At 32.5% G+C, this 115343-nt stretch carries 91 protein-coding genes and 1 pseudogene (2 of these 92 only partly in view); 64 read left to right on the top strand and 28 right to left on the bottom strand.

Translation table 11 applies throughout. The features are described from left to right. The 30 genes from DFQ06_RS14370 to DFQ06_RS14515 form a co-directional block, all read left to right on the top strand. On the top strand, positions 1-1323 hold the 3' portion of the coding sequence (locus DFQ06_RS14370) for a sulfatase family protein (protein ID WP_206672773.1). The gene continues 309 nt to the left of window position 1, outside the view; the window shows 1323 of its 1632 coding nt (coding positions 310-1632); its start codon lies beyond the left edge, outside the window; its stop codon occupies positions 1321-1323. A gap of 11 nt (positions 1324-1334) precedes the next feature. Further along, complete coding sequence (locus DFQ06_RS14375) at positions 1335-2396, top strand: alpha-L-fucosidase (RefSeq protein WP_133968427.1); 1062 nt, start codon at positions 1335-1337, stop codon at positions 2394-2396. Between the two features lie 22 nt (positions 2397-2418). Continuing rightward, on the top strand, positions 2419-3945 hold the full coding sequence (locus DFQ06_RS14380) for a sulfatase family protein (protein WP_133968429.1): 1527 nt from the start codon (positions 2419-2421) through the stop codon (positions 3943-3945). After that, on the top strand, positions 3946-5592 hold the full coding sequence (locus DFQ06_RS14385; protein WP_133968431.1) for an alpha-L-fucosidase: 1647 nt from the start codon (positions 3946-3948) through the stop codon (positions 5590-5592). 313 nt (positions 5593-5905) lie between these two features. Continuing rightward, positions 5906-7507 carry a sulfatase family protein gene (locus tag DFQ06_RS14390; RefSeq protein WP_042506115.1) on the top strand — a complete coding sequence of 534 codons (1602 nt, stop codon included), beginning with the start codon at positions 5906-5908 and terminating at the stop codon, positions 7505-7507. 39 nt (positions 7508-7546) lie between these two features. Continuing rightward, positions 7547-9850 (top strand): glycoside hydrolase family 95 protein, encoded by a 2304-nt coding sequence (locus DFQ06_RS14395; RefSeq protein ID WP_133968433.1) that lies wholly within the window; start codon positions 7547-7549, stop codon positions 9848-9850. A gap of 8 nt (positions 9851-9858) precedes the next feature. Beyond that, positions 9859-11229: a sulfatase family protein gene (locus DFQ06_RS14400; RefSeq protein WP_133968435.1), complete on the top strand. Its 1371-nt coding sequence runs from the start codon at positions 9859-9861 to the stop codon at positions 11227-11229. Positions 11230-11242: 13 nt separating this feature from the next. Continuing rightward, on the top strand, positions 11243-13924 hold the full coding sequence (locus tag DFQ06_RS14405) for a glycoside hydrolase family 3 protein (RefSeq protein ID WP_206672774.1): 2682 nt from the start codon (positions 11243-11245) through the stop codon (positions 13922-13924). Positions 13925-13930: 6 nt separating this feature from the next. Further along, positions 13931-15361, top strand: a complete 1431-nt coding sequence (locus DFQ06_RS14410) for a glycoside hydrolase family 30 protein (protein ID WP_133968437.1) — start codon at positions 13931-13933, stop codon at positions 15359-15361. An 8-nt stretch (positions 15362-15369) separates the two neighbouring features. Further along, a complete protein-coding gene (locus DFQ06_RS14415; protein ID WP_133968439.1) occupies positions 15370-17262 on the top strand; it encodes a beta-N-acetylhexosaminidase in 1893 nt (630 codons plus the stop codon). Between the two features lie 4 nt (positions 17263-17266). Next, on the top strand, positions 17267-18754 hold the full coding sequence (locus tag DFQ06_RS14420; protein WP_052415494.1) for a sulfatase family protein: 1488 nt from the start codon (positions 17267-17269) through the stop codon (positions 18752-18754). Positions 18755-18776: 22 nt separating this feature from the next. Continuing rightward, positions 18777-21110: a GH92 family glycosyl hydrolase gene (locus DFQ06_RS14425; protein WP_133968441.1), complete on the top strand. Its 2334-nt coding sequence runs from the start codon at positions 18777-18779 to the stop codon at positions 21108-21110. Positions 21111-21147: 37 nt separating this feature from the next. Next, positions 21148-22452, top strand: coding sequence for an alpha-L-fucosidase (locus tag DFQ06_RS14430; RefSeq protein ID WP_206672775.1), 1305 nt, complete (start codon positions 21148-21150; stop codon positions 22450-22452). Positions 22453-22465: 13 nt separating this feature from the next. Then, positions 22466-24574: a right-handed parallel beta-helix repeat-containing protein gene (locus tag DFQ06_RS14435; RefSeq protein ID WP_133968443.1), complete on the top strand. Its 2109-nt coding sequence runs from the start codon at positions 22466-22468 to the stop codon at positions 24572-24574. Positions 24575-25199: 625 nt separating this feature from the next. Next, positions 25200-28295 carry a SusC/RagA family TonB-linked outer membrane protein gene (locus tag DFQ06_RS14440; protein ID WP_133968445.1) on the top strand — a complete coding sequence of 1032 codons (3096 nt, stop codon included), beginning with the start codon at positions 25200-25202 and terminating at the stop codon, positions 28293-28295. 16 nt (positions 28296-28311) lie between these two features. Then, positions 28312-29988: a RagB/SusD family nutrient uptake outer membrane protein gene (locus DFQ06_RS14445; protein WP_042505132.1), complete on the top strand. Its 1677-nt coding sequence runs from the start codon at positions 28312-28314 to the stop codon at positions 29986-29988. A 417-nt stretch (positions 29989-30405) separates the two neighbouring features. Beyond that, complete coding sequence (locus DFQ06_RS14450; protein ID WP_133968447.1) at positions 30406-32481, top strand: T9SS type A sorting domain-containing protein; 2076 nt, start codon at positions 30406-30408, stop codon at positions 32479-32481. A gap of 518 nt (positions 32482-32999) precedes the next feature. Next, complete coding sequence (locus tag DFQ06_RS14455) at positions 33000-33833, top strand: AbiJ-NTD4 domain-containing protein (RefSeq protein WP_133968449.1); 834 nt, start codon at positions 33000-33002, stop codon at positions 33831-33833. A gap of 348 nt (positions 33834-34181) precedes the next feature. Further along, complete coding sequence (locus DFQ06_RS14460) at positions 34182-34748, top strand: hypothetical protein (RefSeq protein ID WP_133968451.1); 567 nt, start codon at positions 34182-34184, stop codon at positions 34746-34748. Positions 34749-34938: 190 nt separating this feature from the next. Next, the gene (locus DFQ06_RS14465) at positions 34939-35472 is read left to right on the top strand and encodes a hypothetical protein (RefSeq protein WP_133968452.1); all 534 of its coding nucleotides are present in this window, start codon (positions 34939-34941) and stop codon (positions 35470-35472) included. Positions 35473-35695: 223 nt separating this feature from the next. After that, positions 35696-36310 (top strand): hypothetical protein, encoded by a 615-nt coding sequence (locus DFQ06_RS14470; RefSeq protein ID WP_133968454.1) that lies wholly within the window; start codon positions 35696-35698, stop codon positions 36308-36310. A 93-nt stretch (positions 36311-36403) separates the two neighbouring features. Then, a complete protein-coding gene (locus DFQ06_RS14475) occupies positions 36404-36835 on the top strand; it encodes a hypothetical protein (RefSeq protein ID WP_133968456.1) in 432 nt (143 codons plus the stop codon). Positions 36836-37139: 304 nt separating this feature from the next. Then, entirely contained in the window at positions 37140-38087 is a 948-nt protein-coding gene (locus DFQ06_RS14480) for a leucine-rich repeat domain-containing protein (RefSeq protein ID WP_133968458.1), read from the top strand. A 226-nt stretch (positions 38088-38313) separates the two neighbouring features. After that, positions 38314-39282, top strand: coding sequence for a tetratricopeptide repeat protein (locus DFQ06_RS14485; RefSeq protein ID WP_133968460.1), 969 nt, complete (start codon positions 38314-38316; stop codon positions 39280-39282). Between the two features lie 28 nt (positions 39283-39310). Next, on the top strand, positions 39311-39922 hold the full coding sequence (locus DFQ06_RS14490) for a hypothetical protein (RefSeq protein ID WP_133968461.1): 612 nt from the start codon (positions 39311-39313) through the stop codon (positions 39920-39922). 194 nt (positions 39923-40116) lie between these two features. Further along, positions 40117-41040, top strand: coding sequence for a hypothetical protein (locus tag DFQ06_RS14495; RefSeq protein ID WP_133968463.1), 924 nt, complete (start codon positions 40117-40119; stop codon positions 41038-41040). A 506-nt stretch (positions 41041-41546) separates the two neighbouring features. Further along, positions 41547-43265, top strand: a complete 1719-nt coding sequence (locus DFQ06_RS14500) for an amidohydrolase (RefSeq protein WP_235833554.1) — start codon at positions 41547-41549, stop codon at positions 43263-43265. Between the two features lie 170 nt (positions 43266-43435). Further along, entirely contained in the window at positions 43436-44011 is a 576-nt protein-coding gene (locus DFQ06_RS14505) for a hypothetical protein (RefSeq protein WP_133968465.1), read from the top strand. A 783-nt stretch (positions 44012-44794) separates the two neighbouring features. Further along, entirely contained in the window at positions 44795-45046 is a 252-nt protein-coding gene (locus DFQ06_RS14510; RefSeq protein WP_042505115.1) for a hypothetical protein, read from the top strand. Positions 45047-45052: 6 nt separating this feature from the next. Continuing rightward, positions 45053-45610 (top strand): hypothetical protein, encoded by a 558-nt coding sequence (locus DFQ06_RS14515; protein ID WP_042505113.1) that lies wholly within the window; start codon positions 45053-45055, stop codon positions 45608-45610. Between the two features lie 331 nt (positions 45611-45941). Here DFQ06_RS14515 and DFQ06_RS14520 read toward each other — a convergent pair whose 3' ends face one another. Next, on the bottom strand, positions 45942-48050 hold the full coding sequence (locus DFQ06_RS14520; protein ID WP_133968467.1) for a DEAD/DEAH box helicase: 2109 nt from the start codon (positions 48048-48050) through the stop codon (positions 45942-45944). A gap of 324 nt (positions 48051-48374) precedes the next feature. Here DFQ06_RS14520 and DFQ06_RS14525 point away from each other — a divergent pair, with 324 nt between their 5' ends. The 7 genes from DFQ06_RS14525 (at position 48375) to DFQ06_RS14555 (ending at position 55195) form a co-directional block, all read left to right on the top strand. Next, the gene (locus DFQ06_RS14525; RefSeq protein WP_042505105.1) at positions 48375-48803 is read left to right on the top strand and encodes a hypothetical protein; all 429 of its coding nucleotides are present in this window, start codon (positions 48375-48377) and stop codon (positions 48801-48803) included. 514 nt (positions 48804-49317) lie between these two features. Continuing rightward, entirely contained in the window at positions 49318-50094 is a 777-nt protein-coding gene (locus DFQ06_RS14530; RefSeq protein WP_042501495.1) for a LuxR C-terminal-related transcriptional regulator, read from the top strand. Between the two features lie 65 nt (positions 50095-50159). Beyond that, positions 50160-50645 (top strand): hypothetical protein, encoded by a 486-nt coding sequence (locus DFQ06_RS14535; protein ID WP_133968469.1) that lies wholly within the window; start codon positions 50160-50162, stop codon positions 50643-50645. A 181-nt stretch (positions 50646-50826) separates the two neighbouring features. Further along, positions 50827-51258 (top strand): hypothetical protein, encoded by a 432-nt coding sequence (locus DFQ06_RS14540; protein WP_133968471.1) that lies wholly within the window; start codon positions 50827-50829, stop codon positions 51256-51258. A gap of 15 nt (positions 51259-51273) precedes the next feature. Beyond that, the gene (locus DFQ06_RS14545; RefSeq protein WP_133968473.1) at positions 51274-52350 is read left to right on the top strand and encodes a toxin-antitoxin system YwqK family antitoxin; all 1077 of its coding nucleotides are present in this window, start codon (positions 51274-51276) and stop codon (positions 52348-52350) included. Between the two features lie 115 nt (positions 52351-52465). After that, positions 52466-53980, top strand: coding sequence for a toxin-antitoxin system YwqK family antitoxin (locus DFQ06_RS14550; protein ID WP_159140085.1), 1515 nt, complete (start codon positions 52466-52468; stop codon positions 53978-53980). Between the two features lie 57 nt (positions 53981-54037). Next, entirely contained in the window at positions 54038-55195 is a 1158-nt protein-coding gene (locus DFQ06_RS14555) for a hypothetical protein (RefSeq protein WP_235833555.1), read from the top strand. A 98-nt stretch (positions 55196-55293) separates the two neighbouring features. On the opposite strand, the pseudogene DFQ06_RS19665 reads toward DFQ06_RS14555, so the two are convergent. Further along, positions 55294-55482: pseudogene (locus DFQ06_RS19665) on the bottom strand (DUF4172 domain-containing protein); the annotation flags it as partial. A gap of 517 nt (positions 55483-55999) precedes the next feature. Here DFQ06_RS19665 and DFQ06_RS14565 point away from each other — a divergent pair. The 15 genes from DFQ06_RS14565 (at position 56000) to DFQ06_RS14630 (ending at position 72686) form a co-directional block, all read left to right on the top strand. Beyond that, a complete protein-coding gene (locus tag DFQ06_RS14565) occupies positions 56000-58132 on the top strand; it encodes a hypothetical protein (RefSeq protein ID WP_133968476.1) in 2133 nt (710 codons plus the stop codon). 74 nt (positions 58133-58206) lie between these two features. Next, positions 58207-58515 carry an RICIN domain-containing protein gene (locus DFQ06_RS14570; RefSeq protein WP_133968478.1) on the top strand — a complete coding sequence of 103 codons (309 nt, stop codon included), beginning with the start codon at positions 58207-58209 and terminating at the stop codon, positions 58513-58515. A gap of 573 nt (positions 58516-59088) precedes the next feature. Next, the gene (locus tag DFQ06_RS14575; RefSeq protein WP_159140087.1) at positions 59089-60771 is read left to right on the top strand and encodes a serine hydrolase; all 1683 of its coding nucleotides are present in this window, start codon (positions 59089-59091) and stop codon (positions 60769-60771) included. A 93-nt stretch (positions 60772-60864) separates the two neighbouring features. Next, complete coding sequence (locus DFQ06_RS14580; protein ID WP_133968482.1) at positions 60865-61602, top strand: hypothetical protein; 738 nt, start codon at positions 60865-60867, stop codon at positions 61600-61602. An 88-nt stretch (positions 61603-61690) separates the two neighbouring features. After that, complete coding sequence (locus tag DFQ06_RS14585; protein ID WP_133968484.1) at positions 61691-62308, top strand: hypothetical protein; 618 nt, start codon at positions 61691-61693, stop codon at positions 62306-62308. Between the two features lie 189 nt (positions 62309-62497). After that, a complete protein-coding gene (locus DFQ06_RS14590) occupies positions 62498-63286 on the top strand; it encodes a nucleoside deaminase (RefSeq protein WP_133968486.1) in 789 nt (262 codons plus the stop codon). Between the two features lie 194 nt (positions 63287-63480). After that, positions 63481-64590 carry an alpha/beta hydrolase family protein gene (locus DFQ06_RS14595; protein WP_133968488.1) on the top strand — a complete coding sequence of 370 codons (1110 nt, stop codon included), beginning with the start codon at positions 63481-63483 and terminating at the stop codon, positions 64588-64590. A 39-nt stretch (positions 64591-64629) separates the two neighbouring features. Next, the gene (locus DFQ06_RS14600) at positions 64630-65694 is read left to right on the top strand and encodes a hypothetical protein (RefSeq protein WP_133968490.1); all 1065 of its coding nucleotides are present in this window, start codon (positions 64630-64632) and stop codon (positions 65692-65694) included. 121 nt (positions 65695-65815) lie between these two features. Continuing rightward, on the top strand, positions 65816-65944 hold the full coding sequence (locus DFQ06_RS19615; RefSeq protein ID WP_262709894.1) for a hypothetical protein: 129 nt from the start codon (positions 65816-65818) through the stop codon (positions 65942-65944). Positions 65945-66315: 371 nt separating this feature from the next. Then, on the top strand, positions 66316-66792 hold the full coding sequence (locus DFQ06_RS14605) for a hypothetical protein (protein ID WP_133968492.1): 477 nt from the start codon (positions 66316-66318) through the stop codon (positions 66790-66792). A 227-nt stretch (positions 66793-67019) separates the two neighbouring features. Next, complete coding sequence (locus DFQ06_RS14610) at positions 67020-67508, top strand: hypothetical protein (protein WP_133968494.1); 489 nt, start codon at positions 67020-67022, stop codon at positions 67506-67508. A 12-nt stretch (positions 67509-67520) separates the two neighbouring features. Further along, the gene (locus DFQ06_RS14615) at positions 67521-68015 is read left to right on the top strand and encodes a hypothetical protein (RefSeq protein ID WP_133968496.1); all 495 of its coding nucleotides are present in this window, start codon (positions 67521-67523) and stop codon (positions 68013-68015) included. A 224-nt stretch (positions 68016-68239) separates the two neighbouring features. Continuing rightward, entirely contained in the window at positions 68240-69991 is a 1752-nt protein-coding gene (locus DFQ06_RS14620; protein ID WP_133968498.1) for an ATP-dependent nuclease, read from the top strand. 162 nt (positions 69992-70153) lie between these two features. After that, a complete protein-coding gene (locus DFQ06_RS14625) occupies positions 70154-70954 on the top strand; it encodes a helix-turn-helix domain-containing protein (protein ID WP_074940446.1) in 801 nt (266 codons plus the stop codon). A gap of 70 nt (positions 70955-71024) precedes the next feature. Next, positions 71025-72686, top strand: a complete 1662-nt coding sequence (locus tag DFQ06_RS14630) for a serine hydrolase domain-containing protein (protein WP_133968500.1) — start codon at positions 71025-71027, stop codon at positions 72684-72686. A gap of 80 nt (positions 72687-72766) precedes the next feature. On the opposite strand, the gene DFQ06_RS14635 is transcribed toward DFQ06_RS14630, so the two are convergent. From DFQ06_RS14635 to mnmE, 6 genes are all read right to left on the bottom strand, one after another. Next, entirely contained in the window at positions 72767-73204 is a 438-nt protein-coding gene (locus DFQ06_RS14635) for a hypothetical protein (protein ID WP_133968502.1), read from the bottom strand. A 231-nt stretch (positions 73205-73435) separates the two neighbouring features. Further along, positions 73436-73768, bottom strand: a complete 333-nt coding sequence (locus DFQ06_RS14640; protein ID WP_042501345.1) for a helix-turn-helix domain-containing protein — start codon at positions 73766-73768, stop codon at positions 73436-73438. A gap of 191 nt (positions 73769-73959) precedes the next feature. Continuing rightward, positions 73960-75048, bottom strand: a complete 1089-nt coding sequence (locus DFQ06_RS14645) for a hypothetical protein (protein ID WP_133968504.1) — start codon at positions 75046-75048, stop codon at positions 73960-73962. Continuing rightward, positions 75035-76174: a site-specific integrase gene (locus DFQ06_RS14650; protein WP_133968506.1), complete on the bottom strand. Its 1140-nt coding sequence runs from the start codon at positions 76172-76174 to the stop codon at positions 75035-75037. The genes DFQ06_RS14645 and DFQ06_RS14650 overlap by 14 nt, the downstream gene beginning before the upstream one ends. Continuing rightward, the gene (locus tag DFQ06_RS14655) at positions 76175-76750 is read right to left on the bottom strand and encodes a helix-turn-helix domain-containing protein (protein WP_133968508.1); all 576 of its coding nucleotides are present in this window, start codon (positions 76748-76750) and stop codon (positions 76175-76177) included. A 252-nt stretch (positions 76751-77002) separates the two neighbouring features. Next, complete coding sequence (gene mnmE, locus DFQ06_RS14660; RefSeq protein WP_042501331.1) at positions 77003-78400, bottom strand: tRNA uridine-5-carboxymethylaminomethyl(34) synthesis GTPase MnmE; 1398 nt, start codon at positions 78398-78400, stop codon at positions 77003-77005. Between the two features lie 216 nt (positions 78401-78616). Here mnmE and DFQ06_RS14665 point away from each other — a divergent pair, with 216 nt between their 5' ends. After that, positions 78617-79045, top strand: a complete 429-nt coding sequence (locus tag DFQ06_RS14665; protein ID WP_042501328.1) for a hypothetical protein — start codon at positions 78617-78619, stop codon at positions 79043-79045. Here the strand turns inward: DFQ06_RS14665 and DFQ06_RS14670 are convergent. The 5 genes from DFQ06_RS14670 to DFQ06_RS14690 form a co-directional block, all read right to left on the bottom strand. Then, on the bottom strand, positions 79037-79867 hold the full coding sequence (locus tag DFQ06_RS14670; RefSeq protein ID WP_042501325.1) for a CvfB family protein: 831 nt from the start codon (positions 79865-79867) through the stop codon (positions 79037-79039). The two genes, DFQ06_RS14665 and DFQ06_RS14670, sit on opposite strands and share 9 nt — an antisense overlap. A 146-nt stretch (positions 79868-80013) precedes the next feature. After that, positions 80014-80352, bottom strand: a complete 339-nt coding sequence (locus DFQ06_RS14675) for a DUF2853 family protein (protein ID WP_042501323.1) — start codon at positions 80350-80352, stop codon at positions 80014-80016. A gap of 87 nt (positions 80353-80439) precedes the next feature. Continuing rightward, positions 80440-82200 (bottom strand): 2-succinyl-5-enolpyruvyl-6-hydroxy-3-cyclohexene-1-carboxylate synthase, encoded by a 1761-nt coding sequence (gene menD, locus DFQ06_RS14680; protein ID WP_074940421.1) that lies wholly within the window; start codon positions 82198-82200, stop codon positions 80440-80442. A 50-nt stretch (positions 82201-82250) separates the two neighbouring features. Further along, positions 82251-83372 carry a chorismate-binding protein gene (locus DFQ06_RS14685; protein ID WP_133968510.1) on the bottom strand — a complete coding sequence of 374 codons (1122 nt, stop codon included), beginning with the start codon at positions 83370-83372 and terminating at the stop codon, positions 82251-82253. Positions 83373-83374: 2 nt separating this feature from the next. Next, entirely contained in the window at positions 83375-83797 is a 423-nt protein-coding gene (locus DFQ06_RS14690) for a PaaI family thioesterase (protein ID WP_074940413.1), read from the bottom strand. Positions 83798-83928: 131 nt separating this feature from the next. On the opposite strand from DFQ06_RS14690, the gene DFQ06_RS14695 reads away from it, so the two are divergent. Further along, positions 83929-84504, top strand: a complete 576-nt coding sequence (locus tag DFQ06_RS14695) for a GNAT family N-acetyltransferase (protein WP_042501365.1) — start codon at positions 83929-83931, stop codon at positions 84502-84504. A 73-nt stretch (positions 84505-84577) separates the two neighbouring features. Here DFQ06_RS14695 and DFQ06_RS14700 read toward each other — a convergent pair whose 3' ends face one another. Next, entirely contained in the window at positions 84578-85735 is a 1158-nt protein-coding gene (locus DFQ06_RS14700) for a THUMP domain-containing class I SAM-dependent RNA methyltransferase (protein WP_042505051.1), read from the bottom strand. Between the two features lie 246 nt (positions 85736-85981). Between DFQ06_RS14700 and DFQ06_RS14705 the strand changes: the two genes are divergently transcribed. Together DFQ06_RS14705 and DFQ06_RS14710 are read left to right on the top strand one after the other, a co-directional pair. Then, complete coding sequence (locus tag DFQ06_RS14705; RefSeq protein ID WP_133968512.1) at positions 85982-86713, top strand: class I SAM-dependent methyltransferase; 732 nt, start codon at positions 85982-85984, stop codon at positions 86711-86713. Positions 86714-86776: 63 nt separating this feature from the next. Further along, on the top strand, positions 86777-87451 hold the full coding sequence (locus DFQ06_RS14710; RefSeq protein WP_042505047.1) for a ZIP family metal transporter: 675 nt from the start codon (positions 86777-86779) through the stop codon (positions 87449-87451). A gap of 78 nt (positions 87452-87529) precedes the next feature. Here DFQ06_RS14710 and rlmF read toward each other — a convergent pair whose 3' ends face one another. Next, entirely contained in the window at positions 87530-88408 is an 879-nt protein-coding gene (gene rlmF / locus DFQ06_RS14715) for a 23S rRNA (adenine(1618)-N(6))-methyltransferase RlmF (RefSeq protein WP_042505044.1), read from the bottom strand. Positions 88409-88410: 2 nt separating this feature from the next. Further along, positions 88411-88836 (bottom strand): DUF3995 domain-containing protein, encoded by a 426-nt coding sequence (locus DFQ06_RS14720; RefSeq protein ID WP_133968514.1) that lies wholly within the window; start codon positions 88834-88836, stop codon positions 88411-88413. 97 nt (positions 88837-88933) lie between these two features. Between DFQ06_RS14720 and DFQ06_RS14725 the strand changes: the two genes are divergently transcribed. Continuing rightward, positions 88934-89590: an HAD family hydrolase gene (locus tag DFQ06_RS14725; RefSeq protein WP_042505039.1), complete on the top strand. Its 657-nt coding sequence runs from the start codon at positions 88934-88936 to the stop codon at positions 89588-89590. Positions 89591-89884: 294 nt separating this feature from the next. Then, complete coding sequence (locus tag DFQ06_RS14730; protein WP_074940397.1) at positions 89885-91033, top strand: hypothetical protein; 1149 nt, start codon at positions 89885-89887, stop codon at positions 91031-91033. A 304-nt stretch (positions 91034-91337) separates the two neighbouring features. On the opposite strand, the gene DFQ06_RS14735 is transcribed toward DFQ06_RS14730, so the two are convergent. From DFQ06_RS14735 to DFQ06_RS14765, 7 genes are all read right to left on the bottom strand, one after another. Further along, entirely contained in the window at positions 91338-91823 is a 486-nt protein-coding gene (locus tag DFQ06_RS14735; RefSeq protein ID WP_133968516.1) for a hypothetical protein, read from the bottom strand. 10 nt (positions 91824-91833) lie between these two features. After that, entirely contained in the window at positions 91834-95487 is a 3654-nt protein-coding gene (locus tag DFQ06_RS14740; RefSeq protein WP_133968518.1) for an AAA family ATPase, read from the bottom strand. 12 nt (positions 95488-95499) lie between these two features. Then, entirely contained in the window at positions 95500-96702 is a 1203-nt protein-coding gene (gene sbcD, locus DFQ06_RS14745) for an exonuclease SbcCD subunit D C-terminal domain-containing protein (RefSeq protein ID WP_133968520.1), read from the bottom strand. 110 nt (positions 96703-96812) lie between these two features. Further along, positions 96813-98267 (bottom strand): oligosaccharide flippase family protein, encoded by a 1455-nt coding sequence (locus DFQ06_RS14750; RefSeq protein ID WP_133968522.1) that lies wholly within the window; start codon positions 98265-98267, stop codon positions 96813-96815. 59 nt (positions 98268-98326) lie between these two features. Next, positions 98327-99616: a glycosyltransferase family 4 protein gene (locus DFQ06_RS14755; RefSeq protein ID WP_133968524.1), complete on the bottom strand. Its 1290-nt coding sequence runs from the start codon at positions 99614-99616 to the stop codon at positions 98327-98329. A gap of 33 nt (positions 99617-99649) precedes the next feature. Next, entirely contained in the window at positions 99650-102070 is a 2421-nt protein-coding gene (locus DFQ06_RS14760) for a YfhO family protein (protein ID WP_133968526.1), read from the bottom strand. Positions 102071-102184: 114 nt separating this feature from the next. Beyond that, positions 102185-102436, bottom strand: coding sequence for a DUF4834 family protein (locus DFQ06_RS14765; protein ID WP_042499604.1), 252 nt, complete (start codon positions 102434-102436; stop codon positions 102185-102187). A 169-nt stretch (positions 102437-102605) separates the two neighbouring features. Between DFQ06_RS14765 and DFQ06_RS14770 the strand changes: the two genes are divergently transcribed. Then, positions 102606-103610 carry a transporter gene (locus DFQ06_RS14770; protein ID WP_074940371.1) on the top strand — a complete coding sequence of 335 codons (1005 nt, stop codon included), beginning with the start codon at positions 102606-102608 and terminating at the stop codon, positions 103608-103610. Between the two features lie 26 nt (positions 103611-103636). Next, the gene (locus tag DFQ06_RS14775; protein WP_133968528.1) at positions 103637-104755 is read left to right on the top strand and encodes a GNAT family N-acetyltransferase; all 1119 of its coding nucleotides are present in this window, start codon (positions 103637-103639) and stop codon (positions 104753-104755) included. Positions 104756-104833: 78 nt separating this feature from the next. Here the strand turns inward: DFQ06_RS14775 and DFQ06_RS14780 are convergent, their stop codons facing one another. From DFQ06_RS14780 to DFQ06_RS14790, 3 genes are all read right to left on the bottom strand, one after another. Then, a complete protein-coding gene (locus tag DFQ06_RS14780) occupies positions 104834-106096 on the bottom strand; it encodes a cysteate-C-fatty acyltransferase (RefSeq protein ID WP_133968530.1) in 1263 nt (420 codons plus the stop codon). 297 nt (positions 106097-106393) lie between these two features. Further along, positions 106394-107434 (bottom strand): cysteate synthase, encoded by a 1041-nt coding sequence (locus DFQ06_RS14785; RefSeq protein WP_042505027.1) that lies wholly within the window; start codon positions 107432-107434, stop codon positions 106394-106396. A 78-nt stretch (positions 107435-107512) separates the two neighbouring features. After that, complete coding sequence (locus tag DFQ06_RS14790) at positions 107513-109648, bottom strand: S9 family peptidase (protein WP_133968532.1); 2136 nt, start codon at positions 109646-109648, stop codon at positions 107513-107515. A gap of 80 nt (positions 109649-109728) precedes the next feature. On the opposite strand from DFQ06_RS14790, the gene DFQ06_RS14795 reads away from it, so the two are divergent. Further along, entirely contained in the window at positions 109729-110052 is a 324-nt protein-coding gene (locus DFQ06_RS14795) for a YbaB/EbfC family nucleoid-associated protein (RefSeq protein ID WP_042499612.1), read from the top strand. A 6-nt stretch (positions 110053-110058) separates the two neighbouring features. Here DFQ06_RS14795 and DFQ06_RS14800 read toward each other — a convergent pair whose 3' ends face one another. Next, positions 110059-111075: a threonine aldolase family protein gene (locus tag DFQ06_RS14800; RefSeq protein ID WP_133968534.1), complete on the bottom strand. Its 1017-nt coding sequence runs from the start codon at positions 111073-111075 to the stop codon at positions 110059-110061. A gap of 94 nt (positions 111076-111169) precedes the next feature. On the opposite strand from DFQ06_RS14800, the gene prfB reads away from it, so the two are divergent. The 3 genes from prfB (at position 111170) to DFQ06_RS14815 (ending at position 115185) form a co-directional block, all read left to right on the top strand. Beyond that, positions 111170-112280, top strand: a protein-coding gene (gene prfB / locus DFQ06_RS14805; RefSeq protein WP_133968536.1) for a peptide chain release factor 2 whose coding sequence is annotated in 2 segments (ribosomal slippage) — positions 111170-111232 and positions 111234-112280 — 1110 coding nt in all. Because the reading frame shifts where the segments join, the coding sequence is not laid out codon by codon here. Positions 112281-112343: 63 nt separating this feature from the next. Then, complete coding sequence (gene arsC, locus DFQ06_RS14810; RefSeq protein ID WP_042505024.1) at positions 112344-112685, top strand: arsenate reductase (glutaredoxin); 342 nt, start codon at positions 112344-112346, stop codon at positions 112683-112685. Between the two features lie 91 nt (positions 112686-112776). Then, on the top strand, positions 112777-115185 hold the full coding sequence (locus tag DFQ06_RS14815) for a TonB-dependent receptor (protein ID WP_133968538.1): 2409 nt from the start codon (positions 112777-112779) through the stop codon (positions 115183-115185). Between the two features lie 141 nt (positions 115186-115326). Here the strand turns inward: DFQ06_RS14815 and DFQ06_RS19450 are convergent, their stop codons facing one another. Continuing rightward, positions 115327-115343 carry the end of an ATP synthase subunit B family protein gene (locus DFQ06_RS19450; RefSeq protein ID WP_162857676.1) on the bottom strand. Its footprint extends 160 nt past the window's final position, so 17 of the gene's 177 nt are visible here — the last part of the coding sequence; its start codon lies beyond the right edge, outside the window — the gene reads right to left on this strand; its stop codon occupies positions 115327-115329.

Raw genomic sequence — 115343 nt, forward strand, 5'->3', positions numbered from 1 at the left:
CACAGCTTTGTAAACGGAAAAGTAGATAATATTAGTCCGTTTAACTGGGATCAAGACAACTTCGCTAAAACCCTTCAAAAATCGGGTTATCAAACCGCATTAATTGGTAAAATTCACATGGATGGTTTACCACAAGGTTTCGATTACTCCAACGTACTACCTGGCCAAGGTCAATATTACTCTCCAGAATTTATTGAGAATGGCGTAAAGAAAACCATACCAGGTTATGTAACAAACGTAACCACAGATATTGCATTGAACTGGTTAGAAAACAAACGTGAAAAAGACAAGCCTTTTTTAATGCTTTATCACCAAAAAGCTCCACATAGAACTTGGATGCCAGAGGAAAAATATTTAACGCTTTTTGATGATAAAACATTCGATCCGCCAGCAAACTTCTTTGATGATTACGAAGGGCGACCTGCTGCAGCAGCACACGAAATGGGAATCTACAAGGACATGGATTTAGTGTACGATTTAAAAATGCTAGATAAAGATGGTGATATAAAAACCAAGTACAGAGGCATGTTTCAAAAAAAATATGACCGTATGAATGCTGAGCAAAAAGCTGCTTGGGACACTTACTATGATCCTATTATAGCCGATTTTAAAGCTAAAAAATTAGAAGGAAAAGAACTTGCTCTTTGGAAATATAACCGCTACATGCACGATTACTTAAGAACCATTCAATCTGTAGATGATGGTGTTGGTGAAGTTTTAGATTATTTAAAAGAAAATGGTTTAGAAGAAAATACAATTGTTGTTTACACATCCGATCAAGGATTTTATTTAGGTGAACACGGCTGGTTCGACAAACGTTTTATGTACGAAGAGTCTTTTAGAACTCCAATTTTAGTTAAATATCCAAAAGAAATTAAAGCAGGTACTGTTGTTAATGGTCTTGTACAAAATTTAGACTTTGCACCAACATTTTTAGATTATGCAGGTGTAGATATTCCAAAAGACATTCAAGGAGAATCTTTTAGAAAGTTAGTAAATGGTGAAGCTAGTGAATGGCGTGATGCTATTTACTACACTTATTATGAATTCCCAGGAGAGCACCATGTAAAACGTCATTATGGCGTAAGAACAGATCGTTACAAATTAATCCATTTCTATTATGATATTGAACAATGGGAATTATACGATTTAGAAAAAGACCCTTCGGAAATGAATAACCTTTACAACGATCCTGCTTATGCCGATGTAAAAGCAGATATGCATAAGCAATTAGAAAATATGCGCACTAAATACGGAGATAGTGATGAGTTGAATGCTTCTCACCTAGAGCGTTATTTAACCGCAAAACATATAAAACACTAATAAATTATACTGTGCAGAAAAAACAAGTCATTTTAGTCACTCTTCTCTCATTAATCACTTTTGGCTTTGCTCAAGAACAGGTTAATTATTTAGAAGAATCTGAAGCCGATTTCACTAAAAGAATGCAATGGTTTACAGATGCTAAATATGGCATGTTTATTCATTTTGGTCTTTACAGCCAATTAGGCGGTATTTACAAAGGTAATGATGAAGGGCGCTATGCAGAATGGATTCAAGGAAATCAAAATATTTCTTCGGAAGAATATGCAACGTTAATAAACACTTGGAATCCTAAAGATTTTGATGCCAATAACATTGTAAAGCTAGCTAAAAAAGCAGGTATGAAATATTTGGTGGTTACTACCAAACACCATGAAGGTTTTTGCCTATGGGATTCTGAATATACCGATTTCGATATTGCTAAAAGTCCAATGAAAGGTAGAGATCTAGTAAAAGAACTTGCCGATGCTTGCAAAAAGGGCGGTTTACATTTTGGCACCTATTACAGCATCATAGATTGGCATCATCCATCCCAAACGGTGGAATATAACGAAGAAGAAAAGCGTAAAAACTGGGGATTAACCACCATGAAGGATGGCAGAAAAGAAGAGTATGTCACCTACATGAAAAACCAAATTAAGGAGCTTGTCGAAAATTACGATAGCGAAATTATTTGGTTCGATGCCGATTGGACACATTGGTGGACCGAAGAAGATGGTAACGATTTATATCAATACATCAGAACCTTAAAACCAAGCGTTATCATTAACAACCGCGTTTCAAAACGTGATAAATTCAAAAAAGATTTTGGTACGCCAGAACAATTTCATCCAGATTCAACTTTAAAACATTATTGGGAAGCTTGCTACACCATGAACGATTCTTGGGGCTTCAAAATAAAAGACACCGCTTGGAAAAGTCCAGAAGTCGTTTACCAAAAGCTTAAAGACATCAACCAAAAAGGCGGGAATTTCTTGCTCAATATTGGCCCTGATGGTGATGGAAATGTACCAAAAGAATCGGCCAAAATTTTAAAGCAGGTTGGTAAAATGATTGCTAAAGAAGAAAAATAAAATTACTATTTAAAACATAAACATGTCTAACAAAACCATATTTTACAGTGTTATTCTTATTGCATTAATAGCAACAGGATGTAAAGAAAAGCCAAAAGCAGAAAAAGCTGTGGCACAAAAGCCAAACATCCTTTTCCTATTTACAGACGATCAGCGTGCTGGTACCATAGAAGCCATGCACAAATACGGTGTAAAAACACCTAACATGGATAAGTTAGTAGAAAATGGAACATCGTTTACCAACTCTTATATTTTAGGAGCAACAACGGCGGCTGTTTGTTCTCCAAGTAGAGCGATGTTAATGACTGGGCGTCACTATTTCAATATAGAACCCAATGTTTATGCGCAATTTGCTTTTCCGAAGGAAGAAAAAGGAAAAAGTGATTTATTAACCTTTCCAGAATATTTTAAAGCTAACGGTTACGAAACTTTTGCGACAGGAAAACAACACAATGGTGAAATTTGGCTAGAGCGTGGTTTCAATCAAATAAAATCAGCCTTTTTAGGAGGTATGACTACACATTTTGGAACTAAAGTAAAAGATTACACACCAGAAACGGGATGGTCTGCTACTTATCAAGATAAAGAAAAATTTAGTAGTGAAGTTTTTGCAGATGCCGCTGTTGGTTTTTTAGATAGTTATAAAGAAAAGGATCCGTTTTTAATGTATGTTGCCTTTACTGCTCCACACGATCCAAGAACTGCGCCTCAGGAATTTCACGATATGTACCCTACTGAAGACATGAAAGTGCCAGAAAATTTTATGCCTGAGCATCCTTTTGAAATTGCTGATGATAGAATTAGAGATGAAGTTTTAGCGCCTTTTCCAAGAACAGAAGCTATTATTCAAAAAGAAATATCAGATTATTATGCCATGATTACGGCTACCGATGCACAAATTGGTCGCGTTTTAAAAGCTCTAAAAGCTTCTGGACAAGCAGAGAACACTATTATTGTTTTTGCCGGAGATAACGGTTTAGCTTTAGGACAACATGGTTTATTAGGAAAACAAAATGTGTATGAACATAGTGTTGGTGTACCTTTAATTTTTTGTGGACCAAACATTCCTAAAAATCAAAAAACCGATGCCCTAGCCTATTTACACGATGTGTTTCCTACGCTATGTGGTTTAACTGGACTAGAGATTCCTAAATCTATTCAAACAGAAGATTTAACACCAGTTATCAAAGGTGAAAAGAAAGAAGTAAGAAACAGTATGCTGTATGCCTATAATTCTTGGCCTGGAGATTTATTAAACAAAAACAGAAAACATAATCCTGGTGGCGGTCACCGCGCGGTTCGTAAAGGCGATTACAAATTAATTGTAAGTGCAAAGCATGAAGTTTTCACCTATCAATTATTCAATGTAAAAGAAGATTCTTGGGAGCTTAATAATCTAATAGACGATGAAAAATTCAAAACTATTAAAGATGATTTAATGTCAGAATTACAAATTCTTATTGATGAAACAGGCGATCCTGCAGAATTAGATAAAAATGAATTTGGACTATTTGATGATATTGAAGCTTACAACTTTAAAAAAAAATAAATGACCAATAGACATTCAAATACAATAGTAATCTCAATTAAAAAGCCTGTTTTTTTAAACATGCTTTTTGTTGTTTTATTTTTCTTGGGCTCAACACAATTTATAAAAGCTCAAAACAAAGACTTAACATGGGATGAACTTGCTAATCAATATGAATGTCCAGAATGGTTTCGTGATGCCAAATTCGGAATCTGGTTTCATTGGGGACCACAAGCTGTACCTGAACAAGGTGGCGGTTGGTATGCTAGACATATGTACATGAAAGATGTTGGCCGCCAGAAATTTGGAAAAATGGCCAATCCGTATCACTTACAAACTTATGGCCACCCTTCAGAATTCGGTTTTAAAGATATTATCCATGCATGGAAAGCTGAAAAATTTGATGCTGAATATTTAATAAATTTTTCAAAAGAAAATGGTGCAAAATATATTGTAGCCTTGGCAAATCATCATGATCATTTCGATTTATTCAACTCTTCTTATCATCCATGGAATTCGGTTAATGTTGGTCCTAAAAAAGATATTATTGGTGCTTTTGAAAAAGCTACACGTAATGCTGGCTTGAAATTTGGAGTAACTAGCCATGACGATCGTTTTCTAAACTGGTGGCAACCTGCTTTTGGAGCAGATAAAACAGGTGAATATGCAGGAATACCTTATGATGGTCGTTTAACAAAAGCCGATGGCAAAGGAAAATGGTGGGAAGGTTTAGACCCTAAAGATTTATATGGTCCAGCACCAGAAGATCGTACACCCGAAATTATTGAAGATATTAAAAAAAACTGGTTAAAACGCCATATTGAATTAGTTACAAACTACAAACCTGATCTATTATATAATGATGGTTTTAACTTTACGTATGGCGATTACGGTAAAGAAGTTACCCGAAAACTGTATAACAATAGTTTAAAGGATAATGGCAAAATAGATGCTGTTATGCTTTTAAAAAAACAAGCAAAAGGCACGGTTAACGAAGTAGAATCTGGAGGTAGTAATACCTTAAGAGCATATCCTTGGCAATCGGAAATTACGTTTACCGATTGGTTTTATAAAAAAGACCGACACCTAACTCATAATGCGCGTACCATTTTAGAAATGCTAATTGAAGCCGTAAGTAAAAATGGAAACTTGCTATTAAGTATGGAATTAAAGCCAGATGGCACAATTCCTGATGAGATAAAAAAGAGTGTAAAAATAGTTGGCGATTGGCTTAAAATAAATGGTGAAGCAATTTACGGAACACGTCCATGGACAGTTTATGGCGATGGTAGAAGTGTTCGAGGAGAAGCCGTTGAAACCGTTGGTGGCGAATTACGAAATGCTACAGAGTCTCAAAAGCATGGCGAACATTTTAACCAACGTACAACAGCAACACCTGCTTTTGCTCACGATGAAGTTCGTTACACCACAAAAGGTGATAATTTTTACATAACCGTAATGAATCCTAAAGGTGGTGAATTCGTTATTCCTTCATTAGGGAAGTCTAGCGAAGTTACCCCAGGAAATTTAAAAGGGTTAATACAATTATATAACGGTAGAAAGGTTTCATATAAACAAACAAATAACGGTTTAACTATAAATATGCCAGTGGTTAATGGAGATAGCTATCCTGTGGTTTTAAAAGCTAAATTCAAAAAGAAACATTAACTGTACAGCGGCAACAAAAGTATCTGTTAATGTCAAAAATGTAGGAGATTTGAAAGGTGAAGAAGTTGTACAATTGTAGAAAGTTCGGTTAAAACGAGCTTAATAAAATTTATGCGGTATAAAGCGTATTTCTTTAAAACCATAAAAGGCAACTACAATAACTTTTGAAACCACTTTAGAAGAGTTACAATTCTTTGATAGAGAGTTGCATAAAAAAGGAGTTGAGCCGGGAGATTTTGAAATAGGTATTAGTCCTTCATCAAATAATTTTGAAACTGTAAAACTAATTGTTACAAATTAAACTCAAAAAAAAATGAAACATGTACTTAAAATAGGTGCCATTTGTTTACTTGCCCTTACAACTGTAACTAGCTGTAAAGAAAAAACAAAACAAGTAGAAACTAAAGCTGAAGTAAAACCAGAAAGGCCTAATATCTTATACATCATGGCCGATGATCATACGTCTCAAGCCTTAGGTATTTACGATGGAATTTTAAAAGATTATGTACATACCCCAAACATTGAGCGTTTAGCTGCAGAAGGACTTGTGTTAGATAATTGTTTGGTATCCAACTCCATTTGTTCGCCAAGTAGAGCCACAATTCTTACCGGTCAATACAGTCATATTAACGGTGTAAAAATTCTAGCGGGTGGTTTACCTCCAACGCATCCTACCATTGCTGGGGTTTTAAAGCGTGGCGGTTATCAAACCTCTATTATAGGGAAATGGCATTTAAAACAAGAACCTACCGATGAGTTCGATTATTACAGTGTTTTGCCTGGACAAGGTAGATATTGGAATCCTATATTGAAAACCAAAGAGAATTGGAAAGATTATATGGAAGGAGGTAAAGCTTATGAAGGTTTTAGTACGGATGTTATTGCAGATAAAACCATTGAATGGATTGATAAAAGAGATAAAGACAAACCTTTTATGATGATGTGTCATTTTAAAGCCACGCACGAGCCATTTGATTATCCAGAACGTTTTAGTCATTTATATCGAGATCAAGATATTCCTGTTCCTAGTTCACTTTATGATAAAGGCGCAGAAACTACGGGTAGATCTTTTAAAGGCCAATCTGTAGATAATTTAAAAGAAAGATATTTATTAGCTTCAAAAGATCCTGAAAATGTACCGGGTTACATGAAGTATCCTGAATTACCATTAACTGTAGATGGTTTAACAAATGATGAAGCTAGATATAAAACCTACCAAAAATATGTAAAAGACTTCATGCGTTGTGGAGCCGCTATTGATGATAATATTGGTAAATTATTAGATTATTTAGACAAATCTGGATTAGCAGAAAACACCATCGTTATTTATACAGCAGACCAAGGTTACTTTTTAGGAGAACACGGTTGGTTTGATAAACGATTAATATATGAAGAGTCTATTCACATGCCTTTCGTAATTCGTTATCCAAAAGAAATTCCTGCAGGAACACGTAATTCAGATCTTATTGAAAATGTAGATTTCTCGGCGTTATTTGCAGATTATGCAGGTGTTGATTATCCTGAAACGATGCAAGGCCACTCGTTCCGTGAGAACTTAAAAGGAAATACGTCTAAAGATTGGAGAAAGTATGGGTATTACAGATATTGGGACCATTCTATAGATCGTCCTGGACATTTTGGAATTAGAGGAGAACGTTACAAACTAGCCTTCTATTACGGAAATGCATTAAAGGAAAACGGGTTTACTAAAGAAAATCAACCAAAGAAATTTTGGGACTTTTACGATTTAGAAAAAGACCCAAACGAATCTCATAATGCTTATAATGATCCGGAATACCAAGAGATTATTAAAGAAATGAAAGTAGAAATCTTGAAACAAAGAGAAGCTTTAAAAGATACGGATCCAGATAATCCGGAAATCCATGAGATTATAGAAAAACACTGGAACGCTTAATTTATAAAAAATACAGTAGATAGACTAAATATAACAATTATGAAGTTGAACAAAAAAACAATTATTTCCTGTGTGTCTATTCTATTATGTATAGCTACAATTTCAGCACAGGAAATTCATAAATTATCTTATGAGTCTCCTGCTCAAAAATGGACCGAAGCTTTACCTATAGGAAACGGTAGCCTTGGCGCTATGGTTTTTGGCGGTGTTACCGAAGAACATATTCAGTTTAACGAAGAAACTCTTTGGGCTGGAAAACCTCATGATTATGCACATAAAGGCGCTTACAAGTATTTAGATACCATTCGTCAATTATTAACAAATGGGAAACAAGTAGATGCTCAAAACTTAGCGATGCAAGAGTTTATGAGTACGCCTTTAAAGCAAAAGGCTTACCAACCTTTTGGTGATATTTACATCGCTTTTAAAGGTCATGAAAACTACAAGAATTACACAAGAGAGCTAAACATAGAAGAGGCCATTAGTAAAGTCTCTTATTCTGTAGATGGCGTAGATTTTAAAAGAGAAGTATTCTCTAGTTACCCATCACAAGTTATTGCTATTAATTTAACATCAAGTAAATCTAAAGCACTTCATTTCGATTTATGGTTAGATGCCCTTCACGAAGATAAAACGGTAAAAACCGTTGGAAACACACAAACGTTAAAGGTTCAAGTTAAAGAAGGTGCCCTTAGAGGCGTTGCCACTTTAAACATTCAAACTAATGGTACTATTGAAACTGTAAACGGGAAACTTCAAATTTCCAATGCATCAAAAGCAACCATATATTTAACAGCAGCAACCAACTATATTAAATATAATGATGTTTCGGGAAATCCTGAAAACATTACGCAAAACACTTTAGCACATGTTGCTTCAGAAAATTATAAAAAAGTAAAAAAACTACACTTAAAAGATTACCAATCGCTATACTATCGTTTTGATATTGATTTTGGTGATAATGGGAAATCAGCAAACACCACCGATAAGCGTATTTTCGACTTCTGGAAGACACCAAACGATCCGCAATTAATTGCACTTTACGTACAATATGCCCGTTATTTAATGATAGCGAGTAGCCGTCCAGGAACGAAACCACCAACATTGCAAGGTATTTGGAACCATAAATTAACGCCACCATGGTTTAGTAGCTACACAACCAATATTAATTTAGAAATGAATTATTGGCCAGTTGAAATTGCTAACCTTAGTGAATGTCACGAACCGCTTTTCGATTTTATAAAAGATGTTTCTGAAACTGGAAAAAACGTAGCCAAAGAACATTACGGCGCTAAGGGTTGGAATGTACATCACAACGTTGATATTTGGAGAGGTGCTGCACCAGTAAACCATTCTAATCATGGACTTTGGTTATCTGGTAGTGCTTGGCTTTGTTCGCATATTTGGGAACATTACTTATTTACAAAAGATGAAACTTTTTTAAAGAACAATTATGCTTTAATGAAAGAGTCAGCGCTTTTCTATACCGATTTTTTAGTTGAAGATCCAAAAACAGGTTACCTGATAAGTACGCCATCTACATCGCCAGAAATTGGTGGTTTAGTGGCTGGACCAACGATGGATCACCAAATCATAAGAGCGCTTTTCAAAAGTGTTGTTGAAGCATCTTCAATCTTAAAAACAGATGAAGCTTTCGCTGAAAAACTAACGACTATGATTCCTAAAATTGCACCAAACCAAATAGGTAAACACGGGCAATTGCAAGAATGGTTAGAAGATAAAGATAATCCAGAAAGTCATCACAGGCACGTGTCGCACTTATGGTCGGTCTATCCTGGAAGTGAAATTAATTACGAAGACACTCCAGAATTAATGAAAGCTGCAAAACAATCTTTAGAATTTAGAGGTGATAACGGCACAGGTTGGAGTTTAGCTTGGAAAGTTAATTTCTGGTCACGTTTTAAAGATGGAAACCGCGCTTACAAATTATTGAATGTATTATTAAGTCCTGCAGAAATTCCGGAACGCAAAATTAGAGGAGGCTCCTACCCTAACCTTTTCGATGCACATCCGCCATTTCAAATTGATGGAAATTTTGGTGGTGCTTCAGGTATCTTAGAAATGTTATTACAAAGTCATTTAGATAAAATCCAATTATTACCAGCCTTACCAAATGCTTTAGCCGACGGTGAAGTAAAAGGCATTGTTGCTAGAGGTGGTTTTGAATTGGCTTTCTCTTGGAAAAACTCGAAATTACAATACGTTGAAATTACATCTAAAAAAGGAGAAGCTTGTGTTTTAGAGTACAACGGAAATACGATAGAGTTTGACACCAAAGCAGGAAAAACGTATAAGTTCGACGGTTCATTAAATAAAAAATAATTCAGAATATGAAATTCGTAATCAGCATACTCACCGTTTTTTTAAGTTGTACAGGAGCGCTTTCAGCACAAAAAACAATTGAGAAACCTAACGTCATTATCTTCTTTACAGACGATCAAGGCTATCAAGATGTTGGTGTTTTTGGTTCTCCATTAATAAAAACACCCAACTTAGATAATATGGCTGCAAACGGTATAAAATTTACCGATTTCTATGCTGCTTCATCAGTATGCTCGCCATCAAGAGCAGCCTTATTAACTGGAGCATATCCGCCACGTGTTGGTGTGCCCAAAGTGTTGTGGCCTAACTTACCTGGAGGTTTATCAAATGAAGAACAAACCATAGCCAATATACTGAAATCTAAGGGATATACTACGGCTTGCATTGGTAAATGGCATCTGGGAGACCAACAACAATATTTACCTACTTCACAAGGTTTTGATAGGTATTACGGTATTCCGTTTAGTAATGATATGTCGGTAAATCCAGAATCTAAGGTTTCTAAAAACATCGTGTTTAGAGAAGGTATGATTTTAGATAGTTTACGAGAGAAAAAATGGAGAGGAAAAAGAGTCCCATTAATGAAACAAGATGAAGTTATTGAATATCCTGTAGATCAATCTACTGTTACTAAGCGTTACACAAAAGAAGCCATTAATTTTATAAAAGAAAACCAAAATGAACCTTTCTTTTTATACTTGGCTCATTCCATGCCACATGTCCCATTATATGCCTCGCCAGATTTTAAAGGTAAAAGTGCAAGAGGATTATACGGCGATACTATTGAAGAAATCGATTGGAGTGTTGGTGAAGTTTTAAAAACATTAAAAGAACAAGGTATTGATGAAAATACGTTAGTGATTTTTACTTCAGATAATGGTCCTTGGACATCAAAAGGAGATCAAGGTGGTAGTGCCTTGCCTTTAAGGGGACACAAGAATCAAACTTTTGAGGGTGGATTTCGAGTACCTATGATTGCACAATGGCCAGGTAAAATTAAAGCGGGTGTGGTTACCGATAAATTAGCTTCAACTATAGATATTTTACCAACCTTAGTCTATTTAACAGATGCAGAATTACCTAAACAAGAAATAGATGGTAAAAATATGTGGTCCCTACTTTCAGGAAATGAAAAAGCGAAGTCGCCACATAGAAAAGATGGTTTCTTTTATTACAAAGATTCTACCTTAGAAGCGGTTAGAAAAGGGGATTGGAAACTTCGTATTACACAAAATTGTGTAGCGCTCTACAACCTTAAAAACGATATTTCCGAAAGTGAAAATGTAGCAGAGGCAAACCCTAAAATCGTAAAGAAGTTACAGAAAATGATCACAGAATTCGATACCGATTTAAAAGCAAACAAACATCAATATAATTAAAAATAATAGCAGTTTGAAAAAGATTCTCCATACCCTAAAAATAGTCAGTGTTCTTGCACTCATCATAAGTGCTTTCGCTTTTTCTAATAAGAAAGACCCACCTTATAAAAACCCTAAATTACCCGTTGAAGAACGTGTAAGCGATTTATTAGGCCGAATGACATTAGAAGAAAAATTCTGGCAAATGTTTATGATTCCTGGCGATTTAAAGATTGGAAAAGACAAATTGAAACACGGTATTTTTGGTTTTCAAATTTCTTCAAAAGGATTAAATGATAATGCAGCCGAACAAATTATGGATTATGGTTCTACGGGAACTGCAGCCAATATGGCTAACGAAATTAACGAACTTCAAAAGTTTTTCTTAGAAGAAACCCGTTTAGGAATTCCTATCATTCCTTTTAACGAAGCCCTTCACGGTTTAGCTCGAGATGGAGCTACCATGTATCCGCAAGCCATTGCATTAGCAGCAACTTGGGATACAGACTTAGTTGGCGAAGTAGCTGGTGCCATAACAAAGGAGACAAAAACAAGAGGAATTCGTCAAATATTATCGCCAGTATTAAATATAGCACGCGATGTGCGTTGGGGACGTACCGAAGAAACCTATGGTGAAGATCCATATTTAACAACGCAAATGGCGCTTTCTTATCTTGGAGAATTCGAGAAAGAAGGTGTAATAACCACACCAAAACACTTTGTTGCTAATGTAGGCGCAGGTGGTCGAGATAGTTACCCTATTAGTTATAACGAACGTATTTTAGAGGAAATTTACTTCCCTGCTTTTAAAGCTGTTTTTCAAGAAGTAGGAGCTCGATCTGTAATGACGTCTTACAACTCCTTAAACGGTACGCCATGTACGTCTAACGAGTGGTTATTGCGTACTAAACTGAAAGAAGAATGGGGTTTTGATGGCTTTGTAATCTCTGATGCTGGAGCTACAGGTGGTGCTAATGTATTACACTTTACAGCTAAAGATTATGCCGAAGCTACAGAAGATGCTGTAGAAGCTGGTTTAGATGTTATGTTTCAAACCAACTACAACCACTACCCTTTATTTTGGGAAGCTTACAAAAATGGTATGGTCGATATTAAAGCCATTGACGAAGCAGTTAGCCGTATTTTAAAAGCTAAATTCGAATTAAGTTTATTTGAAAACCCATACGTAGATGCTAAAGAAGCAGCAATTTGGAACGGACATAAAACACACCGTGAGTTGGCTAGAAAAGCAGCCTCTAAAGCGATGGTTTTATTAAAAAATGAAAATGAAGCTTTACCAATTGATAAAGCTGTTAAAAAAATAGCCCTTATTGGTCACGATGTAAAAACCGTGCGATTAGGTGGTTACAGTGGCCCAGGAAATAATCTTATTTCTATGTATCAAGGTGTATCAGATAAAATAGGTAAAGACAATATTATCTATACTCCTGGTGTAGCTTTAGCTGAAGAAAATTATAACGCAATAGCCTCTTCATACTTATCAACTACCAAAGATGGTAAACAAGTTGCAGGTTTAAAAGGTGATTATTTTGATAATATTAAATTAAGCGGCCAACCTAAAGTAGAGCGTATTGATAAGCAAATTAAGTTTGGATGGACCTTATTTTCACCACATGAAGATTTAGCTTACGATTGGTTTTCGGTACGATGGACAGGAAAACTAAAAGCGCCAAAAACAGGTGATTTTAATATTGGTATTGAAGGTAACGACGGATACCGCATGTATTTAGACGGTAAATTAATTATTGATAACTGGCAAAAACAATCGTATAACAGTATTTTAAAACCTTTTTCTTTTGAAGAAGGAAAAACATACGATATTAAAATTGAGTTTTTTGAAGCCGCAGGAAATGCAAAATTCAAATTAATTTGGGATGCCGAAATTCAAAATGAATGGGAACAACAAATTGCAGATGCTGTTGCAGCTGCAGAAAAAAGTGATGTTGCCGTAGTGGTTGCTGGTATTCACGAAGGTGAATTTCAAGATCGTGCTTTATTAGCTTTACCAGGTCATCAAGAAGCATTAATTAAAGCCATTGCTAAAACAGGAAAACCAACAGTTGTTGTTTTAGTTGGTGGTAGCGCCATTACTATGTCTAACTGGATTAACGATGTCGATAGTGTTTTAATGGCGTGGTATTCTGGTGAAAATGGCGGAAACGGTTTTGCAGATATCCTTTTTGGTGATGAAAATCCTGCCGGACGTTTACCAATTACTTTTCCGGTAGATGAAGCGCAATGCCCATTGTATTACAACAATAAACCAACCGGTCGTGGTGATAATTACCACAACTTAACAGGGCAACCTTTATTCCCTTTTGGTTACGGATTAAGTTATACGGCCTTTGAATATTCAGATATTGAATTCAGTAAAAATAATATTTCAGCTAACGAAAGCGTAGAAGTTTCTTGTACCATTAAAAATGCAGGAACAGTTGCTGGAGACGAAGTGGTTCAACTTTATATCCGTGATGAATTAGCTTCAGTATCTCGCCCTATTAAAGAATTAAAAGGTTTTAAACGCATCACTTTAAACCCTGGAGAATCTCAAAATGTAACCTTTAAATTAGATCCGAAAGCCTTATCTATGTTAGACAAAGACATGAAAAGATTAGTTGAAGCAGGCGATTTTAGAATCATGGTTGGTGCTTCATCAAAAGATATCCGTTTAAGAAAAATTTTAACAGTAAAATAAAACATTATGAACGTTTTTAAATATTCAGCTTTAACCCTTTTAGTCGCTTTTTCAGCTTGTAAAAAACAGCCTCAAGTAACTTGGGTAAGCAGTACTAATGATAATGTTTGGGTTGAAAAAACCTATAATCCTTCTGAGGAAAATACAGCTACTAACCTATCCATTACTATTGATACACAAAACCAAGAACAAGAAGTTACAGGTTTTGGAGGTTGTTTCAACGAATTAGGTTGGGATGCTTTAGCTATGGTAACTCCAGAAGAAAAACAACAAATTTTAAACGATTTATTTAGTCAAGAAACCGGTTGTAAATTCAACGTTTGTAGAATGCCTATTGGCGCTAATGATTATGCTGTAGATTGGTACAGTCATAACGAAACTGCGGAAGATTTTGCAATGTCGAACTTCTCTATCGATCGTGATAAAAAACGTTTAATTCCATACATTAAGGAAGCACAAAAAATAAATCCAGAAATAGAAGTTTGGGCTTCACCATGGTGTCCACCATCTTGGATGAAACATAGCAAACATTACGCTTGTAAATCTAATCCTGAATTTAACGATTTACCAGAAGAATGGAGTTCTACGCAAGAATTAGTGTCTCGTTTTATTACAGAGCCTAAATATTTTGAAGCCTACGCTTTATATTTTTCAAAGTTTGTTCAGGCTTACACCGAAGAGGGGATTGATATTAGTGCAGTACATGTTCAGAACGAATATAATTCGGCTCAAAATTTCCCGTCATGTGTTTGGGACCCTAAAGATTTAGGTGTTTTTATTGCAGATTATTTAGGTCCGAAATTTAAAGCCGATCAATTAGATACTGAAATTTGGTTAGGTACTGTAGAGCGTCCACAAATAGAACGTGTGGATGATGTTTTACAATACAAAAACACTGAAGATTATGTTACAGGTGTTGGTTTTCAATGGGCAGGAAAAGGCGCTATTGAAGCTGTACATGCTAAATATCCAGACATGCAATTAATGCAAACTGAAACAGAATGTGGTGATGGTTCTAACGATTGGAAAGCGGCAGAATACACCTTCAACTTAATGAAACATTATTTTGAAAACGGTGCCAACTCATACATGTATTGGAATATGGTTTTAGATGAAACAGGAAAAAGCCAATGGGGATGGAAACAAAATTCTATGATTTCTATCGATAGTAACACCAAAGCTATAAAATACAACCCTGAGTTTTATTTAATGAAACATTTAAGTGCTTTTGTAGCGCCAGGTTCGGTAAAATTATCGGCCTCTGGAGATACTAATAACGCACTTGCTTTTTATAACAAAGCCAATAATGAGGTAACTGTTTTGGCTTACAACAATACTTCGGAAGCTCAAGAATTAGCATTAAACATCAATAACGAGATTGTAAAAGTAGCCCTAGACGGAAAATCTTTTAATACGCTTGCTGTAAGTTTAAATTAGAATAACACATGATAAACACTTCATATAAAACAAATATTTACAGAACAAAAACAGTAGCATTACTTTTAGTATGTCTCATGTTTTCAGTAAGTATTTATGCTCAAGATGTCCAGAATACTTTTATCCCGCAACCAGAATCTGTTGTCTACGCTTCAGGCGGATTTAAATTAGATGAAAACACGAAAGTTTTTATTCCGAAGAAATTCAGCAAAGCTTTAGCGCCTATGGTGTCATCAACACTTACAAGTGACACCGGTTTATCGCTTACTGTAAACGCAGGAAGAACCTCTGCATCTAAAAACGTTATCGTTTTTGAAAAAGTAAAAAACGCATCTATTGAAGCCGAAGGTTATGTTTTAGAAGTAAATGCTTCTAAAATTACAGTAAAAGCAACCGATTATGCTGGTTTATTTAATGGTTTCCAAACTTTGAGACAGGCTATTCCTGCCGGTTCAAACGGATCAACAGCCATACCAAGTTTGATTATTACCGACAATCCAAGATTCCATTGGCGTGGTGTGTTGTTCGATGTTTCTCGTCATTTTCAAACTAAAGCTTTTATTTTGAAACAACTTGATGTATTAGCTTCATATAAAATAAACAAATTTCATTGGCATTTAACCGACGATCAAGGCTGGAGAATTGAAATTAAAAAATACCCAAACCTCACTCAAAAAGGGGCTTGGCGTGCCGACAGAACAGGTATTGCTTGGTGGTCTCGTGAGCATGCTACAGCAGATGAACCTAAAACCGTTGGTGGTTTTTATACCCAAGAAGATATTAAAGAAGTTATTGCTTATGCAGCTGCTAGAAATATTGAGGTGATACCAGAAATTGATGTTCCCGGACACAGTAAAGCTTTAGTAGCATCGTATCCAGAATTGTTTTGTTTTGATGGGGAAACTGATGCTAATTTTGAATTAGCCACTGGTGGAAAAGCGCCCGATAACGCAGTTTGTGCAGGAAAAGAAACTACCTATGCTTTTTTAGAAGATGTTATTAAAGAAGTAGCCGAGTTATTTCCTTCTAAATACATCCATATTGGTGGAGATGAATGCAACAAAACAAATTGGAAAAAATGTCCGCATTGCCAAAAAGTAATGACAGATTACAACCTTGCCGATGAAGAAGAATTACAAAGTCATTTTATTCAAAAAGTAAACAAAATAGTAACTGCTCAAAATAAACTTATGATTGGGTGGGATGAAATTTTAAGCGGTAAAGGTGCCAAAGGCGCTACCATTATGGCTTGGAGAAGAGGACGACACACCCCAGAATTACAGGCGCCTCGTGAAGGTTACCCAACCATTATGACGTCGTATTTACACTCTTATATCAGTCGTGTTCAAGGCCCGACATTTATGGAGCCAGAAGGACCAAATTCGGTATTACCTTTATCTGTAGTTTATAATCATGAGCCTATTCCTGCTGAATTAACTGCGAAAGAAGCAAGCCGTGTATTAGGAAACCAAACTTGTTTATGGGCCGAGTTTACACCAACCGAAGAACATTTTGAATACATGCTTTACCCAAGAACCTTAGCAAGTGCGGAAGTATCTTGGAGTGATCCAAAAGTAAAAAACTGGGAACGTTTTCAAAATGCATTAAAAAGTGATCATTTTAAACGTTTAGAAAGAGATAACGTCAATTATGCAAATAGCATGTTTACTGTGTATCCTGCTTTTGCTATCGATCAATTAAATACAGAAGCTATTGTGTTTTTGAAAACCGAAACTGTTGGCTTTTCTATTTATTACACGCTTGATGGAAGCGATCCAACAATAAACGCGATTAAGTACGAAGGCGATTTTAAAACAAAACCTAAAACCCTTTTAAAAGCTGGTTTATTTAACGAAGCTGGTGAATTACTAGGTGAAATAACAGAAATACGATTAAAATAAAATCATGAAAATATCAAAATTAGTAGCTCTTTTTATGCTCGTTGTTGCTTCAGCTTCAGCTCAAAAAAAACCGAATATTGTTTACATCATTTGTGACGATTTAGGCTATGGCGATGTACAAGTTTTAAATCCTGAAAAAGGAAAAATACTAACTCCAAAAATAGATGCTTTTGCTAAAGAATCGATGACGTTTACCGATGCACACTCTGCTTCTGCCGTGTGTACACCATCGCGTTATGCCATATTAACTGGGCGTTATTCTTGGCGCTCTAGATTACAACAAGGTGTTCTTGGTACTGGTGATGAGTTAGAACCACTTATTGCCGAAAATATAACTACAGTCCCTAAAATGCTAAAAAGCGTAGGTTATAAAACCGCTGCTATTGGCAAATGGCATCTTGGATTTAAGTTTGTTGACGATGAAGGAAAACCTGTTGAAGTTTACGATGGCAAAAAAGTAATTGGCCCAGCTATTGGTTCTACGGTACCAAACGGACCAGTTTCTCGTGGTTTTGACTCTTATATTGGCTTTCACCACTCTCGAGTTATGAAAACGGTTATAAAAAACGATAAGGTTGTTGATAAAATGGAACCTGTAAAGATGCTACAATTTTTAGCTGATCAGGCAGAAGATTATATCGTTAAAGAATCTAAAAACAATACGCCATTTTTTATGTATTTGGCATTAAACTCGCCGCATAGCCCTGTAGTACCATCAAAAGCTTGGCAAGGAAAAAGTGGCATGGGAGATTATGCCGATTTTGTTATGGAAACCGATGATGTTGTTGGTCGTGTACTTGAAGCCTTAAAAGCAAATGGTATTGAAGATAATACTTTGGTATTCTTCACGAGTGATAACGGTTGCTCCTACCCTGTTGCAAAAGTTGGTAAGTTAGAAAATGAATTTGGACATTACCCAAGTGCTGATTTTAGAGGTTACAAATCTGATATTTGGGAAGGCGGACACCGCATTCCTTTTATGGTAAGATGGCCAGAACATATTGAGGCTAACTCTATAAACGATAAACTCATTTGCCAAACAAGTTTAATGGCAACTTGTGCAGAAATTACAGGTTTAAATATGGATGATAATACTGGTGTAGATTCGTATAGTATTCTTCCAATGTTGAAAAATAAAAAGGCTAAAACCGATTATAATTTAGTAGTTCATCATTCTATACATGGTAAATTTTCTATAAGAAATAAAAAATGGAAATTAGAATTAACGCCAGGTTCTGGTGGTTGGTCTAACCCAACGGATAACAAAGCTAGAAAAGAAAACTTGCCAGAAATTCAATTGTATAACATGAAAACCGATGCTGAAGAAACGACTAATGTATATAAGAAACATCCAAGAGTTGTTGCTAAATTGACAAAAAAATTAAAACATATTGTTGAAAATGGTAGAACAACCTCTGGAAAACCACAAGAGAATGATGTACCTGTAGATCTTTACAAAACAGAAACTACACAAAATACAGCAGCGCACTAATAGATTAAAAGCAGTCCATTACATGAGTACTACAAAAAGAAACATATTATTTTATTTCTGTCTGGCATTAACGGCTTTAGTGGCGAGTTCTTGTAATTCTTCAAAATCTGATAAAGAAGCAACTCAAAACGAAAAGCAACCTGTAGATTACATAGACCCTATAATTGGAGCGATTACTTATGGTAAAAAATCGAAGGATGCTCATGGTTTTGGTAAAACATTTCCTGGAGCTGCAACGCCATTTGGGTTGGTGCAATTAAGTCCTGATACGGTTTCAGATGGCGATAATGGTTCTGGGTATTCTTATGAGCATCCAACTATGGAAGGTTTCAGTTTTACACACATGAGTGGTGTGGGTTGGTTTGGCGACTTAGGAAATTTTTTAGTAACACCTACCATAGGTAAACTACAAACTAATCGTGGTGTCGCTAAAAATCCAGAAAGTGGTTACCGTTCTCGATATTCTCATGATACAGAAACTACAGAAGCGGGATATTATGCCGTTACTATGGACGATTATAATGTAAAAGCCGAATTAACATCAGCTCCAAGAGCAGGTATTATTCGCTTTACCTACCCTGAATCTGATAGTTCTAGAGTTCAAATTGATTTAGCACGTCGCGTTGGAGGTACTTCAACAGAACAATACATCAAAATAGTAAACGAAAATACCATACAAGGTTGGATGAAATGTCCGCCTGAAGGTGGTGGTTGGGGCGCAGGACAAGGGAAAGCAGACTATGTTGTATATTTCTATTGTCAATTTAGTAAGCCTTTAAAAGACTATGGCATTTGGAGTGCCGATATTCCTGATGTTCCTAGAAAAATGCGTTTTATTAGAAGAGATAACTATCAAGATTCTATTAAAAATGCTGAGATTTTTGAAGGTAAAACCGAAATGCAAGGCAAACATTTAGGTTTTTACACCAATTTCAGCACTACAGCAGGCGAGGAAGTTTTAGTAAAAAGTGGTATTTCATTTGTAAATATTGCTGGAGCTAAAGAAAATTTAGAACACGATATTAACCACTGGGATTTCGACAAAACAAAACAAGACGCTCGAGATAGCTGGAGTAAAGCCATAGCAAATATTTCTGTAGAAGGTGCTACAGATACTGAGAAAACCATTTTCTACACGGCGATGTATCATACCATGATCGACCCGCGTACATTCTCAGATGTAAATGGAAATTATATTGGTGCTGATAAAAAAATACATCAAACTAAAAACTTTACTTACCGCACTATTTTTAGCGGTTGGGATGTGTTTCGTTCCCAATTTCCTTTACAAACAATTATAAACCCTACTTTAGTTAATGATGAAATAAATTCATTATTACAAATGGCTGAATATAGTGGTAATGTATATTTACCACGTTGGGAAATGCTAAACTCCTATTCGGGATGTATGTTGGGTAATCCTGCAGTTTCTGTAATTGTGGATGCTTACGAAAAAGGAATTCGCAACTACGATATAGAAAAGGCCTTTACCTACTCTAAAAACACTGTAGATAATACCGGCAACGGTGAGTTAGGCTATTCAAACAAACATATTTCTAAAACATTAGAATATGCCTATTCTGATTGGGCTTTAAGTGTTATGGCCAAATCTTTAGGAAAAGATGATATTGCCGAAACCTATTTGAAGAAAAGCGAAAATTATAAGAATATTTGGAACAATGAGGTAAATTGGTTTAGAGCCAAAGACAGCAGTGGAACTTGGTTAGCATGGGAAGGCAAAACCGTGCATGGCCAAGGTTGTATAGAAAGTAATCCTTATCAACAAGGTTGGTTTGTACCACACGATATTGAAGGATTGAAAGAATTAATGGGTGGCGAAGAAGCCTTTAAAACCGAACTAGTTTCTTTCTTTGAAAATACGCCAGACGATTTTCTATGGAACAACTATTACAATCATCCAAACGAACCTGTACACCATGTCCCTTTTATGTTGAATGAAGCCGGTGTACCTCATTTAACTCAAAAATATACCCGCCAAATTTGTAGTGATGCCTATGGAACAGATCCTTATGGATTGTGCGGCAATGAAGATGTTGGTCAAATGTCTGCTTGGTACGTACTAGCCTCCATAGGCATCCACCCTATTGCTCCTGGCGATAATAAGTATCAAATTACGAGTCCGGTTTTTAGTGATATTGAAATAAAATTAGACCAAAATTACTACACCGGAAAAACCTTTAAAATTGTAGCAAATAACAATTCCGAAGAAAACATTTATATCCAATCCATGACACTCAATGGAAAACCACTCAATCGTTTCTATATAACACATCAAGAAATTACACAAGGAGGTGTTTTAGAAATGGAAATGGGACTCAAACCTAAAATAAATTAAAAAAAGCAAGCAAAAAAATACTAACTCAAAAAAAGAAATGATGAAGAAAATAGGACTAATATGTTTATTTGGTTTAATACTATTTAGTGCAAATGCGCAAAAAAAGTATGCCTACCCTATGCCAGAATATACGCCAACTGCGGGTAATTTAGAAGCTCGTGAAGAATTTCAAGATATGAAATTTGGAATGTTTATTCACTGGGGCGTTTACAGTATTTTGGCCGACGGAGAATGGGTAATGCTATTAAAAAAGATTCAAAAAGATAACTACAGTCGTTTAGCCGATTTTTTTAATCCTCAAGAATTTAATGCTGAAGAATGGGTTAAAATAGCTAAAGATGCCGGTATGAAATACATCACCATTACATCGCGCCACCATGATAGTTTCAGTATGTTTGATACAGATGCTAGTGATTTTAATATTGTTGATGCCACACCTTATGGAAAAGATCCTTTAAAAGAATTGGCAGAAGCTTGTAAAAAAGAAGGTATTAAATTAAACTTCTATTATTCTTTATTAGACTGGAGACGTGACGACTATAAAGATGGTAAAAAAGGAGATGAAGAAGCTTGGAATAAATATGTAGGCTTTATGAAAGCACAACTTACTGAACTGCTTACAAATTATGGCGAAGTAGGCTGTATTTGGTTCGATGGTCACTGGGATCAAAAAGAAGCTAACTGGCATTATGATGAGATTTACTCTTTAATTCACAAACTTAGTCCAAACACTTTAATTGCAAACAATCACCATATTCAACCGATTCCTGGAGATGATGTTCAAACTTTTGAGCGTGATTTACCAGGTGAAAATCACGGCGGATTTAACCATGGCGTAGAAGTGAGCCAATTACCATTAGAGTCTTGTGCTACAATGGCAGGGAAATGGGGTTACAGTATTTATGATAAAAAGTTTAAATCTACCAAACAACTTATTCACTTTTTAGTAAAAGCAGCAGGTAAAAATGGAAACCTTTTACTAAACGTAGGTCCAATGCCTAATGGTAAAATTCAACCAGAATTTGTTGATACTTTAGGAGAAGTTGGCGAATGGACTAGTAAATATGGTGAAAGTATTTATGGAACACGTGGAAATGTTGTTGGATCTCAAGATTGGGGAACCATTACTAAAAAGGATAAAACACTTTATGTTCACGTTTTAGAAGCACCATCAGAACCTTATATTTTCATTTCTGAATTTACCGAAAAAATTGCTTCAGCAACTTCTTTTGATGGAAAAACAAAAGTTAAATTCAAGCAAATGAAAGAAGGAACTTTTCTTTATCCTGGAAAAGATTTCGATGCTAGTATTGATGGTATTATCAAATTAAAATTGAAATAAAATTCTGAGTTCTATGATTAAAAAAGAATCGTTTTTTTTCATTTTAATAATTCTTTTAACCTTTAAACTTCAGGCACAAGTTACATTTTATGTTTCTACCGCCGGAAACGATTTAAATACAGGTAGCCAATCGCAACCTCTTGCTACATTGCAAGGGGCTCGCGATGCCATTAGAAACTATAAAAATGAAAATGGTATAAACCATAGTTTTGAAGTGCTTATCGAAACTGGAAATTACCTCATGAAAGCGCCTTTGGAACTCAACGCTATGGACAGTGGTTCATCTAACTTTCCAATAACCTACAAAGCAGCAAAAGGAGCAAAACCCGTTTTTAGTGGTGGAAAAAAAATAACAGAATTTAAAGTTAATTCAAATGGCCTTTGGGAAGCACAAATTCCAGAAAGCAGTTACTACAAATGGACCTTCGATCAACTTTATGTTAACAATAAACGCGCTACTTTGGCAAGAACGCCTAATAAAGGCTTTATAAAAATTGACACGGTTACACAAACTATTTGGAAGCAAGGCGCATCGAAAGTAGCCGAAAAAGCAGAGCAAAGCATTTTCTTTAATACTAAAGATGCCAAAATACTTTCAAAAATTAAACAGGAAGAAATTCACAATGTACGTTTTAAAGCATTCCATAAATGGGATTATACCTTACGACATATTGACGCCATAGATGCCGATAGTTTAAAACTTATTACTTCTGGTAAAGGTATGAAGCCATGGAATCCGTTAAAAAAGGATAGACGCCTTATTTTTGAAAACTATGAAGCGGCTCTAGATTCTGTGGGCGAATGGTATTTAAAAGATAACGGCACTTTATTATACAAACCGTTAGAAGGCCAAACTATAGCAAACACCGAAGTTATTGCTCCCGTTTTAGAAAACCTGATATCTATTTCTGGTACACCCAACAATAATGCAAAACACATTACTTTTGAAGGGTTAACTTTTAAACATGCGCATTACAAAATTCCGGTTACAGGTTCAGAACCAAATCAAGCTGCAGCAAAACTTAATGCGGCTATTATGGTGGAATACGCAAACCATATTGAGTTTTTAAAATGTGAAGTTTCGCAAATTGGTCAGCATGCCATCTGGCTTGGAAAAGGTACCACACATTCCAAGGTAGAACAATGCTATTTGCATCATCTTGGTGGTGGCGGTATCTATTTAGGGGATTTTAAACCTCTAGATGGTAAAGCGCATACTAACCATATTTCGGTAGAAAATAATATTATTCAAACCGGTGGCCAAGAGTTTCCTGCTTCAGTTGGTGTATGGGTTGGCCATAGTGCAGACAATACCATTTCTCATAACGACATTGGGAATTTCTATTATACAGGAATTTCGGTAGGTTGGGTTTGGGGCTATAAGCATAGTTTAGCAAAACGTAACACTATTACTTATAACCATATTCATCATATTGGTTGGGATTTACTTAGTGATATGGCAGGTATTTATACCTTAGGCGCTTCCGAAGGTACACAAGTTACCCATAATGTTATTAATAATGTTCACGCCTATTCTTATGGTGGTTGGGGTATGTATGCCGATGAAGGTTCTTCTGGAATTACCTTTAAAAACAACTTAGTTTACAATACTAAAACGGGCGGATTTCAGCAGAATTACGGAAAAAATAATACAGTTGAAAATAACATTTTAGCCTTTGCAAAAAAGTATCAATTGCAATGTACTATTTCTGAAGATCATAAATCTTTCACCTTTACAAATAACATTATCATTTTTAAAGAAGGCGTTGTAGCAAAAGGTGCTTGGGACCATGTTAATGCCAGCATGGATTATAACATCTATTGGAATATTAATGGTGGCGATTATAACTTCAATAATCATAATTTTAAAGGATGGAAAAAATTAGGCTTCGATAAAAACAGCCACATTTCTAATCCGTTTTTTAAAGATGCTGAAAGTTTTAATTTCAACTTCAAAAGAAATACAACATATAAAAAAATCAACTTTAAACCATTTAACTATTCCGAAGCTGGCGTTTATGGTAGTAATGACTGGATTGAAACATCCAAATTACCTCAATCTATTACAAAAGCCTTTGATGCCGCTGTTGAAAAGAATATGAAAATGAAGATTAAAAGATAATGGAATAACACCGTTAAAGTAATAGTCTATTGTAGTGTAAAACGACATCTTTTTAGCACTACAAGTATTATAAAATTACTAGTAAAAAACCTCAACTATTCTAAATAAATAGTTGAGGTTTTTTGTTTGTTTTTAAGTGAACATTTTATGATTGAAAAATGGCTCGATTACAACCTAACCATTCATCTAAAATCTTAAAATAAAAGCTCCTCATTTTCTATTGAAATCGACTGTACCAAAACAAAAATAAATTCTTTCATTTTTTAATGAAAATTAATTTCAAAAACAGCTCTTTTTTCAAACTTCTTCCCAAAAGAAAAAAGAATATCATCAGTATAGCAACTAAAAAAACAACATCACACAAACTACTGAAAAACAATAACTTAAAACATAAAAAAGAGACATTTACACGAGCTTAATTCATTTTAAAACCATGATTACCAGCACAAAAACAAAATATTTCTTACAAAACACCACAGGATAGTACAGGATGGAAGTACTGTGATAATAAAATACATTTATAATCTAGTTTATTTAATAAAACTCCTCTCGGATTTAAACATTAAATAAGCAAAAAAAAACAACCAATTTTAACTAAAGAAGTATCACAATTAAATCAAGATTTATGAACAAAAAATTAATATTATTTTATGTTTGCTTAATGTCTTTTACATTAGCAAATGCGCAATCGATTACAGTCTCCGGATTAGTAACCGATACACAAAATATGACTCTGCCCGGAGTTAATGTTTTAGTTGAAGGGAGTAATAACGGAGCTCAAACAGATTTTGATGGAAAATACAGCATTACTGCAAAAAAAGGTGATGTACTTGTGTTTTCCTATTTAGGAATGAAAACCGCTAAAGTAACAGTCGGCACATCTTCCGAAATCAATATATCATTAGAAGAAGATATTGCCGGACTAGACGAAATTGTACTTGTTGGTTACGGTACAGCCAAAAAGAAAGACATTACAGGCGCTGTTGAGCGGGTTACATTAGAGGACTCTCCTATCGCACTTTCGGCTAACACAAGTGTTTTACAAGCTATTAGAGGTGCTACACCAGGTATTAATATTGGTGCACAAAACTCTGCAGGAACAACACCATCTATTTTAGTAAGAGGGCAAAACTCTATTAATGGTAATAACGATCCTTTAATTGTTTTGGACGGTATTGTGTTTTTAGGAAGTGTTAATGACATAAACCCTAACGATATTGCATCTCTAGATATACTAAAAGATGCTTCGGCTGCTGTTGTTTACGGGTCTCGTGCCGCCAATGGTGTTATTTTAATTAACACAAAAAAAGGTAAAACAAGTAAACCTGTTATTAATTTCTCTACCTCTACAGGTTTTAATACTTGGCAAGATCAACCCGATTTATTAGATAGAGATCGTTATTTAGAGAAATATATAGCACAACAAAACATCGGTTCTATAGATGATATTGTTTGGGAAGAAGAATATAGAGGTGTATTACAAGACGAAGGTGTAGATACAGATTGGCTAGATTTAATTTCTAGAAACGGACAAATACAGAAACATAATGTTTCTATTTCTGGAAGATCTGACAAAGTTAATTATTTCATGTCTGGAGGTTATGAAGAGCAAGAAGGTGTTATTATTGGCGACCAATTTAATAGAATTTCTGTAAGATCACGTTTACAAGCAGATATAACAGATTGGTTAGAATTAGGTCTAGACGGATCGTACACAAACAGTGATTTTTCTGGAGTAACAGCCGACGTAGGTAGAGCATTTCAAATAGCTCCAATTGGTTACCCGTACCGTTACGATGGACAACCTTTTAATACAAGCTCTAACACCTCTACAGATTTAGAACGTTACCCAACGGCTAATAATGTACCTAACCCACTTTGGGGTACCGATGGAACTCAAGAAAATTTTGATAAAAGAAATTATTTTAGACTTGCTGCTAACGCTGTAGTCAAAATACCTTGGGTAAAAGGATTAAAATATACACTTAACTATACATTAAGTCAGCAAAACAGAAGTGTAGATCAGTTTCAGTATGAAGATTATTTTATAGCACTTCCTTCAGAGAATACGCCATATTTTGATAGATATTCTCAACAATCTATACAAGCAAACCTATCTCAAGCTAATGGTAGTAACTCTAGATATACCGATAGAAACTACGTTATAGACAATATTATTAGCTATAGCAATACCTTTGGCGAGCATAACATTGACGCCACTTTAGTTGCAACTAGAGATTACAGAGTAAACGACCTCTCTACCGTATCTGGAACCGATTTTGCTGCACTTGGTAATACAACATTAGGTGTTAAAGGTGTGCCTTTCGCAACAACCGTTACAAATTCATATAGTTTAGCAGAAAGATCTAACGTTGGTTATTTAGGTCGCCTATCATATGGTTATGCTGGTAAATACAACTTAACAGGATCTGTTAGACGCGATGGAGCTTCCGTTTTTGGAGCCGATAGAAGATTTGGTACATTCTGGTCTGTTGGAGGCGCATGGACGGTTTCCGAAGAAAACTTTTTAAAAGATAATTCTGTTTTAAATTATTTAAAAATTAATGCTTCTTACGGATTAAATGGTAACCAAGGTTTAGATCCATACGAAACCTTATCACCAGTAAGTGCAGGACAACCAGGTAATATTAGATATTCATTTGGAGACGATCCTTCTGTAAGTCAATTTGGTATTTCGCAGTCTGGTCTTGGTAATCTTGAATTAGGTTGGGAAGAAACTACATCTTTAAACTTAGGTGTGCATACAGCATTTCTAAACAATCGTATTTTCTTTGATGCCGATGTTTACTTCTCACAAACTCGCGATCAAATTTTTAATAGAGTTATACCAACTACAAGTGGATTTTCTAGCATATTGGCAAGTTTAGGCCAAGTAGACAACCGTGGTGTTGAGCTTACTTTACGTACTGAAAACATAAATACCGAAGAATTTAAATGGACCTCTACACTAACCTATTGGAATAACCGAAACAAAATTGTAACCCTATACGGAGACGATATTGATGGCGATGGCATAGAAGACGATGATATTTCTAACAGCTTATTTATTGGTAAATCTTTAGGTGCGCAATATGGTTACGAGTACATTGGTGTTGTACAAGAAAGTGACACACAGTATATCGCAGATAATGGAGCACAACCTGGAGATCCAATGTTTAGAGATTTAGATGGAGAACCTGGTATTACAGGAGACGACAGAAAAATTCTAGGCTATAATGTCCCTAATTTCAGAATGGGTTTCTCTAATACATTTACTTATAAAAACTTTAGCTTATACATGCTAATTAACGGCACGTTTGGTGGCGGAAGCGAAAATTATTTTATTGGTGCAAACCCTAGAAGTAACTCTTTCCAAAACCGATTTGATTTTAACGATATAGAAAATGGAGATTGGTGGACACCAGAAAACCAAAGTACCACGAACCTACGTCCAGATTTTAATGATAGTCGTTATAGCGGTTACCAATCTAGAGGCTTTGTACGTGTACAAAACGTAAACTTATCTTATGGATTTGACCAAGATATTTTAACCCGATTAAACTTAGGTATTCGTTCTTTAGACCTATATATCAGTGCCGATAACCCACTAATTTTTACAAATTGGTTTGGTGGTGGAGATCCAGAAAAAGGAATTGCAGCATTAAACGGAACGTTCCCTGTTATGAGCGCTTACACGTTTGGAGTTAACCTTAGTTTCTAATTTTAAAAAAAATATCATGAAAATAAATTATATAAAACAATTACTATTACTATCCCTGGTGGTTTTAACTACAGGTTGTAATGATGCAGAATTTTTAGACACGCCGCCAGAAACCTTTTTAACGGTAGATAATATTTTTACTTCAGGTACTCAAGTAGATCAGGTATTAATCACTATGTACCAACAAGATCGCGCCTTAAGATCGTATGTAGATAACAACCAAGGTCGTGTTATGCACGGGCAAGGTACAGATGTTTTAACCGTACCTACCTTTAGAGAAAACACGAATTTTAGTGATTACAACTCTACAATTACACCAAGAGCTGGCCGTTTAAACACGATATATTCAGAGCTTTATCAAATGATATCGCGAGCAAACCTTGTACTTTCTTTAGCAGAACAAACTGATATTACTTTTGAAAGTGAAGACGCTAGAAGCTATATCATTGCCCAAGCCAAATTCTTTAGAGCAAAAGCACATGGCCAAGCCGCACAATTATTTGGTCGTGTTGCTATTGTAGACGAACCAACAACTACCGTTAGGTTTGATTATGAACAAGCTGAAAGAGCCGAAATTTATCAATTTGCTATCGATGATTTAGAATCTATTTTAAACGATTTACCAGAAATAACAAGCGAACCAGGACGCGTAGTTCGTGGTGCTGCACAGCATTATTTAAGCGAGTTTTACCTAGGTGTTGGTATTGAGAATAATGACAACCTTGCTTATGATCAAGCTATAAAATATGCATCGGATGTTATTGATGGCGGAATTTATTCTTTGATGACAAGTCGTTTTGGTTCTAGAGCCGATGAGCCTGGAAAAAACGTGTACTGGGATTTATTTAGATTGAACAATCAAAATTATGCCGATGGAAATACAGAAAGTATCTGGACGCACCAATTTGATTATGAAGCTTACAAAGCTGGAGATAATGGTGCCAGATTACGTTACCCTTATTATTTTAGTCCAGTGTGGAGAGCTATAGAAGGTGTTATAGGCGAGCTAGAAGATGTTGGAGGAAGAGGCGTTGCTTTCCTTAGACCTACAGAGTTAACAGAAACCATTATTTGGGAACCTAGCATTTCTGATGGTGATATGCGTGGTGAAGAAAGTAACATTAGACGTACTGTTTTATACAATGACCCTAGTGCAGCTAATTTTGGACAAGTAGTACCTCAAAACGTTTTAGATGAAGCAAACTTAGGCTTAGCCGATGGCGCATATTTCCCAATTTTTGAAAAGTTAACTACAGATCAATTTGAAGGTCTAGATGATGGTGAAAGAAGAGAAGATATATGGAGAGATCGTTATGTAATACGCTTACCAGAAACTATTCTTTTAAGAGCTGAAGCACACTTAAGAAAAGGAGATACTCAATTAGCTGCCGATGATATTAATTTAATAAGACAACGCGCAAATTGTAATGTATTAGCAACTGCTGCTATGGTAGATCTAGATTTTATTTTAGATGAAAGAGCTAGAGAATTATTTGTAGAAGAAAGTAGATGGAACACACTATTACGTATGGGCGGCAATGTTGCTTCAGATCGTATTAGAAGATATGCTAGATACGATTATCAAGTTAACAGTTTAACATTCGACTTTAATACATTCCCTATTCCGCAAACGGTAATAGACCGTAATAAAGATGTTATTTGGGAACAAAACCCAGGTTGGGAAGGCAGATAATTATCAGTACGTATTAAATAGTTAGTTTTAGAAACATCCGGTAAATATCATTTTTATCGGGTGTTTCTATTTTATAAAATTTAAACCTCAATCAAATTCAACCTACCAAAAAACACCACACCTCAATCAATTTTTACCTGAAGCCAATTATATAGAAAAATGGGACATTGAAGTGGACGAATTAGGCACAGTTCCTTATAAAAAACATTCAATTAAGGCGCCTTAAAACCATCTTAAAAACCGAACATCAAAAATCTCACATAATTATTTTATGTGAGATTTTTCATTTTAAACACCACTCCTATTTCATTTCATCTTACTATTCATTACTTTTACCGACTGAATATCAGTTACTTTTGGTTAGTTTCATTTTTAATTATAAAACAGTATCTGCTTTTCATAAAATCCCAGATCACCATGAAACACATTATACTCTTAGCCATTTTAACATGTTCCTTAAATTGTTTTTCTCAATTTGGAGCAGATTATTCTTCTTACGGATTCAATTTTGTTAACGATACTTATAACGACGGTTTAAAAAACTGGACAGGCACTAATATTAACGATTCTAGTAAATTCAATCTATACAAACAAGATGTACAAAACAACTATGCGCTAGAGTTAAAACCAGTAAACGAAACGTTAAGCATCAATTACAACGATTTTGGTTACATGGATTTAAACCCATGTGCTTTTAAAATAAACATTAGGGTTAGAGTCAATCAATATTCCGGAGATACCGATAAACTCAGCTTCTCGCTTTTTACGGGTGCAAAAAAAGTAGAACTTCAATTTACTTCATCGGGAATATATTATGCCAACAGTACAAACACCCTAGAATTCATTACCTCAGCGCCTACAATAAACCAATGGATAACCTATTCTCTGGCTTTAGATAGCTGTTCTAGTAGTGCAACACTTATGTTAGAAAACGATGCCGCAAACGCATTCACGCTCAATTTACCAGATAATACCACGGCACAAAATATAAACCTCGAAGCTTTTACGGATAGTAACACAACGTTTTCATCGGAAATAGACCATCTATTCATTTACAGTAACCCAATAAAATGGTGGCTTGGGCCTTCTACCGCATTTGTAGACGATACGCCTGCCGGCTACACCAATACCACAGGCGACAGACAGCATTTTTTAGCCTTACCAAATGGCGAAAAAATTGGTTTAAATGAAAACGGTGGCGGCTACATTACCTTTACAGAATTAACACCTGGTGGCCCAAATCTAGATCCGTTTCCTAAATTTGGTTCTGGAGGCACAAAAACCCTTAGAGGCTATTTCCATACCAGTAACTTTAACCCAGTGCAAGCAGGAATTTCTAGTACATCGGGCGGGCATTTGGTTAATATAAATACTACAGCCAATAAAGTTGAAGTAGAGCGTTTTCCGTTGCACTCTTATATTCAAGATGATTTTACCGAAAACACACCTTTAATTTACCCTAATAATGAAACGCTTGGAGATGAAAACGATCCTGCCATTATTGATGATGATGTTTATGATGAGTTCGGGCTCGATATGAGGCATGAGTTAATGTGCGAATTAGATTTTAACACCTCTATAGAAAATGTAACTAAAACCGGCAGTATATCTACCGTAAGGCACATTGCAGAATGGGAATACATACGTCATCCATCATTTATTCTTCAATTTCATGAAGTAAACGAGAGTGTGCGTCCAGATTTTGAAACCTTTACAGGTGCCAATAACGATATGGGCGAAATGCGACATAAATTTGAGTTTAGACTAAACAAAGATTTAGGTTACCAGTGGATTTTGTGGAGAGACTCCAATAACGCCTGGCAATCGCTAAATGTAACAGCCGTTGGCGATTCTAAAAAAATAACAATACGCACCAACACCGCATTAGAAAAACGTTTTTTAGTATTTTCTACCTCATCAGATCCTGATGCTCCGGGAGCCGTTTCTTGGTTTTATCCGGAAAGTGATTATAACACCAACAGTACTTTAGGAAAAAGTAGAACCGATAAAACGGTTAACTACACACACGATAGAAGAACCTCTGTAACCATAGTTGCCGATTGGAGAAAAACAAATTGGTGCAGAATGAATTTGTATATAAGAAATGAAGGCTTAATTGCGCCATCTAACGGCGACCCGAATATATATGAAGCTTTCCAGATGGAAGCCTTACAGCTATTTGGTACACCTAACGAGATATTAGATGAAGTGATGGCTTATGATGATACTTTAGTTACCAACGCTATTGAACAGAATACAGCCACTCAAATTTTCCCTAATCCGTTTGCTAATAAACTAACCATTACTGGGAAAAATTTACTGAATAAAGAAGTGAAATTATACTCTATGTTAGGCAGAGATATATCCAGTGCCATTGAATTTATATCTCGCTCTAACACTAAAGTTGTACTCAGAATAAATAATTTAAACTCCGAAACTTATTTCTTGAAGGTAGGAAACACCACAAGAATGATAAATAAACTTGAACGCTAATTAACTTGCCATTCAAGTGGATTTACAATGAAGCTGTTTATTTTTTGCTTGCTTTTTTAGCCAACTTTGCAGCTTTTTTTTCTTTAGGCGTTAATGTTGCCTCTTTTTTTACATTCTTTTTTGAATCTTGCGATTTAGCCATAACTTAATGTTTTAAAATGTTTTAATTGTGGATTAAATGTAGTGAAAAGGATGATATGAAAATTTTATTACCGCTTTCTTTTACAAAAATTAGCCGTTACACCTTAAAAGGGATTAAAAAACCCTGAAACTCCTCGATAACAAAACAACCTGCTTTTATTATTTATTTTACCCAATTACGGTTTTCCGTAAAACTAATTAATTATGCCTTTGTACTTTAGCTTCAGTTTAAGAAAAATAGGTAGAAATACGTATGTTTTTTATTACTAAGAATAACTAACTTCGGCCGAATCTCTTCAACGGGTTTCTGTGATGCAGAATGATGCTGTTTGGGGTGTTTTTGGAGTGAATGAGTTAGCAATAATACTGAAAAAAAAATGAGATTTTCCGAAAGATTAGGATATAAACCGATAAAGCAAGAATTACAATTTGAGGTAATCGATACCGATTTAAAAAACACTCTTTGGACTATATTTCTAGATGGTTTTTTCAATAAATTAGAGGATCGACCTTATCAGGGAAAAAGAGAATTATATGGTTACACTTACTCTCTTTGGCTAAACTTTTTTAAGCTACCAATTGACTCAGCTCCAATTCATAGTGATAAATCAGTAAGTAGAGATATGGTTAAAAAACATATTAGAGAATTTTTCTTTTCTACTAAAACTAACTGGTATGAAATATATGATTTACTTGAATTTTCTGGAAAATATACGAAAGGAGAATATTATGAGATTTTTAATAAAATTCTAGAACGAGAAAAAGCTGGATATCGTTTTTTAAAATCTCAAATTGTGCCTATTACTTCTAAAGAGGAAATCGAAGAAATTGAAGAAGCAATAAGTAGTAATGATACTTTTAAGTCTGTTAAAACCCATTTACAAACATCTCTTAAATTATTATCTGACAAACAAAGTCCAGACTACAGAAACTCAATTAAAGAATCTATTTCTGCAATAGAATCTATGTGTAAGATTTTCACAGATGACGAAAAGTCTACATTAGGGCAAACATTAAAAAAGCTTGAATTAGAAGGACATTTACACCCCGCATTAAAAAAAGCTTTTAGCATGCTTTATGGCTACACAAGTGATGATGGCGGAATTAGGCACGCATTAACAGAAACAGACAGGGAAATAGATTTTTACGAGGCAAAATTTATGCTGGCCACTTGTTCTGCTTTTATTAATTATTTGAAAAGTAAAATGTAAAAGTACTACTGCCAACACCGTGTTATCTAGATACAATAAATAAAAACCTATCTACCAGTATAATAAATCAACAAAACAAGGTACAACATTTAGGAGTAACAAGAAAAAAACTTCCCTTCTCTTAAAGGATTATTTAAAAGAAACTCGGTTTATAGAAATATTCTATTTCGTTTACTTTTTTAAGCAACTTTAAATATGTTTTCTTCCTTAAAGAATTTCAATACAACAGCTTATGTACTCATATTGAATCATTTAAAAATTAATAGTTTTAATACCATAATAAAGATATATAGTTAATACTAACTGTATGCTTTTGTTGGCAACCATTGAAAAAAAAACCGAACTGAATTGAAAAGAGAAATAAAAATTGGAGATTGGGTAAATTCTTACTCGAAAGGAATTTATAGAGTCGAGAAAATATTTGATATATTTTATGAAGAAAGTTCGCCATTAATACCAAAAGGTAAAAAAATTGGAGACCCACAAAACAAAATTGTACTTTCAAAAAGATTTCTAAATTCTAAATTTAAGAAGTCTTTTAGTTATGATAGATGTGATGAATCCTTAATTACGCATTTAACAAAAAAGGACCTCAAAGAATTAGATAAAGTTGTAAAAGAAAAACCAGAACTAATATCAGAACTAAATAAATATAAAATACCAACTTTAAATACAATTAATAACTTTGATTTACAAATTGATAACGAAAATGACTTACGAAAAGTAAATGAATTGATTGAGTTTACAGTAAAAGGAAGATCTTATCTCGAAATCCAAAATGAAATGGAAAGACTTGATATTATTCGATTAAAACCTAAATATTTCGGGAATTATAAAGTTCAGATGTTTAATTACGATTTCGAGATTATAAATAAGAGATTTGTTTGGAAAGATGTAAAATTGAAAGAAAATTAAAAAATCGAATAAAAACGGTTGCCAACATTGTATAAAAATAATGCTTAGTTTAGTACTCAATCAAGAGTAAATGCGAGTTTGGTTGCTTATGATTTTCCTTTGGTAAATCCATGCACACAAACATCGCACTATTCTTATACGTAACCGTTAGAAATAATATGACAAATTCAATCTTACAAACCAAAATTCAATGAAAAAATATAAGTATTGGGAAAAATGTATGTCAAAAATTGAATCCGATAAAATTCAAGAAAGTATTGAATTTGCAATTGAAAAAGCAAAGGAATTAGGTGTCCAAAACGAACTAATTGACAGAATTTTTCAAGTAAATCTAAAAGGTTACGAAAAGAGAATTAATTCGAAAATGGAAGAATGTATAAAGCGAGCCAAAACAGAAAATGCAAAGGTGTTATGCTTATACTACAGTTTAGATAATGGTTGGGATAGTACAATTTATATCTGCAAAGAATATACTAAGGAAAATAGTTATTGGATTGGAAAGTCAAGAAGTTGGATTGATATTGGAAAAGCAAGAGGATTTTCTGGAATTTACAAAAAAGAAAATGAATCAGCATTTTTTTCTGACAATCTAAGTTCAGGAATACCATTATTATTGATGTTAAGAACAACAATTGCCTTTTATAATGTTGCTCAGAATTACAAAGACTGTGGATTAAAAATATGTATTACTGCAACAGAATCTGATTTTGTAAGAGTATTATAAAAATTAAAAAAAGACTATTGCTAACAATGGCTATAATTAATACGGGTTTGGGGCTAACCTAAAGTTTAATGTATTTTACAAAGTCCGCTAAATATAAAATTTGGCGTTTATAGTAGAAAAAATAAAAGCAAAATATTTATATTTAGCTAAGTAATAAACCGAAACGAAAGTGCTTATCACCTGCCCTACGTTTCTTAGGCTTAACGTTGTAAGTAATAAAAAAATGAAATCCGAAATAATAAGTAAAATAATAGAATTAGGAGGAACTTTCGTTAAAGGAAATTCTCTTCTAGAAAATATAAAAGGAATTGAATTTAATCACCCTTTATATCCTCACGAATCTTGGGGAGAAGAATTATATGGAGTTGATGAATTTTATGACAACCACAAAAGTCTATATAGAAAAAATAAAGATGAATTTTATAACAATTTAATTTCACATTTTTTTTCAAATCACGAATTACCATATGGTCAATCGTTCTTTAGAAAAAGATTGTTTACGCCATTAACTAAAGGAACAAAAGATTATGAAGAATGGATAGACATATTCGAAGATAACGAAATGACTGACTTAGATGAAATTAAAAAAGTTGTTGGAATTGAAAAATTAGAATTTATGGAAATAATCTATTCATATGGTTTTCCTGACGGATATTATGTTTGTTTGTCTGACCCAAATAAAGATAATCCAACTGTATTTGGAACTGACCACGAAGTATATTTTCAAGAGATAACAAACGAAGGAACTCTAGAAGATTTTCTCAACCAGTTTTACACTAAAGAAGAATTTATAGATTTAGTTCAAAATTATATTGAGAATGAAAAAACAGATAAATAACTGCTGCCAACACCGTTTAAAAACATTTACGGTATGGGACTTGATCAAACGTCGTTGTGTGTATTTCGAACAACCGAACTAAAAACAAACTGAATGGGAATATTTGGGAATCTATTTGGAAGTAAAAAACTAAAAACGACTGACTCTCATTTTGGAGAAATTGAGAGTTTTAGCACCAGAGGAAATAATGTTGGTTGGCAAGTGAATAAAAGATTTTTGAATTCTGATATTGAAATTTTAATCGAAGGAAATAAAGACGGAATATTTGAAAATCAAAAGCAGATTTTACTCAGTGCTCTGAATAACGAAACGGAAATAAAATCTGAATCGGAAAAAACACTGAAAGAGCAGTTTGAAAATTCAGAAATGGAATTCGTGTCGATTGAAAAGAATTTTGAACTGAAAGGAATATCAGTACGTGATGAAGGATTTGAAATGACGTTTCAAGAAAAAGAAGGACAAAACTACTTTTTCAATGTACATTATGAGAATAATAAACAAGTTGGAGTTTCGATTGACGGATAAAACTCGGAATAAAAACTACACACAACACAGGATTTTCTAGATACGACAAATAAAAACCTATATACCAGTATAATATACCAACAAAACAAGGTGCAACAAAAAACAACTTCCCTTCTCTTAAAGGGTTTCTTAAAATAACCTCAGTTTATATAAAAATTCTATTTCGTTTACTTTTTTAAGTAACTTTTAATATATTTAATCATATTTTCTTCCCTAAAGAATTAATAGTTTTAATACCATAATAAAGATATATAGTTAATACTAACTGTATGCTTTTGTTAGCAGCAAATAAAAACAAGATTCAATGGCTATAAATTATTATGATGACAGAGTTCAGGTTTCTCATAAACTAAACAAGAACGAAAGTAATGAAGTAAATGAATTTTTACATAACAACCCAGATAAAGCATTACGACTATATTGGTTTGAAGACACTAAAGAATTGAGTTTTGTATCAGAAATTCCTAACGCAAAAAATATAAGTATTGACTATTCCAAACTTGACAATATTGACTTTTTATCCGCCTTACCCAATATAGAGAAACTTGATATTAGTGAAATGACAGGGAACCTTGATGTAAATGCTATTAAAAATTTCAAAAACCTAAAAATCCTTAATTTAAGTCTCAACAAGGCAACCAAACAGACAGACCTTTCTATTCTCAATAATGGAATTGCTTTAGAAGAATTTTATTTTTCTGGAAAATTTAAAAAGAACTCTCTTAATCTAAATACATTAAAAAACATTAAAGTTCTTGCACCTCAATTAAGTACAATAAACTTTAAAGAGCTTAGTGACTTAAACCAATTAAAAGAAATAAGACTTTTTAATCAAAAAATAGGCTCGTTAGATGGAATTGAAAAATTTACGTCAGTTGAAAACCTAATGATTAATGGCGTTAAAATGGAAAACCAAGATAATTTAAGCCCTATATTCAAACTCCCTAAATTAACTATTTTGAACCTGAGTTACGTGAAGTTCATTAAAGATTTCACCTTTATAAAAAGTAGTCATAATTTAAAGTGTTTATATCTATGGACTCTTAATGGATTAGAAAGTTATAAAGGAATCGAAAAATTAACTTCCTTGCAGAAATTATCACATTGTGGAGAACATAAAAATCCAAATGATATAAATTTTGACAACATTGAAAATTTGAAAAATCTAATGGAATTAGAAATTAAAGTTGGACGGGTTAATGAAATGAATAAGAGAAAAATCGAAAAGCTAATTAAAAATATCTGCTGCTAACAATGTGTATAAAACATAGCTATTAATTGCTTTTCCAAAGGTTTGTGCATATTTACCAAGTCCGCCAATTTTTTATAATTTGGCTTTTAGGAAATTTAAGATAAAAACAAAATTATAAAAATTCGGCTCGTGTTTAATCCGAAAATAGTGTATAATTTATACGCTACGTTTCATACACTAACCGTTATGTGCAATGCAAAAAAACCGCTGATAAAATTGAAAATATATGCAAAATGAAATAAGGCAAGCAGTTGGGTTAAGTCCTGAATTAGAAGATAGAACTTTTGATATGCAAGGAGAAGCTTTTGAATTACTTGAGGAAAAAAAATATAATGAAGCCGAACAAAAAATAAAAGAAGCTTGGGGTTTATTACCAGAACCTAAATTCAACACTTCTTGTTCACATACGATTTTGTGTGACTTAATTGAGATTCTAACAACAGTTGGCAAACACGAAGAAGCAACACCAATTCTTGCAGATTGGACAAAAGATATTGAAACGTGTGGTTATAGAATTTTTGAAACCACACCTTTTATTTTATCAGGAGAAAATTTTCTGTACCTAAATGAAGTTGAAAAAGCCAAAGAACAATTTTACAAATCGGCAAAATACGGAGCGACAAAACGTGATTTTAGTGATAAACCTTTATTCTATTTTGATGTAGCCAAGAAAAAATTAATGGATAATAATGAAATTCTTATTCTATTTAAAAAAGAAGTTCTTGAAAACTCAAAAAAGAAAGTGACAGTTGAATATCTGTCCGAAGAAATATGTGACCAAATTGAGGAATTAAGTGAAAAAGGAAATGAATATTTCGAGGAAGAAAATTATCAAGAAGCTATAAATATTTGGGAAAAGGCATTAACTAAAATTCCTAATCCGCAGAACTATTATTCGGAAAGTCAATGGTTAGAAACTTCAATTGGAGATGCTTTTTTTCATATAGGAGAACATATTAAAGCTTTTGAACATTTTCAAAATGCAAAAAACAACATTGAGGGAAATGCCTATGAAAATCCTTTTATAATGCTTCGATTGGGACAGACATTTTTAGAAAAAAATAATAATGAAGAAGCAAAGGAATTTTTATTGAGAGCTTATATGTTTGAAGGTACAGAAATTTTCTCTGAAGAAGATGAAAAGTATTTTAAGTTCTTAAACGAGAATATTGACTTGAAAAAGCACAGCACATAACACAGCATATAAGTTAGCTGTAATTTAAATGAAACATATTATACACATATCAATACTATTAGTTTTAATTTCTTGTAAAGAACCTACTGGAATTAAGAATACACAAATTATAAAAAACGAACCAATTGAAGAATCTATAGAAAATAAGTTAGTTAAAGAAGTAAGATCTTGGGACATTCCGAATGAAAACACTAAAATTGAAATTTTAAAATCAAATATTTCCATCAATGATGCCACTTTAATCTCAAGACTAAAACCTTTTCTAAATAATAAAAAATTTAAAATTGAGGAAACAAAATTAATCGAAAGCAAATTCTATAAAAACTGCAAAGACAATATCATATTGAGAATTGAAGGGAAAGGATTAAAAAAGTACTATGTGAAACGAACAGAATCTAAACCAAAAAATTATTATCCCGATTTTATAATGTGGGTTTATGAATTTGAAAATGAAAGCCAAGCAGTTACAGCAAAAAAGAAAATACTTAATGCTTTTAAATCATCTAATGGATATTGCAACGGAAAAGAACCTAATTATCTAGTGCTGTATGACAATAAAATTATTCATTTAACAACTCGTGCTGAAATGTTTAGAGGTTACATTATAGATATTGCTGAAAAAATAAAAAACTATAGCTAATACTATATATAGCAAATAGGGCGATTAGTTTTTAATCCAACGGTTATTGTCTATTTGCAAAGTCGCCAAATCTTTTGATTTGGTATTAAAAGAGAAAAACAAACATCAATAAGGCTTAGTCAAAACTTAGTGTAAAGTATGATCTTTAACTTGTGTAAACTATTTCCCTTAACGAACATTAGAACAACTAACTTATGAATAGAACTTTAGTAGTATTATTTATATTGACTTTTAGCTTTTCTTGTAAAAACAATGAGAATAAAAAAACCGCTGATTCAGTAAAAAATGAATATCAAGAAATAATAAAAAATGAATATGTATTAAATAAGCCTACTAAAAACATAAAAGCGGTTTTAGTACTTTTTGGTGGTTTTCCAGAAAATGCTGAAGACATAAAACGAGAATTCAAAATACTTGAAAACGCAAAAAACAATGATATCACTGTTCTATATTTGAATTACAATAGAAAATTGTGGCTTGAAGAAAATGAATTATTAAAATTGTCTGAACAGCTACAAAATATTTTTAAAGCGAATAAATTACCAACAGATAATATTTACATAGGTGGATTTTCAAGTGGAGGAACTGTTGCTCTATTAATCAGTAATTTTATGACTAATGAAAATTCTAATATACTTCCAAAGGGTGTGTTTATAGCTGATTCACCTTTAGATTTAGCAGAGTTATATAATACTGCTAAAAAAAACATTGAACGTGATTTTTCAAATTCCACAATGGAAGAAAGCAAATGGTTACTTCAAACATTAAGTAAACATTTTGGAAATCCAAACGACAATATTTCAAAATATGAACTTTATTCTGTTTTCACTTCAAAAACAAATAATATTATCAATATTAAAAATTTAAAAAATACCAAAATTAGACTTTATACTGAACCAGATACACTTTGGTGGAAGAAAAACACTATGGCTGAGTATGACGAAATGAACGCATTCCATATTAAAAAACTTTCTGAATCATTGAATGAATTGGGGTTTAAAAAAGTTGAATACATTCCAACAACAAATAAAGGTTATCGAGCTAACGGAGAAAGACATCCTCATAGTTGGTCTATTATAGATAGAAAGGATTTAATTAACTGGATGTTGAATAAATAAAAACTGCGTAGTACACCGTGTTATCTAGACGCCAAAAATAAACACCTGTATACCAGTATAATAAATCAACAAAACAAGGTACAACATAGGTGTAACAAAAAAACTCCCTTTCTCTTAAAGAATTATTCAAAACAACCTCAGTTTATAGAAATATTCTATTTCGTTTACTTTTTTAAGTAACTTTTAATATATTTAAACATATTTTCTTCCCTAAAGAATCTCAATATGATAGCTTACGTATTCATATTGAATCATTTAAAAATTAATAGTTTTAATACCATAATAAAGATATATAGTTAATACTAACTGTATGCTTTTTAGTGCTTAATTTTCAGAAACCGCTAACCAATGATAAAATTCTTTAAAAAAGAACGACTTCAAATACAAATTACGCAAGGCTTAGTGTTTGATTTAGAAATAGATATATGGAAGACAAAACGACAGATTCTCTACTACTCTAGCTAAGTTATAGGACGAGCATTAATTAACTAAAACTAATTACAACTATGATGACACTACGATTTTACAAATTAAACATAATAATTGCCTGTCTTTTTTTAAGTTCATGTGCTAATAATAAAAAAGAATTTGGCACCATAATTATTCATGGAGGAACCATTTATACAGTAGACTCTACACAGACAACAGTAGAGGCCGTTGTAACAAAAAAGGATAAAATTCTCTTTGCTGGAAGTTTTGAGGAAGCCAAAAGCTATCAAAACGAACAAACGGAACTTATCGATTTAAAAGGTAAAACAATGACACCTGGCTTAATTGAAGGTCATGGTCATTTTATGGGCTTAGGCTATAATGAATTAGAGCTTGACCTGATGAATACGAGGAGCTATCAAGATATTGTAGACGCTGTTGCTGAGAAAGTTAAAACTACTAAACCAGGCGAATGGATTCTTGGTAGAGGTTGGCACCAAAGCAAATGGGACAGTATGCCAGCAAACACGGTTAAAGGATTTCAGACGCATCATTTACTAAGCGAAGTATCACCAGATAATCCTGTTTTTTTAAGTCATGCAAGTGGTCACGCAGGCTTCGCAAATGCTAAGGCTATGGAAATTGCAGGTTTAAAAGGCTTACGTAAAGAGGGAATCCAGACGTATAATATGGAAGGAGGAGAAGTTATTGTTGATCAATTTGGTATGCCAACAGGTATTTTCAATGAACATGCAATATCTATGATTTACAAGTATATCCCAGAAGAGACGCCAGAAACAAACATTCAAGCTTTTAATCTAGCTATGGAAGCGTGCCATAAAAATGGTATCACTAGTTTTCATGACGCAGGTATTTCAAGTAATACAATAGCACTCTACGATGACATGAAATCGGCCGGAAAAATGAATATTAGATTGTATGCCATGCTAAGAGGTGGTGAAGAACTACTTAACGAATGGTTAGAAAAAGGTCCGAGGATAGATCCAGATCATCGTTTTACTATACGTTCTATAAAATTAAGTTGTGATGGTGCTTTAGGCTCCAGAGGTGCTTGGCTTTTAGAACCTTACACAGATCGCCCAGGTCACTATGGCCATGAAACGCTTCCAATGGACATTGTAAAAGAAGTAGCAATAAAAGGACTTCAAAACAATTTTCAAGTCTGTTCGCATGCTATTGGAGATCGTGCTAATAGAGAAATTCTTGATCAATATGAATTAGCGTTAAAGGAATTAAATATGTTAGATACCGATCATAGATTCCGTATTGAACATGCACAACATTTACATCCGGATGACATTCCTCGTTTTGCAGAACTGCATGTAATTCCTGCAATGCAGGCCATACATTTGTCTTCCGATAGACCTTGGGCCATTGACCGTTTAGGTGAAAAACGAATTAAAGATGGCGCCTACATGTGGCAAGATTTATTACAGAGTGGCGTTCCTATTGTTAATGGAACGGACGTGCCTGTAGAACCTCTTAATCCTATTGCTAGCTTCTATGCTAGCGTAAGCCGAAAAACACTTAAAGGAATCCCTGAAGGCGGTTATGAGCCAGAACAAAAAATGACAAGAATGCAGGCCTTAAAATCATACACTTTAGATGCTGCGTATGGCGCCTTCGAAGAAAACATTAAAGGTTCTATTAGCAGTGGTAAGCTTGCTGATTTTACAATTTTCAATCAAGATTTGATGACAGTTGAAGAAAATCAGATTTTAGATACTGAAATTGTGATGACTATTTTTAATGGTAAAGTAGTTTACAAGAAATAGCCAAATAGCCAAATAACGAAAGCACAACAACGCGTATGATTAATTGCTTGGTTTTAGACTACTTACAAAAGTCCTTGCGGACTTTCTATCTGTGATTTATTTGCTAACTTTAGTGCACAAACACGCTACATTTCATAAACCAGACGTTGTGCTTAATTAAAAAAACTGATTTGAAAATAAAAAACATAAGACTAAAAATATTTGTATCAATTATGATTCTTTTGTCGTTTTTATACTTTTTATTTATAAGTACAGACATTTTATTACCTTCAACGAAGGAAGTCGAAAATTCAAATCAATTAAAGACTGAAATTGTTAATGAAATTGCTAGCAGCCTGAGTAATAATGATACTTTATATTTAGCTACAAAGAGAGAATATGGTGTCTGTGGAAATGACTCTAGATTTGACGGAACAACTACTTTTCCGGAAAGAATTCAAGAAATAAAACATCTTTTAGACAACCCTTTTTATCTTGATTTATCAAAGGATTTTGAAATGAGTAATTCTTTAAATGGTAGCACTATTATTGTTGGAGTTATTTTTGACAATAATTTTATGTCAGAAAAATATAATTTTGAAATAATATCAGATTCATCAAATCAAAAGAAAGAACTTTGTGAAGTTAAAGATATATCCATAAAAAAGGATACCGTTATAATTTATAATTATTCTCTTCATAAATCTGAAAGTGATAAAGTGAAAATGGAATTTATTAAAGTTGATTCGAAATGGAAAAGAAAATAAAAACTAAGTATAACGAAAGCCATAATTAATGCCGGGTTTGGTGCTTAACCTAATGTTTAATGTATTTTTATAAAGTCCGCCAAAGCTTTTGATTTGGCATTTCTAATAGAAAAGTTAAAAGCAAAATATTTATATTTCGCTAAGTAACAAACCGAAACGATAGTGCATATCTCCTGCCCTACGTTTCTTATACTTAACGTTGTGTTTAATGCTGAAAAACCAAGCGCGAAAACAAAAATGATAAAAAAACGAATCGATACTAATTTGCATTATGCTCAATATATAATCGCTCGAATTATTCTTGTCGGCGGAATTGGATTTCTAATTTATAGCATTTGGACGAAAGAAACCGGAGCAATTATTTTCTCTTCTCTATTCGTAATTTATGTCCTAATTCTTCTGAGAAAAGTTTTTGACAAACCGACAGAAATCGAATTTGACGAGAATTATATTTATTTCGAAAATGGAAACGAACGAATTGAGTTAAATAAAGTAATCGGAGTAAAAAAGAATCGGATTTTATACGACTCAAACGGAGTTGAATCGAAGTTAAAATTGCCGAATTTCCATTTTATGGACAAAAAGTGGACTGAATTAAAGGAATTAATAAAAAGCACTAAAACACAACACAGTATATAAAAAATTGCTGTTTTTTGCTTAATCAATGTTAGTTGCTATGTTTGCTAGCTTCTGATTTTCCTTCGGAAAATCCTCGCACTCAAACACGCAACTTTCTATATACATTTAACGTTAAAAAAAGCACCAAATAAAACCCTTTATAAAATGAAAAAACATATTTTATTATTAGCTATTTTAATAACAAGCATCTCTTTTATAAATTGCGAAAGTGATCCTTGCGATGAAGGCTATACTCAACTAGACAATGGAGTTTGTGTGCCTGATTATATAACAGGAATAGAACAAAAAACCGAATTAGGCAACGTGTTTTTTCATTCAGAACTAGGTGCTGTAACATACAAAAATGGCAGTTGGTTCGATGAAAATAATTCAGTTATCAAGAACATTAACAATTAAAAAAGTATGAGAAAAACACTTACCCTTTTAGCCATTCTATCATTTCTATTTATCAATGCACAATCTAAAAAAGGCACTATTTATTTAAAAGACTCAACAGAATTAAAAGGTTTAGTTAAGGCCAAAATGTTGGGAGGTATAAAATATAAAGCAAATTTAAATTCAGATATTATTCATTATGAAAATAGCCAACTAAATGGTTATGATATAGAAAGAGAAGATAAGAGTGTAGAGCGATATAGATTTAAACTGGTGCAAGGAATTTCTCGTAAAATGAAAATAGTACAATTAGGAAAAATTAATCTATATAGTGTTTTTGTTACAAATTCTGGCTCTGCAATGGGAATGGGAATGGGTGCAGGAATGAGCCTACCTGCATCGTCTGGTTATGTTTATTTTTTAGAAAAAAATAATGTAACAATAAGAACAGGAGCTTGGCTTAAAAAACGAAAATTTAATCTAATTGAAGATTGCCCTACCTTAATAGATAAAATAAAAAAGAAAGAATTTAAGAAAAAGCAGGTGGTTGATATTATCAATTATTATAATAAAGAATGTGTTTAAAAATCGACTCGTTTTAGTTTACCAAATGCGTAACTAAATATATCCAGAACCATTCGTCACAACTCAAAGAATGATATTTAAAAGAGACCATCTTAAGAACAAAAAAACGTTTTACACCCTTCTAATATTTGTTGAAGTTAGCTTATATCTCTCATTGTTCTACTTCAAAACTCTTTTGATAATTAGCTTATTAATATTTCCTTTTTTATGCATTGAAATGTTTAATTGTAAATTGTAAGCTAGATGAGGATTTTATTTGATAAATTCCCAAAGCTTTAGCGATTTAAAGAAACTATGAAAATTTACTGATAGTCAAGTTTATTTTGGTTCCTTAATTTTTATAACTCAACTTATAATCAGACAATCTTAAATCAACCATTAAAGACCGTAATTTTTTAGAAACTTCATTTAAATCGTCCGAAATTGAAAACACCTTTGGATCACCTACAATAATTAGCTTATGTTTTGCTCTAGAAAGTGCCACATTAACTAATCGTTCCCCTTGAATGCCTTTGTATAGCATGCCTATATTTTTTTCACAATTATCTACTATATCATAAACAATAGCATCGAAACCCGAACCTTGAAAAGAATGTATTGTACCAACCGTTACATTTTTAAGCTGATTATCGGAAAGCATTTTGTTTCTCAATTTTCGTTTTAAATTTATTACTTGGCCATTATAGGGCGTAATAACACCAATTATCATCGCTTCATTTTCTATTATTAAGCTTTCTACAAGTTCGGTTACAACCTGAGCAGATTTATCATTAACTCTAGATCGTCCTTGCGTGGTTTTTACAACAGCTCCATTTTTTGGCTCTACAGGAATAAAACAATACGGCGTATTAATAACTCCAAAACTAAACTTAATTGATGTGAATTTCTCTTGATAATTAGAGGTTAATAAACCATTATAAAACCTATCATTTATTAACGAACAAATGTCTGGATGCATCCTGCGTTGCTCCGAAAGCATGACTCTAATATTTTCATCATAGCCTTCAACATCGTCCATATATTCAAAAACATCTTTATTAAACCAATTATTTACAGCTTCTGTTTGGCCTGTACTAATTGGTCCAAGTTGTTTAAAATCTCCTGCAACAACAAATTTGTTTTTTGAAAAACTCGCCATAGTCAGCGTTTGTATCAATGGCATCATCCCTACTTCATCAACAACTACGAGATCAAATTTTTCATGTTCAAAATTATCAGCTAAAAAGCACTGTGCCGCTGTGGTAAACACTAATTGAGAATTAGCAATTCTTGTTTGATTAATTTGTTTTATCTCATTTTTAAGCAAAATTTGTTTGTTTCTGGCTCTGACAATGTCTTCCCTATCGGTATTTTTAGAATGACTCCTTAAATATTTTAAAACTGTGCCATATTCTTTCCTTACGCGATCTACTTCTTCTTTTTTGGGGTAAAGTCTGCTATCATTTACAATCTCTGATAAAACGGGATAACCAAACCTTAAAACCTTTCTGTCTTCAAGAAGTTTCTTTGAACTTTCTGAGAAATTTTCAAATTCATTTATAATTTCTTTTCCTAGAATATCAATAGAAATATTTGAAATACTAACGGCTAAAACGCGCAACCCGTTTGTACATGCTTTTGCTATAATTTTTGAAAGTGTATATGTTTTTCCTGTTCCTGGTGGGCCCCAAATAAAAGTGACATTTTGAGAGAATACACTTTGCACTGCCTTTTGCTGCGATTGGTTTAATGATGCATCTATTATTTCTCCTTTAAAGTCATCATCTATTCTAATATTCCTTTTAAAAAAGAACCTATTTGTAAGGCTGAGTTCGTCATATTTTACAGCGTTAAACCGATCTTTTATATGTTTTAAAAAATTAATAGCCTTGGGTTTAAATTTAAATGTAGTATTTAAATGCTCGGCTGTTAATTCATTTGAAACTCGAAATATTATGGTTGAAATACTTCTATAATATGCTAAAAAAACACCTTGAATATTGTTTTGCTTAGCAACATCTTGCCACCATAAATTTATTGGTATGCCTTCTTGCCCAGGACTAGAAACACCATCGGGCAGAGAAATAACAGCTTGGTACAAAAATCCGAAATCGGAATTTGAAATCTTCTTATCAATTTTGGCTACAACCCATAACCTAGCATTATCGTCCTCGATAGCATTTTCTTCGTCTATAAAAGCCTTTGTAATTTCTTGCTCTTTACCATCTACTAAATTAAACCAAGAAGGAAAATCTCTTATAAGATTATTCCATTTTGGACTATATAAATATCGTTTTACGCGATCAAAATAAACTGAATAATCACTGAGTGTTTTTTCAATTAATTCGAGTTCAATATTTTGCTTGTATAATAAATTAACAAGTTGCTTTTCGTTATAAGCCTTTTGTTTATGGTGATCTTCGTTCCATTTAAAAATTATTTCCTTAAAAATATATTCCATTAATAATACGCTTTTATGTGAGCCTAAGCCCTATCAAAATAGAATTTGATCCCTATGTAATTTATATTTCAGCAAAGCTATACAAAATGACTTTTACAGCGTGGTTTTATTGAAACTTGTTTGTTACTAAATACTAATAGACCCAATATAGTTAACTATTGTTTTACTAAAATTTATTATTTATATCTTAGCTTGAATAAGTAAGAATACAGGTCTATTTTGTAATCAGACTAGATTGATTAATATATAAGTTCAATATTTTAGCCTTGTGCGACAACCAAAAAATAATTTTAAAAACTTACTTTAATTGTTATAAATAAGAATATGAAAAAGCTTAAAATTTGGACATTAATATTGCATTCATTCATTTTTATAATTCATAAAAACACTATCTCTGTAATGCTATTAACTGAGTATTTCACTTTAGATAGGTGGCTTTCAAGCAGTGGTTTCTCAGATTCTTTTGCTAACCTGCTACTTGGCGCTTCACTACTCTCTCTTCTCGGTCAATTACTTATCCTGTTAAGTATAAAAATCGAAAAAGTTGTTAATAAGCACGTAATCGGTATTTTAGGGCTAATTGCATTATGGTTTTCATTTAGATATTTAGCATATCCTAGTGTGAACAACACCGATTTTCATACATGGGCGTTTTGGTCTGGAGTACCCTTCATTATTGCTTCTATACTTTTATATCACGAACAATATATTATACTAAAAGATATATTTAGAAAAAAGAAGAAAAGCAGCTAATGTTTGGGTGGACTATTTATTTCCCAATACAGAAATCAACTTTTCTTTATTTACGAGGCTTAACGGAAAACGAGGTACAAAACGACCCGGAAAGTGACCGGAAATTAGCACTACCATTTCAAAGGTAATAATTAGTGCTATTTCTATGATGAAAATAGCTCAAAATTGTTAGTTTTTTTTTTACACTAAAAACTTAATCAAGATTTCAAAACAAGTTATACTTCTTCTCTCCTATTAATTTTACTTAAGATGTTAAGCTAATAATTACTCTTAGTTAACCCTAAAACCAACATTAAAAAACAATTTCAGTATTCCTAATTTTAATAAAGACATCTAGCATAATTATTAATTATAACTACATACTTTTGGGTAATTGTGTATAATTTAATAAACTTACACCTAAAATGCTAAAAGGCAAAAATCTCTAAATCCTAATTAATAGCAAATTATTGAGGTCTATAGGTTTTAAAATGTAGCGCTACTTAAAGTTAGTTACATTTAAATTAAAAGAATTATGAAAAAAGAAACAATAGACTTATTTAAAGAAATATTCGATACGAATAAAGAATATAAAAATACTATCATAGAACAACACATTAATAAACTAATAGAACTAGATAAATATTTACCAAGAACCGAGTCTTTTTTTATTGTAACCAACACTTCATTGCAAACCTACCCATTTGTTAGTAAAAACTTTGAGCTCACGTTAGGTTTAGATATAGAAAAAATGACTTCTATTGGACCTCAATACTGGCTTTCTCACTTTCATCCAGATGACCTAGTTGTTTGGATGAAGGCCTTACAAGATTTAATGACTTTTACAATGACCAAAGTAAAAAAAGAAGATCGAGAAAATTTAAATTACACTTGGAATTTTAGAGTAAAAAATAGTAAAGGCGATTTTTGCAATATTTTGGAACATCAAACCCCTACATATTTTGATGAAACCGGAAAACCTATTATTGGAATTGCCCATGCCACTGTTATTGGGAATGGAGAATATAGACCAATAATTTGCACTGTAAAAAAATTAAACAAAAACAATGAATACGAAACATTATACTATAAAAATTATGATCAAAACTTATTAGCTACCAACAGCCTAAGCAATAGAGAACAGGATATTCTACGATTATTAACACTAAACCAAACAAGTAAAGAGATAAGTAAAAAACTTTTTATTAGCTCTCACACAGTAGATGGACATAGAAGAAGTATACTAAAAAAACTGAAGTTTTCTTCAACTCAAGAATTAGTCCAATATTGTTTATTAAATCAAATCATTTAATAAACACTCAATATTGAGTGTTGCAGTATTAAATGATTTATGTTTTTTTTGTTAAAAACCTAAATATGAAAACCATTCTATTAAGCTTATGCTTAACTATCACATTTTTTTGTAATGCACAAGATGCTTCTAATGATGCTACTTGGGAGGAGACAATCCAATTTATTAATAAACATAGTTCAAAACTTGGAGATAAATATTTTAGATCAGATTTATATAAAATTACTGGATATGAATTGGAAAATAATATGGTAAATAGACATGGTGTTAATCATAAAAAGACAGTTGATCTTGAGTATTTAGATACTGTGAAAGTTTACGAAGGAAAAATCGAATTATATTTAACAGGAAATTATCGTAAATGGTACACTAAATATACAAATACAGAATTAATATTACGTACTGACGAACTTGCATACTCTGACCAATTTAGTTTTTATGTTTCAGATAAAGAGTGGTGTAAAAGGATTGGAAAAGCTTTCCAACATTTAGCTTATCTAGCCACAAAAAAACGAGAAGAAGAACGCAAAGCTTCTGGAGATAAATTTTAAGAAAAAACATACTATTAAAAATATACTTCAAATTTCAAATAAAAACAAAACCTTCTGTTTGTTTCTATTTCTTGGGTTTTACTTTAATTCTTTTTATGCGCAAAGCGCACATTATTATGTTTTAATTAATAATACAAAATTAGCCCCTTGGTGCTCTGTAGATACCGATTTTAAAACCTTTATGCTACCAACAAAATTAGATGCAGAAAAGCGTAATAAAATAATTGAAGTTTTTAAAAAGAGATTAAACCCCAGTGAAGATAGCAATATAAAAAAAGTGGATTTATATGTAGGTGAATCAGATTACCTAGTTGTCTATGAATATATTATTAAAAGTGATGACTGCCCCTCTAAAACCTTTAAATACATTAAAGCATTTAAGGCTTCCAGTAAAGAAAAAGCAATGGAGGTTTTGCAGAAAAGAATAGAAACAGCATACACCAAAGACCGTTATATAAGCCATAAAATACTTTTAGAAACACAGCCTTTTTTAAAAAACGAAACAAATTTCATCCTAGATGCCAGTCAGTTTTTAAGAGAAAATTCTAAAAAAGACACTATCAAAAACACTAAAAAAGCTACCGGTATTGGGGTTAGAGGAAAAACTAAGTAATTAAAAACCAATAATATGAAAGTAAAAACAATTAGCATTCTTTTATTTAGCACTCTGTTAAACCCTGTTTTTGCGCAAAAAATAGATTTAGAGAATGCTCCTCTAAACCCCATAGCATTTCAATTTAAAAGAGAACACTTTAATCTAAAAGGGGCCGTTTCTCGATGGGATAACCTATATTTTAATGAGGATGGATACTTAATTAAAAATAGTACAGGCAATTGCACCTACAAATACGTAAACGGAAAACTTGTAAGCGATAATAAAGGCAATAAATATACAGTAAATAGCAAAGATTATATAATTGGTGTTATCGATAAATATGGCGACACAACAGATTACAAATACAACGCCGAAGGTCTGTTAATTTACGAAGGGGATAAATACGAAAATAAAACATACACTTATGATTCTAAGAATAGATTAATCCGTAAAAACGAAGGCGGATCGGAAAAAGTACAGTTTGAAGGTTCCGATTATGGAGTACGGTACAATTACTTTGGTACGCCTGACGATCTAGAGGTGTTTTATAGATGGGATGCCGATGGAAAACCTACCAAAAGTAAATATGCTAATGGGCATTTAAATTATTCTAGTTTCTCGGAATTGGAAATAAGGCAATATAAATTCGATGATTATGGTAATGTATATAAAATAATTATATCAGATGGTAGCAATGAGACCGTTTACAACCAAAAACTTGAATATTTCGAACAAGTAGCAGACCATGTTGGCTTTGCTGTTATAGAGAGTCGATTACGTAAACCTCGGGTAGAAAAAACAATAGAAGAAACTATAGAGCCTGAGAAAACATATTTTTCTGACGGAACCTTGCTAAGTGAAAGTTTTTACGATACAAGCGATTCTGGTATTCTTAAAGTATATCATAGAAATGGAGCGCTACACGAAAAATATATGTATAAAAATGGACGTCCCTACAATTTATTAGAGTGCTACGATAAAAATGGAAATGCCCTCGACAAAGGGACTTTTAAAAACGGTAACGGTTATTTATATTTATACGATGAAGATGGTGGAAGGTTATCACGTTTGGTATATAAAAATAGTCAATTGGAAATTCGTGGTTACTAGCATAATATAAATTTCCAATACCGTCATACCTTTCTTTTTAATTTGCCATTATATTACTAATTTTTTAATTTAAAATCAAATGCACTATCAACAAACCTATAACCCTATTTTATTTATGAATTTTAAAATTAAAAGCGCCATTGTTTTATGTGGTTTACTAATAAGTGCTGTTGCAATGGCACAAGTAAAAGAGTACCAGCAAGAAGGCAATTACCAAAATAGTAAAGGCAAACGCGATGCCAATGGCAACCCTGTTGGCGAATGGCAATATTATGGGGCATTTTCCAACACGAGACCTACCGAGTATTTTAATTATGACACCAGAGAATTTCGAGATTATTTTATCCAAGACATCACCACCAATAAACCCTTAATTCTGCAGGAAAAAGGAAAACTTAATAGCGATTTAAAAAAAACAGGCACATGGATAACCTACCATAATACTCGTAAAAGAGAAGCGATACATACAAAAGGGAATTATATTAATGGTGTAAAAGATGGCCAATGGCAAGAACTTTACCTCGACGGATCGTTGCAAAGTGTAGAAGTTTTTGAAAATGGTGCTCGCAGGGGCACTTGGAAGGAGTATTTTGAAGATGGTAAATTAAAAAGCAGTATGCAGTTTGAAGATAACAGGCCCAATGGTGATTTTTCTGAAACTAAAAGATTTCCGGGCTATAGTTTTAAAACTTATGGAAAATACAAATTAGGCAGTAAACATGGCGATTGGATTATCTATTGCACTCATTCCAAAGGAGAATTTATTTATGAAAAAGCGGTTTACGATGCTGGTAGAGCAGTGGGGGAATTAAAAAGATTTAACGAAGATGGATCCATATTAAATATTGTTTCTCATAATAGCAAAGGCGAAATTTCGGAATCTAAGGAATTTTATGACGATGGTACCACTAAGAAAATTTCTATACCTACTGCAAGTACCGACCATAATCCTGCAACAGAAAACACCGTGTATTTTAAAAATGGAAATCTAAAGGAAAAGTATATAGAAAAAAAAGGATATTATTACAATATCATTACCATGAAAGATATTGAGGGGAATACCCTAGATTACGGTACACTGCGGGATGGCATCGGTACTTTTAAACTTTATGATGAAGACGGACAATTAAAATCTATAGAAACTTTAGGTAGCAAAGGGCGAAGAGGGCCTTATTCTACATTTGGTAGTGTTGAAATTGATGGCACGGCCTACCGCTATAAAGAAGTTGGGCAAATTGGTAGTGATGGTAGAGAAGGCAGTTTTGATGTAATTATTGAAAAAAACGGAATCCAACAGACTTTACAAACCGATGTGTATTTTCGAAATGTTTCTATCAATCAGAAAAAATATAATCTTGAAGGCGAATTAATTAGTGAATTTAATATCAATAAATCTACAGGTGAAAAAATAGAAACAGATTATTACCCAACAGGTAAAGTGAAAACGAAGTTGCAAAAGAAATACCCAAACGATTTATTAAACGTTTTAGAATGTAAAGACCCGAACGGTGAAGATTTAGATTTTGGTACTATAAAAAACGGAACAGGATCGTTTAAATTGTATAATACAGAAGGAAAACTAGAAACAACCTATATTTTTAGTGAAGGAAAAGTTACTGGAGAAAAATAACTTTTGAAGTTTTTATTGAGCATTCTACATACTTAATTTTAAGAATAATAATTCCGCATGAAGTTAGATAACTGGGTCAGTTTTTTTAAAGCATTATTGAAATATATAACCTTAATTTCAATGTTGCTAATCAGTGTAAACGCAGATGCACAACAGCTAGTTTTAAGCGATAATTATAAATCGCAATATACACAAGAAGCTGTTTTGCCTGTGTCAAGCCATGCGTATGTATTGGTAAAAGATAGTACCGCTTTCTTATACAATGTAAATGCCGTGCTACCTTATAAAAAACAGATACTAAGCGATATTTATATATTAAATGATGTAGAACAAAAGTTATACACTATAAGTTTAGTACCGCAATATGTAGATCAAATAGAAGACAATACACAAGAGATAATTACGCTTGTAACCTATGTTTACAAAACAAACTATGCCATTTTAGATAAGGCTAAAACAAATGAATTAGTAAAACAATACGGCCACTTTATCCCAAAAACGGAGGTGCCAAATATAGTTTTTAATCATACAATACATATTGAAGATAGCTATGCTACAAGTATTTATCAAAATCATCACCTATCGCTACCATTATATTCTATAAGGATCGATAAAAACAACATTCTAGCTGTACACGCTAACGGAGATCTTGTCCTTACCGAAGTGAAAAACCATAAAGTAAATAGGTTAAAAAAATGGACAAATTTTAATAGTTCTATAAGTCTTGTTAGCTCCGTAAAAATTGGCGATATGGTTCGTATTAAATTCCAACGATATCAGCCAGAGACAGATGAATTAGAAGATCTCTGGAGCATTATAGATATAAAAAATCAGGCTTTTGTAAGCATCAATTTAAAAGACTTTTATACTAATTTAAAGCACTTACAAGAGCAAGATGTAGCACTACTTAATAGTACGCCTTATTTTCACAAAGCCATAAACGGTAGCAATATTAGGATGTTTGTACTGCCTAATGAAAACTTTGTTTGGTTAGATGACGAATCGTACTATTATAGTTCTGATAACTTGTTTGAATACGCCAACATGCAAAAGGAAAACAAAAGTTTTAGTCTAGATACGCATGCATACCTCTTTAATTATCCATCACGTATCTTGCAAGCAATTGCACCACAAAAAAAAGAGACAATAAGAATCTTAGAAAAGGCATATGTTAAAAATAAACAGAAAATAATAGTAGAACGCTGTAAAAATTGAAATGATTTTATCATCAAACACATTTACAACCGATAGCCCCATCAATAACCAGATCTATTTTATCTAAATCATGATCTACTATAAACTATACGAGGTTATTAAAAATTAATCTGATAAGAAGTGCTCCGTCCATCACCTTCAATTTCGGAAGTTTTAATAGCTTTAGCTACCATAATATTTATCATAGCCTGCAAATGATCCTCTCTTGTCATGGCTTTTAAAATACCACTAATACGTCCTGATTTTTCAATAAAAGCGTAGAGCTTATCCTCTAGTGTGTTTATATCATAGCTGAATTTTGTCTATTCTTTTTGCTACCAATTATAAGTCATGAGCCGATTATCTAAATTAATCGGCTCATTATTAAACTATGCCTTCTTAAAACACAGTATTATTTTTACTATAAACTAAATATATAACAGACAACCCCCTTCTTACCTCCTATTAATTTAAACGAAGCTATTGAGTATTTAAAAATTTTCTGAATTAATAAACTCGCATTCATAATAGAATCGAAATCCTATTATTAGGATTATAAATTTTTTAATAAAAAACTAAAAAATCTTTACAGTTTATTTTTTTTATTTATATTTAAACTCTAATAAGCTATAAGCAAGCCTATTACACTCTCTCCCTATTTATTTTCATAATTATAAGCAAAAGTCAATTTTAGTAATTAATACTAAATATTGTCGATGAGTTATGTTTTTTTACTGGCTCTTTGATTAATGTTTAGATTAAGGTAAATAGAATTAATTTATTCTGTTAAAAAGTAAAAATATCGTTTAACATAAAACCAATAACATGAAGCATTTTACTTATAAAGTATTTTTAATTTTCGCAATATTTGTAGTTTACCAACCTCTTTTCTCTCAAGACAGAACTATCATAATGGGGACCGCAACAATAAAAAACATTTGTAAGGATGGGAAAGTTTCTGGTGAAGGCGGTAAATGCGTTTTTGAAGTAAAATTTTACCCTCAGGATAATTTAACTCTAGATCAAGCTAAAGCTAAAGCTGCAGAATTTGGTTTGTCTTTAGCAACCCCAGAAGAACTAACCGAAGCTTATACATATTTAAAATTAAATCAACATTCATATGGTCTATTAGCAAATGGCCAAATGGCAGTTCCAATTCAAGCTGATATCAGCACCTTTAAAAAAGGACCAAATATTGGCATTACAGGTGGTAATCAAGGTTTCTTTTATACTATGAAACCAGGTACTCCCATTGTAGCGCCTCCAAAACCAATTACAACTACAAATTCTGGATCTAATGTAATAAAACTTAGCGGAGACGCAGGTACCCCGGTAGTTATAGACCAAAGTAAAGATGGTTATTACAACCGTGAGTTTTTTAAATTAAATGGTATTAACTATAGTGATAGTCAAGCAGCAGTTTATGATGCATACAAAAAAAAATATGCAAATGGTGTAGGTAATATTATGCAAGATAAATGGGATGATGCTAATTATCAGCATATTTTGAACCGTTCGCTAGATCAATATATAAATGAAAAATTCCCTAACCGCTATAAAAACAATACGACTCACTTAAAAGGCTACCTAAAATATTTAATTACCAATAAAGATAACACCTGTAAATCGTGTAAATTAACACGATATGAGTTTGTTGGTTTTTTTGTTCCTGAATATTTAAAAACCCTAAGAACTGGAGCAAACCCAGTACTTAGCAAGCAATTTTCAGAATATGTAAGTTTTCATTTAGCTAAAGCAAATAGATACACGCTAGAATCTTGGAAATACTACTCTAGAAGCACAACTGCAGAATTAAATGACACCCCATTTATTCCGGGTTTACAATTTAATGATGGTCCCACGCTAATAGATAGAGAAGATATAGAGCCTATAGTTTATGATGACTCTGGTAGGGGAAGATTTATAAAATCAGGTATTCCATTAGGAGATAAAACGGTAAATGAGTTTAAGAGTAAAGGTATGAATGGCAGCCCCATGTATTTTACCCACGAGCAAAATATGAAAATATTAGATTTTTCAATGCCACTTGTAGCTCAGTCATTTCCTGATGATCCTAGTGTAAGTACATTATTAAACATTCCTAATTACTTATCGTCAAATTTGAGCGCAGAAGCACAAGCCCTAAATATAGTATCAAGTCATGCTCAGAAAGCAGGAATTAGTCTTGCTACAGGAGCGACAGTATTATTTTCAGCTCAAGCATTAAATGCCTTTTCAGTAGCACTAACTACAGCAACGAATTTATCAGGAGGTACTATAGATGGTGTTACCATGACTTATACTATTATCAGTTCTAAATTAGGAAGCAAAGCCATTGGGCCAGCATTATCATCGGCAATAGGGCCTGTTGCTGTAGGGGTAAGTGTTTTTATGGTAGGTTTTATGCCCACTGGCGGAAAGGCTATTGAAATTGCAATTTTTGAAAACAGTTTAAAAGAAGGTTGCTATATAAAACCTCGAAATGAAAATTGGCAAACAATGAGTGATCAAGAAAAAATTGAAAATTTTACTTTCTTATTCAAAATGCTTGTTCTTGATGCTAAAGACTTTACTTACTTAATTCCTGATCATATTGCTAGTATAAGTGAGCAACGCAAACTAGAAACTGAAGCTGCAAATATGGTATCGAATCCTGAGCTTAAAAGTAAAATACTAGCAACTATGGATGCTAGATATAATACCCCTAACATGTACTATTATAGAGAAGCAAACCTTACATTAGAACAAGCTATAAACAAAGCAAACTTTAATCGTTGGCAATTAGCAAAAGAAGATGAAGTAAGAGAAGCTTGGATTTCTGGTTTCGACGCTTATGCGTTTCTACGTATGGCAGATGGTCGTTTTGCTGTACCTGTTCAATCTGATCACAGTAACTTTAAAAGAGGCGCTAATATAGACGCAAAAGGTGGTATAATCAAGGTTTTTTGTATACTGTAAACAGAAAAGACTATAAGCGAATACAGAGCAGGTTTAAAAAGCATTTATACATTGCAAGTCAAAATAACTCTCCTTTGGAGGCGATTAAATCAAATGAAGACGAGCAACTATGGAAAGTTATACCTGCTGGCAATGGCTGGGTAAGAATACAAAACCTAGAAAACCCAGAATTGTATTTAAACTTCAGCGGTCATAAATTAGAAGTTGTTAAAATCTTACCTAACTGGGCAAGTGCTTTGTGGAAATTTCAACCTGGTTATGGTGAATATATTAGAATACAAAATAATTGGTATCCTGATAAATATATTCACAATGAAAATGGAAAATTAGAGGTAGGTCCAATAACAGATAATATGTGGAGTGCGATGTGGAAATTTGAATAACTAAATTATTTTATTTATAAATATTATCAAAAAATGATAATGAGCCGATTAACAAAATTAATCGGCTCATTATTAAACTATGCCTTCTTAAAACACAGTATTATTTTTACTTTAAACTAAATATATAACAGATAACCCCATTCTTACCTCCTATTTAATTTAAACGAAGCTATTGAGTATTTAGAAATTTTTCTGAATTAATAAACTCGCATTCATAATAGAATCGGAATTATGTGTTTTTTTAATAAAAAGAATAAAAAATCTTTACAGTTTATTTTTTTTATCTATATTTAAACTCCAATAAGCTATAAGCAAGCTCATTACCCTCTCTCCCTATTTATTTTCATAATTATAAGCACAAATCAATTTTAGTAATTAATGCTAAATATTGTCGATGAGTTATGTGTTTTTTACAGGCTCTTTGATTAATGTTTGGTGGTGTTACGAGAATAGAATTAACATGAACCAGCTATTATGAAAAACATTATTCTTGTATTTTTTTCGCTCTTATCAATCAATATTATAGCACAGGAAATTAACATTAGCAAATCGCTTAAAGGTTTTGATAAGTATATGTCTGATGTTTTGACTGACTGGAATGAACCAGGTGCAGGTGTTGCAATCATTCATAATGGAGAACTTGTATTCGTAAAAGGATATGGCTATAGAGATTATGGAAATAAACTTCCTGTTACAAAAAACACGCTATTTCAAATAGCCTCTAACACTAAACTTTTTACAACAATAGCTGCTGGTATGTTAGTAGAAAAAGGAATTTTAAATTGGGATAAACCTATTACAGAATCTGTTCCAGAACTTCAGTTTTACAATGATTTCTTAAACAGTAATGTTACACTTAGAGATATGTTGGGGCATAAAACCGGTATTTCTAGACATGATATGATTTGGTTTCAATCCGATTTTTCACGCAAAGAACTTTTTGAACGTATTAAATACCTAGAACCATCTATCCCCTTACGTCAAGACTTTATATACAATAATCTCATGTATACAGCCGTGGGTTATTCAATAGAACTCAGAACCGGAAAGACATGGGAAGAATATGTCAAAGAAAATATTTTCACTCCACTTGAAATGAATAACACTGTTTTTTCCATTGCCGAAATGCAAAAATCAAGTGATCATGGAATTCCTTATAATGAGATAAGAGACACTACGCTTCTATATAAAATCCCTCTTAAAGAAGATGGAGCAGGTGTAGGACCTGCAGGAGCTATTATAACAAGTTTAGATGATCTTTCTCACTGGGTAATTGCACTTATGAAAGATGGAAAGTATAAAAATAAAGAGATAATACCCGCCTCCATAATTAATGAAACCTTGAAACCAGGCATTGCGTTTAGAAATTCAGAACTAGAAGAAAAAGGCTATAAAGAAAAGCTAAATTCCACTTATGGTATGGCAAGAGAAATTGAGGTTTATAAAGGCAATGTATTAACAAAACACGGTGGGGCAATGCCAGGATTTCACTCGCAAGTAATAATACTTCCTTATGATGATATAGGAATTATAACGTTTTCAATAGGTGATCATGGGGCAAGTTTAGGCAATACAATTATAGCATATAACCTTGTTGATAGGCTTTTAGGATTGAAGCAAACAGATTGGAATGGTCGATTGTTGGCTGATCACCTTAAAAGGAAAGAAATGGGTAAAAAAGCCAGAGCTCAAGTTGGGTTTGATAATGTTAAAGGAACCTCTCCAACACATAATATTAATGACTATTTAGGCACTTATGTTAAAGAGGTCTATGGTGAGTTTATTATTGGAAAAGAAAATGACTCCCTTTATTTCAATTTTAGGAGAACAATTTTACCTCTGCAACATTATCACTACAACCGATTCGACACGCCAAATGATGAAATTCTAGGAAAATGGAGTATTAATTTTAGTGTTAGTCCACAAGGTGAAATATCTACGGCCGTGATTTCAATTGATGAAGGCCAAGTTACATTCAATAAAAAAACAGATGAATCTTTATCGAGCCCAGAAATATTAAATCTATACACCGGGACATATGAATATGCAGGTTCCGAGTTTGAAATAAAAATAAAAGATAATAAGCTAACCATGCTAGGAACTACAGACGAAGTACTTATCCCTTATAAAAAACACATATTTAAAGTGGAAAAATTCGACGATATGCAAATTGAATTCACAGAAAAAAACAATAAAATTTCTGGCATGAAATATAAGGCACCATCTGGAATATTTGAGTGTAAGAAGATAAAATAGCTTTAATAATATCATGAAAAATAGTATTAACCATAAATAGATATATAGTCAACACTAACTATATACAATGTTGTAAGCAATTTAAACCAACCAATGAAAAAATTAATTACCATATCATTTTTATTCCTCTTTTTTATTCTGCTCACAAGTTGTGGTTGTGCTGATTATTTCACTGAAAAAAGAACATTTTTAAAAAGTAGTTTTTGCTTTGACAAAAAAATTATCAAAGAAAATATTAATAAAAGCTATCTAATCAGAGAATTAAAAAAATCAATTGAAGATGATATAAATTTAATTACAGCTTCAAATGAACAAAAAGCACCCATTCCAAAATCAGAATTAGCAAATAAGCTTAATACTCTTTTAAATACAAATTATGATAATGATATTTTAAAACAATGGGGGAATTTATATTTGGTAAAGAACTATTTCTCAAGGGAATCCTCAAAATTTAGTTTGAATTCCGAAATACTACAAAAAGAGTTCGAAAAAGCAGAGGAATTTGTTTATAGAAAAATGATTAGGTACAAATATATTACTGAAATTAAAGAACCAATAATTATAACTGACGAAATAAAATTTGTTAATAATAAAAACTCTTATCAAGAATTAATTATTGATATTTCCAATTTCAAAAAACAAGATTTAGTTTATCAGATTGTGAATAAAACCAAAAATGGTAAAATAAAAATTGAAAATGACACGATTTTAAAATTTAAAGTTAATAAGGGATATATTGGAAATGATGATTTTAAAATCAAAATATGTAGTCAAAATTTTCTTTGTACATCAAAAAAAATTAATCTCATAATTTCTTCTTCCGAGGAATAAGAAACAATAATTTTTATAAACTGTATTAAATAAGCTAAATTTATTACGAGACTTGTAAAAAATTTAACCATCCATAAATCACTAAAATATGAAAACAATTACCAAATTTTTAATTTTACTAATCGTAGTTATGCTTTACAGCTGTAATTCGATGAAAAGCATTGCGAAAATTGAAAGACAAAGTCTTTTTAAAAATGAAAAAACGAAAGCACTTGAACCAACACTATTTACCGCACATACTGACGCAACACAAAGAATAAGTATTATAATGGCAGATGGAAATGGGAAGTTCATAACCTTTTCAGAAAACCCACCAGATGCAGCTCTAGAATCTGCTATGACTGTATTTGCCAAAGCAACTGTAGACGGAAAAACCGCAGGGAAAGTTGATGCTCAAACAAAAGTTGAATTTGCCAAATCAATAGCTGAACTAGGGAAAAGAAGTGAGGCTATAAATTTTCAAAGAGACGGAATGTTCAGACTATCTGAATTGTTTAATAATGGAGCATTAACTAAAGCCGAATTAGCTATTCTAATAGATAGCTTACAAAAGCGAACAGTAAAAATTGTGGAATTGAACGTGAAAAATGAGTTGGAAACCACTAAACTAAAACGACTTCAAGAAATAAATTCAATTCTTAAGCAAGCAGATTCTACAAGCGCAAAACCGACTTCAAAGGAATTGATTAAGCTACTAAATGAATAAAAACTGCTTACAACAATGTATATAAAAAATAGCCGAAACAGTACTAAAACCAAGAGCTTAAGTTCATATCAAGCTTTGTGCTTAACCGAAATTTTTGTGCTTCTAAATCGCCTACTTTTCATATACTAAACGTTGGGAATAATTTGGGTAATTAATTATCATCTATAAAACTTAATAAATAAATTTCTAATGAAAAAAACATATTTCTTAATTAGCATTTTTATTTTGTCAATATGCTTTTTTTCATGTGCAATAAAACAGCCTAATTCTAAATTAAATATTGAAAAATGTGAATGCACTCTTGATTCGGCTTCTGTTGATTCGGTTTCATTGGAACAACAAGAACTTGACCATTTTTATTCCTTAATGGCATATGCAGTAGTTCATAAAGATTGGCAAATTAATGCTCTTGAAGGTAGAGGATATAACATTGGTGCTGTGTTAGTGGATAGTGCTAAATATGTTGTTAACTGGGCGCGAAATTCAGTAAATATTAAAATGAATGGAACGCAACATGGAGAAATACGAGTGATACAATCCTATTTAGATAGTGTTCAATCATTTTCTTTAAAAGGCTTTTCAATATATACATCATTAGAACCATGTGCAATGTGTTCTGGCATGATGAAATTGACTAATGTGTATAGAACCGTTTATGGTCAAACAGATCCCGCCTACGGAAAGGCATTGGAAAGACTCCAATTAGAATCACGCTCATGTTGCAGAAGTGGTTATTCCCCATATCCACGACCTGTAATTTCAGATAAATCACCTGACCCTATATCAGTAGAAATAGACTCAGCATATGCAAATTACAAAGGAAAATATATAGTTGATTTTTTAACAACACCAGAAGCTGAAAAATTATTTCAGAAAGCATCAAAAATGTTTCAACAATATAAAATAGCTAAATATGTAGAAAATCAAAAGTATATTGATAGTGCTCATAAATTCTATAATTTAGTTGGTCCCTCCTAATTAAATAGCAAATAAAAAACTATCGCCAACATCGCGTAAAAAACATTGCTTGTTTTAGTTCAATCGTTTGGTCGTTGCTTTTTTTGCCAGCTTCTGGTTTTCCTTCGGAAAATCCTCGCATACAAACCCGCAACTATTCTTATATAATCACGTTACCGGCTATAAAAAGAAACCATCGTACAAATCAAGAACATATGAAAATAGTAAAGAAAATATTAAAATGGTTTTTAATTTTACTGGGAGCAATTGTTGCTTTTATTTTAGTTGCTTTATTAGTAATCCGAATCGATAGTTCTGGAAACGAAGAACCTTTTTTAGACGAAAAGGGTAATGTGCTTCCGAATAGTATTGCTATGCACGAGGATATGACCATAAATGGAGTACCTCAAAGAATCACCATAAGAGGAAAAGACAAAAATAATCCCGTACTACTAATAGTTCATGGAGGTCCGGGCGCACCAATTTTACCTATAATTTACAAACTCTCAGGAATTGATTTGGAAGATATATTTACGGTTTGTTATTGGGAACAAAGAGGCTCTGGACTTGCTTATAACGATAGTATACCTGATTCGTCCATTACCCTAGCCCATATAGTAGATGATGGTTTAGAACTATCAAATCACTTAAAAAAGACTTTCAAAAAAGATAAAATTTACATCGAAGGTTTATCCTGGGGAACAGCGGTAGCAGCTTATATGGTTCAAAAACAGCCTGAATTATATCACGCCTATATTGGTAGTGGTCTAATGGCGAATCTATCACTTTCAGAAGAGTTATCTTATGAATTTGCAATGTCAGAATCACAAAAACATAATGATACCATTTCAATCAATCAACTAAAACAAATTGGAAGACCACCTTATGTTAGAAACTCAAAAAATTCAGTAACCGAAGCCTTTGAAATAGAACGACAGATTGTAATGAAGTATGCACCGATAAAATTAGATCCCGATTTTAATTTTATTAAAAGTATGTTTTTAGATAATGGGTTAACGTTTAAGGAAAAATTTACTGATATGATAAATAGTCCTGAATCCTACTATCCTGCAGCTAAGATTTTAGAATCTACTGCTATCGATATGAATCTAATGCGTGATATACCGGAATTGAAAGTACCCGTTTATATATTACAAGGAGACAATGACCATTTTACCGAAACGTCTGTAGCAAAGGCGTATTTTGATTCACTTATTGCGCCATCTAAAAAATGGTTTTTATTTGAAAATGGAACACACGGAGTACAGGTTGAATTTCCAGAAAAATACCGTTCAATATACATCAATGAAATACTGGGAAAATAATTTGACTATTTCCCATAAAAAAAATAAATAACAAACCCTATGAAAAATATAATATGTGCAATCTTCATTTTCACATCTGCATTATGTAATGCTCAAAACTACTCGTTTGTTCCAGATAGTTTGCGCCTAATATCTTATGAGGAATTAATGAAAAATCCACCGTCTAATGTCGGATTGGTATATTATGAAAACGGAACACCTACAACATTTAATGAGGTTATTCCATTAGTGATGCAGAAAAAATTGACACCTCAAATGTTTGTTGACAAGGATGGAAATCATAAGATACTTGTAGTTGTTAAAGCAGAAGTAAAAACAGAAAACATATCCATAGCCTATAAAGGCATACCAGAAAAGTTGAAGAAATTAGGATATTCGTTTGGAAACTCAAAAAGTGATACAATAGTACTTATTACACAAGGAGGTCCTTTCCCTAAATTGTTTACGGATGAAGTGAAAGCTATTTTTAAAGATAATGGAGGAATTGATGAAAATAAATACTTCATTATAAATAGTCATCAAGCACAGACTATAGAACCTCAAATGATGCTTGAGAAAGAAATATCGTTTGAACAAGCCAAAATGTTGGGAATAAAAACTTCCGAAATGTTAAATGAGCTTGTTAGTTATTTTAAGTCTGAAAATAAAAAAGTTTTTATTGTGGGCATTTCGTATGGTTGTTTTGCAGGGCAAGACTATATTTCCAAGTTTGGTAATATTGCAGACGGATATTTACTAATGGTAGGCAGGTTAGATATTGCGGAAGACGTTTGGAGGGCATATTCTGAAGGGATTGACGCTGCTTTCGAAGAAGACGCTGTTAGTACAAAAGTGGAACAAAAAGCTGAGGATTTAATGATGATTAATTCACACAAGATTGCTGCTGCTTATGGTTATAAGCGATATTCCGAATTGTTGAAAAATACCGACCTATCCAATCTTATTTATTATCATGCCTTGAAGGATTCAAATGTTGGGAAACTAACTACAGACGAAATTGATTTCCTTAAGACTAAAGGTGCTAATGTAGTTGCATTTGATGATGTGCATACAGCTTGGAGGAAACATTTAAAGGAAGCTTTGGAATTGCTATTAGCAAAATAACTATAATCAACGTTACTCTTTACAACAATTTATATTGTTCATAGCTTCCTATTGATAGTTACGACACTATATACTAATCCTAAACAATCAATATATTGCCCCCTAAATAAAGCTATATAACATGAAAACAGCACTCTTTATAATAACACTTATTTCCATTGGAGTTAATAACATTAATGCTCAAGACCCTGATGCCGAAAACAACTCTAACAACGAAAAATTAGCATCAAAAATTTGTTCATTAGGATAAGACACTGTATTGAAGGAAAAGGAAATTATTAAGTTTACCTTCAATACAAATATCAAAAGTTTCAATTGAATAAATAAAGCGTTCCAACCTCCCCTATCTCTAACAACAAATTAAATCTTTTTTCTAATTATTTACTCAAATTACGGTTTTCCGTAAAATTTATTAATTGGGAGTTAATACATTAGCTTCTGATTATGATAAATACGCAGAAGTACTTATTTATTTTTTTAGTAGGAATAACTAACTTCGGCATATGATGTTTAGAATATTCTGTGATGAAAAATAAAGCATATCCAGATGTATTAGGACTAAATATATTGTTAAAGTAATCATATAAATAAGTTGTACGCAAGCTGAAAAACTCACTCAAATTGATAAAAAAAGTATTGATTGGAATAATAGGATTTATTCTTGGAATAAGTTTCGGATTCTATTTTGAAGGTTTTTTTCGAGAAATAATTCAAGATATTTTTCGATTTACTACTTCCGACAAAATTCAGTTTGTGGGAAAAAATATTTCCATCTTTTCGGACAGAACATTCGAATATATACTCGGATTTGCTTTAATGACTTTTTTATTGGCAAACATAGAACTTAAAAAAAAGCAGATTTTGAAAAATGTTATACTTTGCCTACTGATTTTTGGAATCTCTATTTTCCTAATTTCAGCAATTAATGCAAATTTAAAAGTAGTACAATGTACGGCTTGTGACAACGGAATTGTCAAAATTCATTGGAACAATATAAATTTTGGACTTACAATTGGATTAAGTGCAATCTTTTCAGTAGTTCCAAATATTATAGTATTAATAAATAAAATAAAAGCCAGCGTACAACACAGTATATAAAAAATTGCTATTTTGTGCTTAACCAATGGGAGTTGCTTTGTTTGCTAGCTTCTGATTTTCCTTCGGAAAATCCTCGCACACAAACACGCAACATTTCATATACATAACCGTTGTGCTTCATTATGACCAACATCAAGATTAAATTTAAAACACATCAATTTAAAGGGAATTAAAAAACTGGATACAATTATATAATTGGAAACTAAAAAATCAATATTTTACTAAATATGAAAACAAAAATAAAATTTATCGTACTCCTTTTATTTCTTGCTATCACATCATTTTGCAATGCTCAAGATGCAACTGAAAAAGAAACAATAGATTGGATATTTAAGTATGGAACAGAGCTATTTAAAGATGGTTACAACTTAGTATATACTTATGAAAATGATAAAATGTATATTCATTATAGTAGCAGAGATGACGGTCAATTAAAATCTTACACTTTTGAATGGGAAGATTTAAAAAGTGTAACAGCAATGAAAGGTGAAAATTCAGTTTTAATATTTTGGTTTAAAACGAAATTAAATGGGTATTTGAGTAGCGATATTTCTTCAAATAAAGAAGATAGTAGTCAAAGTCAGGAACTTAATTTTCGTTTTAAATCTGATGAAAAACTATTGAGGTTTTATAAATCAATAAATCATTTATGTAAAGTCAAACAACTAACAGAAGTTAAATTTAACGAAGACTTTACAATCAAAAATAAATTTTAAAAACAATACATAATGAAAAATATAATAATAATAATAATAGCAACAACACTTTTTATTTCTAACGGTTATTCTCAATCTAAAGGAGAAACAGGAACATCTATGTTTCCTTGGGATATTAGCAAAAAAGAGGTAACCGCATTTTATGGTATGAAAGTTTATGATAATGACGGAAAAAAAATTCTCTTTATAACTGATGCTTTTAAATTATGTGAAGAAACAGATAAATATGATGCTCTAAAATTTGAAGAAAATCTTCAATCATATATAGAAGCTAACTATGTGAAACAAATAAAAGGTGCTAACAAATACGTTAATTATGGAGGTTTAAGTGGTTTTACACATATTTGTTATTTCTTTAAAGATGAAGGCGAGTCTCAAAACGATAATTATCAAGAAGCCAGAGAAGCTAAAACAAAAGCAGTTAGCACAATCGTTATGAATAATGAAGACTTTCTAATTATACAAATAAAAAAAGAAGATTTCGATTTTTATCAAAATTGTGAATAACTAACGAAAGCACAACAATGTATAAAAAACAAAGGGCAGTTTAGGCTTACCATAAGGTCTGTGTTTATTTAGAAAGTCCGCCAAATATAAAATTTGGCGTTTTCAGTAGAAAAGATAAAAGCAAAATATTTATATTTAGCTAAGTAAAAGACCGAAACGAAAGTGCTTATCTCCAGCCCTACGATTTCTTATACTTAACCGTTGTGCGTCATTAAAAAAAACCTATGTCAGAAATAAGACTTCGAAAAATAAAAGTTAAAAACTATCGCTCATTTGGAGAAGAACAAAATTTTGACTTTCCTGACAAAGAATACAAAAAACCAATTTCAATAATTGGGTACAACAATTCAGGAAAAACGAATTTAATGAACGCAATACTTTATGGTATCGGAGAACAATTTGTAAGTGCAAATACATTTGAGAAAACCGACTTGCATAATCTTGATATAGAAAAACAAATTGAAATAAAAACAAGAATAGAAGCTAGTAATTATTCTGTTTGGTCTGACTATCATCATCGAAATGTGGAAAAAACGATTGCAGGAGTTCATACAATCAAAACAACATATGAGGACAACGAATTAAATGCAAAAGCAGAACCTTCTTTTTTTGGTGCGAATAAACATTACAATATTTTTTACATTAATTTCCACAATATCAAGGAGGAAATTTCAACTAAAAAAACAAGTTGGGGAAATTTAACTTCATTTTTAGCAAAACATATTAAATCAATTGTTGACAACGATGCTGTAATGACAGCTAAAAAAGAAGCATTTAAAACCAGCACTAGAGAAGCAACAGAAGAAGTTTTAAATAACTCACAATTAAGTAGTTTTATTGCTAAAATAAAAGAAAATTATTCTCAGAACCTAAGAAATAATAATTGTGAAGTAGAATTTGGTCTACCCGATTATGAAGATATTTTTCTTCAAATGGTATTTAAAATTGGTCTTAATGGAAATATCGATAATTTAATACCAATAGAACACTTTGGAGATGGATATATCTCAATGTTTGTGATGGCTGTAATTCAAGCAATCGCAGAAAGTAATGTGGATGATAAATGTTTGTTTCTTTTTGAAGAACCAGAAAGCTTTCTTCACGAAAACCATCAAGAATATTTTTATAAAATGGTTCTATGCACATTAGCAGAAAAAGGACATCAAGTAATTTATACTACACATTCTGACCGAATGATTGATTTATTCGACACAAAAAGTATAATAAGAATAGATTTTGACGAACAAGAAAAAAGAACATTAAAAAAATATAATAACATAAACGATTTTAATTCTGAAAATGAAGAAATTATATCAATCGTAAATTTCAATAGTTTTATAAAATCTGTAGAACCAAACATTAATAAAACATTATTCAGTAGAAAAGTTTTATTGGTTGAGGGTCCAAACGATTTATTAGCATACAATTTTGCCATAGAGAAAAAAATCAATGATATAAAAGATGATATTAAGTTTTCTAAAACTTACCTCAATTTCAAAAATATTACAATAGTTGTTCATCACGGAAAAGCAACTGCATTATTACTAATTGAATTGTGTAAACATTTTGGAATTGACTATTATGCTATAAACGATTGGGACTTTAACTTAGATTTTATAAATGCATTAGCAGTTATTAATACAGAAGCAGAACTAAAAGAATCTCAATTATATTTAACTGAAAATGGAGAAAATAGGTCTGCTACAAGAAAAGGAATGGTAACAACTAATTGGAAATTAATCAAAACAGCTAATATTGATAAAATACATTTTAATATTCCAAAACTAGAAGATGTATTAGGGTATGAACCAATAGATAAAAGTAGTTTAGGTATTTGGAAAAGACTAAATGAAATTCCTGAATTTAACAATTTGTTTTTTCCTGAGAGTTTAACTAACTTTCTTGAAATTAATGAATTGGCAGAAAATAATATTCCTGATATACCAGATGAACAAGCGAATGATTTACCTTTCTAAAATAACGAACGCACAACACCGTATATAATTTATTGCTGGCTTCTCACCTACTTACGAAAGTCCTCGCGGACTTTCTTGGTCGGTAATTATTTACTAAATTGGTTGCTTGAAACACGCAACAAACCATATACAAACACGTTGGCAACAAGCTGAAGAAACAGAATGAATAAACTAAAAAAAGGAGAGTTTTACGGAACACATTACCAAAAATCAGCTTTTGAAAATCTAATAATTACCGATACAGAATATACACACAGTAAAGTTGATTGGCATTATCACGAAAATCCATATTTTACTTATTTACTTCAAGGGAAGTTATTCGAATCTAACAAAAAAGAATCCTACTATTTAGAGCCAGGAAACCTACTATTTCATAATTGGCAAGACTCACATTATAATATAAAACCACCTGAATTTACAAGAGGTTTTCACATTGAATTGAATAAGAATTGGTTTTCAAACTTTGATATTCAGATAACAAATTTTGAAGGAAGCATCAATTTAAAGAATCCTATAATAAAGAACTTGATGAACCATATATTTGTTGAAACTAAAATTAACGACCAGTATTCAAATTTAAGTATTGAAAGTGATTTGATTGAAATTTTCAACACAATTAAGGAAAGTAAAGAAAGAAATTTAAGAAAACCAGATTGGGCAAATAAACTAAAAGAATTGTTGAATGAGGAAAAAATAGACTATTCTCTAAACAGCTTAAGTTCAAAGTTAGAAATACACCCTGTTCATTTGTCCAGAGAATTTAACCGCTATTTTGGAACAAGTCTAGGTAATTATGTTCGATTAATAAAACTGAATAAAGCCTTTTGTTTACTTACTTCAAACAAGTTTTCAATGACTGAAATTTGTTATCTATGTGATTTTTATGACCAAAGTCATTTCATCTCAAATTTTAAGAAAATCTATCATACAACACCAACAAAAATTTTAAAGAATATTTCCTGATGTTAATTATATACAATTTTGGGAAATGGAATAATTTCACCTTTGTAATTCATCAAAAATCAATCAAAAAATGAAAACACAAAGTATTTCACTTCTCTTATTTATATTTCTTACAATTAGTCTTTTCGGTCAAGATATGGGAGAATACACGAGTGGCTGGGAAGGAAAAATAGACGGTTCGAAAGTATTCAACTTAAAGGTGGAAATAGAAAGTTTTGGACTAGAAAAAGCTAGATTAAAAATTTCTAATAGTAAAAGCATTATTGACTATCCATTTGATTCAAGAAGTACTTCAATATTAAAAGTGCCTTTTGCAGAAAATTATTCTTTTGAAGGCGTACTTTCTGAAAATGGAAAAGAAATTAATGGGTTTATCAAATCTGGAATGCTTCTTTATCACTTAAAACTTACTCAATCAAAGAATAGTACTTTTATAGGGGCTTGGAACTTACTTATGATAGATGAGCTAAAATCACTTAACTTCTATTTGAGTGTTGAAAATGGAGAAGGCGATGATTATCAAGCTTACCCAATTCTTGGAGACAATAGATTTACAGGAACTTGGTGCGACAATTTTCAAAAAGAAAAAGATTTGATTTCGTTTACTGATTTCAAAACTGGATTGCAGTTTAAAGGAAAGCTAGAAAAGAATAAGATTCAATTAAGTATCCTCTTAGGAAACCATTTGCTAACAGAAATAGAACTAAAAAATTCTATAACCGATTGGAAAATTGGTGGTTTTATAAATGACAACAAAAATTCTATTTTAAAACTTACCGAAATGGAACACCTTATTTCAAAGGATTCATTTCCTAATACACATTCTGTTGTAATTTCAAAAAAAGGGAAAATTGAATATGAAAATTATTTTGATGGTTACAACTCAAATATTCCACACGATATGAAATCTGCTTCAAAAAGTATTTCATCTGCAATAGTTGGAATAGCAAAAGACAAATTGTTATTTAATAGTGTTAAGCAATCTATTTTTGATTTTCTGCCTGAAAAATATCAAACTCGTAAAGACAGTCTAAAAACAAAAATCGATATTCAGAGTCTTTTAACAATGAGTTCTGGTATAGATGCTATAGATTATGGTATCAATGCAAATCCAAAATCTTCTGCAACAGAAAACAATTACCAAAGAACACCTGATTGGATTGAAGCAATTCTAAAAGCTCCAATGATTCATAAGCCAAACACTAATGCTAATTATGGCTCAGCAAACCCAGCTTTGTTAGGGGTTGCTATGGATTCTGTCGTTTCAGAACCTTTGGAATTATTTATTGATAAGTTTTTATTTCAGAAATTGAAAATTTCAAATTACATTATTCAAACAGACTTAAGAGATAAGCCATATTTTGGAGGTGGAATGTACCTTACTCCAAAAGATATGTTGAAATTTGGAGAACTCTATCTGAATAAAGGAAAATGGCAATCAAAACGCATTATTTCTAAAAAATGGGTTAAAAAATCATTTAAAAACTATCGTAATTTAGAAAATGTAACAGATAAAAATGGTTATGGATATTTATGGTGGCATAATACTTATCAAATTAATGGAAAAAATATAAAATCTATTGAGGCAAGAGGAAATGGAGGACAATATATTTTTGTAATTCCTTGTTTACAAACAGTTGTTGTTATTACATCCGGAAATTATAGAAACGGAAAAACGCAACAACCAGAAGAGATTTTTGAAAAACACATTTTACCCTACCTTGAAAATTGAAAAAAACCAGTTGCAAACGCAGTATAAAATTAATTGCGGTTTAGTGCTTAATCAAAGGTCGTTGTGCGTGATAACATAAATTACTTAATAGATGCTTTACCTCCATATTTAAGCTCAAACATTAAACGTTTAATTTGTTTTATCTCTTCATTTAAAAGTAAAATATCATTTTTAGTTGCTGGTAAGGTATTAGGCATAAATGCCTTTTTTAATCCATAACTAATAGAATCTGCAGCTACAGTGCCAATCATTGTATTTTTAACAGAGTCTAAATTCACACCACTTATTTTTTTCTCAATGGCTGCTAATTTCTCTTCAAGAACAACAGAATTATTAAGAGCATTTTTATCTGGTACTTTTAGCCCAGTTTCTTCTTTTTGATAATGACCTGACACATATTTATAATTATTTCGTTTATAGCTCGCTTTCGTTTTACAACTATTTGTGCAATACACATGGTTACTTCTTCTTGCTTCAAATTGCTCATAGCAATGTTTGCAGTTTTTTATCTTTTTCATAGGTTTTTGTGTGGTTTTTGGTGATTTAATGCGGCTAAAACGTTAAATAACATGTTATTTAACGTTTTAGCGCCTCTTTATCTTCTTAAAAAAAATCGATTTAGTTCTGTAATTTGCCTTTATTGAACAATGCATAAGTAGCTTGCATGTATTTAGATCCGTATACCACTCCAAGTCTAGAATTGCTCGAAATAGCTTAACAAAGCCACCTTGTTCTATATTTACCATATCTTAAGCTAATCTATTATTTGAAAGATATTGATCGGCTTTGTTTTCTAGAGATGACCTTGTCTCTGTTTTCCCAGATTTTATCCAGTCTAAAAGTTCTGATTTTTGGAAATAAAGACGCTTTCCTTTTTTACTATAGGGAATCGACTTTTTGTGCACCAAACCATAAAGTGTTGGCTTGGATAACTTGACTAATTTTGCAGCTTCATCAATCGTTAAAAATTCGTTTTCTTGAATACGATTTTGAGACTCGTAACTCTTTTTTAAATTGTTTGTAATACGCTCTACTAGGTTTTCTATTTCGTCCTCTGTAAGCATAAAGAATTGTTTCTTCATTTGTTCTTTGTATTATAGTTTATAATACTGCAAACTTACTCCCGAAATCAGCTTTTGTCTAGAGACTCCGGAAGACCCGCGGAAGAACTGCGGAAGAACTAAAACACTAAAAAACAATTATTTAAAAAACGAAAAACAAACAAAAACAACACAAAACAACGATAAAGATTGATAAGAAAATATCAAATTAACTAACTTATTCTTAGTTTTTGTAGGTGTTTTGTTTTCATACGCTCTAATTCTGTTATTAAAATATCTATTTTAAAAGCTTGAAGTTTTAAAATTGTAGATTCTAGAAGTTTAAGCCGCTTACTAACACCGTAATAATTTATCCCCTTCGCAACCTTACTGTAAGAAGTGTTATTTTTAGAATCTTGAGAAAAGATGCTGGTATCATCAAATGCACCAGCTAACCTCATTATCTTCATCAAATTTGCACTTGTAATATTGGTATAATCCACGTCCTCGTCTTTAACATCATTATTAATCAATTTATATAAAACATGAATGATTAAGAAACGCTCATTGTCGGTAAATTGATTTATTAGTGACTCAACATTTATCTGCTTTTCAGATTTTAAGTCATCAGTCTTAATTTCTTTATTATTATTCGGTTCTACTATTGGCTTTTTTAAAGGCTCTAAATATTGTCCATTTACAAACTCTCCAATTAAACTTTTAATCCCAATATCATATTGAGATTTATAATCATCATTTTCTAAAACCTGCAAATCATCATCGCCTTTAAAGCTTGCAACTATTTCCTGATTATTATCGAAACCTTCGCTAGACATGGACTCATACTCTAGAGAACCTTTAAAGCTGCAGTCAACAAAATCTTTTAAATAAAAATAATGATAACAGCCGTGCTTATAAATCAACTGGTAATAATCATAATAATTACCATAGTGCCTTCCAACTTCATTTAGACATTCACGTATAGCTAAGTCTTCTATAAAAGAACTATAAGGGTACTTAGATGACTTAGAAAAATTCTCTAAGGCTTCATTTTCTAATACCCAAGATATAACCTCACTTTTTTCTCCTTCATAATAAGAATATCGATCTAAAAAAACTAAATAAGACTTTACTGCATGCTCTTTTAAACGAGCTTCAAACTTTTGGTCTCGAAAATGATTCAACTGCCGAAGGATATTATTAGCCATTGAGAGAAATGGTCTATTTTTACCTTTAGCCTTTTTAAACTCATCTATAAAAATAGATTTAACAGCATAAAATGTTCTGTTATAGTGATAATTATATACGTTATGATAATCCATCTAAATCTAAATTTATGCGGTTAGCAGCTCCTACTTTATTTTTATCCATTACTTTGGTATAAATCTGCGTAGTTGAAATGTTTTTATGTCCTAATAGCTTTGAAACGGTGTAAATATCAGTCCCATTTGCTAATTGCAGTGTTGCATAACTATGCCTGAAATTATGAAAGGAGATTTTCTTATTTATACCAGCTTTCTCAATCCAATTTTTTAGAGGTCTAACTATTTGCGAGTATTTAATATCCTTGAATATAATACCTGTAGTGGATTCCTGTAACTTTAATATGCTATAAGCAGACTCCGAAATAGGATGATTATTTATATTCCCTGTTTTCTGCTCCCTAAGCTGAACATAATTTCCAAGATGTTTATCTTGGTATATTTTCTCCCAAGTTAAATTCTTTATATCAATAAATCTGAGTCCTGTTAAGGAAGAAAAAATAGCCATGTGTTTTATTTTCTCAATTTTAATATCGGTCTTCCATAATGAAGAAAGCTCAGCTTCTGTTAAATACTCCCTATGCGTTTCCTCTTCTTTAATATAGTCTGCATGTAAAGCTAAATTGGTTGTGGTTAAATTCTGCTTGTAGGCTTCTTTAAGTACATATATAAACTTTTTATAATAAGACGAAGCCGTATTTATAGCCAAACTATCTTTTTTAGTTCTTAAGTTTTTAGTTGATAATAAAAAACTTCTATACTTCTTAATATGCAAAAGTGTAATTTGATTAGTTGATAATTTATCACCTGCAAACTCTTCAAAATATTTTAGCGAAGCCTTCCAAGATAAATAATTATTACGGCTACTTTTATTGTAATAATCTTCGATAATGGTTTGATAAAAAGCTACAAAATTTAAACTAAAATTTATGTTCTCTTTAAATCCATATTCTTTATCCCTTATTTGAATTAAGCGTTTAGACCTAACAAGTTCAGCAAACTGAATTGTTTCTTTATTATGCGATTTTTCCATTTCGTTCTTTGGAACGCTATGTATTTGAAGTTTTAAAAACTCCCTTCTTGTTTCTTTTCCTGTAGCTGGATTTATAATTGCGGGGTAATAGTCTAAGTACAGACTTTTTTTACCGTTTGCTATTTCCTTATATCTTAAAGTTACATTAGCCATTTAACTCCTTTTATTTGGTGCACCATATAATTTTCGAATATCGCTTTTTAATACATAAGTAAAACGACCTTTCTTTATTTTCTCTATTCCTTTTAACTTTAAGTGTCGTTCAACCGACCTAAGAGAAATTTTATAAAACTCTGAAATTTCTCCCATAAAATAATATTTCTTTTCATCGAACTCTTTTTTCTTAACCGCTATCTTTTTATCATTCGTTTTATTAAATCCTTGTCTGCACAAATGATCTAAATCTTTTCTAGAAACTAAAACACGCCCCATTATATTGAAACTTAATAAATCTCCAGATAATATTAAACGCTTAATTGTTGACCTGCTAACATTCAATAAAATTGCACAATCCGCTACACTTAAAAACTCCTTGATTTTAACCAGTTCTAAACGCTCAGAAAAGGGATGTCTCTCCGTTATTTCACTGTTTTCAGCGAGAACTTGTCGTGTTTTCTTTGCCTTATGTTTATAGTGTTTTTGGTTACACGAATGGCTACAATACCTAGTCTTTGTAGTCTTTGCCTGGAATTTATCTCCACAATATATACATCTTTTATTTACTAACATGCGACACAATCTCCCCTTTTTTTATGGTTCTATGCGGGTCTAGAGGGTTCAGAGTGGTTCTACATGGTTCAAAAAAGACTAACACACGACACTCTTGGTGCAAACATAATAAAAAATCTAAAACGAGGTACAAATGAGGTACAAAAAACAAGGAAAAACCACCTGTTTTAACAAAATAACGAAAAATACAAAAACAAAAAAACCTTGTTTTACAAGGGTCTTCTTTGTTTTATTATGTTTTATTTTTGGTGATTACTTTCCAATACAGAAATTAGCAAAAATATTCCCCAATAAATCATCATTAGTAATTTCTCCAGTTATTTCACCAAAGTAATATAGTGCCTGACGAATATCTATCGCCATTAAATCTCCAGATAAACCAATTTCTAAACCTTCTTTTACTTTCCCTATTTCTTCAAAAGCTTTTAGAAGCGAATCGTAATGTCTGGTATTAGTAACAATAGTATCATTATTTCTCAATGCGCCTGTATTTACGAAGCTTAAAAGTTTATCCTTTAAAGCTTCGACACCCGTACCTGTTTTAGCGGAAAGCAGATGAATGTTTTCAATTTCTGCCTTAACGATATCCACTTGCTTTTCATCAAGCTTATCTACTTTATTAGCAACAATCAATAATGGTTTTAACGGATATTTATTTTTAATTTTTTCTATTTCAATTTTAAAAGATTTTAGAAAAGACGTTTCCTTAAAGTTGCTACTATCAGCAAGAAAAACAACAACTTGAGCCTGATCTATTTTCTCAAAAGTCTTTTTAATACCTATACTCTCAACAACATCGGTTGTTTCTCGAATACCAGCCGTATCAATAAAACGGAAACCAATACCTCCTATCGAAATTTCATCTTCAATGGTATCTCGTGTGGTTCCTGCAATTTCCGATACTATGGCGCGTTCTTCATTTAAAAGGGCGTTTAAAAGCGTAGATTTACCTACGTTTGGCTCTCCAACAATAGCAACCGGAATTCCATTTTTAATCACGTTACCAACCGCAAAGGAGTCTATCAATCGTTTTAATACAAATGTAATACGTTCGGTTAAATCCTTAAATTGTCCTCTATCGGCAAACTCAACATCTTCTTCTGCAAAATCGAGTTCTAATTCTATTAAGGATGCAAAATTTAAAAGTTCTTCACGCAGCTTTGCTATTTCCGAAGAAAAACCACCACGCATTTGTTGCATGGCTATTTGATGAGACGCTTCATTATCACTCGAAATTAAATCGGCCACAGCTTCTGCCTGACTTAAGTCTAATTTCCCGTTTAAAAAGGCACGTAAAGTAAACTCACCAGGCGATGCCGTGCGGCAACCTTTCCTTATAAATAATTGAATAATTTCTTGTTGAATATAATTAGATCCATGACACGATATTTCTACCACATTCTCTCCTGTATAAGAATTCGGGTTTTTAAAAACAGACACCAAAACCTCATCTATAGTGCGTTTGTTATCTATAATATGCCCTAAATGAATGGTATGCGTTTTTTGCGTTAAAAGCGACTTATCACTTTTAACAGATCTAAAAGCGCTGTCCGCCATGGTAATGGCATCTTTTCCGGATAATCGGATGATAGCAATCGCTCCTGCTCCAGAAGGTGTTGCTAATGCTACTATAGTATCGTCGTTTATCATTTGGCAAAAGTACTAAAAATGGAAATGTTTACAGATATAAGTTTATACTGAAATTAATAGCCTCGTAGGTATTAATCTTTGCGATTAAAGAGATTACACTCCAATATATTATCAATAATATAAAAAGTCGGTAAAAAAGATGTGACTTTTTAAATATATAAGTGTCTTATTGATAAGTCCCTACAACTTGACAGCTTAATTTAATCCATAGTAAACATGAAAATTATTGAATCCGAATTCTCTCAGCATATTTTAAAATCGGAGAAAATATCACTTGGTGAAATCCATTTTTTTAATCACATAGCAGTTATCGAGTTTAAAGAAGGCGTACATATAGACATCCATAATATATCGGAAATTTTCAAAAAACTAATTTCTTACTTCGGGATTTCGAGACCTTTTGGAGTTCTTGCAAATCGGGTAAACTCCTACTCTATTAACTTGTTAGACATTAACAGTTTTAAAGAAATAATGAATAACCTATGCGCTTACGGTGTTGTAAGTCATAATTCTGCAAGTGCCATGAATGCTGAAATCGAAAGCAATTTTTGCTCACGAGAAAACATACACTTCAAAAATATTAGCGATGGTGTTAACTATGTTTACAGCAGAGTAAAAACTAAAATCTCGGTATCTTTAAACTAAATAAATGCCGTCTGGCTTAATTTCTATTTGGCGTTGCTTATACAATGTACCAATAGCCTTTTTAAAGTTCTTTTTACTCATTTGAAGCTGCTCTTTAATAGCTTCTGGACTAGATTTATCGGTTAAATTAATATAGCCGCTATTATCATGTAATTCATGCATAATTTTTTCGGCATTTGGCTCTATATTTCTATAGCCAATTTGACCTAAAGCGATATCTAATTTATTACCAGGGCGTACTTTTTTAACGATACCTTTTAATCTATCGCCAATACTTAAATCTTTAAAAATTTGATCTTTGTAAATTAAACCAATATGTTTTTTATTTACAATCACGTTCATTCCAATATCCGATGGGTGAGATACAATTAAATCGACCTCATCAAACTCAGCAACCGTTAATTCGCGGTTATCTAAAAAACGCATAGTTTTACTAGAAGCTACTAAACGCTCGCTTTTTTCATCTAAATAGCAATGCACCAAGTACCAACCACCTGGTTTCATTTTAAAAGCTTGTTCCTGAAACGGACAAAACAATTCCTTCACTAAACCCCAATCTAAAAAGGCTCCATATTCGGTAACTTGGTTACAACGCAAAAGCGCAAAACCATCCTTCATAATATATGGCATATCTGTTGTAGCCACTGGGCGCTCGTCATTGTCTAAATACACAAAAACATCTAGCTTGTCGTAGATTTTAAATTCCTGCGGAACATATCTATTTGGTAACAAAACCTGGTTATCTTCATTATCAATTAAATAAGCACCATGCTCACTTTCACGAAGAATTTCTAATGTATTTACTTGTCCTAAATGTATCATGCCGCAAAGGTAATGATATTAGAAAAAAGAATCGAGATTAAAATTATTAGAAAAGAGAAATTTTTTAGAAGACAATATTTTAAATGCAAAAAGGCGCTACAAAATTGTAACGCCTTTAATATTATAGAGAGAGTTATACTGTAATACTAGTACACAGATTCTTTTCCAAAATGCTTTGCAAGTAAGTAATAAACAACCGCTCTGTACTTTGTACGGTTAGATTTCCCGTATTGTTCTATTACAGCTGCAATACCTTCGTCTAAGCTAGCATCATCAGCTAATCCTAATTTTTTAATTAAGAAGTTATTCTTTACAGTGGCTAATTCAGAAGCGTCCGAACCAGAAACCGTAGAAGAATCTGCGTTATAAATTGATGGTCCACAACCAATTGTTACTTTTTTCAAGAAATCCATATCTGGAGTTACACCACATTTATCTTTTAAATCTGCTGCGTACTTTACAATTAAATCGTCTCTTTTACTCATGTTTAGAATGTTTTTAAAAAGGGTTTATAAATTAAGTTATTAAGATAACTATTTTTTAGACACCAAATAAATTGATAAGTCACATTCTTATTTTAAATTTTTGAAATAATCTAGTAAAATTTCATCATTAATAGCTTTAGGTGTAAACACTTCCAATATTTTTGGTTGCTCACCGGCATCATAAAATGTAGCCAAAGCCCCTTTCAATTCTACCTTATCGGAAGCTTTTACGTAATCTAAACCATACATTTTCGCTAAATGTTCGGCCGTAAGATTATGTTTTGTTTCAAAATAAGTATCGAAATTTTCTGTGTTTTTATGTCCTGGTAAAATTCTAAAAATACCTCCACCCTGATTATTTACTATAATAATTCTAAAATTTTTCGGAATATAATTGTTCCAAAGTGCATTGCTATCGTATAGAAAACTTAAATCACCTGTAATAAAAACCGTTTGTTTTTCATTGGCTACAGCACTCCCAATAGCCGTACTTGTACTTCCATCAATACCGCTTGTACCGCGATTACAAAACACCTCTAAGGTTTTATTTAAATTGAATAATTGTGTGTAACGAATAGCCGAACTGTTCCCTACTTGCAAAATACTATGGTCTGGTATCGATTTTAAAATCTTATTAAACACCGTAAAATCGGAAAAAGGAAGCGTTTTTAAATACTGCTTATGCTTTACCAGTCGGTCTTGCCTTACGGCACTCCATACCGCACTATAATGACTCTTTACGTAATGGGTTACTTTGGGTAAAAACTCCGTAAAAAACTGATTTGGAGTGGCCTTAATGTGATTGTTTAAACAGAAAAACGTATCATTCGCATCTTTTTCATCAATATGCCAATGTTGTTTTGGTTTATACTTTCGTAGGAATTGTTTAATCTTTTTCGATACAATTAGGCCTCCAAAAGTAATTAATATATCTGGTTGAAGTTGCTTTTGCTCCTCTTCTGATAAAGGCGCAATTAATTGATCGATACTATTAAAGAAATGAGGATGGTGTAAATTTGAAGTGCTTTCGGTTAAAACAATAACACTATCATCTTCCGATAATTCATCCAACCATTTTTGCTCAATACTATTCGGTTGATTTACGCCAACCAAAATCATTTTTTTCGATGCCGAATTCCAATCTTCAAAACACGATTTTAAAATATGCTCTTCAATTTCAGATTCTTTAAAAGGAATTTCAATAACTTTTGGTGAAACACTCAATGCTTCAACCATATTGTAAAGCGGCTCATCAAAAGGAATATTAATATGAACAGGTCCTTTTTTTAATTTTGAAATATTTATAGCCGTATTAATCTCTTCTTCGTTAAATGTTTGAATGCCTTTTTGCAAGCCTAATAAACGTTCAAACTTATCTTCTAGATTTTTAAATATAGGGAGATCTTCATGGTTAGGCACATTCTTTTCATCTTTTAAATCGAGCTTCAAATTAGCTGAATATAAAATATGATTTTCGAATACATTTTTCTGGTTAATAGTCTGCCCATCACCAATGCCAATTAAATGTTTAGGTCTATCGGCCGATAACACAACCAACGGAATATTACTATAAAAAGCCTCAGCAACCGCAGGATAATAATTAAGTAACGCACTACCCGATGTACAAACTACAGCGGTTGGCTCTTGTGTTTTTTGAGCAATGCCTAATGCAAAAAAAGCAGCACAACGCTCATCGACAACACTGTAAGACTCAAAAAACGGGTCGTGAGTAAAACCAATAGTTAGGGGTGCATTTCTACTTCCTGGAGATAATATAATATGTTTAATTCCTTTGGCTTTACACAACTGAATAACGGTTTGCGCAAGCGGAATTTTTGGATACATCATAACATTTAAAATATATCCAAAAATAAGAATTACTGCAATAAGTTAACTGCTTATAGCACCTTTTTAATCACCAAAGATTTTGATACCGTTTCCTCCCATTCGTTTTCAGGGTTAGAACTTTCGGTAATACCGCCACCAACATAAACAATAGCTTTGTTTTCTTTAAGCTGCATACAACGTAAGTTTACGTATAGTTGTGTGCTTTTTTTGGTTGTAGCGTATGCTCTATTTTCTATATTTCGTTTTCCGGAGCGTGGTGCCGAAGTAATTTCTAAATTTAATTCACCTAAAAAACCCGTGTAAAACCCGCGGTTATAATGTTCTTTTTCTAAAATAAACTGTTTTGCAGCCTCTTTAGGTAAACCACAAACGGCTGGCGTTGGGTGTAAACTGTATAATAAATCTTTTAGGCTAATGGCATTGGGTTTTAAAACGCCCCAAATTCTAGTTTTTAGATGCAGTAAATTACCAGCCTTTACCGTTTCTATTTTCGATACATTAATATTGTCGATGGTAGTCGCTATACTATCTAAAATAAAATCGGTGACATATTGTTGCTCTTGCAACTCTTTAGCTTGCCAAGTAACATCTAAACTGCCTTTATAGTTTTGCGTACCTGCCAAAGCCATAATTGAAAAACGTTGTCCTTCAATTTTAACTAAAGTTTCGGGTGTTGCACCTAACCACAAACCAACTTTTGGATGATACCAACAATACACAAATGCCGAAGCATAGTTTTGTAATAATTTTTTAAAAATAGTAATAGGATTGTTTTCTGAAAGCGAAACAGATTCCGTTCGAGATAGCACTACTTTTTTAAACTGATTGTTCTTTATAGCCTCTACGCCACGTTCAACAAGCTTGATGTGTATTTCTTTTTGCAGCGTGTTATCAACCTTAGAACTACTTTCAATAGAATCAATAGCCGTGGATTCTGGAACCAAACTTTTTAATTTATCAGAAAGTTCCAAAGGCATTAAAACCGATTTTTCTGTGTTGTCAAAAGGAGAAAACACAAAACCTTTTTCTGTAAAATCTTCAGTACATACTAAATCGTTTGTTTCTTGCAGTAATCCATTAACAGCACTTTCATTTGGTTTTCTATAAATTACAAATGGTAACTGTGCGTTGTATTGCGTATCAATACGTTCTAAAAACTCGTTAAATGTCATCCTTATCTTTTAGGTAACGATATGGTTGACAGACGACAAACAGAAATTAAATTATCATCATCATCCGTTACTTTAATATCTAATAATTGCGTTGTTCTACCTTTATGCAAAAAAGTTGCTTTAGCATAAACAAAACCACTTTTTACGCTTTTTAAATGGTTGGCCGTAATTTCTAAACCACGCACAAAAAGTTTTTCGGTATCTACAAATACATGCGTAGCAAAACTCCCCACACTTTCGGCTAAAGCTGCGGTAGCACCACCATGCAATACACCATCGGGTTGATGCACTCTAGAATCTACAGGCATTCTGGCTGTTAAGTAATCTTCTCCAAAATCTACCATTTCAATTCTTAATGTTTCCATTAATGTATTTTTACAAGCTAAATTAGCTTTTTCTAAAACTGCTTTTTTAGATAATTCCATAAGAAATTGTATTTTTAATCGCGATTGCAAAAGTACAAAATTATAAGGGCATTTGGCTTTAGATGGCGAGAGCTTTTTATTACAACCACATCCTGATTAACACCCAATATTTTAAACGTTTCGATAATTTTATGAATACACCAACTTTAGAAAATAACCGTGTAAAACTTAGTCTTTTAACTTTAAATAATTATTCTGAAATTCTTAAAATTGGACAACAAGAAAACTTAGTACTTTATTCACCAAGTAAAATTGCAACACCAGAAGATTTAAAAAATTACACCGCAACAGCTGTTGCTGGTTACCAAAACGAAACTGTAATTCCGTTTATAATTTTCGATAAACAAACCAATGCTTACGCAGGAACAACTCGCTTTGCGCATATAGATTGGCATAATAAAGTTTTACATATTGGTTGGACCTGGATTGGCCATGAATTTCAAGGCACAGGTTTAAATATGAATATGAAATTTTTAATGCTTCAATATGCTTTTGAAGTCTTAAAGTTTGATAAAGTAGAATTCCGTGCCGATGAGCGAAACATAGCGTCCCGTAAAGCCATTGAAAAAATTGGAGGCACTCTTGAAGGGCTTCTACGAAAAGATATGCTGATGCTCGATGGTTTTAAAAGAAGTTCTTGTTGTTATGGTATTTTAAATGAAGAATGGCCAGCTATAAAAACATCTATTTTTAAAGATTTTGAATAATGATATAAACAAAAAAAACTCAGAGAGTTTCTGAGTTTTTTTTGTTCTAAATTATATTTTAACTTCTTAACAGTTATTTCATATACTTTCCTTTTTTACTGCCTTCATACATTACGTATTTTACTAAACGTGATTCTAATTTGGCATTAAATAGATGTATTTTTCTTGACGGACGTAAACCTACATGCTTTAAAGCATCAAGGTTAGAGGTAATAAACCAAGCATCGGTTCCTGGATAGTTTTGCTTAAGTGTATCTCCTATATTAGCGTAAAACTCTTCCATATCGATATTTAATCGCTCACCGTATGGTGGGTTAAAAACCATATGTAATTTTTCGTCGCCACCTTTTTGGGTTTTAAAGAAATCTTCGTGTTTTATTTCTATAAAATCATCTAGTTGAGCGTTTTTTACATTCTCCTTAGCTTTGGTAACCGCACTTGGTGCTTTATCAAAACCAATGATTTTATGATGAAAATCGCGCGTTTTTTTAAGTAAAGACTCTTCTATTTTTTCAAATAACTCAACATCCCAATCTGGCCAACGCTCGAAAGCAAATTCTTTACGCATCAAGTTTGGTGGAATGTTACAAGCAATCATGGCTGCTTCTATCAACATGGTTCCTGAACCACACATTGGATCCATAAAATCTGTTTGTCCGTCCCAACCAGAAAGCATAATAAGTCCAGCGGCTAATACCTCGTTTATTGGTGCAATATTAGTTGCTGTTTTATAACCACGTTTATGTAGAGAATCGCCAGAAGAATCTAAAGAGATAGTACATTTACGTCGATCGATATGCACGTTTATTTTTATATCCGGAAATTTTAAGTCTACATTAGGGCGTACACCTTCAGTATCTCTAAATTTATCGACAATAGCATCTTTTGTTTTTTGAGCAATGTAGAGCGAGTGCGTAAATAAATCGGAATGGATGGTAGCATCTACAGCTAAAGTACCTGTAGCTTTAAGATATTTAGACCAATCCATGGCGTAAAGTTTGTCGTAAAGCTCTTTTTCGCTGTTTACATTAAAACTATGGATGGGTTTTAAAATTTTCACAGCAGTACGCAAGCCCAAGTTACATTTGTACATAAATCCTTTATCGCCTGAAAAAGAGACATTTCTAGTGCCTTTTTTCACATACAATGCGCCTAACTGCGTTAGCTCGTCTGCTAATAAATCTTCAAAGCCAAATAAGGTTTTGGCAACCATGTTGAAATTTTCTTCCATTTTTTTCGTCTACGTCTAATAGATTGCAAAAATAACTTAATTTTGCAGAAAGCAAGAGATATTAGCGGATAATGGGTTAGGGATTGCAGCGGCATCCTTTTTGCAAAGGTTTTAAAGCCTATTTTTGGGTTAAACCTGATGTTTAATTGGTGTTTGATTCTTAAAAATAATTAAAGAAGGCTTTGTAAAAAGATATAGCGGAAAGCCCGACCTCGCCCTAAGGCGTGGTAACCCCCAAAAAACAATATGGAAAAACAAGAGACAGAATGGTTTACATCGTGGTTTGACACGCCGTATTATCATATTTTATACAAAGACAGGGATGATACGGAGGCGCATGCGTTTATGGACACCCTTAGTGATTATTTGAATATGCCTGAGGGCGGGAAAATTTTGGATTTGGCCTGCGGAAAAGGAAGACACTCGGTGTATTTAAACAAAATTGGTTACAATGTTACTGGCGTTGATTTAAGTGAAAACAGCATTAACTATGCTAAACAATTTGAAAACGATACTCTAAAATTTGAGGTTCACGATATGTGTAACCCTTACCCGGAAACCTTTGATGGAGTTTTTAACTTATTTACAAGTTTTGGGTATTTTGATGATGAAGCCGATAATTTAAGAACCATAAAAGCGATAAAAGCCGATTTGAACGATTATGGTTTTGGTGTTATTGATTTTATGAATTCGGATTTTGTAATTGATAATTTAGTACCTGAGGAAGTAAAAACGGTTGATGGTATCGATTTTTATTTGAAACGCTACGTGGAAGATGGCTATATTATTAAGGATATTGCATTTAATACTGACGGCAAAGATTTTAAATATCAGGAGCGTGTACGTGGTTTTACTTTAGCTAATTTTGAGGCACTTTTTGAACAAGCCGACGTGCATTTACTTGATGTTTTTGGAGATTATAAGTTAGGCCAATTTAGAAAAGCCTTCTCGGAACGTTTAGTAATGATTTTTAAATAAATAATTACAATGTTTTTTTAATCTAGAAAAACTTAAACACTCATTTTTTGAGCTTATTTTTAAATGAATAAATTTATATTTCCTGTAATTGCCGTTATTTTAGGCGTGCTAATAGCTACTATTACCAAGAATAAAAAATCTTGGAACATGAAGCTTATGCTCTCTTTTAGTGGGGCTTTTTTATTGGCTTTAACCTTATTTGAATTATTACCTGAGGTCTATGCACATCTCGATTCTAAACAAACGGGATTGTTTATTATGCTCGGGATTTTACTGCAAATTGTTTTGGAGTTGTTCTCTAAAGGTGCTGAGCACGGGCATGTACACATCCATAAAAACGAAACGCTATTTCCTTGGTGGTTATTTGTAAGTTTGTGTTTGCACAGTTTATTAGAAGGGTTCCCGATACATGAGCATAACGATATGGTTTATGGTGTTTTAATACATAAAATTCCTATTGCTACGCTTATAAGTATGTTTTTGTTTCAGTCGAGTTTTAGTAAACCTAAAATTGCTGTGTTTTTAGTGATTTTTGCATTAATGACACCGTTAGGAACTTTAATTTCAAATACTTCTAATTTAACAGAAACCTTTGCCCACGGTATTAATGCTGTGGTTATTGGTATGTTTTTCCATATATCGACCACTATTCTATTTGAAAGTAGCGACGGACATAAGTTTAACCTAAGTAAGTTTGTCGCTATTATTTTAGGTGTTGGGATTGCTTATTTGATTTAGAATCTAAATCAAATAAGCATTCTGTATTGTATAGCGTTCTGCTTAATATTTTTCGGAAATTGAGATAGTTTATATTTCTTAAAACGTCCAAGCTAGAATACGAGACACTTTATTTCCTTGTCCCATATTAATTACTTTAACCTCTGTAGCGCCTAGTTTTGTCAGCGATTTTTGCATTCCTTTTATTAAATCTTTTTTAGATACTAAGGTTGTAAACCACTTGCAGCTTTCTTTATGCAATGAGCTTTCATATAAATAAGTATGTAAAAAAGCTTTTTCACCACCTTTATAACAAAGCTCGTTATTGGTACCCGAAAAGTTACGGACTATTTTATCTGTCTTTTTACCTAAATTCTTTAATTTTTTAGTGGTTGCTTCATCAGCTTCTTCTTCAGAATTAAAAAACGGAGGATTACATATAGACACTGCGAAAGTCTCACCTTCATCTAAAATACCGTTAAAAATTTCGGCACTATCTTCTTGATGGCGCAGCTTAATAGCATTACCCATCTTGTTTTTATCTATTATTCTTTGCGCATTTTTTAACGAAGCGCCATCAATATCCGTAGCTACAAACTCCCAGTTATATTCTGCATGACCCAAAAGTGGATAAATGCAACTTGCACCTGTACCGATATCTAATATTTTAACGCCGTTTTCTGTGTTTGCTTTTTTAACTAAATGTGCTATATGATGCAAATAATCTACACGACCAGGAATTGGCGGACATAAATTCTCCTCAGGAAACTCCCAAAACTTAATACCGTAATCTTTTAGCAATAAAGCCGTATTAAGTGCTTTTACAGCCTTAGGCTTAGCAAAATCTATAGTTACCGTTTGGTGTCTGTTTTCGAAAACAAAGGGCTTTAATTCTGGATATACATTACATAAAGCCTCTAAATCGTAACCCGATTTATGCTTATTTTTTGGATGAAAATTTGGAGTTGTTTTGATAATTTCTAGTTTAAAATTTCTATTATAATGCCAACACTACTAATAACTAAACACAACGGTGCATAATAGGTTGTATCCAGGGTGCCAAAAGTAGTCTGTTTTACGCTCTTAAAAAAGCCTACATATTTAAAATCGCCAATAGCACGAATAAAAAACAACAATGCTATAATCCAGCCAGTGTACTGCATAACCCAATTAGGCAAATAAACCGTTGCTACGCCCGACTTATAAAAGTAAAAACAACAAAATGCCAACAGTGCAAAGCCAACAATAGCACTATCTATTTTTTTAGGGTTTAAAACCCGCTCACCGTTTTCTTTAGTAGGTAGTGAGGCCTCAAAACCAAATGTTCCGCCAGAAAACCAATTAAAATGAATAACCGCGAGCACAAGAAATATAATACTGAGTAATAAGGATAAAACAGCAACCATAATAATTAACGGAGTTTAGACTACAAATTTAATAATTTGAACCTCGTTTTAGATATTGAAACGATTTCTTTTATCTTAGCCCAAAATAAATTTTGAGATGTTAAAAGCTGTAATTTTCGATATGGATGGGGTAATAATAGATAGCGAACCGCTACACCATTATGCTTATCATAAAATGTTTAGCGATGTTGGCGCCAATGTTTCTAGTGAGCTATACGAATCTTACACCGGGCAATCTACGCTTAACGTTTGCAAGCAAGTTAAAGATCATTTTAATTTAGATGAAACTCCAGAAGCTTTAGTAGCCTTAAAAAGAAAACATTACGAATACATTTTTGAAAACGATAAAGATTTCGATTTAATAGATGGTGTTTTAGATTTAATAAAAAACTATCATGCTAATGGGCTTACTCTGGTTTTAGCATCATCGGCATCTATGCCAAGTATTGAACGTATTTTTAAACGTTTCGATTTAAACCAATATTTTAAAGCCAAATTAAGTGGTGCCGATTTAAAAGCATCTAAACCACACCCAGAAATTTTTGTAAAAGCAGCCGAAGCATCAGGTTTTAAAGCATCGGAATGTATGGTTATTGAAGACTCTACCAACGGTATTAAAGCTGCAAACGATGCGCATATATTTTGCGTAGGTTTTGATAGTATACACTCAAAAAATCAGGATTATACCAATGCAAACCTAAAAATTGAAGATTTTAAAACTATTACCTTCGATAAAATTACGACGCATTTTTAGAACCTAATACCTAAATAATAGATTACCTCTACCCTACACATCATAGATTTGTATGTTGCTATTATGTGTTCTAATTTTAGTTTAGAGCCGAGTATCATCATCTATTACCAATTAGTTTTTACTCAAATTTTCAATTAAATTTAAATTTCCACAACCTAATATTTAAATTTAACACCTCTGTTTTATCTTAAAAAATAAAAATAACAACCTCAAAATCAATACACTAATACTTACTTCTGTTTTTTGGCACGCTGTTTGTAATTACCTAACTGTATAACATTAAAACATACAGATATGAAAAAGTATATATTCTTATTAGCCGGATTGGTCCTTGCAGGATTCACCGCTAGTGCAGACACAACAACCGCCAACCAAACAAACGAAGCATCAAATATTAACAGAGGTTACGGCAGCTCTTTCATATTTGTTGAAAACGGAATAGAATTTTCGGTATTTGCCGATGGTCAATTCGATTTCAATTTACAACGTCAAACATCAAACGTAAATGTATCATTACATTCTAGAAATCTAGATTTAAGTTTTAACTCTGGTTACGATTATAATGCATACGTGCAGTACGATGAATTTGGTGCAATTATTCAAATAGAAAACACACCTATTTATTACGATTATTACGGTAGAATTTCTCAAGCCGGAAACGTAAACATAAACTACAACAACAATGGTTACATATCTAGAGTTGGTGGACTATATGTGCATTACGATCGTTATAACAGATATTCTCACTATACTGGTTTTATAAACGTATATAACCGTGGTTACATTTACCGTCCATGGCACAATTATTACCGCACGCCATCAGTTAATTTTCGTGTAGTATTTAATCGTCCTTACCGTCAACATTATGCTCCAGTGCGTTATGTGTACAACCGTCCGTTTTACAACAACCACCGTCCATCATCAGCTATATATAGTCGTCGTGGAAATACTGTTGCCAGAAACCGTAATTACGCTACAGTAAATAGAAGTTCTAGAAACGTTACTAAAATTAACCGTAACGCACAAACCAGACGTAAAGTAACAACAAATAACAACCGTCGTTACACAACAACATCACCAAATAGAAACTCTAATGCAAAAAGTACAAACCGTAATTATACACAACGCAATAATAGTCGTGTAGTAAAAACAACACCAAACAGAACGGTTACTAAAACTACAACCACTAGATCTACAAGACCTAGTGCAAACAGTACAAATACTAGAAATGTAACCCGTACGAAAATAAATACGGTATCTAAAAATCCAAAAGCAACAAAGGCTCGTACATATACTAGAAACAGCAATAATACTAGAAGCACTAAACGTGTAGCTACCGTTACTAAAGCACCAAGAACTAGCAATAGTAAAGCCACACAAAGTAGTCGAAAATCTAGCAATAATACAAGATCGACAACAACTACCACACGTAGACGATCATAAAAATTTTGGTTGGTTAGTACGAAAATCCCTGTGAATAGTTTGCCTTAAAGCAACATCACGGGGTTTTTCATTTTTAATAGTTTGGGCGTTACCACAAGGGTCGGGCTTTACACTATATCTTTTTTTTAGCAGAGCTACTTTAAACGGGTTTAGACCACCTACTAAAACGTAAACCAAACCAATACTATTTTCTTAATCTTTAAAAAAGGATGCCGTTGCAATCCCTAACGCGAGTTACGGCTGTGGTAATATGTTTTGGAAAGATTAAAATAACTTTAGTCCCTCTTCTTTTAACAAAACATCTTTAATTATTATTTAAGTCTTTTAACTTAATAAGCAAATAAATTACAAGACTGATTAAGCTTATCATTTGAGAAATTCCAAAACCAGCGGTAAACCATCCATAAAACATCAAAAAGCTTTGAATATCGCCATGGTGACTTTCAGATATACTTTCACTATATAGTCCAGACAACCAATTTGTCAATGGTCCCAAAATAAAGATTATAAGACTTAAAACTACCAAGAGTGGTTTAGGGAATTCCCTTTTATATAATTCTAATTTAAGAGATTTTCTATTAATTTTGCCAACCACAAAATATGAGGTAAACAAATATGCGACCAACGTAATTGATGGGAGTAAATAAGTCAAAATGAGAAAAGAAACACCTAACTCAACCAGACTAAAATACAATAAATGAATAATAAAATTTAAGATGGTATCAACTGCCGTCACAAATACAAATCCAAAAATCACCCATAAAACTAATAAAACATCATTTTTTTTCATCAGTCTTGAATTACATTATATCCACCACACTCACTCCATTATTCTTTTTAGTAATTTGAATTTGAGTAGAAATACGCTCTTTTAAATTTTCAACGTGAGATATTATACCAATCATTTTACCTTGCGATTGCAAAGTTTCTAAAGTCGAGATAACCGTTTCTAAAGTATTTTTATCCAAAGTTCCGAAACCTTCATCAATAAACAACGAATCGATTTTCACATTTTTACTAGCCAAATCAGACAATCCTAAAGCTAAAGCCAAACTAATAATAAACTTCTCACCACCACTAGATGTGTCTACCAATCTGGCCTGGTCCGTTTGGTAATGGTCTATTAAATTAAAATTAAGTTCCTCTTTAGGTTTGTAAGCCTCTTCCATTTTTAAAGAATAACGTTTATTCAATTTATACAAATGTACATTGGCAAGGTCTAGTAAATGCTTTAAAGTTAATCGTTGCACATATACATTAAAGGCATCTTTAGAATTCCCTATAATTTTAAATAGCTCTCTCCAAACATTGCAAACCGTTTCTTGAGCATCTATTTTTTTATAGATTTCTTTATTTCGATCTCTAATTTCCTTATCCTTTTTAAAGGCTTGTATAATCTCACCTTTTTCCGATAGCAGTGTTTTATTTGTCTTATTCAAATCTTCCAAAGCCAATTTACTCTCGGCCTCAGTAATTTCAAATGTTTTAATTTTTTTTAAATCTGCTTTAGCTTTTTCGTTAGATTCTCGGTATGCTTTTAAGCGAAGTTGTTTTTCTTTTAGCGCTTCTTTATTTTTAGTGAACCGCACCATATCGGCATCTAGAAGTATTGCTTTCTGAACCAATTCTCTTGTATCAAAATCGCTAACTTTTAATTGAGTATCAAAAACAGAATTTAACGTGTCTAGCTTTTCTCTTAAAACTAATACCTCCTTATTCGTTTCTATTTTTAAAGCTTCTTTTTTGTTTTGTAAATCTAAAAACTCTTGGCGTTTCTGCTTGCTTAACTCTACCTTTTTAGACAAAGCCATTCGTTCTGTTTGCAAAAGTTCTCGCTTATGTTCTACAGAAATAGCAATAGGTAAAATAGCTTCACGCTGTTTTTGTAATTGTTCTATTTTAACAGTAGAAACTGTAATCGTTTTAGAACAAACTTCTTTTGCTTTAAGTTGTATTTCTAACTTCTCCTTATTATTTTCTAACTTAGTGTTTACAACTGATATACTCGATTTTAGTAAGTCTAAATTCTTCTCTTTTTTATTAAAATTCGCAATTAAAATTTTAAGGCTTTCAATAAACTCGCTACTCTTTTCTGTTGAAGGTAATTGGTAATTAAATTTAGATAGTTTTGCTTCTAACGCTGTCTCTAAATTATTACACATTTCTTTTAAATTAACAATTAGTTTTTGCTTTTCTGCAATATCCTTATTGCTATTTTTATTCTTTTCAACAAGCGTGGCTACACCATTTTTAATCTTATTAAACCTCTCACTTTGTATTTTAAAAGTATCGTTTAATTTATTGCTACCGTTTTGTAATTGTTGAGCTACTTTTAACTTTTCATCTAGCAACAAAATATCCTGTGCTACTTTTTTAACCTCAATTTCAATTTGAGTTGCATTCGATAACTCACAATCTATATTTAATTGTTTCGTCTTTAATTTTAATGCTTTTACTTCATCATTAATTAGACCACTACGTTGCGTTAATCCATCGATGGTTGTGGTCGCTACAACTTCTTTTTTCTCTAATTCGTTTTTTGAAACAATTAAGGCTTGCAGCTTTTCTTTGCGTTTATTAAGTTCTAATTCCGATTTTGAAACACCTACCGAAACCAAATTCTCGGCAAACGGATGCTCTAATGAACCACACAATCCACAAGGTGTTCCTTCTGTTAAACTCTGACGATCAGCTTCATATTTAGAAATACTTTTCTCTAAGTTTAAAATTTCATCCGCATCTGCAACCGATTTTTCTTGAACTTCAATTTGTTGCTTAACCGCTTGTATTTCCTTTTTACTAACCTCTAATACCTTTGTAAGCGCTTTTTGTTTCGCTAATAAATCGGTTTGTTCTCTTTCAACTTTTAGTATTTGCTCAGATAGCGTTTTAAACTGTTTCCAGTTTGTTTCTTTGGTGGCTAATTTGGTTTTAGCCTCTAGTAAATCGGTTAAATTATTTTTAGATAATTTTAAAGTGATCTCAGCTAATAGCTTTTCTGTTTTTTCAATTTCGGCAGTTTCAACTTTTAGTAATTTATTACCCTCTTTTAAGCGCGCTTCTGTTTTTTCTACCTCTTCTTTTTTTACAGATACAAAATCTTGAGCTTCTTTTAAACTTTCTTTTTTAGCTTTTAAAGCAGTTAATTCACTTGCCCAATTGGATATTTGTAAATCCACATCCTTCAATAATTTATGCTCAGAAATAAAGCTTTGATCTATTTTTATTTTAGCTTCAGTATCCGCTAAATCTTTATTCAATTTAGTTTGTTCTTCTCTTAAAAACTTAATTTGGTTATCTAACGCTTCTAATTCTAATGTTGCTTTTTGCTTATTTTCAACTTCATTTTTAAGCTTACTGTCTAAGCCATTTATAGCATCAAATTTTGGTAACCAATCTGCAAACGTTTTGTCTGCCACATTTAGCAACTCTATTTCTTTCTGAGTTTGTAAACTTAGTTTTTCAACCTCAGGCTTTAAGGTTTTAAGTTCAGACTCTAAACGTTCTAATTGTTTAGATTTATCAACAGACTCTTGCTCTGTTCTATTTAAATTCTGAAGTAACTCTTTAAAAGGTGCTGCCTTTTCATTTAAATCTAACTGTTCTAATTCTTGTTTATGCTTTTCAATAAATAAATTTACCTCCTTAGATTCTATTTCTAATTTTTGAGATTCATCAAGTATTTTCTGAAATTTCACATACCATTCTACAATATTTTGAGTGGTTTTTATCTCCTTTTCAATCTTTAAAATTTCGGTATCGAGTGTTTTATCTTTTTGAGTTAACTCAGCACTAGCCTCTTCTGATAAAACATCATCGGAATTAATTCTAGACTGAATATCTTTAAGCGCATTTTCTTCTTTTGCTTTTCTTTCTTGAATGCTCTGCCCTATTTTTTTATAAATTTCTTCGCCTGTAATTTGTTCTAACAGCTTCCCTTTCTCAGGACCTTTAGCCGTTAAAAACGAAGCAAATTCCCCTTGAGCAAGCATTACAGACCGTAAAAACTGATTGTAATCTAATTGAGTTACTCGAACCACTTCTGATATTAAACTCCGTTTCTGGCTCGCCAAAATAGCACCTGTTGTTAAGTTCTTTAAACTAACTTCTTCCTTTGGGTTTTTATACTTTTTACCAGATTTATCGGCAACCTTCATTCCCCAGAAGGCATCATAAACTATATTATCATTTTCAAAAGTTACTCTACTAAAAGCATCATCAGCACCATGGCTAACCACATCAATCAATGTGCCTTTAGAGCCATTAAATCTAGGTACATTATGATATAACGCAATAGTAATAGCATCCAAAATAGTAGTTTTACCTGCTCCTGTAGAACCTGTAATAGCATACAAACCAACATCTTTAAACTGTTCACTTTCAAAATCTATAACAATAGAAGTATTGGAGCGTAAAGAATTTATATTTTGTAATTCTATTTTTAAAATTTTCATAGTCCTTTACCCTTACTGATTCTTAACAGATTGTAAAATTTCATTAAAAGCATCTTCCACCTCTGGCCTGTTCTCTAAATCGAAACCAATTTCTTTACATTTCAATTTAAAAACTTCAGCTGGTAATAACTCTTTTATAGATTTTGTTTCTTCTAATAATTCCTCAATACCTTTTTGCCTACGCTGTGTTTTTAAAGCCGTTTTTAATATTTCAAACGGATAATTTTCTGCAGCTTTTTTTAAATCATCAGTATTTATGGTATGTGTCTCATTAAGCACAATTTCTACCCATGGTGTTAATTGGAATTCATTAGAAACCAAATTAGAAAATGCATCTATACATTCTGTTACGGTACCAACCAACTTATAAAACTCCCTAAAACGAGGAACAACAACATCGTCGATGGCATTTATTTTATTGTCTTCAACGGTTAAAACAATAATGTTTTTATTATAAGTTATTTCACTAAAACTCAAAATATTTGGTGAACCTGAATAGCGTACTTTATCATTTTCTCCAATTATTTGAGGTCGATGCAAATGTCCTAAAGCAATATAATCGAAGTACTCAGGGAAATCTTCAGCACCAATATGGCCCAATGTTCCTACATAAATATTTTGTTCGCTATCTGAAACAGAGCCTCCTGTTGCAAACAAATGCCCCATAGCAATAACGGGAGCATCGGTGGTATTTACTAGCTTACATTGCTCGGCAGCTGCTTGATAATGATTAATTAATGCTGTTTTGTATTTATCAATAAGTTCGTCGAAAGATTCTCCGGCAACAGCTCTTCTAATATCACCATCACGCAAGTATGGAACGGCAGCAACAACTACTTTTTCACCTTCGATGTCAATTTCAAAAACTTCATCTTCTATCTCTTCCGTTGCTTTACCAACCACTTTAATCGATAAAGCATCGAGAATGTGTTTTGGTGCATTTAAAGTTCCTGCAGAATCATGATTTCCTCCGGTAATAATAATGGATTTGCAACTTGTACCTTTCAACTTCACCAAAAAGCTATAATACATTTCTAAACTTTGATTGGAAGGCGAACCCGTATCAAATACATCTCCTGAAATCAATAAAACGTCTATTTTCTTCGTACTGATATATGTTTCAATCCAACTTAAAAATAAAGTTTGTTCCGCTACTTGAGATTGCTCGTGTAATCTATGTCCTAAATGCCAATCGGCTGTATGAAGTATTTTCAAGTGATTTATGTTTTGTGCTATTTCGGAAAACTCTAAAAAAATAAGGCAGACAGTGTAAACTATCTTATTCAACGAATTTAGACAAATAAAACCTCAAAATCAAGTTTGAACTAAACCTTCAAATACTTCTGAAGTAACTTAGAAATATCATCTGAAAATCTAAATTTGAAAACAATAAAACCGTACAGTACGGCAATTAAAATAGACTTTAATGCAATGTTTAAAATAGGATGAAATGGAAAGTCCCAAAAGTAAAAAAGAATAGCAAAACTAGCGATAAATAGCCCTATTTGTAACGTTTTTGGCGAAAATGGTAAGATTTTAAATTTTCTGTAAACAAAATATAACTTAATAGAATTGTATAAAAACACAGCTAAAAACGTAGCTAAACCGGCACCATTGATACCTAGAATAGGAATAAATAAAATATTAAAAGCTACCATAACAATAACTAAAACAACACCTAAAACCAGCACCATTCGGTAATAATCACTATTAAAAAGAATGGCATTGTTGCTACCTAAAAGTGAATCGTATAATTTCACCACACTAATCATAAACACCACGTAAAGCCCAACATTAAACTCTTCGGGAATGATTAAATAAAGCTGATTAATATTTAAAACAATTAATAAAAAGATGAAACCAGCAATAATAAATAAGTTTAGTGAGCTCTTCTTGTATAGATCTTCCAAAGCCTCATAATCATGTTCGTTTAAAAACTTAGCCGTCATAGGCATTAATAACTGATGCATAGAACGTTGTGGCACCGCAATAACAGCTGTGATGAATATAGCCACATTGTAATACGCAATTTCTTTAATTGGAATGTAATGCCCAAGCATCACTTTATCGACATCTAAAAGTGATGTTGCGATAGCTCCGGCAATAATTATTAAACCCGAATATTTTAAAATTCGACTTAAATTATTAATCTTTTTAAAGGTTAGCTTTGGGAATTTTAATGTGAATGCATATACCTTCATAATCAGCATTCTTACAAAATAAATAATAGCTAAACCAGACATAAACTGCTCTAAATCTATATATTCAAAATGAAAGACCAACAAGAGTAACATAGTACCTACACGATGAAAAACTTCTTTCATAAAGTTCCCAAACACCGTTTGCATTTGCACTTTTGCCCAAGAAAAAAACAGCTCGAAATACGCCAAAGAAATTGCTATAACCACCGTATGCCACAAGTATTGTTTAATTATAGTATTTTTATTTGATAATAAATCGCCTATAAAACCATAACCAAAATACGTAAGCAAAACAATAGGAATAATAACCGCAATAGGCATTAATAACATAAGCGTTAAAAAGCCATTTAGTGATTCGCGCGTTTTGAAAGTAGTATAAAATTTAACTAAAGAGTTGTGTGCACCAAAGGCCATTAATGGCATTATTACATAGGCTAAAGAAAGCATATAGCCAACCATACCGTAATAATCATCACTTAAAAATTTAGTGTAAAGAAATAGCGTATTTATTGCCCCAATTAAAAACCCCAAATAAGTAGAGATTATATTTTTAAAAGATTGAGAAGCAACTATGCCCATTTTTTTTGATTCAATTTCATTATTAGTACTACGAAGTAAACGCGTAAAATGATAGATTATTAGGGCTTTTTTAAAACCGAAGCTAATTTAGAAGTCAAGCTTTTTCTACTATACTTTTGCAAACCAATAGCCTGCACTTCTAAATTTTTATTTTGATAGCTCTTATAATGCGCCAAGATAGTCGATTTTAACGATTTATAATCTGTGTAGTAAAAGTAGTTTCCGGTATTGGTTTCTTTTATGATATTTTCCACATCGGAACCTTGAGGTCCCAAAGCCAAAATAGGCCGATTTGAAACCATATATTCAAACAGTTTTCCAGGAATAATACATTTAGTTTCTTTGGAGTCTATCTCAACTAACAATAGAACCTGTGAGCTTTTTTGATAGACAATAGATTCTTTATGAGACACATACCCGGCGTTATTAACATGATTAGCAAGACCTACGGTTTCTATAGATTGTAAAACAGTTTCGCTAACGGCTCCCACAAAATTTAATTGAAAATCTTTAGAAAAACCCTCATGTTCCTGAACAAGTTCCGAGAGTACTTGCCATAAAATTATAGGATTTCTTTTTGATAATAACGAACCAATATGCGCTATTGTAAACTTAGCATCAAGTGGTTTAGATTCTACAGATTCATAATCGTAACCATTAGTAATAACCTCAATTGGTTTATTGGTAATGGCTTCAAATTCCGTTTTTGTTACAGAACTAGTAACAACAATATCGTCGGCAGTATTTAACACCAACTTTTCTAAAGCTTTGTGTTTTTGTTTAGATTTTTCCGTTAATTTCAACTGCTCATGGTAACCAATAGTAGTCCAAGGGTCTCTAAAATCTGCAATCCATTTTACACCTAATTTTTTTTTAAGCTGCAAACCAATAAGATGTAAACTATGCGGAGGTCCGGTGGTTATAATAGTTGAAATATTTTCCTTTTCTATATAATTTGAAAGATAAGCTACCGATGGTTCTACCCAGCTTTTGCGCGCATCTGGAATAAAAAAATTTCCACGAATATAAAGCATGGCTTTTTCAATAAAACTTTGCGTTTTCTGCTCGGGAATAATGCCTTTACTAATAGTGCTTGATGATTTCTTTGAAAACAGGCCTGCCAACTTATAAGGTTCACTTATAGGCTGTTTTATAATGGTAACATCTTTTGAAACTTCAGCAATTAAACTCTCGTCTACTAAAGGATAATTAGGGTTTTCGGGAATATAAACAATAGGTTCAACATTAAAATCGGGTAAATATTTTACGAATTTTAACCAACGCTGCACGCCTGGACCTCCTGCTGGTGGCCAGTAATAACTTATTATAAGTACTTTTAGTGCCTTCATTAAAAAAATTTCGATCTGCGTAGATGTAAAAAACTATTTCTTTTGAAATCCGTAGAAAAGTCCACCTAGTAGTAAAAGTCCAAATAAAACAGAACTAGCAAGTGCAATTGTACTTCCTGTTTTCACTACATCTGGATCAAACTTAAACACAATTTCATGATTTCCTGAAGGAATTTCTAAACCACGTAGCGTATAATTAACCCGTATATGATCGGTTTCTTCACCATCTATAAATGTTTTCCAACCGTTTCCGTAATACACTTCAGAAAACACTGCAAAACCTTTATTTGCATTGCTAGAAGCGTATTTTAAATAATTTGGTTTATGCTCAACAATTTTGATACTTGCTACAGAATCAACATTAAACTTTTTTGTTTCCGTTGGAATTATGGCATCTTTACCTTTAGCAAAAACAGCAACATGTTTATTATCTAAACTATCCAAAGCTTTAATTTCTTCATTAGCAGAATCTACCTTTTTAAGTTCGCTAACAAACCAAGCTGCACCATTCGCTTCTCTATTGGTGTATGGAAAGGTTTCTCCTTTTTCACCTTGAGCAATAATATATTTGGTATTAAACATATTAAGAACATTCATACTATTTTGAGAAATATAAAAATCGAAAACCTCACGGTATCGTTTTAATTCTGCCGCATTATATCCATTTAAAGAATTATGAAAGTATGATGGTTTTGATCGTCCTGAAACTAAATCGTAAACACGATAATAACTTTTATCTTGCAAAATAGCTTTATCAACCTCCGTAGCTTCAAACGGTTTATTCATTTTAATAGAAGATACAAAATCGTCACTATTTACATAGCGCTTATCTACACCAACTAAATCGAACAACAACAGCACAGCAAACCCAATAACAAGTAAGTTTTCTTTTAGCTTACCCTTTAAGTAATACCAAATTAAACCTGCCGATAGCAGTACTAAAATTAAACTTCTAAGGGTATCTGTTGTAAAAACGCTTTTTCTATCTTCTCTTAAGGCATCTACAAAATCTTGCCCATAATTCTGACGGTAAAAGCCATCGTTAACGCCAACAAAATCGAATAAAGACGATTTCATTACTAAAAATAAAAGCGATAAACCTCCAGTAATTATTGTGGCATACTTTAACGCATTTAGCTTTTCTTCTTCTTTTTCAAAATTATTGAACAAACGTACCAAACCAAAAATTCCCAACACAGGAATACATAATTCTAGTAAAACTTGTATTGATGTTACCGCCCTAAACTTATTGTACATGGGTACATAATCGATAAAAAAGTTAGTTAAAAACCCTAAGTTTTTACCGTAAGATAATAATAAAGAAAACACTGTTCCGCCAACAAGCCACCATTTTAAACGGCCTTTTACTAAAAATAAAGCAAATACAAACAAGAACAAAATTACAGCACCAACATAAGCTGGAGCTTCTACAATAGGTTGGTCTCCCCAGTATAATGGAGCGCGCTTAGCTTCTTCTGCCGCCTGAGTTGTTGTGGCTCCTAATTTTCTAAAAGCCTCGTATGTAGCAGAATCTTTACCAACATTCTCTCCATTTCCTCCACCCATAAAACGAGGAATAAACAAGTTAAACGTTTCGGCAAAACCATAACTAAATTGCGTGATATAATCTTTATCTAAACCGTTTGAAACCTCTTTTGGAGATCCATCGGCATTAATGGTTAGTTCCGTTTTACCACGTGTGCTTTCCTTTACATACTCTTGCGTAGCCATTACGCTCGTTGCATTTAGAGCAATAGCAAGAACTACAGCTCCGAATAAAATCCCAACAGATTTAAAGAAATGAGGTAATACGTTTTTCTTGTAAGCATCTACTAAATAAGCTATGCCCAAAATAAGCACCAACAGCATTAAGTAGTAAGTCATTTGAAAGTGGTTCGATACAATTTCTAACCCCATAGCCAAAACAGTGAGTAAAAACCCAGCTATGTATTTTCGTCTAAAAGTGAGTATAATACCGCTCAACACCAAAGGCATGTATGCAATAGCGTGTGCTTTACTGTTATGCCCAACACCTAAAATAATAATTAAATACGTTGAAAACCCAAAGGCTAAAGCACCAAGTGCTGCGAGTTTGTAATCTACTTTTAGCACTAAAAGTAATACATAAAAACTCATTAAATATAAAAACAAATAATCGGCTGGACGAGGTAAAAAACGCAGTACAGCATCAATTTTTTTAATGTAATTATGCGGATATCTTGCTCCCAATTGGTAAGTTGGCATCCCTGCAAAAGCCCCATTAGTCCAATAGGTTTCCTCTCCAGTTTCAACTTTAAAATCCTTCTGCTGCTTGCTCATGCCAATAAACTGAACAATATCGCTTTGATAAATTTCTTTTCCTTGTAAAACTGGGCTAAAATAAGCCAATGATAATATTACAAATCCTAGGAGCACTAAGATGTGTGGCAATATACTTTTAATTGAAAATTGCATGAAAGTAGTTTAAAACAATGAATGTGAACATTAGTTATTATTTTCTTAGCATCGAAGTTTATCTTAAATTTTAAGAACTTTACGCTTTCGCGGAAATAAAAAAAGGTTGAAACCTTAATCCACTTCTTCGTAATCTACGTAATCGCCAACATCTTTATTAGACGTTCGAGTATTTGGAATTTTATCAATAGTTACTTCTCCTTCTTTATTAACAGGCTCTTGTTGTTGTTTTTGAAACTGACCTCCAAAGCGTTCTTCTGCTTTTTTTACGGCAAACTTCATTAAAAGCGGTGCAAAAATTCTAGAAAGCACTTTAAATAAATAATAGACTAAAACAATTATAAATATGGTTCTTAATAAACCCATAAGTGAAACTTTTGATTAAAACTAACAACAAAAATACAATTCTATACGTTTAAAAAACATTGAAAAATGATAAAAAATATATAAAATATCTATATTTGAAAACCCTTAATCATTAGTACTTAAAATTATAAAATCTACGCGTGTGTACAACGCGTTAAAAATTTCAACTATGAAAGCTATCAAATCGATTTTAATTCTCCTACTCACATTTTTTTCAACTCAAGCATTTTGCCAATATACCGATGTTATAAACTCTAACAGGCCAGGTGTTTCTCGTAGTGCCTTTTCTGTAGGTACCAATGTGGCGCAATTTGAAGTTGGCCCCTATATTATTGAAGAAGAACGCACGCCAGCCATAGGCTATAAAGTTTCAGGCTTTGGTGCCGATTTTGCTGTACGTTACGGATTATTATGGGAACAATTAGAATTAAACTTTGAAGGAAACTACCAAAGTGACAACAAATCGTATTTTTCAAATTTAGACAATAAAGACCGTCGTTCTAATTTTAAATATTTAACTCTTGGAGCTAAATATTTAGTTTACGATCCGTATAAAAATGCAGAAGACGATAAACCTAATCTTTACAGTTGGAAGGCCAACCACACCTTTAAATGGAAATCGTTAATTCCTGCCATAGCAGTTTATGCTGGTGCAAACTTCGATACTCCAGACAATCCATATACTGCAGACGCTATAGAAGGCTTTAGCCCTAAAGTGATGATTGCTACACAAAACAACTTTTCTGGAGGTTGGGTTTTTGTAATGAATTTAATTAAAGATCGCATAGGAACGGATCAATCGGACTTTTCATATATATTAACCTTAACGCATTCTTTCAGTCCACAATGGGTTGTTTTCGGAGAAACACAAGGCATTCAAAGTGATTATTATGCCGATAATTTGTTTAGATTTGGTGGCGCTTATTTATGGGGTAAAGATTTTCAGTTAGACACCGCTTTAACTTTTAACACAAAGGATACGCCATCTGTATTTAGCGTTAACTTCGGAATGTCTTACCGATTAGATTTCCATAAAGACAAAGAAATTGATAATGGAAATACCATTGAAGAAACTTCTAAACGCTCAGGAAAGAAAAAGAAAAAAGGTAGTAAAAAAGACGCAAAAGAAAGTACAAAAAAACCAAAACGAGACGCTATAGATTTTGAAGATTAATCTGATAAATTTATCATAACAAGTATATGATTACACTAAAAGAAGTAAAAAATAAAAAAGATTTAAAGGCATTTGTAAAATTCCCTTTCACGCTTTATAAAGACTGTGAATACTGGACACCTCCTATTATTAGTCAGGAGATGAGTACATTTAATAAAAACGAAAACCCTGTTTTTCAAGATGCCGAAGCTCAGTTATTTTTAGCCTACAAAAACAATGCTATTGTTGGCCGAATAGCTGCGATTACTAATAATTTAGAAATTCAAGACCAAAACATAAAAAAAATGCGTTTTGGTTGGTTCGATTTTATAGACGATTTAGAAGTTTCTAAAATACTACTCGATAAGGTTGCTGAAATAGGAAAAAGCAAAAACCTAGAATATACTGAAGGTCCTGTTGGATTCTCTAACTTAGATAAAGTTGGTGTCATGACGGAAGGTTTTGAGAGTACTGCTCCCATGGTTACTTGGTATAACCACGCTTATTATGTAAAACATTACGAAGCAGCCGGATATGAGATTGAAAAATCGTATTCTGAAAGTCGTTTTCCTTTTGAAAATGTAAAGCCAGAATTTTTTAAAAAAGCACAAGAGCTTATAAAAAGACGCTACCAACTAAAAGCCTTAAAATTCACTAAAACAAGTGAAGTGATGCCTTATGTTGACAAAATGTTCGATTTGTTTAATGCGAGCTATGCTTCATTATCATCGTTTGTGGCCATTAACGATATTCAAAAAGCTTATTTCAAAAAGAAATTTATAAGTTTTGTAAATCCAGAATACATCAAATTTGTTGTAGATAAAAATGATGAATTAGTAGGTTTTGCTATTGTAATGCCAGCATTTACTGCTGCTTTAAAAAAAATGAATGGTAAGCTATTTCCTTTTGGTTTCAGACATATTTTGAATGCTAAAAAGAATAGTAAAGATGTTATTTTCTATTTAATAGGAATTCATCCGGACTACCAAAATAAAGGTGTGCATGCTGTGATTTTCAATGAATATTACGAGACTTTTAAAGAAAAAGGTATCCAAACATGCTTTAGAACTCCAGAGCTAGAAGATAACCATGCTATACATCAAATATGGAAACATTTTGATCCTGTAGTTTACAAAAGAAGAAAAACATACAAGAAACTTCTATAAAGTTTAGCTTCTTATTAAAACTAAAAAATCCGATTCAATTAAAATTGAATCGGATTTTTTTCATTCTATGTTATTGAACTACTCCTCGCCCATTGCCGCCATAACAGAAGCAGATAAACGTTTGTAAGTTCCGTTTTCTAAACGTTCTCTAATAGCATCAAATGCATTTAAAGTTTCAGAAACATCTTCTAATGTATGTGTTGCTGTAGGTATTAATCTTAATAAAATTAATCCTTTTGGAATTACTGGATACACAACTATTGAACAGAAAATACCGTAGTTTTCTCTTAAATCTTTTACTAAAGCCATAGCCTCAGGAATAGACCCCTTTAAGTATACTGGTGTTACACAACTTTGTGTTGTACCAATATCAAAACCACGCTCTTTTAATCCAGATTGTAATGCGTTTACGTTTTCCCAAAGTTTAGCTTTAAGTTCTGGCATAGTTCTAAGCATATCTAAACGCTTAAGAGCTCCAGCAACTAATTGCATTTGCAAAGATTTTGCAAACATTTGAGAACGTAAATTATATTTTAAATAATCAATTATTTCTTGATCACCCGCAATAAAAGCACCTGTACTAGCTAAAGATTTAGCAAAAGTTGCAAAGTATACATCAATATCATCTTGCACGCCTTGCTCTTCTCCAGCACCAGCTCCTGTTGCTCCTAAAGTTCCAAAACCATGAGCATCATCAACAAATAATCTAAAATTAAATTTTTGTTTAAGTGCTACTATTTCTTTTAAACGCCCTTGCTCTCCACGCATTCCAAAAACACCTTCAGAAATTACTAAAATTCCTCCACCTGTTTGTTCTGCCATTTTGGTAGCACGCTCTAAGTTTTTCTCTAAACTTACAACATCGTTGTGTTTGTAAGTAAAACGTTTTCCCATGTGTAAACGCACACCATCAATAATACAGGCGTGAGCATCAACATCATAAACAATAATATCGTTTTTAGAAACTAAAGCATCAATGGTAGATACCATACCTTGGTATCCAAAGTTTAACAAATAAGCTGCTTCTTTACTTACAAAAGATGCTAACTCATTTTGAAGTTGTTCGTGCAAATCAGTATGCCCAGACATCATTCTTGCTCCCATTGGGTATGCAGAACCATATTGTGCAGCTGCTTCTGCATCTACTTTACGAACTTCTGGATGATTGGCTAAACCTAAGTAGTCATTAATACTCCATGTGATTACGTCTTTTCCTTGAAACTTCATTCTATTAGAAATTTCGCCTTCCAATTTTGGGAATACAAAATAACCTTCAGCCTGAGACGCCCACTTTCCTAGTGGTCCTTTGTCTTTATAAATCTTTTCAAATAAATCCTTCATCTATTATAAATGGTATTGCTATTAAACTTTAGATATAACTGCAACCAAATTAAACAACTTTTAAGGAACACAAACAAAACGAGCTGTTTATGAAAGAATCAAGAATGTTTTGGTTTTAGTCAGTCCGTGCAAAATTAAATATTTATATGGATTGAGCATAATTTTTTACGATGCATTTGCGAAATATGGACAATAAAGTTGAAAAAAACTTCTATATCGATTTTTTGATGCATAAAAAAAGTCCATATTTCACAAATTAGTAAAATATGGACCTGTATTATGTAATATTATGCTTTCTTATTTTATGTATTGAATGCTTTGCGCAGCTGCTTCATTTTGTGAATCGAAGAAACCTTGATCGCTCATCCATTTATCACTGTAAACTTTACTCATGTAACGCGAACCATGATCTGGATAAATAACAACAATTTTATCTCCCTTTTTAAACGCACCTTGTTCACCTAATTGCTTAATAGCTTGGGTTGCAGCTCCAGAGGTATAACCAACAAACATACCTTCTGTTCTAGCTATTTCTCTAGCGGTATGTGCACTTTCCTCATCGGTAACTTTTACAAATTGATCTATTACATCAAAATCTGTAGCACCTGGAATTAAGTTTTTACCTAAACCTTCTATACGATATGGATAAATTTCCTTTTCGTCGAACTCTCTTGTTTCATGGTATTTTTTAATCACCGAACCAAAAGCATCAACACCTATTACTTTTATATTTGGATTTTGCTCTTTTAAATATTTTGCTGTTCCAGAAATTGTTCCTCCAGTACCGCTACATGCCACTAAATGCGTTATTTCACCTTCAGTTTGTTTCCAAATTTCTGGCCCTGTAGAGTTATAATGCGCATCAATATTTAATTGATTAAAATACTGATTGATGTAAACCGAACCTTTTAATTCTTCGTGAATACGTTTTGCAACTTGATAGTACGATCTTGGATCGTCTGCACTAACATGAGCTGGGCATACATATACCTTCGCTCCCATGGTACGCAACATATCAATTTTATCCGGAGAAGATTTTGAACTTACTGCTAATACACACTCGTATCCTTTAATGATACTTACCATTGCAATACTAAAACCCGTATTACCAGAAGTGGTTTCTACAATAGTATCGCCTGGTTTTAAAATACCTTTCTTTTCGGCTTCTTCAATAATATAAAGTGCAATTCTATCTTTTGATGATTGTCCTGGGTTAAAACATTCTACTTTAGCGTAAAAATCCCCTTCGAACTTAGAGGTAATTCTGTTTAGCTTTACTAAAGGTGTATTGCCAACTAACTCTAATACATTATCAAATACTTGATTTCTGTGTTTCATAAATTCAATTTACAAGTTGCATGATTTAAACAAATCCATGCTTCTTAAAACTTGACAAAAATAAGACATTTTTTTTTATTAGCGCTTAATTCCCTCTAAATCTAGTAAAAACGCGTATTCCAACGCTACTTCCTTTAGACTTTCAAAACGTCCGGAAGCACCACCATGACCCGATTCCATATCTGTTTGCAATAATAATATATTGCTATCCGTTTTCAATTCTCTAAGCTTTGCTACCCACTTTGCAGGTTCCCAATATTGTACTTGCGAATCGTGTAAACCCGTTGTAACTAACATATTTGGATAATCTTTTGCTTCTACATTATCATATGGTGAATAAGATTTCATGTAATGGTAATACTCTTCGTTATTGGGGTTTCCCCACTCATCGTATTCTCCTGTTGTTAAAGGAATTGAATCGTCTAACATAGTCGTAACTACATCTACAAATGGTACAGCAGCTAAAACACCGTTGTACAATTCCGGATTCATATTAATAATAGCGCCCATTAATAAACCACCAGCCGAACCACCGTAAGCATATAGATGTTTATTTGAAGTATATTTTTCTTCAATTAAAAACTTAGAACAATCTATAAAATCTGTAAAAGTGTTTTTCTTGGTTAAAAGCTTTCCAGTTTCGTACCAATGGCGTCCTAAATATTCTCCACCTCGAATATGCGCAATGGCATAAACAAAGCCACGATCTAGTAAACTTAAACGAATTGTAGAAAACGAAGGATCTGTTGTTGAACCATAAGAACCATATGCATATTGTAATAATGGATTAGTTCCATCTAGCTTAATTCCTTTTTTATAAACTAAAGAAATTGGCACTTTTACGCCATCGCGAGCTGTAGCCCAAATTCGTTTAGATTCGTAATTTTCTTTATTAAACTTTCCACCTAAAACCTCTTGTTCCTTTTTAACTTCGCTTGTTTTAGTTTTAAAATTATAATCCATTACCGAACTTGGGTTGGTTAACGAATTAAATCCATAACGCATCACATCGCTATCAAAATCAGGATTATTACCTATATAAGATGTGTAAGTTTCAGAATTAAAAGGTAGGTAATAATCTTCGCTACCATCCCAACTTATTATTCTAATATTGTTAAGTCCATTTTCACGTTCATTAACAACTAAATAATCTTTAAAAATCTCGATATCTTCTAATAAAACAGCTTCTCTATGAGGTAGTAAATCTTTCCAATTTTCTTTCTCAGTAGCTGTTTCGCTGGTTTTTAAAAGTTTAAAATTTGTAGCATCGTCACAATTAGAAATCACGTAAAACGCATCATCATAATGTGCAATACTATACTCCATATCTTCTGTTCTTTTTTGAAACATTTTAAAAGCAGCATCTGGAGTATCTGCACTTAAAATTTGATATTCTGAAGACAACGTGCTCGACGAACCTATAACAATATATTTTTTAGATTTTGTTTTATATACAAAGGTATTAAAGGTTTCATCTGCTTCGTGATAAACCTCTATATCATCTTTAGAATCGGTATCTAACTTATGTTTGAATATTTTATGAGAACGCAACGTTACAGCATCTTTCATGGTGTAAAACAATGTTTTATTATCGTTTGCCCATGTTGCGCTTCCGGTAGTATTCAAAATTTTATCGGCTAAAATCTCACCTGTTTCTAAGTTTTTAATTTGAACAGTATATTGCCTTCTACTTACTGTATCTGTAGAAAAAGCTGCCATTTTGTTATCTGGGCTAATAGAAATACCTCCTAAACTAAAGTATGATTGGTCTTTAGCCATTTCATTACAATCGAATAGAATTTCTTCTTCGGCATCTAAACTTCCTTTTTTACGTAAATAAATAGGATAATCTTTCCCTGTTTCATAACGTGTAATGTACCAATACCCGTTTAATTTATAAGGTAATGATGAGTCGTCTTCCTTAATTCGCCCCTTCATTTCTTCAAATAAATCTTTTTGAAAACCTTCAGTATGCGCCATTAAAGCTTTGGTGTAGTTATTCTCGGCATTTAAATAATCTATAACCTCAGGATTTTCACGATCGTTTAACCAATAATAATTATCGATTCTAACATCATTGTGAATTTCTAATGTTTTTGATATTTTTTTTGCTGAAGGAATAGCTACTTCATTTATAGATTTACTCATATTTATATTTTTACACGAAGCGGCAAAAGTAAAACTTACGCTTAAAAGAATGGTTGCTATTTTCATTTTTCATTGTAAAATACAACAATTTGGCTTAGTATTTGATAAATTTGCAGCTACCAACCCCCTTAAAAAATTTTAAAAATATGTTTGGAGACATGATGGGCATGATGAGTAAACTCAAAGAAGCCAAGAAAAAAGTAGAAGAAACAAAAAAACGTTTAGACACCGTTTTAGTAGATGAAGCTAGTAACGACAATAAGCTTAAAATTACATTAACAGCCAATAGAACTATTAAATCTATTGACATTGATGATGCTTTGTTGGAAGATAAAGAGCAACTCGAAGATTACCTTGTTTTAACATTAAACAAAGCTATTGAAAGAGCTACTCAAATTAACGAAGCAGAGCTTGCTGCTGCCGCAAAAGACGGTATGCCAAACATACCTGGTATGGATATGTTTAAGTAAGTTTATTTATAGTTTCAATAATTCACTCAAAAGTTTGTCGTGCATAGCATTAGTGTAATCTAAATGCGTTACCATACGCAGTTTATTACCACCCATACTTATAATGTGTATATTTTTATCGGCTAATTTTTGAGTGAATTCTTTTTCATTAACGTTGTTGTTCAATTCAAAAATAACAATATTAGTTTCTATAGGTTCTACCGATTTCACGATAGAACGTTCTGCTAAAATGGCACCTATTTCCTTTGCTTTTTGGTGATCTTCTGCCAACCTTTCAATATTATTATCCAAAGCGTATAAACCTGCTGCAGCCAAATATCCTGCTTGGCGCATATTGCCACCAAATATTTTACGAATTCGTATAGCGTTTTCCATTATAGCCTTATCACCAACTAAAACGGAACCTACAGGGCAACCTAAACCTTTACTTAAACATACCGATATAGTATCAAAAGCTTTTCCGTATTGCTCAGTTGTTTCATTTTTTGCTACCAAGGCATGCCACAAACGAGCTCCATCTAAGTGAAAGCCTAGGTTATTTTCATCGCAAACGGTTCTAATTTTAAGTATTTCATTATAATCCCAACAAGAACCTCCTCTTCTATTCGCCGTGTTTTCAATTTCAACTAAACTTGTTTTACTGTAATAGTAAGCTTCTGGGTTTATGGCTTGTTTTACATCTTGTGCAGAAAAAATGCCATTATTAACATCTAATAAATTACAAGACACACCGCTGTTAAAAGACGCTCCACCAGATTCATAATTAAAAATATGCGCATATTTATCACAAATAACCTGATCTCCAGGATTGGTATGTAATTTAATTGCCGTTTGGTTTGCCATAGTCCCACTCGGAAAAAATAAAGCCGTTTCTTTTCCAAACATATTGGCTATTCTAGCTTCCAACGCGTTTACCGTTGGATCTTCTCTAAACACATCATCTCCCACAGCAGCTTGCATCATGGCATCTAACATAGGTTTAGTTGGTTTGGTAACGGTATCACTTCTTAAATCAATAATCATATTTTCAATTTGTGGATAAAGCTATAAAATTATATTCAGATTTGTTTTCTGCTAGCTTAAAGAAATCCTATTTTTGTTAGAAATAAATTGATACATGATAACTTCCGATCAAATTAAAGATCTAAATACCCGCCTCGATAAACTTAGGCACTATCTTTGACATAGACGCCAAACTGATAGAAATACAAAACGAAGAAGAACAAACCTTTGACCCTAATTTCTGGAACGACTCCAAAGCAGCAGAAATTATAATGAAATCACTACGTGTGAAGAAAAAATGGGTAGAAGATTATAAAACAGCAAAAACCAGATTTGAAGACCTTGAAGTTCTTTATGAATTTTTTAAGGAAGATGAAGCTACTGCCGAAGATGTAGAAGCTCAATACAATTTATTAGCTACACAATTAGAAGATATTGAGTTTAAAAATATGCTTTCTGAAGAAGGTGATAGCTTAAGTGCCGTACTGCAAATTACAGCTGGTGCTGGTGGAACAGAAAGTTGCGATTGGGCAAGTATGCTTATGCGTATGTACTTAATGTATGCTGAAAAAAGCGGTTTTAAGGTGAAGGAACTCAACTTTCAAGAAGGTGATGTTGCTGGTATAAAAACCGTAACGCTAGAAATCGAAGGCGACTTCGCTTTTGGTTGGTTAAAAGGTGAAAATGGCGTACATAGATTAGTGCGTATTTCTCCGTTTGATAGTAATGCCAAACGCCATACAAGTTTTGCTTCAGTTTACGTGTACCCTCTTGTTGATGATACTATTGAAGTAGAAATAAACCCTGCCGATATAGAAATAACAACCGCAAGATCTAGTGGTGCTGGTGGGCAAAATGTAAATAAAGTTGAAACCAAAGTACAACTGACACATAAACCTACAGGTATTCAAATATCGTGTTCGGAAACACGCTCTCAACATGATAACAGATCGCGTGCTATGCAAATGCTTAAATCGCAATTGTACGAAATTGAACTTCAAAAACAATTGGCACAGCGTGATGATATTGAAGCTGGAAAAATGAAAATTGAATGGGGAAGCCAAATTAGAAACTACGTAATGCATCCCTATAAATTAGTGAAAGATGTACGTACCGCTCATGAAACCGGTAATGTAGATGCCGTAATGGATGGTAATATTGACAGCTTTTTAAAGGCCTATTTAATGATGATGGGACAAAAAGTTGAAGACGACGGCCAATTATAACATAAAAAAAGAAAACCTCACAGATTTTAAATCTGTGAGGTTTAATTAAAACATACTATTATAATGACAAAAATTTATCATAACCCACGTTGTTCAAAATCGAGACAAGGCCTAGAAATCCTTGAGAATTCTGGAAAACCCTTCGAAATTGTAAAATATTTAGACGATAACCTTTCCGCGAAAGCGTTAACAGAAATAGTAACACTTTTAGGTATTAAACCTATAGAATTGGTTAGAAAAAACGAAGCCATCTGGAAAAGTGATTTTAAAGGTAAAGATCTAACCGATACTGAAGTTATTGAAGCTATGGCAAATAACCCGAAATTAATAGAACGCCCTATTGTTATTAACGGCAAAAAAGCAGTTATTGGTCGTCCGCCAAGTTTAATTCTAGACATTCTATAAGCCAAAATTTAAGGTTTATTTTAACATAGGTTTAACTCAATAAAGCTAAACCATCCCATAGTTTTGCAGTCTAATAAATTAAAAGACCAGCATGGGAAAAAGAATACATTTATTTGTTTTTTTAAGCTTATTTTCTACACTCTTATTTGCACAAAAAGAAGTAACAATAAGTGGTAAAGTAATAGACAAAGAAACCAACGAACCTTTAGAATATGCAACTATTGCATTCTTCAATAAAAAGGAAAACAAGATTGAAACCGGAGGAATTACAGATTTAAAGGGAAACTTCTCTATCCCTGTTCCTGTTGGATCTTACAACATTACTATTGAATATATCTCATTTAAAACTATTACTATTGCTAATAAACAAATTAGCAAATCTGAAAACATTGGGTCTTATTCTTTAGAATTAGATACAGAATCTTTAGGCGAAGTAGAAATTATTGCCGAGCGTACCACAGTTGAAATAAAGCTTGATAAAAAAATCTACAATGTTGGTAAAGATTTAACTGTAAGTGGCGGATCTGTTAGTGATGTTCTAGATAATGTACCATCTGTTTCTGTAGATGCCGAAGGTGGTGTCGCTTTACGCGGAAATGACAATGTACGTATCTTAATTAACGGAAAACCATCTGGTTTAGTTGGTTTAAATTCTGCCGAAGCACTACAACAATTACCTGCAGATGCTATTGAAAAAGTTGAAGTTATTACTTCTCCATCAGCAAGATATGAAGCTGAAGGAACGGGAGGAATTATTAATATTATTCTACGCCGTAGTAAACTGTTAGGTTTTAACGGTTCTGTTACAGCAAATGTTGGACACCCTGATGCGGCTGGATTATCTGGAAACATAAATTACAGAACTGGTAACGTAAATATATTTAACACCACATCTTACAGATACAGAGAAAGTGTTGGTAGATGGTATAATGATGTTAAGTATTTTGATGAAAACACACCAGATTTAGATGAAAAACGTAATTGGGATGATACGCGTAAAGGTATTACAACCAATACAGGTATTGAGTGGTATATTACAGACTCAGCATCATTAACCAACTCTATTGTTTATAGTGATAATAGTAGCTACAACAACTCAATTAATAACTTGGTTCAGTTAAATAAAATAACAAATGAAACTAGCCGAAGTGTGCGTCGTGATCCTGAAGAAGGTGAAAGTGGAACATTTCAATATGCTTTAAATTTCATGAAAGATTTTAAAACGGACGGACATAAATTTTCTTTCGATTTTCAATTTGAAAATTCTAATGATGACGAATACTCATTAATTAGCGTTGATGGACTTGATACCGATATCTTACAAACATTGGAAGATGAGCAACAAATATTATTACAAACAGATTACGTATTGCCTTTAGGTGAAAATAGTCAAATTGAATTGGGGTACCGTGGAGATTTCACGACTACCGAAACGGATTATCAAGTTTCTCTACTTAATGATGCTGGTGCCTTTGAATTAAACACCAACTTATCGAACCTGTTTAACTTTAAGCAATATTTAAACGCTGCTTACTTTCAGTTTGGTAGTAAAATTGATAAATTCTCATACCTATTAGGTTTACGATTAGAAAACACTAAATACACATTGGATCAACCTACTTCTGGTGATTTTAAAAGAAAAAACTTTACAGGTTTATTCCCTACAGTTAACGTAAGTTATAAATTTAATGAAGATGCAAGTATGACGGTTGGTTATAACCGAAGATTACGTAGACCACGTGGTTTTATGTTAAACCCTTTCCCTTCTCGTTCTAGTTTAACTAACGTTTTTCAAGGAAATCCAGATTTAGACCCAACTTACTCTAGTGTTTTTGATATTGGCTATTTAAATAGATTTGGGAAATTCACTTTAAGTTCTTCTGTTTACTACTCACACTCTACAGATGTAATGACATTTTTAAGTAGAGATAACGGAGAAACTGTGTTTATAAATGGAGAAGAATTTCCTGTAATAGAACGTGGTCCAGTAAATTTAGCAACCGATGATCGTTATGGTTTTGAATTCAATTTAAACTACAGCCCTACTAGAAAATGGCGTGTAAATAGTGATTTTAATATTTACAAATTAGAACGTAACGGAAGTTTTGAAGATGTTAATCTAACAGCAAATAACTTAACATGGAATGCACGTTTAACAAATAAACTTACACTTCCATATTCTGTAGATTGGCAAACAAACTTTAGCTACCGTGGACCAACTGTAGATTCACAAAATGACAGAAGAGCTAGCGGAACTGTAAACACAGCGTTTAGTAAAGACATATTAAAAGAAAAAGCTTCTATAGCATTTAACGTTAGAGATGTATTTAACACGGGAGTAAGCAGAAATGATATAACTGCAGATACCTTTACATCATATCAAGAAATTCAATTTAGAGGTGGTACAACGTATAACCTAGCCTTTACATACCGTTTTAACCAACAAAAACAACAGCAACGTGGCGAACGTGGCGAAGGAGGGGAAACTATGGAAATGTAGTTTACCGCAACCTAAGTTTTAATACTTCAAATAAAAAAACTCAAAGCTTAACGCTTTGAGTTTTTTTATACCAGAAAATGAAGCACAAAAAAAAGGAAGCTCTAATAGAACTTCCTTTTTTAATATATTTTCAATTAAGTTTTAAGCATTTAATCGCT

Source organism: Algibacter lectus (genome assembly GCF_004368925.1).
Taxonomy (GTDB): Bacteria; Bacteroidota; Bacteroidia; order Flavobacteriales; family Flavobacteriaceae; genus Algibacter; species Algibacter lectus.

What these genes read in the sequence shown, in the direction of transcription:
- DFQ06_RS14380 (WP_133968429.1), top strand. Translation starts at nt 2,419, where the DNA reads ATGTCTAACAAAACCATATTTTACAGTGTTATTCTTATTGCATTAATA.
- DFQ06_RS14385 (WP_133968431.1), top strand. Translation starts at nt 3,946, where the DNA reads ATGACCAATAGACATTCAAATACAATAGTAATCTCAATTAAAAAGCCT.
- DFQ06_RS14390 (WP_042506115.1), top strand. Translation starts at nt 5,906, where the DNA reads ATGAAACATGTACTTAAAATAGGTGCCATTTGTTTACTTGCCCTTACA.
- DFQ06_RS14395 (WP_133968433.1), top strand. Translation starts at nt 7,547, where the DNA reads ATGAAGTTGAACAAAAAAACAATTATTTCCTGTGTGTCTATTCTATTA.
- DFQ06_RS14400 (WP_133968435.1), top strand. Translation starts at nt 9,859, where the DNA reads ATGAAATTCGTAATCAGCATACTCACCGTTTTTTTAAGTTGTACAGGA.
- DFQ06_RS14410 (WP_133968437.1), top strand. Translation starts at nt 13,931, where the DNA reads ATGAACGTTTTTAAATATTCAGCTTTAACCCTTTTAGTCGCTTTTTCA.
- DFQ06_RS14415 (WP_133968439.1), top strand. Translation starts at nt 15,370, where the DNA reads ATGATAAACACTTCATATAAAACAAATATTTACAGAACAAAAACAGTA.
- DFQ06_RS14420 (WP_052415494.1), top strand. Translation starts at nt 17,267, where the DNA reads ATGAAAATATCAAAATTAGTAGCTCTTTTTATGCTCGTTGTTGCTTCA.
- DFQ06_RS14425 (WP_133968441.1), top strand. Translation starts at nt 18,777, where the DNA reads ATGAGTACTACAAAAAGAAACATATTATTTTATTTCTGTCTGGCATTA.
- DFQ06_RS14430 (WP_206672775.1), top strand. Translation starts at nt 21,148, where the DNA reads ATGATGAAGAAAATAGGACTAATATGTTTATTTGGTTTAATACTATTT.
- DFQ06_RS14435 (WP_133968443.1), top strand. Translation starts at nt 22,466, where the DNA reads ATGATTAAAAAAGAATCGTTTTTTTTCATTTTAATAATTCTTTTAACC.
- DFQ06_RS14440 (WP_133968445.1), top strand. Translation starts at nt 25,200, where the DNA reads ATGAACAAAAAATTAATATTATTTTATGTTTGCTTAATGTCTTTTACA.
- DFQ06_RS14445 (WP_042505132.1), top strand. Translation starts at nt 28,312, where the DNA reads ATGAAAATAAATTATATAAAACAATTACTATTACTATCCCTGGTGGTT.
- DFQ06_RS14450 (WP_133968447.1), top strand. Translation starts at nt 30,406, where the DNA reads ATGAAACACATTATACTCTTAGCCATTTTAACATGTTCCTTAAATTGT.
- DFQ06_RS14455 (WP_133968449.1), top strand. Translation starts at nt 33,000, where the DNA reads ATGAGATTTTCCGAAAGATTAGGATATAAACCGATAAAGCAAGAATTA.
- DFQ06_RS14465 (WP_133968452.1), top strand. Translation starts at nt 34,939, where the DNA reads ATGAAAAAATATAAGTATTGGGAAAAATGTATGTCAAAAATTGAATCC.
- DFQ06_RS14470 (WP_133968454.1), top strand. Translation starts at nt 35,696, where the DNA reads ATGAAATCCGAAATAATAAGTAAAATAATAGAATTAGGAGGAACTTTC.
- DFQ06_RS14475 (WP_133968456.1), top strand. Translation starts at nt 36,404, where the DNA reads ATGGGAATATTTGGGAATCTATTTGGAAGTAAAAAACTAAAAACGACT.
- DFQ06_RS14480 (WP_133968458.1), top strand. Translation starts at nt 37,140, where the DNA reads ATGGCTATAAATTATTATGATGACAGAGTTCAGGTTTCTCATAAACTA.
- DFQ06_RS14485 (WP_133968460.1), top strand. Translation starts at nt 38,314, where the DNA reads ATGCAAAATGAAATAAGGCAAGCAGTTGGGTTAAGTCCTGAATTAGAA.
- DFQ06_RS14490 (WP_133968461.1), top strand. Translation starts at nt 39,311, where the DNA reads ATGAAACATATTATACACATATCAATACTATTAGTTTTAATTTCTTGT.
- DFQ06_RS14495 (WP_133968463.1), top strand. Translation starts at nt 40,117, where the DNA reads ATGAATAGAACTTTAGTAGTATTATTTATATTGACTTTTAGCTTTTCT.
- DFQ06_RS14500 (WP_235833554.1), top strand. Translation starts at nt 41,547, where the DNA reads ATGATGACACTACGATTTTACAAATTAAACATAATAATTGCCTGTCTT.
- DFQ06_RS14510 (WP_042505115.1), top strand. Translation starts at nt 44,795, where the DNA reads ATGAAAAAACATATTTTATTATTAGCTATTTTAATAACAAGCATCTCT.
- DFQ06_RS14515 (WP_042505113.1), top strand. Translation starts at nt 45,053, where the DNA reads ATGAGAAAAACACTTACCCTTTTAGCCATTCTATCATTTCTATTTATC.
- DFQ06_RS14520 (WP_133968467.1), bottom strand. Translation starts at nt 48,050, where the DNA reads ATGGAATATATTTTTAAGGAAATAATTTTTAAATGGAACGAAGATCAC.
- DFQ06_RS14525 (WP_042505105.1), top strand. Translation starts at nt 48,375, where the DNA reads ATGAAAAAGCTTAAAATTTGGACATTAATATTGCATTCATTCATTTTT.
- DFQ06_RS14530 (WP_042501495.1), top strand. Translation starts at nt 49,318, where the DNA reads ATGAAAAAAGAAACAATAGACTTATTTAAAGAAATATTCGATACGAAT.
- DFQ06_RS14535 (WP_133968469.1), top strand. Translation starts at nt 50,160, where the DNA reads ATGAAAACCATTCTATTAAGCTTATGCTTAACTATCACATTTTTTTGT.
- DFQ06_RS14540 (WP_133968471.1), top strand. Translation starts at nt 50,827, where the DNA reads ATGCTACCAACAAAATTAGATGCAGAAAAGCGTAATAAAATAATTGAA.
- DFQ06_RS14545 (WP_133968473.1), top strand. Translation starts at nt 51,274, where the DNA reads ATGAAAGTAAAAACAATTAGCATTCTTTTATTTAGCACTCTGTTAAAC.
- DFQ06_RS14550 (WP_159140085.1), top strand. Translation starts at nt 52,466, where the DNA reads ATGAATTTTAAAATTAAAAGCGCCATTGTTTTATGTGGTTTACTAATA.
- DFQ06_RS14555 (WP_235833555.1), top strand. Translation starts at nt 54,038, where the DNA reads ATGAAGTTAGATAACTGGGTCAGTTTTTTTAAAGCATTATTGAAATAT.
- DFQ06_RS14565 (WP_133968476.1), top strand. Translation starts at nt 56,000, where the DNA reads ATGAAGCATTTTACTTATAAAGTATTTTTAATTTTCGCAATATTTGTA.
- DFQ06_RS14575 (WP_159140087.1), top strand. Translation starts at nt 59,089, where the DNA reads ATGTCTGATGTTTTGACTGACTGGAATGAACCAGGTGCAGGTGTTGCA.
- DFQ06_RS14580 (WP_133968482.1), top strand. Translation starts at nt 60,865, where the DNA reads ATGAAAAAATTAATTACCATATCATTTTTATTCCTCTTTTTTATTCTG.
- DFQ06_RS14585 (WP_133968484.1), top strand. Translation starts at nt 61,691, where the DNA reads ATGAAAACAATTACCAAATTTTTAATTTTACTAATCGTAGTTATGCTT.
- DFQ06_RS14590 (WP_133968486.1), top strand. Translation starts at nt 62,498, where the DNA reads ATGAAAAAAACATATTTCTTAATTAGCATTTTTATTTTGTCAATATGC.
- DFQ06_RS14595 (WP_133968488.1), top strand. Translation starts at nt 63,481, where the DNA reads ATGAAAATAGTAAAGAAAATATTAAAATGGTTTTTAATTTTACTGGGA.
- DFQ06_RS14600 (WP_133968490.1), top strand. Translation starts at nt 64,630, where the DNA reads ATGAAAAATATAATATGTGCAATCTTCATTTTCACATCTGCATTATGT.
- DFQ06_RS19615 (WP_262709894.1), top strand. Translation starts at nt 65,816, where the DNA reads ATGAAAACAGCACTCTTTATAATAACACTTATTTCCATTGGAGTTAAT.
- DFQ06_RS14610 (WP_133968494.1), top strand. Translation starts at nt 67,020, where the DNA reads ATGAAAACAAAAATAAAATTTATCGTACTCCTTTTATTTCTTGCTATC.
- DFQ06_RS14615 (WP_133968496.1), top strand. Translation starts at nt 67,521, where the DNA reads ATGAAAAATATAATAATAATAATAATAGCAACAACACTTTTTATTTCT.
- DFQ06_RS14620 (WP_133968498.1), top strand. Translation starts at nt 68,240, where the DNA reads ATGTCAGAAATAAGACTTCGAAAAATAAAAGTTAAAAACTATCGCTCA.
- DFQ06_RS14625 (WP_074940446.1), top strand. Translation starts at nt 70,154, where the DNA reads ATGAATAAACTAAAAAAAGGAGAGTTTTACGGAACACATTACCAAAAA.
- DFQ06_RS14630 (WP_133968500.1), top strand. Translation starts at nt 71,025, where the DNA reads ATGAAAACACAAAGTATTTCACTTCTCTTATTTATATTTCTTACAATT.
- DFQ06_RS14635 (WP_133968502.1), bottom strand. Translation starts at nt 73,204, where the DNA reads ATGAAAAAGATAAAAAACTGCAAACATTGCTATGAGCAATTTGAAGCA.
- DFQ06_RS14640 (WP_042501345.1), bottom strand. Translation starts at nt 73,768, where the DNA reads ATGAAGAAACAATTCTTTATGCTTACAGAGGACGAAATAGAAAACCTA.
- DFQ06_RS14645 (WP_133968504.1), bottom strand. Translation starts at nt 75,048, where the DNA reads ATGGATTATCATAACGTATATAATTATCACTATAACAGAACATTTTAT.
- DFQ06_RS14650 (WP_133968506.1), bottom strand. Translation starts at nt 76,174, where the DNA reads ATGGCTAATGTAACTTTAAGATATAAGGAAATAGCAAACGGTAAAAAA.
- DFQ06_RS14655 (WP_133968508.1), bottom strand. Translation starts at nt 76,750, where the DNA reads ATGTTAGTAAATAAAAGATGTATATATTGTGGAGATAAATTCCAGGCA.
- mnmE (WP_042501331.1), bottom strand. Translation starts at nt 78,400, where the DNA reads ATGATAAACGACGATACTATAGTAGCATTAGCAACACCTTCTGGAGCA.
- DFQ06_RS14665 (WP_042501328.1), top strand. Translation starts at nt 78,617, where the DNA reads ATGAAAATTATTGAATCCGAATTCTCTCAGCATATTTTAAAATCGGAG.
- DFQ06_RS14670 (WP_042501325.1), bottom strand. Translation starts at nt 79,867, where the DNA reads ATGATACATTTAGGACAAGTAAATACATTAGAAATTCTTCGTGAAAGT.
- DFQ06_RS14675 (WP_042501323.1), bottom strand. Translation starts at nt 80,352, where the DNA reads ATGAGTAAAAGAGACGATTTAATTGTAAAGTACGCAGCAGATTTAAAA.
- menD (WP_074940421.1), bottom strand. Translation starts at nt 82,200, where the DNA reads ATGATGTATCCAAAAATTCCGCTTGCGCAAACCGTTATTCAGTTGTGT.
- DFQ06_RS14685 (WP_133968510.1), bottom strand. Translation starts at nt 83,372, where the DNA reads ATGACATTTAACGAGTTTTTAGAACGTATTGATACGCAATACAACGCA.
- DFQ06_RS14690 (WP_074940413.1), bottom strand. Translation starts at nt 83,797, where the DNA reads ATGGAATTATCTAAAAAAGCAGTTTTAGAAAAAGCTAATTTAGCTTGT.
- DFQ06_RS14695 (WP_042501365.1), top strand. Translation starts at nt 83,929, where the DNA reads ATGAATACACCAACTTTAGAAAATAACCGTGTAAAACTTAGTCTTTTA.
- DFQ06_RS14700 (WP_042505051.1), bottom strand. Translation starts at nt 85,735, where the DNA reads ATGGAAGAAAATTTCAACATGGTTGCCAAAACCTTATTTGGCTTTGAA.
- DFQ06_RS14705 (WP_133968512.1), top strand. Translation starts at nt 85,982, where the DNA reads ATGGAAAAACAAGAGACAGAATGGTTTACATCGTGGTTTGACACGCCG.
- DFQ06_RS14710 (WP_042505047.1), top strand. Translation starts at nt 86,777, where the DNA reads ATGAATAAATTTATATTTCCTGTAATTGCCGTTATTTTAGGCGTGCTA.
- DFQ06_RS14720 (WP_133968514.1), bottom strand. Translation starts at nt 88,836, where the DNA reads ATGGTTGCTGTTTTATCCTTATTACTCAGTATTATATTTCTTGTGCTC.
- DFQ06_RS14725 (WP_042505039.1), top strand. Translation starts at nt 88,934, where the DNA reads ATGTTAAAAGCTGTAATTTTCGATATGGATGGGGTAATAATAGATAGC.
- DFQ06_RS14730 (WP_074940397.1), top strand. Translation starts at nt 89,885, where the DNA reads ATGAAAAAGTATATATTCTTATTAGCCGGATTGGTCCTTGCAGGATTC.
- DFQ06_RS14735 (WP_133968516.1), bottom strand. Translation starts at nt 91,823, where the DNA reads ATGAAAAAAAATGATGTTTTATTAGTTTTATGGGTGATTTTTGGATTT.
- DFQ06_RS14740 (WP_133968518.1), bottom strand. Translation starts at nt 95,487, where the DNA reads ATGAAAATTTTAAAAATAGAATTACAAAATATAAATTCTTTACGCTCC.
- DFQ06_RS14750 (WP_133968522.1), bottom strand. Translation starts at nt 98,267, where the DNA reads ATGGGCATAGTTGCTTCTCAATCTTTTAAAAATATAATCTCTACTTAT.
- DFQ06_RS14755 (WP_133968524.1), bottom strand. Translation starts at nt 99,616, where the DNA reads ATGAAGGCACTAAAAGTACTTATAATAAGTTATTACTGGCCACCAGCA.
- DFQ06_RS14760 (WP_133968526.1), bottom strand. Translation starts at nt 102,070, where the DNA reads ATGCAATTTTCAATTAAAAGTATATTGCCACACATCTTAGTGCTCCTA.
- DFQ06_RS14765 (WP_042499604.1), bottom strand. Translation starts at nt 102,436, where the DNA reads ATGGGTTTATTAAGAACCATATTTATAATTGTTTTAGTCTATTATTTA.
- DFQ06_RS14770 (WP_074940371.1), top strand. Translation starts at nt 102,606, where the DNA reads ATGAAAGCTATCAAATCGATTTTAATTCTCCTACTCACATTTTTTTCA.
- DFQ06_RS14775 (WP_133968528.1), top strand. Translation starts at nt 103,637, where the DNA reads ATGATTACACTAAAAGAAGTAAAAAATAAAAAAGATTTAAAGGCATTT.
- DFQ06_RS14780 (WP_133968530.1), bottom strand. Translation starts at nt 106,096, where the DNA reads ATGAAGGATTTATTTGAAAAGATTTATAAAGACAAAGGACCACTAGGA.
- DFQ06_RS14785 (WP_042505027.1), bottom strand. Translation starts at nt 107,434, where the DNA reads ATGAAACACAGAAATCAAGTATTTGATAATGTATTAGAGTTAGTTGGC.
- DFQ06_RS14790 (WP_133968532.1), bottom strand. Translation starts at nt 109,648, where the DNA reads ATGAAAATAGCAACCATTCTTTTAAGCGTAAGTTTTACTTTTGCCGCT.
- DFQ06_RS14795 (WP_042499612.1), top strand. Translation starts at nt 109,729, where the DNA reads ATGTTTGGAGACATGATGGGCATGATGAGTAAACTCAAAGAAGCCAAG.
- DFQ06_RS14800 (WP_133968534.1), bottom strand. Translation starts at nt 111,075, where the DNA reads ATGATTATTGATTTAAGAAGTGATACCGTTACCAAACCAACTAAACCT.
- arsC (WP_042505024.1), top strand. Translation starts at nt 112,344, where the DNA reads ATGACAAAAATTTATCATAACCCACGTTGTTCAAAATCGAGACAAGGC.
- DFQ06_RS14815 (WP_133968538.1), top strand. Translation starts at nt 112,777, where the DNA reads ATGGGAAAAAGAATACATTTATTTGTTTTTTTAAGCTTATTTTCTACA.